This is a genomic window from Methylobacterium sp. M6A4_1b, from assembly GCF_053345175.1.
The window spans coordinates 1-114012 of record NZ_JBKEZQ010000009.1; the positions used below are offsets into that span (position 1 = coordinate 1).

Here is a 114012-nt window from a genome sequence, read left to right on the forward strand (position 1 = left end):
TAGAGGCTGTTATGAACCGCCCGCCAGTTGAGCGGCCTGTTTGAGCATGAGGCAGACGAAAGCAACGATGTGGAGATCTGCGAGCGTACTGGGATAGCGCTCGTAGTCTTTGACGAGGCGGCGGAAGCGGGTTGCCCAGGCGAAGGAGCGCTCGACCACCCAGCGTCGCGGCAGAAGGACGAAGCCGCGCTTGGCCTCGGGCAGTTTGACGACCTCCAGTTCGATTCCGTGGGTGCGGGCGGCCTTGGCTGGCTTCTCGCCGGTGTAGCCTTGGTCGACATAGGCGAGATCGACGGTGTCCCCTGTGGCAGCCTGCACGGCCTTAGCCAGACGCCCCACCTGGGCGCGGTCGTCGGCATCGGCGGGGGTGACGTGCAGGGCCAGGAGGTGGCCCAGGGTGTCGACGGCCAGATGGACCTTCGAACCCTTCTTGCGCTTGGCGCCATCGTAGCCGGCCCGTTCGCCGCTCTCGGGCGTCGAGCGCAGGGTCCGGCTGTCGAAGATGGCCGCGCTCGGCTCGGGGGATCGCCCGGAGGCCAGACGCAGCAACGCCCGCAGATCGTCGCCCAGTTGCTCGAAGCAGCCTGCCGCCAACCAGCGCTGCGCCTGCTGGTAGACCGCTTCCCAGGGCGGCAGGTCGTTGGGCATCCACCGCCATGGCGCGCCCGTCTTCACGACGTAACGCAGCCCGTTGAACACCTCGCGCAGGCTGTGCTCACGCTGCCCCGCATCCTCCCGCAGCAGCGTCAGATAGGGAGCGACCAGCGCCCATTCTTCATCGGAAACGTCGGACGGGTAGGCTTTGCGTGAAGAGGTCATGCCCCTTCATCTGGAATCAAGCCGTCATAGGTCCATAACAGCCTCTAGACAGGATGCAGATTGACGACAGGCGGGCGGAGTACGCCCTTCAGGCGTCAAGGCTTGCCGCGCTTGGCCATTAGCTGCTCGATCAGCGAACCGCCCTTCTCGATGGCCGCCAGTTCCTCCGCAACCGCATCCACGGTCTCTCGAATCTGCTCCGGCGTGTGCTCGGAAGTGATGAAGAAGCGCAGGCGCGACGCCCGCTCCGGCACCGCCGGATGGATGATCGGCTGAACATTGATGCCGCGCTTGTAGAGGCGGTCCGACAGCGTCACCGACTTGAGGGAGTCGCCGACGATGACCGGGATCACCGCGAGCCCAAGGCTGGTCCCGGTATCGAGCCCGTGCTTCTTCGCACAGGACAGGAACAAGTGTCCGTTCTGGCGCAGACGTTCCACCCGCTGCGGCTCAGCATGCATGATCTCGAGGGCCGTCTCCGCCGCAGCGGCGAGGGGCGGCGAGATGCCGACGCTGTAGATGAAGCCGCCAGCGGTGCACTTGAGGTACTCGATCAGCGGCGCCGGTCCGGCGACGTAGCCGCCGCAGGTCGAGAGTGTCTTCGAGAGGGTGCCCATCCAAATGTCGACACCGCGCGGATCGACGTCACAATGCTCGGCAAGACCGATGCCGGTGCGCCCGAGGACGCCGAGCCCGTGGGCGTCGTCGACCATCAGCCAGGCATCGTAGCGCTGCTTGAGGGCGATCAGGGCCGCGAGGTCCGGCGCGTCGCCGTCCATGCTGTAGAGGCCTTCCACAACGATCAGCGCTCGACGGTGCTCGTGGCGCGTGGCGCCGAGCAACGTCTCCAAGGCGTCGAGGTCGTTGTGGGAGAACGAGCGGCGCTGGGCACCCGACAGCTGCGCACCGGTGACGATGCTGTTGTGGCTGAGGGCGTCGTGGAAGATCACGTCGCCCGGCTCCAGCAGGGCACCGATCGTTGTGACGTTGGTGGCGTGGCCGCTCACCATCACCACGCAGGCCTCGGTGTCGTAGTGATCGGCCAGGGCCTTCTCGAGGGAGAGGTGCCCCGGGCGCTCGCCGGCTACGATCCGACTCGCCGAGGCCGAGGTGCCGTATGTCTCGATCGCCCGCGCCGCGGCCGCGTTGACGTCCGGGTGCCCGTTGAGACCGAGGTAGTCGTAGGACGAGAAGTTGACGAACGACTTGCCGGCTATGCGCGTCGTGGCGCCGGCCTTGGTCTCGTGCACCCGGAAGAACGGGTTTCCGAGGCCGATCAGGTCGGCGGCCGAGCGCTGGAGGCGCAGTTCCCGGTAGCCGGGAAGCGACTCGAAGTTCTGTACAGAGGGATCACCCGACGGGCGTTGCGCCGGACGCGCAGGAGGCGTCCGGTTGGCGTTACGCCCGAGGCGGTTCGTGACGAAGCCTGCCAGGGCAGCGCGTCCGCCGTCGGGTCTCGCGGAATTGCTCATGCAGCATGCCTCAAAGAAGACTCGTTCACGGAAGGATTTCTTTGATCGCGAGGCTGTTTTCTTCGACCATCGCGTGGAAGGGCTCGAGGGTACGGACGTCCACGCCCTCGCTGGCATGGCGCTGAGCCAGGCTCATGACGGCCGCCGCCGCCTCGTCCACCGGGGCCGCGATCGACTGGATCAGGGTCTCGGTGAGCTCGTTGACGGTGAGGCCGGAGGAGATGCCGGAGGGCGGCGCCTCCAGGGCGAAGCGCTCCTGCAGGCTGGCGCCGAGTTCCACGCCCATCAGCGAGTCGAGGCCGATCTCGGAGAGATGGCGTACGCGGCTGATGTCGTCCTTGGGAAGACGAAGGATGCGCGCGATGTCCTCTACGATGGCGTCGGCCACCGTCTTGCGCACCGTGTCGATGTCCTGCGTCTTCAGCAGCATACCGATGTTGATGGCCGCGACCGTGCCAGCATCCATCTGCTGGTCCGAACCGAGTTCGGCGTAGCTCGGGCTCTTCATCGTGGCGAGACGCTCCCGCGCCTTGCCCCAATGCATCGACGCAATGGCGATCACCGCGTCGTCCGGGTTCGTTCCCTGGCCTTCCAGCGCATCGGCCATGAGATCGAGGCAGTGGCGGGCATCCATCGGGGTGACGCCGACGCGACCCGCTAGGGTTTCCATCACCGCACGGTTGCGAGCCAGCACGCCGACATCGCCGATGGCACCCCAAGCGACCGCAAGTGCCGGCAGGCCGAGCTTGCGCCGGCGCCGGGCGAGACCTTCCATGAAGCCGTTCGCGGCGACGTAGGCGCCTTGGCCCGGGTTGCCGATGAAGGTTGTGGCCGAGGAGAACATCACGAAATAGTCGAGCGCGCGCGTGCGCGTCGCCGCGTCGAGATGCTCGGCCCCGATGACTTTCGGCCGGATGACCGTATCGAGAGCGGCGGCATCGATGTTGGCGATCAGACCATCCTGCAGCACCATCGCGCCGTGGATCACGCCGGCCAGGGACCGGCCCTTGCGCTCCACCTCGGACAGCAGCGCATCCACGGCCTTGCGGCTGGTGATGTCGCAGGCCATCGCGGCGACGTTGACGCCGCGCGCACCGAGATCGGCAACCACCTGCTTGGCCTCCGGACTCGCGGCCCCGTTGCGGCCGACGAGGACGATGTGCTTCGCACCCCGGTCCGCGAGCCAGCGGGCCGCCTCGATGCCGAAGCCGCCGAGGCCGCCGGTCACGAGGTGGACACCTTCCGGGGAGATCGCGAAGGCGGATTTCTCAGGCTGCATCACGCTGCCGGGCTTCGGCGGAGCGATGACGATCTTACCCACGTGACCCGATTGCTGCATCAATCGGAAGGCGTCCGAGACCTCGTCTGCCGTGAAGGGCTGGAAGGGCAGGGGCTTCAGGCCACCCTCCTTGAACAGCGACATGACTTCGCGGAACAGCCGGGCTCCGTCCTCGCCCTGGTGCTGCAGCACCTGGTCGAGATCAACGCCGAAGTAGGAGAGATTCCGGCGGAACGGGCGCAGGCCGATATGGGTGTTGGCGACATAGTCGCGCTTGCCCAACTCGATGAAGCGGCCGAAGGGCTTGAGGACGTTGAGGCTTCGCTCCATCGCCTCGCCGAACAGGCTGTTCAGCACCACACCGACGCCATCGCCGGTGATCCGGCGGACATCGTCCACGAAGGCGAGGGAACGCGAGTCGAGCACATGCTCGGCCCCGAGTGCCTTGACCAGGGCGCGCTTCTCCCGCGAGCCGGCGGTGGCGATGACGCGCGCGCCCTTGAGCTTGGCGATCTGCAGCGCCGCGAGGCCGACGCCGCCGGCGCCGCCATGGACCAGCACCCACTCGCCGCGGCGCAGCCGGGCGCAGCTGACGAGGCCGTAATAGGCGGTGAGGAAGGCGACCGGCACGGTGGCGGCTGCCTGCGGATCGAGGCCGGGCGGACTCGGGGCCACCACGAGCTCGGGCACGACAATGTGGGTCGCGAAGCCCGACTGCGCGAAGGCGACGACGCGGTCACCGGGCTTGAAGGCCTCGACACCCTTGCCGACGGAGAGAACCCGTCCGGCCACTTCGAGACCCAGGCGGGGACCGGCGAAGCCATCCTCCAGGATCTCCTCGGGCAGCATCGAAAGCGCCCAGAGCACATCGCGGAAGTTGAGGCCCGTGGCCTCGACCGCAATCTCGACCTCGCCGCGACCGGGCGTCCGGCGTGCCGCCGGTCCCCAGGCCATCTCGTTGAGACCGCCCGTGTTGCTGCGCTCCAGGCGTGCGGCCTCGGCCGGGACCGCGTCGGGTCCGGGACGACGGGCGAGCTGGCCCGGCGAGAACCGAATCACTCGGGTCCGGTCGGCATCGAGGATGATCTCGGTCTCGAGGGTGCCGGACAGGATCAGGTCGCGCAGACGCTCGGCGGCGAGCTTCGTCGAAAGGGCCTGGGCGAGATCGATCCGACGCACGTCGAGATTCGCCACCTCGTTGGCGAGCGTCCGGCTGAAGGCCCAGACGCCAGCTTCCACCGATCCGGTCGGGTCGCCGGCATCGCGAGTTGCACCGGGGCAGACGATCCAAAGCCGGGTCTGGCGGCTGCCGAGATGCTCGACGCAGCGCTTCAGGCTCAGGCAACGCTCGCGCATGCGATCGGCTGCCGCGCCGCCCTGATTGAAGGCCCCGGCGAGGAACACGACCGTATCCGGCGTTTCGCGTTCCAGTTCGAGCAGGGACTGCTCGGAATCAAGGATGATCGAGACGTGGACGCCGCTCGCCACCAGCAGGGTCGCCAGCGACGAGGCGGTTTCGGCCGCGAAGTCGTCGTGCGAGCCGATGACGAAGGCGAAGGTCTGTCCCGGGGCGGGCTTCGCGCGCACCGGAGCTTCGGCGATGAACAGGAGGTCGTCTCCATTGGCGGAGACCGCGCGGTCGACCGCCACCCGCACCAGGCCTGTGTCGCTCAGAGCACGCTGCCAGCCGGTGATGTCGTCGAGGCGGCTCACAGGCATGTCGGCTGTAGCCTCGAACCAGTCCGGCGTCAGGCCGAAGACGAGGTCGCGGAACAGCGAAGCGCCGGGCTCGACGGCGACGAGGAAGCCGCCGGTTGCCAGGGCGTCGGCGACCGTACCGAGCAGCGTCCGCTCGGAGCGGTGCAGGACGTTGCTCGCCAGGATCGCGTCGAAGCTGCCGGGCGTGAGCTCGGCCGCGTCTTCGATCACGGCGACGCCGCGCGGCAGGGCAAGCCGTGCGCGCTCCGCCAAGCGACGGTCGGCCTCGAACACCGTCAGTTGCGCTTCGATGCCGCCGGCGAAGGCGGCGGCCTGGGCCGAGAGGGGGCCGAACCCGACCTGAAGCACGCGCAGTGCGCGGTCGCGGGGCAGGGCGGCGCGGCCGGACTCGGCGAGATCGGCGATCACGTCGGCGGAAGCTCGCGCCGTCGCACTGCGCAGGATGAAGGCGTCGAGAGCGTTCTGCGAGAGGCGAGGAGCCTTGGTCAGGTCGCCCGAGAGCAGCCGTCCGATCACGGCGCCGACGTCCGCGGTGAGCACGAGTTCGGCCGAGAGTTCGGGATGGTCCGCCGCGATCCAGCGCATGATCTCATCGGGCGCCGGCAGGGACACGTCCTTGCGCAGAGTCCAGCGCTCGCCGTCGAGGGTGGCAAGGTCGCTGCTCTCGAGGGCGTAGAGGGCATTGAGAAGCCAGGGGCGCATCGCCTCAGGCACGCGCTCGTCGATGGCCACGGTGCCGGAGCGCTGTAGGCCTTCCGCGAGACGGTAGGCCATCGAGGTCGCCCACCCCTCGAGAAGAAGGTGCCCCGGCGCCAGCGGCGCCTCGGCGGGCGCCACCGCAACCTTGAAGGCCGGACGGATCGCGTCCGCGACGCGCTTTCCACGCTCCATCGCGACGGCGGTCGGCTCGGTGGCGAGCTCGGGCCGCTGCGCGATGGCGTAGGCGGCCAGATCGCTGCCGTTCTTCGCCCGAAGGGCCTGGAAGCGGCCCTCCCGAAGAGTGGCGATGACCTCGCCCTCGGCATCGACCAGGGTGAAGTCGGCCAGGATGCTGCGTTCGTTCGCCCGCCGAGTCCGGATCATCGCCCGGGCGATGACGGCGCCGGGCTTCACGAGGCGGATTTCACCGAAGCGAACCGGGACGTAGGCCTTCGTCGAGCCTTCGCCCATCAGCCCGGCGAAGAGCAGGATGAGGCCATGGAAGCAGGAATCGAGGCGCGCGGGCACCAGCCCGAAGCGGGCATCGGCCTCGGCGGGCAAAAGCTCGGAGACGATGGTGGTCTCGTCGAGGCGTGCACTCACCGCGACCTGTCGGAAGCTCGGACCGAAGCCGAGGCCGGAGGCAGCAGCCAAGCGGTACAGGCCTTCGCCCGCGACCGCCTGCTCGTCGGGAACGTGCATGTCCACCGGCGCGGGCGCCGGGAAGCTGCCGTCGATGATCTTGGCCGCGGCATGAAGTTGCCAGGCTGCCTGAGTCAGGCGCGGCCGGCTGAGGATCTGGATCGCGTTGCCGGAACCGGCAACGCGCACCGTGACCTCCCGCAGCGATTCCTCGCCGAACACCATCGGCGACTGGATCTCGAACTCCGCGAGGACCACACTGTCGGACTTCATCGCCTCACGGGCGACGCCGAGCGCCATCTCGATGAAGGCCGCGCCGGGCAGGATCGCCTGGCCATCGATGCGGTGATCATCGAGTTCGGGCAACGTCGCGATGTCGACGTGGCCGTGCCATTCCAGGCCGTCAGGTGCGACGCGAGAACCGTAGAGAGGATGGTAGGGGCGCGGAGTCGCCGCGCCAACCCCCTCGGTGGTCTCGGCCAGGCGGAAGGTCCGGCGCTGCCAGGGATAGAGCGGAAGTGAGACATCGCCGGCCGGGTTCTCTCCGAACACCGTCACTTCGTCGACGGCGGCACCCTGGACGAGGGCGGCCGCGACGGTACGGGCGATCGGGTCGCCGCCCGCCGGCTTGCGGTGCAGGACGCCGATGGTGGCATTCTCGATACCGAGTGGTTCGATGGCGTCGCCGATATGCGAGAGCAGGGTCGCGCGCGGGCCAACTTCGATGAAGACGCGGGCGCCCTGGCGGGTCGCCTCCTGCACAGCCTCACAGAAGCGCACCGGCTCGCGAATGTTGCGCCACCAGTAGCCGGCCCCGAACTGATCACCGGCCAGCACCTTGCCGGTGACGGTCGACACCATCGGGGTCGTCGCGGCATGCGGCTTCAGCCCGGCGAGATCCCGCAGCAGCGGCTTCTCGGTCGGATTCATCAGACGGCCATGGAACGGGTATTCGAGGTCGAGCTTGCGCCCACGCCGACGCTTGCGTGACAGCGCCTTCATGGCCGCGTCGATATCCGCCACCGGACCCGCCACCGTGATGGCCTTGGGACTGTTGTAGGCGGCGATGTCGAGGCTCGGATAGTCCTCCAGGAACAGTTCGATCTCGTCGGCAGGCGCGAGCAGCACCGCCATCGTGCCGAAGCCACGCGTCGTTTCCTGATGCTTGCTGCGGTAGAAAATGACCTTCACGGCCTGTTCGAGGCTGAGGATGCCGGCGGCCTCGGCCGCCGCAATCTCGCCGACGCTGTGGCCGAGGACGTAGCTCGGTGCCAGGCCGCGTGCCCGGAGGGCCGTCGTCGAAGCGCTGGAGATGGCGAAGATCAGGGGCTGCGACACCCGCGTGAGGACGAGGCGCTCGTCCAGATCTTCCGCGAACAAAGCTTCTTTCAGCGACCAGCCTGAGAGGGCATGGAAGAGGCCGTCGATGCGGTCGAAGGCCTCTCTGAAGACGGCGTTCTCGTCATAGGCCTCGCGACCCATGCCGGCCCATTGGCTGCCATTGCCCGAATAGACGAAGGCGACCTCAGCCGTGCGGTCAACGGCGGTCCCGAGCAGGGCATCGGGTGCATCTTCGGCCTCGCCGACGGCGCGCAGCACCGCGGGGAGGTCGGCGTCCAGGGTCACGGCCAAGCGCGAGGACAGGCGCTCGCGACGATGGGCGGCGGCTGCGGCGATCCGGGCGATCTCAGCCTCGTCCGCGCCGTCGAAGCGCTCGGCATAGTCGAGAGCGAGTTCGTTGAGGGCCGCGCGGCTCTGGGCGGAGAGCAGCAGCACCTCCGGTTTCCGGGTCGCCTCGGAGGCGACGCCAGCGGCGCGAGTCGGTTGACCGTCGGTCAGGACGACGTGCGCATTGGTGCCGCCGAACCCGAAGGAGTTCACGCCGGCGAAGCGCGCCTTGCCGTCGCGGGCGAGGGGCAGAGGCTTGTTCGTCACCGACAGGTTGAGATCTCGGAACGGGATCTCGGGGTTCAGTTCGGCCGCATGCAGCGAGGTCGGAAACAGGTCGTGCTCGAGGGCGAGGCTCGCCTTGAGCAAGCCGGCGAGGCCCGAGACCGGCTCGGTATGGCCGATGTTGCTTTTGATCGAGCCGATCGGCAGGGGCGCCTTGCGCGGACGGCCCAGCTTGCCGCCGATGGCGCTCGCTTCGATCGGATCCCCCACGGGCGTACCGGTGCCGTGGGCCTCCACGAAGACCACGGAGTCGAGGTCGATCTCGGCCTCGCGGTAGACCTGCTCCAGCAGCGCGCCCTGCGCGTAGCCGGAGGGGAGAGAGATGCCGGTGGTGCGGCCGTCCGAGTTGACGCCGCTCGCCGCGATGACGCCGCGCACGGTGCTGCCGTCGCGCATCGCCGCCTTGGCGGATTTCAGCACGAGAACGACGCCGCCTTCAGAGCGCACGTAGCCGTCGGCGGTCGACGAGAAGGCCTGGCACAGGCCCGTGCGCGAGAGCATCTGCGCGTTCGAGAAGCAGATGAAGTTGAAGGGACTCGCCAGCAGGTTCACGCCAGCGACGACGGCGGTATCGATCCGGCCGCTGGAGATTGCCGCGACCGCGGCATCGAGGGCGACGAGGGACGAGGAACAGGCCGTGTCGACGGTGAAGCTCGGCCCCTTCAGGTCGTAGATGTAGGAGATGCGGTTCGACAGGATCGAGAGCGTGTTGCCGGTGGCCGCGTAGGCATCCCCGGACGAGGTGTCGAGGACGCGCAGATTGCCGTAATCGAGGGACGAAGCGCCGACGAACACGCCGATCTGGCTGCCGGCCACGTCCGAGGGACGCAGCCCCGCATCCTCGAGGGCCTCCCAGGTGAGTTCCAGGAGCAGGCGCTGCTGCGGGTCCATCTGCTCGGCCTCGCGGGGCGAGATGCCGAAGACGCCGGGATCGAACGACCAGATGTCGTCGAGAACACCGGCCGACCACGTGTAGCTCTTGCCCCGCTCCTGCGCGCGCGGATGCCCGAATCGCTCCAGCGACCACCGATCATCCGGGATGCGGCCGACGGCGCATCGCGCCTCGGTGAGAAGCTGCCAAAGCCCGTCGACACTCGAGGCGCCGGGAAGCCGGCAGGCACGGCCGATGATCGCGATGTCTGTACGTTGTGTCACGTTCGATTCGCACACGCTCTTGAACGGGGGACAGGATCGACTTGTACCACCGGCGGCAACCAGCCTGATCCTTAGTATGGCTCTAGGCTACTGTCCAACCGGAGACGCCCGAATCGGGGCAGTCACCGGGCTGGAACACCGACCCTGTTGCACGTCTTCATCAATCATTCCGGCAAGACGAAGGAGCGAAGCACCGTGGTAAGCGATGACTTTGTCTCTATCTTAAACGGTTAACTTCAAACAATTGCCATAATCCAGGTATTGCGCCGCGATCTGGTGGAGACGCTGTCCCGGTTCGCTGCAGTGACCCGGAAAATGGATTGCGAGACCGATCCTGAGCCTGCGGAGCTAAGAGTGTCGAGGAAGACCTGCGACGCGACGAAATCTCTCTTCGCCGCCTAAGCGCGGATTAAGCGGCCGATTGCGGCGACTTTGCGGTGCGACGGAACGCCGCCGCAGCGCAGCATCAGAGTCGGTAGCGCGCCGCGCTCCGCGAAAGATTTGGGTTGTAGTACGGATCGGCGCGCAGTTCTGCAGCCCAGCGATCCTGCATCACCCGGACCTCGCGCTCGAAGCGCTCACGTTTCTCGGGCGTATCCTCCGCCCCCCGGCTCTTCGATTCATGATGGATCAACCGTGCGTGGGGCGTCCAGACGTTGCGAAGACCTCGCGCGCGCAACCGCAGGCAGAGATCAACATCGTTGAAGGCGACAGCGAGGTCGTCCGCATCGAATCCGCCGCTCGCTTCGAAGACCGCCGTTCGAAGAAGCAGGCAGGCGCCCGTCACCGCCGAGACCTCCTGGGTCAGGACCATCCGGGCGAAGTAGCCCGGATCGTCCTCCGGCAGGCCGGGATGGCTGTGGCCGGCGACGCCGCCGATCCCGAGAACGATGCCGCCGTGCTGGAGCGTGCGATCGGGATAGAGCAGCTTCGCTCCCACCGCACCGATATCCGGTGCGAGCGCGATGGAGACCATTTCGCGCAGCCAGCCGGGTTCGATCACCTCGATGTCGTTGTTCAGGAACAGGAGGAGCGATCCCCGCGCCGCCGCGGCGCCGCGGTTGGACAGATCGGAGAAGTTGAAGGGTCCCGGGACTGGCAGGATGCGGACGCGCGCGTCGTATACGGCCAAGCGGGTGAAGAGGTCGCGCGTGCGCGCCTCGCGGCTCTCGTTGTCGACGACGATGACCTCGACGGCCGGGTAATCGGTCGCATCGAGGACGCCCGCGAGCGCCACGGCGAGCAGGTCCGCCCGGTCCCGGGTCGGGATGACGACCGAGACCAGAGGGGCCGGCTCCGGGACCGGGCGGACGAGCCGGTTGAAGCCGAGGGGTCCCCGGGCCGCCGTCGCCCCCAGCGGCGCGGCGACCTCCGCCAGGGCGCGCAGCCGCGCCACCTCGGTCCGCTCCAGGGCCCGGTCCGAGAACGTCCCCGAGCCGCCGGCCGCGCGCCAGTGATAGAGCACCCGCGGGAGGTGGTCGATGCGCGCGGGCTCGAGCCCGGCCGTGACCCGCAGCAGGAGATCGTGGTCCTGGCTGCCCTCGAAGCCCGGACGCAACCCGCCGGCGGCCCGGATCGCCTCGGTCCGGATCACCGTGAGGTGATTGATGTAGTTCTGTCCGTAGAGGAGTTCGCGGTCGAAGCCCGACTTGAAGTGGGGCTCGAACCGGCGCCCGCGCGCATCGATCTTGTCCTCGTCGCTGTAGATCACGACGAGTTCGGGCGCGGCCCGGATCGCGGCCGCCACGTGGTAGAGCGCGCCCTCGGCCAGCACGTCGTCGTGGTCGAGGAAGGCGACGAAGGTCCCGTCCGCCTGCGCGAGGGCGTCGTTGGTGGCACGGGCGATGTGGCCGTTCTCCGGACGCCGGTGGACGCGGATGCGCGGCTCCTGCTGGGCGTGGCGGGCGAGCAGGCGCGGGATCGCCGGATCGGTGGAGGCATCGTCGGTGATGCAGAGCTCCCAGTTCGGATAGAGCTGGGCGCGGACCGACCGGATGGCGGCCTCCAGGACGCGGGGGGCCGGATCGTGGACCGGCATCACCACCGAGATCCGCGGTGGGTCCGTCCAGGCTGCGACCTCGCCGCGGATGCGCCGCCGGTCCGCCTCGGTCAGGGTGTCGAAGCGGGCGATCCAGGTCTGGTAACCGGTCTCGGCCCGGTCGTGGAGGGCGCGCAGGAGCAGCGCCCGTCCGCGCACCTTGAGGCCGAGGGCGCGCCAATAGACGGCGCGCGCCGCGAGGCCCGGGTTCCGGCGAAGGGCGCGGGCGACGAGGGCGGGGCGTCGGCGCCGGCGGATCACGAATTCCTCGAGGCGGAACGCCGTCTCGCGGGAGAGGGGCGTCAGGCGCAGGGCCAGCAATCCCTCGGGAAGGCGCCCCGTCCAGGCGAAGCGGTCCCCGCCTTCCGCCTCCTCGGCGAGGACCACGGTCCCGGCCGCGCCGTCCCGCCCGACGAACCGGGCGCTCAGGACCAGCCGGCAGACGCCCCCGCTCCCGACGTCGCGGAACCGGATCGTCGCCCAGGCGCCGCCGAGGCCGGCTTCCCCCAGGTCGAGGTCGAGGGCGACGCCGTCGGGCGCGAAGGTCCGCGTCGCCGGCCCCTTGCCCCAGCGGGGGAGGGCGGCGGTGAGCGCCGGTGCGGGCTCTGTCACGCGACCCGCTCGTCGGCGCGCATCATCGCCCGTCGCCGAAGGCCGCGGGCCGGATCGCATTCTTCGTTGAACCGCATGCCCCGACCGTCACCTCGCCTCCCGGTCCCCCTGCGAGGCGGACCGGACCGGCGTGCATCCTCACGCGCCGGGCCGCGCCGGCCATAGCGCATTTCCGACGCCTGCGCAGCGCCGAAGCCCGCACGCGGCGCGACCCGGCGACAGGCCGGAAAATCCAGGCGCGAGAGCCCTTGCGCCCCCCGGAACCCCACGCTATAGCCCCCTCCACCGGCGCCGAGCGGCACCGGTGAGGGCGCGTAGCTCAGCGGGAGAGCACTACCTTGACATGGTAGGGGTCACAGGTTCGATCCCTGTCGCGCCCACCATTCCAACCCACTGGAATGGTCGAAGAAAACAAGGGCTCCGCACGGGGCCCTTTTTCTTTGCGTCGGACATCGCATCCTGAAGAAGCGCTGCCTGGGACGATGTCCCGCCCCTTCCGCGTGGACGAGGGCGAAGGCGCCGGACGCTGGTGCGCGCGCGGTCCTGTGAAGCCCGGGTGCCCGAAGCGATCCCGGACGAGGCTCGGATCGCGATGGGTCTGGATCTTGCTTGACCGTCGTCGACGGGGGGCGTGCGCGCATGCGCGTCTCCGGCTGCAGGCCGCGCAACGGAGCGTGGCCGGATTCCGGGCCGATGCCCGGCCGGTCCGGCGAGCCTTGCAGAAGCCCGAACCCGAAGAGGACCCGAAATGGCCTATCTCGCTCCTGCTGAGTTCGTCACCAAGATGGTGGATGCGGGCGAATCCAAGATCTTCATGTCGACCCGCGACACCATCATCCGCGCCTACATGGCCGGGGCGATCCTGGCGCTCGCCGCGGTCTTCGCGGTCAGCATCACGCAGCAGACGGGCATCCCCATCCTCGGCGCCGCCCTGTTCCCGGTCGGCTTCTGCATGCTGTACCTGCTGGGCTTCGACCTTCTCACGGGCGTGTTCGTGCTGGCACCCCTCGCCCTTCTGGACCGCCGGCCCGGCGTGACCTGGGCGGGCGTCCTGCGCAACTGGGCCCTCGTCTTCCTCGGCAATTTCCTCGGCGCGCTCACCGTGGCCGTCATGATGGGCTTCGTCTTCACGTTCGGCTTCACGGCGCCGGCCGACAAGGTCGGTGAATACATCGCCCATATCGGCGAGCGGCGCACCGTCGGCTATGCCGCGCATGGCGTGGGCGGCTGGTTCACGATCTTCATCCGCGGCATGCTGTGCAACTGGATGGTCTCCACCGGCGTCGTCGGCGCGATGATCTCGACCACGGTCAGCGGCAAGGTGATCGCCATGTGGATGCCGATCATGGTGTTCTTCTACATGACCTTCGAGCATTCCGTGGTGAACATGTTCCTGTTCCCCTTCGGCCTGCTCATGGGCGGTCAGTTCTCGATCGGCGACTACCTCTTCTGGAACGAGATCCCGACCGTCCTCGGCAACCTCGTCGGCGGCCTCGCCTTCACGGGCCTGACGCTCTACACCACCCACGTCCGCACGGCCCCGAAGCGGACCATCGGCAACGCGGAGCGCCGCCTCGCGGCCTGACCGCCGGCTCGAACGGTCGGGCCGCGCGCCGCACGGTGCCGGGTCCGACCGCCGGGATGCGCCGATGCCCTCGACCCTGACCCTCTCCCTCGGCCAGTGCAGCGAGCGCGGCCGCAAGGCGACCAACCAGGACTTTCACGGTGCCCGCGTCCCCGAGCGTGCCGCGCTGATCCTGCGGGGAAGCGCCATCGCGATCGCGGACGGGATCGGCAGCAGCCCCGTCAGCCACGTCGCGAGCGAGACGGCGGTCCGGAGCTTCCTGTCGGACTATTACGACACCCCCGAGACCTGGTCGGTGAAGACGGCGGCGAGCCGGATCATCGCCGCGACGAATTCGTGGCTCCATGCCGAGACCCGCCGAAACCGGTACCGGCATGATCCCGAAGGGGCGCGCGATCGCGGCTACGTCACCACTTTCAGCGCGCTCGTCCTCAAGTCCCGCACAGCCCACATCTTCCACGTGGGCGACGCACGCATCGCGCGCGTCGCCGAGCGCTCGCTCGAAGCGCTGACCGAGGACCACCGCGTCACCCTCTCCGCCGACGAGTCCTATCTCGGGCGGGCGCTCGGTGCGGCGGCGCATGTCGAGATCGACCACCACACGGTCTCGATCGAGCGAGGCGACGTGTTCGTCCTGACGACGGATGGCGTGCACGAGCACGTGCGGCCGGAGGCGATCGTCGCGCGGATCCGGCAACACGGCGACGACCTCGACCGGGCTGCCCGGGAGATCGTCCGCCATGCCTATGAAAACGGCAGTGGCGACAATCTCACCGTCCAGATCGTGCGCGTCGAGTCCGTGCCCGACGGCGCGTTCGAAGAGCTCTCGGGCCGGATCGACGACCTGCCTCCGGCGCCGCTGCTCGATCCGCCGACCACGTTCGACGGCTATCGCGTGCTGCGGACCCTGCATGGCAGCCACCGCAGCCACGTCTACCTGGCGATCGACGCGGAAAGCGGGCGCAAGGTCGCCCTCAAGGTACCGTCGACGGAGTTGCACGCCGATCCGGGCGGCCTGCAGCGGCTGATGATGGAGGAATGGGTCGCGCGGCGCATCGACAGCCCGCACGTGCTCAGCGCCCCGCCCCAAACGCGGCGGCGCAGCCACCTCTACACGGTGATGGACTACGTGGAAGGCCGGACCCTCGCCCAGTGGCTGCGCGACGACCCGGCCCCGGAGCTCGAGGCGGTGCGACGCCTCGTCGAACAGATCGCGGTCGGCCTGCGGGCCTTCCACCGGCGCGAGATGGTGCACCGGGACCTGCGCCCCCACAACATCCTGATCGATGCCGCGGGCACCGTCCGGATCATCGACTTCGGCTCCACCCGGATCGCCGGGATCGCGGACGACGATCCGACCGTCGACGAGACGGTGCAGGGGACCGTGCAGTACACCGCGCCGGAATGCCTGGCGGGACGGCCCGCCACGTCGCAATCGGACATCTTCTCGCTGGGCGTGATCGCCTATCAGATGCTCACCGGACGCCTGCCCTACGGCGCGGAGGCGACGCGGGCCTTCAGCGAGGCGCGCGCACGGCGCCTGCATTACGTCTCCGTCGCCGCGGCGCGCCCCGGCCTGCCGCCCTACGTCGATGCGGCCCTGCGCAAGGCGGTGCATCCGAATCCGGCCCAGCGCTACGAAGTCCTCTCGGCGTTCGTCCACGACCTGCGCCATCCGAACCCGTCGCTGCCCGGTCTCGGGCGGACGGCCCTTCTGGAACGCGACCCGGTGCTGTTCTGGAAGCTCGTCTCGCTCGTCCTGGCGATCGTCGTCGTCATCCTGCTCGCGCGGTCGGCCGCCTGAGCACGGCGGCCCGTCCTCGGTTCGAGGCCGGCCGTGCCCATCCCGCCATCCGCGTCCCGAACCGGTCGGCGGCTCCGCCATGCGGCGTTCCGGCGTCCCTCGGCCGGCCGATCCGAAGCGGACCTCGTCCGGGACGGACGCGCCTCCGACGGATCCGGCCGGCCCGAACCCGGCGCGACGCACCATCGAACCGCGGCGGCGCCCCGATCGTCCCGCCGCGGGAGCATGCCCACCGCCCGCGAAGGAACGTATGATCTCATACACAACGCCGCCAAGCGTGATAGGAACGGCGCACGGAATCGAACGATGGAACTTCGAGATGTCCCTGCGCCCGTCCATCGGGAAGTGCTTCGGACCCGGCCTCGACCGGGCGGCGTGCCTCGCGGAGATCGACGCCCGCATCGCCGAGGCGGAGGCGTCCTCGTCCGCCAAGGCCGCCACCGTCAGGATCCTGGCCCGGACCGGCTACGACGTGACGGAGGCCATGGAGGCCCTGTGGCGCGAGATGGATGCCTTGATGACTCTCCGGCTTGTCCACGACCATCTTCGCGCGGAGTGAAGATCCGCTCCGCCATCGCGGCACCAGGCCGGCGGACACGGTTCACGCTCCCGTTCGCGACCGGGCCCGGCGCTCGCCCGCTCAGCCGACGCCGGTGGGTCCGTCGATGACGCGCCGCACGCGCCGCGCGAGTTCGAGACGCTTGTAGGGCTTGTTGATGATCTCGAACTCGGTGCCGCCGGTATCGGTGCGCTCCAAGGACGCCTCCGCGTAGCCCGTGGTCAGCAGCACCTTGATCCGGGGCTGACGCTCGCGCGCGGCCCGGGCCAGCATGACGCCGTTCATTCCGCCCGGCATGATCAGGTCGGTGAACAGCAGGTCGACCCGGCGCTCGCCGTCGAGGATCTCGATGGCGGCCCGGGGGCCGTCGGCGACGATGACCTTGTAGCCGAAATCCTCCAGGATGATGCCCGCGGTCTCGGCCACGTCCGGCCGGTCGTCGACGACGAGAACCGTCTCGGTCCCGTGCCGGTCCGCGGCCCGCTGGGACGCCTTGCGCTCCTCCTCGATCTTCTGGTCGCTCGCCGGGAACAGCAGCCGCACGGTGGTGCCGTGCCCGACCTCGGAATAGATCTTCACCGAGCCGCCCGACTGCTTGGCGAAGCCGTAGACCATCGCCAGTCCGAGGCCGGTGCCCATGCCCTCGCCCTTGGTGGTGAAGAACGGCTCCATCACGCGGCTCAGGATCTCGGGCGGCATGCCGCTCCCGGTATCGGTGACGGAGACCACGACGTAGGCCCCGGGTCCGACCGTCTTGAAGAGGGCGGCGTCCTCGTCCTCGACGAGAAGGTTCTCCGACTTCACCGTGACGGTCCCGCCGCCCGGCATCGCATCGCGCGCGTTCAGCAGCACGTTGAGCAGCGCCACCTCGGCCTGGGTCGGGTCGATGCGGGTGTTCCAGAGGTCGGGCAGCAGTTCCTGGCGCAGGGTGACGTGGTCGCCCAGCGTGCGCTCGGCCATCTCGCTCATGCTGTGGACGAGACCGTTGAGATTGAGGAGCCGGCCCTCCAGGCGCTGCTTGCGCGAGAAGGCGAGAAGCTGGTGGGTCAGCTTGGCGGCGCGCTCGGAGGCGTCGCGGACGGCCTCTCCGGCGCGGCGCAGGCGCCCGACATCGATGTCGGGATGGTCGATCAGCGCGAGCATGACCTCGTTGTGCCCGGAGATCACCTGCAGCAGGTTGTTGAAATCGTGGGCGATGCCGCCGGTGAGCTGGCCCAGGCTCTCCATCTTCTGCGCCTGATGCAGCGATTCCTCCGCATCGCGCCGACGCGAGACGTCGAGCTGCGAGCCGAAGAAGTAGACGAGCTCGCCGGACCGGTTGAACACCGGGGAGACGAAGAGCGCGTTCCAGAACGAGGAGCCGTCCTTGCGGTAGTTGACGATCTCGGTCGAGAACTCGCGCTGCTCGTGGATGGCGAGGCGCAGGTCGGCGACGACCTCGCGGTCCGTCTCGGGTCCCTGGAGGAAGCGGCAGTTCGTATTGATCAGCTCGTCCCGGGTGTAGCCGGTCATGCGCTCGAAGGCGCGGTTGACGAAGATGATCGGGTTGTCCGCCTGATGCGGGTCCGTGACGATCATCGGCATCCGCGTCGTCTCGACGGCCGCGAAGAAGATGTCGTGATGCTGGTCGACGACGCCGGACGGACCGCTGCCGCTGACAGGGGTCTTCCGGCCATAGATCTTCGGCTTCTCGGGGGAAGTCGTCAAGTCGAGGCTCCGGTATTCGAGACACCGGGGGCGCCTTGAACCAATCCAAATGGTCCGACGACATACGGTCTGCAAGCCGTGAATGGCCACTGAACAAAACTTGAACGGCGGACGGAAGTCTCGGGGTCGCAGGCCCGGCGCAGGACCCGGCCGGCCGGATCGAACATCGCCGGGTCCGGCGCGCCTGCCTGATGCAGCGTCCCGCCTCGCTAGTCCGTACGTACCAGAAACCGCGAGCGTGGCCGGAACAGGATTGCGCACAACCCGTTTGTGCACCGGGACCGATGCGCCCCGGCCGCATCCCCGGCCCCATCGGGTCCGGCCCGGCGCGGCATCCTCAACCGACGAAGACTGGAGAACATCATGGTCGATACCAATCGTGTGACGGGCGCCGCCAAGGAGATCGCTGGCAAGGCCCAGGGGGCCATCGGCGATCTCATCGGATCGCGCGAGGATTCGGCGAAGGGGCGCCTGCGGGACGTCCAGGGTTCGGCCGAGAACCTCTACGGCCAGACCAAGGACGCCGTCCGCAACGTCGCCGACGAGGTCTCGGATTACGCCGAGGACGCCTACGACCAGGGCAAGCGCCAGTTGCACGACGTCCACGAGCGCTCGGTCGAGTGGCCGCACGCCTCGCTCCTCGTCGCCGGCCTCGTCGGCTTCGGCCTCGGACTCCTCGTCGCGAAGCTCTGACGATCCCGGCCCGCATGTCCGAACGACCGAACGATCCGGGGCACCCCGTGGCCGCCTCGCCCATCCTGCCCCCGACTCCCGCCGCCTCGGCCGAGGTCCGCCGCGCCTGAACGGAGACGGGCGGGCCATACCGGCCGGCCCCATCGGTTCAGCGCACGTCCGGAGATCGCCGGATCGCAAGACTCGTCGATCGCAAGATTCGCCCGCTCGCAAGACTCGTCGGATCGCGCGGCGGCCTCCATCGACTGGATCGACAGGGTCTCCTCGGACCCCGTCGATCGTCCGTCGGGACGAATCGACGGGGAGCGGATTCGAAAGCAAGGATCGGGGTGCGGCCCCGAGGCCCCCGGGGCAAGGGTACGGTGACCGAGCCGATCCCGGCCGGAATCGGTCCCCGAGGACGAAGGACATCCCTCATGCGGCGCGCCGAAGCGGAACCACGGCCCGGGGCCTCCGGCACGTCCGAGAGCGAGCGCGCGCAGCGATGGGCCGCGCTCGCGGCCCGGGACGCTGGGGCCGACGGACTGTTCGTCTACGCGGTCCGCAGCACCGGCGTGTATTGCCGTCCGAGCTGCCCGTCGCGGGCGGCCAAGCCGGACAACGTCACCTTCCACGCCACCTGCGCGGCGGCGGAGGCGGCGGGCTTCCGCCCCTGCCGGCGCTGCCGGCCGAACGAAGCCTCCCTGGCCGAGCGGCAGGCGGCGGCGGTCGCCCGGGCCTGCCGCCGGATCGACGCGGCCGAGACCCCGCCGACCCTCGCCTCGCTCGCGGCGGCGGCGGGTTTGAGCGCCTTCCACTTCCATCGCGTCTTCCGGAAGGTCACCGGCATCACGCCGAAAGCCTACGCGTCGGCCAAGCTCGCCGAGCGCGTCGCCGAGCGCCTGCCGGCGGCCGGGACGGTGACCGAGGCGGTGTTCGCGGCGGGCTACAACGCGTCGAGCCGGTTCTACGCGCAGGGCTCCGGGCGCCTCGGCATGACGCCGTCCGCCTACCGCAAGGGCGGCCCCGGCGTCGCGATCCGGTTCGCGGTGGCTGCCTGCTCGCTCGGCGCCATCCTCGTCGCGGCGACGCCGCGCGGGGTCTGCGCCATCCTCCTCGGCGACGATCCCGACGCCCTGGTGCGCGATCTCCAGGACCGCTTCCCTCGGGCCGACCTGTCACCCGGCGATGCGGAATTCGACCTCTGGGTGGCCGCGGTCGTCGGCCTCGTCGAGACGCCCGGGCGTGCGTTCGATCTCCCCCTCGACATCGGCGGCACCGCCTTCCAGCAGCGGGTCTGGGACGCGCTCCGCGCCGTTCCGATCGGGACAACGACGACCTATGCGGAGATCGCCCGGGCCATCGGCGCTCCCACGGCCATGCGCGCCGTGGCCCAGGCCTGCGGCGCCAACCGGCTCGCAATCGTCGTCCCCTGCCACCGGGTGGTGCGCTCGGACGGGGCGCTGTCCGGCTATCGCTGGGGCGTCGCGCGCAAGCGCGCGCTGCTCGACCGCGAGGCGGCGCGATGACGACGCCGCCGGAGCAGGGCAGGGAAGGGAACGGAAGGGGGAAAGGAAGGGCGATCGACGTGGCCCGGGCGCCACAGGTTACGACCACAGGGTGTCGGCCGCGACGTCGGCCGCGCTTCACGGGTCACAAGCCGCGCCGATGATCCAGGGTGGCGAAGGCGGGTCCCGTCCGGACGGCCCCGCATCCCCCGCCCCCGCCGCGGCGTCATCCGCGCCCGCTCCCGCGGTCGACATCGGCATGGCCGCTCCTGTTCCTCCGCGCCGCCCGGCCATCGCGCACCGGATCGGCCGCCTCCGGCTCGGGGCCGCGGCCGTGCCGCTGGGGTCCGGCGGCCTCCATGCCGAGGACATGGCGGGCGTCGTGCTGGACGAGTTCGTGGTCACGGCGGAGGGGCGTCCGGGACCGGCGCCGATGCCCTTCGGCGCCGCGGCGCCCCCCGGCTCGACGAGCGCAACTTCGACCAGCCGTTCTACACCTCGGCCGTCCGCGGCAGCTACCCGTCCCTGACCGTCCTCACGGACCTGACCTTCCTCACGGACCCGATCCGGCGCTACGATCTGCTGGGCCTGCCGGCCGTCGGCTACGTGGCCTTCACCTCCGAGATCCTCGACAACCATGTGACGACCTTCAACCGGGCGCGCGGGACCGGACGACCGGCCCTCGGCGCCCAGATCGCCGACCCGCGCGGCGACCAGACCAATCTCGGCGGCCGCGCACGCACGGAGGTGGCGCTCTCCGACCGCTGGACCGGCCTCCTCGGGTTCAGCGCGACGAACACCACGATCACCGGCCGCAACGTCGCCCACGCCCCTGCGGCGGCCGGGCGGACGGTGTCGGTGATCGACGCCTCGCGCAGCTTCCTCATCCTCAACGCCAACATCCACTACGCGACGGAGCTGGCCGGCGGCTACGGCAAGCGCCTCAGTCTCTATCTGGGGGTCCGCAATCTCCTCGATGCGACCCACGTCGCCTCGGCACAGAACCGGACCACCGGCCTCAACCGGACCACCGGCCTAGAGAACGGTGCGGCAATCCTCACCGGCACGATCGGGTCGATCTTCGCCCCCCCCGCGCAACGTCGTCGGCGGGCTGAAGCTATCATTCTGACCGCGTCGGCAGCTTCGAGGCGGACGGCAGCAAGAATGCCCGCGAAACAGGCATCGCGAAAAGATGTCTGCGGGCGCGGCCAGGTTTTCGCACTTCCCTGAGGCAGTCTCACCGTCAGGGACGACGGGCCGGAACGCTCTGACTATTCTCTAGGCAGCTTTGCTGCGCGTCCGGAAAGCGGAAGCGAAACAACATCGCAGGCGGGTGATCGCTCCCGGCCCGCGAGATCTACCCGGCGGTTTGGCCAGCGGATTGCATTCACGGTTTCGTCAAGCCGCACGCAGCCCATGGAAACCCGTCCCCGCATGTTCGCTTCCGTCTCCCGCTGGTCGAAGTCCCGCCTCCTGGCCGCCGCCCTCCTATCCGGGGTGATGATGCCCGCCGCCTTCGCCCAGGGCGTGCTGAAGATCGGCATGACCGCCTCCGACATCCCGCTCACCACCGGCCAGGCCGACAATGGCGGCGAGGGCATGCGGTTCACGGGCTATACGGTCTATGACGGGCTCATCAACTGGGACCTCTCCTCCGCCACGAAGCCCTCCGTGCTGGTGCCGGGCCTCGCCAGGAGCTGGACGGTCGACCCCGCCGACAACACCAAGTGGACCTTCAAGCTGCGCGAGGGGGTGACCTTCCACGACGGCTCGCCCTTCACCGCCGAGTCGGTGGTGTGGAACCTCGACAAGCTCCTGAAGAACGACGCCCCGCAATTCGACCCGCGCCAGTCGGCGCAGGGGCGCTCCCGCATCCCGGCCGTGGCGAGCTACCGCGCCGTCGATCCGACCACGCTCGAAGTCGTCACCAAGAACCCCGACGCGACGCTGCCCTATCAGATCGCCTGGATCATGATCTCGTCGCCCGCCCAATGGGAGAAGGTCGGCAAGAGCTGGGACGCCTTCGCCAAGACGCCCGCCGGCACCGGCCCGTGGAAGCTGACCCTGTTCGCCCCGCGCGAGCGCGCCGAGATGGCGCCGAACAAGGACTACTGGGACAAGGCCCGGGTGCCGAAGCTCGACAAGCTCGTGCTGGTGCCGCTGCCCGAGGCCAATGCCCGCGTGGCCGCGCTGCGCTCCGGCCAGGTCGACTGGATCGAGGCGCCGCCCCCGGACGCCGTCGCCTCCCTCAAGGCCGCCGGCTTCGGCATCGTCACCAACGCCTACCCGCACAACTGGACCTGGCACCTCTCCCGGGCCGAGGGGTCGCCCTGGAACGACATCCGCGTGCGCAAGGCGGCCAACCTCGCGGTGGACCGCGAGGGCATGAAGGAACTGCTCAACGGGCTGATGATCCCGGCCCAAGGATTCATGCCGCCGGGCTCGGCCTGGTTCGGCAACCCGACCTTCAAGCCGACCTACGATCCGGAAGCCGCCAAGAAGCTCCTGGCCGAGGCCGGCTACGGCCCCGGCAAGCCCATCGTCACCAAGGTCCTGATCGCGCCCTCGGGTTCGGGGCAGATGCAGCCCCTGCCGATGAACGAGTTCATCCAGCAGAACCTCGCGGATGTGGGCATCAAGGTCGAGTTCGAGGTGGTCGAGTGGAACACGCTCATCAACCTGTGGCGCGCGGGCGCCAAGTCCGAGATGTCGCGCAAGGCGACGGGGATGAACTTCTCCTACTTCATCCAGGACCCCTTCACGGGCTTCATCCGCCATCTCCAGTGCAATCTCGCGGCGCCGAACGGCACCAACTGGGGCCATTATTGCGACCCCGAGATGGACAAGCTCTTCGATCAGGTCCGCACCACCTTCGACCCGGCCGAGCAGACCAAGGTCCTGGAGAAGGTCCACGAGAAATACGTCGACGACGCCCTCTTCCTGATGGTGGCCCACGACACCAACCCGCGCGCCATGAGCCCCAAGGTGAAGGGCTTCGTGCAGGCGCAGAACTGGTTCCAGGACTTCTCGCCGATCTCGATGGGCAAGTGACGGGGCGCCTTCCCTCCCCCCTGCGGGGAGGGATCGGGGGTGGGGGTGGCTCCGCTGGCCTCGACCCGTCTTGGGTCACCCGGCCGCCCCCACCTCCAACTCCTCCCCGCAAGGGGGAGGAGAGCCGCTCAAGCCCAGGGGATTGGATGGGACCATGCTGAAGTTCATCCTCCAGCGCCTGCTCACCGTGACGCCGGTGGCGCTCGGCGTCAGCGTCGTCTGCTTCCTGCTGGTCCACCTCGCCCCCGGCGACCCCTTGAGCGCCGTGCTTCCCGTGGACGCCACGCAGGAGACCATCGACGCCATGCGGGCGGCCTACGGCTACGACAAGCCGCTGCCGGTGCAGTACGTGATCTGGCTCTGGCACGTGCTGCAGGGGGATCTCGGCATCTCCATCGCCACGGGCCGCCCGGTGGCGCAGGAGGTCGGCCGGGCGGTGGTGAACAGCCTGATCCTGGCCTTCGTGGCGACGCTGATCGGCTTCACCTTCGGCTGCCTGTTCGGCTTCGTGGCCGGCTACTTCCGCAACTCGGTCCTCGACCGGCTCGCCTCGGCGGTGTCGGTCTTCGGGGTGAGCGTGCCGCATTACTGGCTCGGCATGGTGCTGGTCATCGTGTTCTCGGCCCAGCTCGGCTGGCTGCCGCCCACCGGCGCCGGGCCGGACGGCTCGGGCAACTGGCGGCCCGACCTCGATCACCTGCGCTACATCATCCTGCCCGCGCTCACGATGTCGGTGATCCCCATGGGGGTGATCGCCCGCACCATCCGGGCGCTGGTGGGCGACATCCTGGCCCAGGACTTCGTCGGAGCGCTCCGGGCCAAGGGCCTGAGCGAGTTCGGCGTGTTCAAGCACGTGGTCAAGAACGCCGCCCCGACGGCGCTCGCCATCATGGGGCTGCAGCTCGGCTACCTGCTCGGCGGTTCGATCCTGATCGAGACGGTGTTCGCCTGGCCCGGCACCGGCTTCCTGCTCAACGCCGCGATCTTCCAGCGCGACCTGCCCCTGCTCCAGGGCGCGATCCTCGTCCTGGCGATGTTCTTCGTCGCCCTCAACCTCATCGTCGACGTCGTGCAGACGGCGCTCGATCCGCGCATCGAGAGGGGCTGATGAGATCCGCGACACAGGCCGCAGCGCCCGTCCTCGACATCGCCGGCGGCACCGCCCCCGCGCCGGCCGCGCCCGACGCCTTCGTGCCGTCGCGGGGGTTCTGGGGGCAGGTCGGCCACAAGCTGCTGCGCGATCCCGTGGCGATGGCGGCGGCTCTCGTGATCCTCGCCATCGTGGCCGTGGCGCTGCTGTCGCCCTGGATCACCCCGATGGACCCCTATCGCGGCTCGATGCTGCGGCGCCTGAAGCCCATCGGCGACGCCACCTACATCCTCGGCTCGGACGAACTCGGCCGCGACATGCTGAGCCGCCTGATGATGGGCGGGCGCCTGTCCCTGTTCATCGGCGTCACCCCCGTCATCCTCGCCTTCGTGATCGGCTCCGGCATCGGCATCCTGGCCGGCTATGTCGGCGGCTGGGTCAACACCGTCCTGATGCGCACGGTGGACGTGTTCTTCGCCTTCCCCTCGGTCCTGCTCGCCATCGCGCTCTCCGGCGCGCTCGGCGCGGGCATCTTCAACTCCATCGTGTCGCTGACCTGCGTGTTCGTGCCCCAGATCGCCCGCGTGGCCGAGAGTGTGACCACCCAGATCCGGGCGCGCGACTACGTCGACGCGGCCCGGCTGTCGGGCGCCTCGACCCTGACGATCCTGCGCGTGCAGGTGCTCGGCAACGTGCTGGGGCCGATCTTCGTCTACGCCACCAGCCTCATCAGCGTGTCGATGATCCTGGCCTCGGGACTGTCCTTCCTCGGCCTGGGCGTGAAGCCGCCCGAACCCGAATGGGGCCTGATGCTGAACACGCTCCGCACGGCGATCTACGTGAACCCGATGGTCGCGGCCCTGCCGGGGCTGGCCATCTTCATCGTCTCGATCTCGTTCAACCTGTTCTCCGACGGCCTGCGGTCCGCCATGGAGGTGAAGGCATGAGCACGCCCATCGGCCTCCCCACCGTCCCGGTCGCCCGCGACCGGGGGGGACCGGCCCAGCCCCTCCTCACCGTCGACCAGCTCGTCAAGCACTTCCCCGTCAAGAAGGGCTTCGGCGGCACCAAGGCCGTGGTGCGGGCCGTGGACGGCGTCGACTTCGAGATCCTGAAGGGCGAGACCCTCGGGGTCGTCGGCGAGTCGGGCTGCGGCAAGTCCACCACCGCCCGACTCATCATGGGCCTGATCCGGCACGATTCCGGCGATCTGCTGTTCGATGGCGAGCGCATCGGCGGCCGGGCGCTGCCCCTGCGCGACTTCCGGGCCCAGGCCCAGATGGTGTTCCAGGACAGCTACTCCTCCCTCAATCCGCGCATGACCATCGAGGGCTCCATCGCCTTCGGGCCGCAGGTGCACGGGGTCCCGAAGCGCCAGGCCATCGAGCGGGCGCGCTCCCTGCTCGCCCGGGTGGGGCTGGAGCCCGCGCGCTTCGCCGCGCGCTATCCGCACGAGCTCTCCGGCGGCCAGCGCCAGCGCGTGAACATCGCCCGCGCGCTCGCGCTGGAACCCCGCCTCGTGGTGCTCGACGAGGCGGTCTCGGCGCTGGACAAATCGGTGGAGGCGCAGGTGCTGAACCTGCTGATGGACCTCAAGCAGGAATTCAACCTCACCTACCTGTTCATCAGCCACGACCTTAACGTGGTGCGCTTCATCTGCGACCGGGTGGCGGTCATGTATCTCGGGCAGGTGGTCGAGATCGGCCCCGCCGACACCGTGCTGGCCGCGCCGGCCCACCCCTACACGGCGGCCCTCCTGTCCTCGATGCCCTCGATGGACCCGGATGCCCGCACGCAGGTGGCGCCGCTCGCCGGCGACCCGCCGAACCCGATCAACCCGCCCGCCGGCTGCCGCTTCCATCCCCGCTGCGCCCTGGTGGAAGAGGTCTGCCGGAGCACGCTCCCGCCCCTGGACGCCCTCGATGCGCGCCACCGCGTCGCCTGCCTCGCCCGCCAGCCGGGCTCGGGCCACGCGCTCGCCCCAGAGCCGACGGTGGTGGCCGCATGAGCGCATCCGCAACCGGACCGGCGGTCGCGATCCGCGGCCTGACGGTGGTCTTCGGCGGCGTGGTCGAGGCCGTGGACGGGGTCGACCTCACCCTGGAGCGTGGCCAGGCCGTAGCGCTGATCGGCGAGTCGGGCTCCGGCAAGAGCGTCACCCTGCGGGCGATCATGCGCCTGAACCCGGAGCGCCGGACCCGGATCGGCGGAGAGATCCGGGTCGGCGGCGCCGACGTGATGGCGATGTCGCCCAAAGCCCTGCGGGCCCTGCGCGGACGGGCCGTGGCGATGATCTTCCAGGAGCCGCTGCTCGCCCTCGATCCGGTCTACACGGTGGGCCGGCAGATCACCGAGGCGATCCGCCAGCATGAGCGGATCGGCGCCGCGGCGGCGCGCCAGCGCGCCCTGGCGCTGTTCGAACGGGTCCGCATCCCGAGCCCGGAGCGGCGTCTCGACGCCTATCCGCACGAGATGTCGGGGGGCATGCGCCAGCGGGCGATGATCGCCCTGGCGCTCGCCTGCCGGCCGCAGGTCCTGCTCGCCGACGAACCGACGACGGCGCTGGACGCCACGGTGCAGATCCAGATCCTGCTGCTGCTGCGCGAGTTGCAGGCAGAGCTCGGCCTCTCGACGATCTTCGTCACGCACGACCTCGGCGCCGCCGTGGAGGTCGCCGACCGGATCGCGGTGATGTATGCCGGCCGCATCGTCGAGGAGGGCTCCGCCCGCGACGTGGTGCTCGATCCCCACCATCCCTACACGATCGGCCTCCTGCGCAGCCGCGCCGACGGGGCGCTGGCCAAGGGCACGCGCCTGAAGACGATTCCCGGCAGCCCACCCGACCTCGCCAACCGCCCGCCGGGCTGCCCCTTCGCCCCGCGCTGCTTCCTGGCCGAGGAACGCTGCCGGGTCGAGGCGCCGCCCTCCGTGGTGGTGCAGCCGGGCCACCGGGCCGCCTGCTGGCGCACCGAGGCGGCCCATGCGGCGTTTCAGGGGGACAAGACGCCGGTGATGGCGGACACAGCGGTGTAAACGCGAACGCGTCGCGCGCATCAGCCCGGATCTGCAATGCCCTGCGTCCAAAGCATGGACAGATAGAACACGTGCCCACCGATCAGGATGGCGCTCAAGGGCAAGAGGGTCCGGAACGCCCGCGTCCCATCGGGGTCCCGCCGGCACCGCACCAAGATCGTGACCATAGCAAAAAGGCCTACACCCGGTCCGAAGCCGAGCGCGACCCATCTCGGTGCGAACCAGTTGGGACGCCCGTCGATGCTCCACTGCATCGGCAGACGATCCGGCGCACCGAGGTAACCGTTCGCCGCCCAGGACAGTCCGATCAGGCACGCAGCCGTCGCTGCGGCGAGGATGTAGGCACGCGTCATCGCGAGGGTGGGCTCCAGTAACGAACGGCGCCGCAGCCTATCGTAAACGCCTTTCCTGGCCCTTAGCCCAACCGCAGTCCGGCCTTCGCCTTGCGCCGCTGCAGATACAGGCTCGTCCCCAGCGCCAGCCCGATCACCGCGAGCGACATGCCGGTGGTGAGGGTGCCCAGCGCGTAGATCTCCGGCGTCGTGACGGTGGTGGTGAGGCCCTGCAGTTCCAGCGGGAGGGTGTTGCGGCCACCGATGGCCTGGCTGGTGCGGGCGAGTTCGTCGAAGGACAGGGTGAAGCCGAACAGCGCGACGCCGACGAGGGAGGGGCCCAGGATCGGCACCACGACGTGCCGCAGGGTCTGAGGCCCGGTGGCGCCGAGGTCGCGGGCGGCCTCCTCGTAGGCCGGATCGAACCGGTTGAAGACCGCGAACATGATCAGGAGACCGAACGGCAGGGTCCAGGTCAGGTGCGCGCCCAGTGCCGAGGTGTAGAGCCCCATCAGGGTGCCGTGCTCCTGCAGCCAGCCCCAGCCGGTCTCGGCGGCGGCCCACTTCACCGCCTCGTCGAGGAGCCGGAACTCCAGGCCGATGCCGAGGGAGACGACGATGGAGGGCACGATCAGGCTCGCCACGGCGATGGTGAACAGCGCGCCCTCGCCGCGGAAGCGCTTGCGGAAGGCGAGGCCCGCGAAGAACGCAACGACGACGGTGAGCAGCATCACCACGAGGCCGAGGCGGAGCGAGCGCCACAGAGCCCCCCAGATGTCGACGATGCCCAAGCCCGCCCAGAGCTTGCCGAACCAGTGCGTCGAGACGCCGTTCATCGGGAAGGTGAGGCCGCCCTGCGGCCCCTGGAAGCTCAGCACCAGGATCGTCAGCGTCGGCCCGTACAGGAAGGCGACGAACAGGGCGAAGAACGCCGCGAGCGCGTAGAAGGCCGGGGAGCGGGGGCGGTCGCTCACGTCTAGAGCTCCTTGCGCAGGTCGATGAGCCGGGTCATGGCCACGATCATCAGCATCACGGCGCCGAGCAGCACCACCGCGTTGGCCGCCGCCGCCGGCAGTTGCAGGGCCGACATCTGGACCTGGATGACCTTGCCGACCGAGGCGATCTGCTGGCCGCCCATCACGCCGACGGTGACGAAATCACCCATCACCAGGGTGATCACGAAGATCGAGCCGATGGCGATGCCGGGCTTGGCCAGCGGCACCACCACGTTCCAGAGCGTCTGCCAGCCGGTGGCCCCGGAATCATAGGCCGCCTCGATCAGCGAGCGGTCGATGCGCGCCATGCTGTTGAAGATCGGCACGATCATGAAGACGGTGTTCAGGTGGACGAAGGCGAGCACCACCGAGAAGTCGGAATAGAGCAGCCCCTCGATCGGCGCCCTGATCAGCCCCAGTCCTATCAGGGTGTCGTTGACGAGGCCGTTGCGGCCGAGCAGCGGGATCCAAGAGATCATCCGGATCACGTTCGAGGTCCAGAACGGGATCGTGCAGACGAGGAACAGCGCCATCTGCATCGTCTTCGAGCGGACATGGAAGGCGACGAAATACGCCACCGTGAACCCGATCAGGAGGGTGCAGGCCCAGGTCAGCACGCAGAACTTCAGGGTCGAGAGGTAGGTCCGCACGGTGGTGCAGGCGTCCGTGGTGTTGAGGCAACCCTCGAACACGTCGATGTAGTTCTGCACCGTGAAGGAGGGGATGATCTCGTACTCGTTGTACTCCCAGAAACTGACCATCAGGGTCAGCGTCAGCGGCACCACGAAGAACACCAGGAACACGAGCGCCATCGGCGCCGCCTGGAGATAGGCGAGGGCCTGCCGGCGCCGGGTCTTGGCCGTGAGGCCGGCCGAAGGCGCCAGCGCGGTCGGCGCAGTCACAACGGCTGGCAGCGCGGAGAGGGCGGTATCGGTCATGGCTCAACCCTCGTGAGGCTCGAAACCCTCCCCCCTCTGCGGGGGAGGGTGGCCCGCGCGTCAGCGCGGATCGGGAGAGGGGAGCGACACGTCCGGAGACGTCGTCCCCTTTCCCGCCTGCTTCGCAGGCACCCCCTCCCGCACAGGAGAGAGGGCGAGGTCGCACGCCCCGCTCACGCGGCGATGAACTCGTTCCACTTGCGGACCATGTAGGTGTTCTCGTCCATCACGGCGTTCCAGCAGGCGACGCTGCCCATGCGGGCCTCGAAGGAGCCGCCGTCGCGGGTGGCGCCGGCCTTCTCCAGGACGCTGCCGTCCGGCCCCTTGATGTCCTTCTCGGCGGGTTTGCTCTCCATCCAGTAGGCCCACTCGTAGGGCTCCATATGCGCCTTGGCGGTCTCCAGCACGGCCGAGTAGTAGCCTTGGCGGTTGAGGTAGGCCCCGGCCCATCCGGAGAGGAACCAGTTGATGAAGTCGTAGGCCGCATCGAGCTTGCGGCCCGTCAGGGTCTTGGGCAGGCCGAAGCCGGTGGCCCAGGCGCGGTAGCCTTCCTTGAGCGGCTGGTAGGTGCAGGCCACGCCCTGGCTGCGGACCTTGGTGACGGCGGGCGACCACATCGACTGGATCACCGTCTCGCCCGACGCCATCAGGTTCACGGATTCGTTGAAGTCCTGCCAGAAGGCGCGGAACTGGCCGGCGCGCTTGGCCTCGATCAGCAGCTTGATGGTGCGATCGATCTCGGCCTTCGTCATGTTGCCCTTGTCGGGATAGGTGTAGTCGCCGGTGGCTTCGATCACCATCGCGGCATCCATGATGCCGATCGAGGGAATGTTGAGGATCGAGGCCTTGCCCTTGAACTCGGGGTTCAACAGCTCCTTCCAGCTGGAGATCGGGCGCTTGATCAGGTCGGGGCGGATGCCCAGCGTGTCGGCGTTGTAGGTGGTCGGGATCAGGGTGATCCACTCGGTGGGCGAGCCCGCGAAGTTCTTCGAGTTCTGCCCCTCGAGATAGAAGACCTTCTTGGGTGCCGTGCCCTGGTCGCCGATCTTCTTGCCGCCGACCTCGCCCTTGGTGAAGACCGGGGTGATGTTGTCGGCCTGCTTGATCCGGCGGGCATCCATGCCCTGGATGTTGCCCGAGGGGATGAGTTTCTTCAGGCTGAAGAACTCGGTGTCGAGGAGGTCGAAGGAATTCGGCTGCGTCACCACGCGCTTGGTCACCTCGTCGGTGACGACGGGGATGTACTCGATGGTGATCCCCAGATCCTCCTTCACCTTGCGGGCGATGTCTCCGGACTGGTTCACGGCGGTGCCGAGGTAGCGCAGGGTCACGGGCTCGGCGGCGATCACGTTGGGAAAGCCGGTGATCGGGCCGGCGCCGAGCGCCAGCCCGGTGGCACCCGCGCCCTGGAGCAGGGTGCGGCGGCTCAGCTTGATCGTGGTCGTCATGCAGCGTCCTCTGTGGAAACGGGATCGGATCAGGCGCTCAGGCGATGGGCGGCGTCGGCGTCCCAGCCCAGCGGTATGGTCTGGCCCAGCGCGAGGGGGTGTCCCGCATAGGCGCGGTCGTCGATCACCGCCGTGAGCGCGGTGGCGGCCTCGCCGCCGAGGCCGTCCGCCTCGAAGCCCACATGCACGCTCGTGCCCTGGTACTCCACCGAGACGACGCGGGCCGGCACCGCCTCCGGGCCGGCTTGCGCGCCGAGGCGCATGCGGTCGGCGCGCACCGCCACCTCGGTCGCGTCGGGAAGCCGGATGATGTTGTGGCCGCCGATGAAGCGGGCGACGAAGGCGGTGGCCGGGCGCTCGAACACGGTGCGCGGGTCGGCCGCCTGCTCGATGCGGCCTCCGTTCATCACCACCACGAGGTCGGAGAGCGCCATCGCCTCCTCCTGGCTGTGGGTGACGTGGATGAAGGTGATGCCGAGCTCGGCCTGGAGCCGCTTCAGCTCGGTCCGCATCCGCACCCGCAGGAACGGATCGAGGGCCGAGAGCGGCTCGTCGAGGAGCAGGACCTTGGGTCCGGTGACCAGCGCACGGGCGAGCGCCACGCGCTGCTGCTGGCCACCGGAGAGTTGCGCCGGGAGGCGTTCGGCCAGATGGGCCATCTGCACGAGGTCGAGCATCGCCAGCGCCTTGGCGCGGCGCTCGGCCTTCGGGATGCCCCGCATCTTCAGGCTGAAGGCGACGTTGTCGCGGCAATTGAGGTGGGGAAACAGGGCGTAGCTCTGGAACATCATCGCCGTGCCGCGCTCGGCCGGCGTGGCGTCGCCCACGGCGCGCGGGCCGATCACCACGTCGCCGGAGGTCACGGTCTCGTGCCCGCCGATCATCCGCAGGGTCGTGGTCTTGCCGCAGCCCGAGGGGCCGAGCAGGCAGCAATAGGCGCCCGAGCGCACTTTCAGGTCGATGCCGTCCACGGCGGTCGTTCCGCCGTAGCGCTTGGTCAGGCGGATCAGCTCGACGTCCATGATTGTCTCCCCGCGCGCTCCCCAGCAAGGGGCGGGCCAGACCTGCCATTTCCCGCCCCCTTGCGGGGAGGGACCGAGGTTGGGGGCGGTTCCGCTAGCCTCCCCAGCGGCAGGGTCATCCGACCACACCCACCCCGAACCCCTCTCCACAAGGGGGAGGGGGACAGAGGGAAGCGGCCAGCCCGTTCAGGGCGCGCCCACAGTCCGGTCGATCACGCGTCCGTGCCCGATCGCCCCCGTGACCCGCCCGTCCTCGGCGACGATCTCACCCCGCGCGAGCGTCATCACCGGCCAACCCGTCACGGAAAAACCCTCCCAGGGGGTGTAGTCCGCCCCGTGGTGGAGGTTGGCCTGCCGGATCGTCTCGCGGCGGTTCGGATCCCACAGCGTCAGGTCGGCATCGAAGCCGATCCCGATCGAGCCCTTTCGCGGATAGAGACCGTAGAGCTTGGCGTGGTTGGTGGCGGTGAGCTCCACGAAGCGGTTGAGCGAGATGCGCCCCGCCGAGACGCCTTCCGAGAACAGGATGGGCAGGCGCGTCTCGATGCCCGGGATGCCGTTGGGCACCCAGCGGAAGGAGGTCCGGCCCTTCGGGTTCAGCTTGCCGGCCGGATCGTCGTAGCGGAACGGGCAATGGTCGGAGGAGACCACGTCGAACAATCCGGTCTGGATCCCACGCCAGATCGCGGCCTGGTTGGACGCCTCCCGCGGCGGCGGCGAGCAGACGTACTTCGCCCCCGCCATCGGGTCGTCGGAGCCGAGGCCCTTCATGTGGTCGGCGGTCAGGGTCAGGTATTGCGGGCAGGTCTCGGCGTGGATCCTGAGGCCGCGCTCCCGGCCCCAGGCGATCTGCTCCATGGCCTGCTCGCCGGAGACGTGGACGATCACGATCGGAAGGTCGACGAGTTCGGCGTGGCTGATCGCCCGGTGCGCCGCCTCGCGCTCGACCACCTGCGGCCGGGACAGGGCATGGCCGAAGGGGCGGGTCTCGCCGGCCTTCTCCAACCGCTCGGTCATGTAGCGGATGGCGTCGTAGCCCTCCGCATGGACCATGACGCGCGCGCCCTCGCGGCGCGCCAGGTCGAACACGTCGAGGATCTGGCGGTCGTTCAGAACGAGGTCGTCGTAGGTCATGAAGACCTTGAAGGAGGTGTAGCCCTCCGCGATCAGCGCCGGCAGTTCCTGGCCGAGCACCGCCGGCGTCGGGTCCGAGACGATGAGGTGGATGGCCACATCGACGTGGCACCGCCCCTCCGCCAGGGCGCGGTAGGCGTGGGTCGCCGCCCGCAGGGAGGCGCCGCGGGGCTGGAGCGCGAAGGGCATCACGCAGGTGTTGCCGCCGGCCGCCGCCGCACGGGTCGCGGAGGCGAAGTCGTCCGCCATGACGATGCCGGGACCGGATTCCTGGGCGATGTGGACATGGCTGTCGATGCCGCCGGGCAGGACCAGGAGGCCGGAGGCGTCGATCGTGCGGGCCGCATCCGTGATCCGCTCGCCGATCGCCGCGATGCGCCCGCCGCGGATGCCGAGATCGGCGGGACACGTGTCGGTGGCGGTGACCAGGGTGCCGCCCCGGATGGCGAGGTCGAAGTCGGGCATGTCTCTCAGTTCCTCACGCGGGCGATGATCGCCACGGGGCCGCCGCCATCCGGCCCCTGGTGCTCGGCGCCGCCGGAGACGAACAGGTCGGTGCGCCCGATCGCGGCGGCGGCGACCCCGCCGACGAGGGCACGGGCATGCCGGGTGGCGTTGATGTCGCTGTCGTCGTTCATGATGTGGCGGCGTCCGCGGATCAGCCCGTCATGCGAGGGCTCGGCCTTGGCGAGGAGCGCCACGACGCGCCCGGCGACCTCCGGCTCCAGCTGCCCTGTCACGGGCAGGCCGAGATCCGCCAGGGCGCCCTGGATCGCGGACAAGTCGATGCCGTCGCGCATGACGCGATGGGCGATGGCATGGGGTCCCGACCAGCCGCGCGCGTTGCCCAGCACGATGACCTCGTTACGCATCAGCTCGATGCCCGCCGAGGCGCTGGCGCGACCGGAATAGAGGTCCCGCCGCGCGCCGATGGCCGCGTCCGCGAGGTCTTCGCCCGACACCTCGCCCAGCGCCATGGCGATGCCGAGGGCCGAGGCGCCGCGCGACAGGCCCATGGAGGCGTAGGTGTCGTGGGTCGCCACGCCCTGACCGCGCTCGGCGGCCTCCTGGATGCGCGCACTGGTGAGGAGCGGGCACTTCACCTGCACGAAATGGACGTCCCCGGCATCGTCGAGCCCGGCCCGGGCCATGGCCTCGGTGACCGCCGCCGCCGTCGCCCGCACCTGCGCCATGCGGCCGATCTCCTCGGGGCGGAAATCGGCGGTGAAGGCGGTGCCGATGGCGAGCGCCGCGGTGCCGGCCTCGTCGGGTCCCTCGCGGCGCGCGAGCACGAGGAGGTGGGGGCAGAGACCGCCCTCGGTGCCCCCCGACATGACCAGGGCGACCCGCGCGCCGATCGCCGCCGGCGTGCAGCCCATCGCATCGGCGAGCGCCGTTTCCAGCGCCATCACGGCGAGCTGGCGGGTGAAGTCGTTGACGCAGCCGTTGCCCTCGGTCTTGCCGAAGATCGCCACGATCTCGTCCGCCGCCACGGTGCCGGCGGCGATGAGATCCGTCACCCCCGAGACGTCGGCGGGATGGCGGGTCGGCACGCGGAAGACGAGGCATTCGGGCATGATGTGGTCGCGCCTGGGTGGAGAGGACGGGCCAGGCTAGGATGAGCGGGCGCCGCGCGCGAGTGCTGGTTTTCCGCAGGCCATGCCCCCAACCCGGCCACGGCCGGGAGCATCCCTCGCCGGCAGCCGCGCCCTCGGCCTCGGGGATGGGCCGAGAATCGCGATCACCGCATACGCGCAGCCCGGAACGACGAGGCGCACGGTCCGATCGCTCTGCGATGTCCCTCCGCCGGGACGTCCCGCCGAGGCTGCTCGGCGCATCGGCAGCCTGCCGCAAACCTGAGCGACAACGCCACAAAGACCACAAACTTCGAAATTCCCAATGGCACCGCATCGGCGTCCACGACGCGTGCCTTCAAGACGACCTGCACAGGATCGTACGTTTCGACTTGGAACGAGCAGATGAACGCGCGCGGTCCGCCCTCGCTCCCGCGGGCGATCGGAGTTCGGGGAACGAGCCCGCGAGTATGGCCTCTGACCGATCATGCACACACGCTCAGAGTGCACCATCGAAGAATGCGCGAGACAAAGGTTGCATTACAACGCAAACGCGCATGGGATACGGTTTCCCGCATCCGCATTCCCGCGCGACCGTGGGCCCCGGACCCTCGTTATCATCCGGCGAACGCCAGGACGGCCATCGCGCATGCTTTCGGATCATCGCCACCAGGAAATTCTGTCCCGCCTCCATGGGATGGGCCGGGTCGGCGTGGCGGATGTGGCCTTCTTCCTGAAGGTCTCGGAAGAAACCATCCGGCGCGATCTGAAGGTGCTCGAAGCACGGGGCCTTCTCCGGCGCATCCACGGTGGCGCGGTGCCGCCGCGTCTGGACCAGGAGCGTCCGGTGCAGGAGCGCGGCGAGCTGAACACCCGCGAGAAGGGACGCGTGGCGGTTCTGGCCGAGGCCCTGGTCCTGGACGGCATGTCGGTCTTCATCGACACCGGGACTACCACGCTGGCCCTGGCGCGGCGGCTCACCGGGCGCAACCTCACGATCACCACCAATTCGGTGGACGTGGCGCTGCATCTCGGCGGTGGCCCGGCACGGATCAACCTGACGCCCGGCACCCTGCGCAGCAACGACAACGCGCTGGTGGGCTACGAGACCGTGGCCTATGCCCAGCGCTACTTCTTCGACCTCGCCTTCATGGGAATCGCCGCCTGCGATCTCGATCATGGCTGGATGGATTACGAGGAACACGAGTCGGTCCTCCGGCGAACCCTCAGGGGACAGTCGCGCCGAGCGGTCCTCCTCGTTGATTCCCGCAAGTTCGGGCGCCAGGCCAATCTCTGCACCTTCGGCCTCGGCGAGAAGCTGAGCATCGTCACGGACAAGCCGCCACCGGAGGCGTTCCAGGAGGTCTTCGCCCGGCATGAGATCGAGACCATCCATCCCTGATCCCGGCGCAGCGCGCTCGGCTGCGGGCCCGCTCGATCCGTCCCCCTGGGCCGAACCGCCTCGCCCCGGATTGCGGTCGCCGGAGCATCCCCCTCCGGCCGGCCCCCCACGGGGAGGCCCTGCGCGACCCGCCCGGCCTCAACTGATCGGCCAACCGCCCGGGCACGGCATCGCGATCTTTAATCCCGCGGCTCATCGGCACACCGCCATGAAATATAGAATTGAGAACAGTTTATTCTAATTTAATATTGCCCGTCCACGAATTCGGAAGAGCCACACGCGCCGGATTTCGACGATGAACCTCCCGATCAAGACAGTCCTCATTGGTCTCTTCAGTTTCGTCGTCGCGATCTCGGCAGCGCAGGGCCTGATGACCTTCCTCAAGCTCCGGGACATCGGGACGGCGACCGAAGCCCTGGTGACCAACGGCCTGCCTTCGATCGACCAGGCCCACAAGATCAACCGACTGGTGCTCCGAGTCAGAACCTCGCAACTGCGCTACCTGACCGCGCCCAACAGCACCGTCGAGCAGGCCGACCTCAAGCTCTCACAGGAGCTCCTCGAGGAGCGCAACAAGGCGATCGAGGACTACAAGCCTCTGATCAGCGGTCCGGAGGAAAAGGCGGCCTACGACAACCTGATCGCGAAGATGGCGATCCTGATGGCCGACTGGGGGAAACTTCGTTCCTTGAAGGAAAGCAACCGGGACGAGGCGCTGGACTTCTTCCGTGAGGGGAACCACGCCAATTACCGGGCGGTCGCCGAGGCGGCCACCCGCTTGGTGGACATCAACGTGGCGGCGGGCCAGGCCGCCGGCGCGGTCGTTCGCCGGCAGCAGGCGGAGGCCATCCAGATCTCGCTCGTCATGCTCGCCATCGGCATTGTCACCGCCGTCGGCGCGATGATCTTCTCCTTCGTCGGCGTCGCCCGTCCGATCGAGCGCATGACCCGGGCCATGAAGCACATCGCGGGCGGCGACACGGAGACGGCGGTTCCGTCCATGGGCCGGCGCGACGAGCTCGGTGCGATGGCCACCGCCGTGGAAGTCTTCCGGACCAACCTGATCCGCACCCGCCAGCTGGAGCAGGAAACCGCCGCGGCGCGCGCGACCGCCGAGGAGCAGCGCAAGATCGGCATGCGCCGGATGGCGGAGGATTTCGAGCAGGCCGTGGGCGGGATCATCGGCATGGTTTCCGCGTCGGCCACCGAACTTCAGGCCACGGCACAGACCATGACGGCGTCGGCGACCCAGACGGCCTCGCAATCCACCACGGTAGCGGCGGCGGCGGAAGAGGCTTCGGTCAACGTCAATACGGTGGCGGCGGCGGCCGAGGAACTCGGCTCATCGGTCCAGGAGATCGGCCGCCAGGTTTCGAGCTCGGCCAGTCTCGCTCAGTCCGCCGTGTCCGAGGCCGACGCGACGGCCGGCCTCGTGCAGGAACTCAGCGGCGCCGTGAGCCGGATCGGCGACGTGGTGAGCCTGATCTCGACGATCGCCAGCCAGACCAACCTGCTGGCGCTCAACGCCACCATCGAGGCCGCGCGGGCCGGCGAGGCGGGCCGGGGCTTCGCCGTGGTCGCGGCGGAAGTGAAGGAACTCGCCAACCAGACGGCGCGGGCCACCGGGGAGATCTCCCAGCAGATCGGCCATATCCAGGGCGCCACCGGCCAGGCGGTCACGGCGATCGGTTCGATCACCGGGCGCATCCGGGACATCAACGCCGTGGCGGGGGCGATCGCGGCCGCGGTCGAGCAGCAGAGCGCGGCGACGCAGGAAATCGTCCGCAACGTCTCGCAGGCCTCGGCCGGCACCAACGAGGTGACGAGCAACATCTCCGGAGTGGCGAGCGCGGCCGAGGAGACCGGAGCCGCCGCGGGCCGGGTTCTCGCCGCCGCCGGCGAACTCTCCCGCCAGTCTGAGCATCTCGGCAGCGAGGTCGACCGCTTCCTCTCGACGGTGCGGGCCGCCTGATCGGCGGGGATGCCGCGGCCGCGGAGGGCTTCGGGTCGGCCCGGGACCGCGCGATCCGGGACCGCCCGGCCTGACGGTCGGCGTCCCCGCCGGCCCGCGCGGGCCCGGGTTCAGGCCGTTCCCTCGATCAGGCCACGGATGCGGGTGGCGAGGGCCTCGAGCGCGAAGGGCTTGACCAGCACCTGCATGCCGGGCGCGAGATGGCCGTGGTTGAGGGCGGCGTTCTCGGCATAGCCGGTGATGAAGAGCACCTTCAGCCCGGGCCGCGACTCCAGCGCCGCCTCCGCCATCTGCCGGCCGTTCATGCCGCCGGGCAGGCCGACATCGGTGACGAGGAGGTCGATGCGCACGTCGGATTGCAGCACCTTGAGGCCCGAGGCGCCGTCGGCCGCCTCGATCGCGGCATAGCCGAGATCCTCCAGCACCTCGGTGACGAGCATCCGCACCGTGGGCTCGTCGTCGACCACCAGCACCGTCTCGCCGACCTTCGCCCGGGCCGCCTCCGACAGGTCCGGCACCGCCTCCACCCCCTCCGCCTCGCCGAGGTGGCGCGGCAGGTAGATGCAGACCATCGTGCCCTCGCCGGGCTCGGAGTAGATCCGCACCTGTCCGCCCGACTGCTTGGCGAAGCCGTAGATCATCGACAGGCCGAGGCCGGTGCCTTCGCCCAGCGGCTTCGTGGTGAAGAACGGATCGAAGGCCTTGGCGACGACGTCCGGCGTCATGCCCGTCCCATTGTCCGAGACGCAGAGCGAGACGTACTGGCCGGGCTCCAGGTCGCGTTCGCGGGCGCTGCGCGGGTCGATCCAGCGATTGCCGGTCTCGACCACGATGCGGCCGCCCTCCGGCATGGCGTCGCGGGCGTTGATGCAGAGGTTGAGCAGGGCGTTCTCGAGCTGGCTCGGATCGACGAGGGTCGGCCACAGGCCCGCCGCGCCCACCACCTCCACCGACACCGCAGGCCCCACCGTGCGGCGCACCAGCTCCTCCATGCCCTCGACGAGGCGGTTCACGTCGGTCGGCTTCGGAGCCAGGGTCTGGCGGCGCGAGAAGGCGAGGAGACGGTGCGTCAGGGCCGCGGCCCGGCGCGCCGCCCCCTGCGCGGCGCCGATGTAGCGCTCCAGATCGCCGACCCGGCCCTGGAGCATCCGGGTCTGCATCAGCTCGAGGGACCCGACGATGCCGGCCAGCATGTTGTTGAAGTCGTGGGCGAGGCCCCCGGTGAGCTGGCCCACCGCCTCCATCTTCTGGGACTGGCGCAGGGCCTCCTCGGTCCGCATCAGCTCGGCCGTGCGCTCGGCGACGCGCTGCTCCAGCGTCTCGTTGAGGCTGCGCAGCTGCTCGGTCACGCGCTCGCGCTCCGCCTCGCCGGCGCGGCGCTCCTCCACGTCGATGAGCACGCCGGGAAAGCGCAGCGGGGTGCCGTCGGGGCCGTGGTCGACCCGCCCGTTGGCCTCGAGCCAGTAGTAGCGCCCGTCGGCACGCCGGGTACGGTACTGGTGCGCGTAGGCCCCGCCCCGGCGGATCGCGGCCTCGATCGCCTCGGCGAGGCCGGCGCGGTCGTCCGGATGCACGGTTTCCACAACCTGGGCGAGGCTGAGGCCCTCGCGTCCGGCGGCGGGATCGAGGCCGAAGCTGCGGGCGAAGGCCTCGTCGACGCTGAAGCGGTCGGTCGGCAGGTCCCAGAGCCAGGTGCCGATGATCGCGCCGGCCGCCAGCGCGAGCTGCACCCGCTCGATGTTCTCCCGGGCCAGGGCCTCGCTCGCTCGCAGGGCATCCTCCGCCTGCCGACGGGCCGAGATGTCCCGGAACAGCACCGAGACCTGGCGCCGGCTCGCCGGCTCGATCCGGGCGGCGGAGACCTCGATGTGGCGATTGGCCAGCGGGAACGCCCGCTCGAACCGGATCGACGTGCCCGTGCGCAGGACGCCGCCGTAGAGTTCGAGCCAGCCCTCGGCCTCGGCCGGCGCGAGGTCGCGCAGGGTGCGCCCGACGATTCCGGGGATGCCGGTATGGCGCTCGTAGCCGGCATTGGCTTCCACGTGGACGTAGTCGCTGGAAGGTCCGTGCGGCCCGTCGAAGAACTCGATGATGCAGAAGCCGTCGTCGACGGCCTCGAACAGGGCGCGGTAGCGCGCCTCGCTGGTGGCCAGGGCGTCGCGGGCGGAGCGCTGGTCGGTGACGTCGCGCGCGACGCCGGAGAAGCGCAGCGGACGCCCCGCGTCGTCGCGCTCGATCTCGCCCCGGCGGGCGATCCAGCGCAACTCGCCGGTATCCGGGCGGCGGATGCGGTACTCGACGTCCCGCGGCGGCTCGCCCCGCCGCCGGCTCTCGGCGGTGGAGACGAGGTGCGAATCGTCCGGGACGACCAGGCGCTCGAAGGCCGAGGCCGGGTAGCTGGCGGCCTCGGGCAGGCCGTAGAGGCGGCAGAATTCCGGTGTCGGATGCAGGATGCCGTCGTCGATGCCGACCGAGAACACGCCGATGCCGCCCGCCTCCTGGGCGCGCCGCAGGCGCATCTCCGCGTTCTGCAAGGCGTCCCCGGCCCGGTGTTCCGCGGTGCGGTCGCTCACGACCTTCACGTAGCCGATATGGGTGCCGACGCTGTCCCGCAGGGGCATCATCTCGCCCGAGGCCCAGAACCGGGAGCCGTCGGCGCGCAGGTGCCAGCGCTCGTCATCGGCCCGGCCCTGCTCCAGGGCGAGGCGCATCTCGATCCCGGGCCGGTCGATCGCGCGATCCTCGGGGGTGAACAGGCCCGCGATGCTGCGGCCGCGGATGTCGGCCGCGGTCCAGCCGAAGATGCGCTCCGCCCCGGCGTTCCAGTCGGAGACCACGCCGTCGCGGTTCGTCCCGATGATCGCGAAGCGGGTGGTGCTGTCGAGGATCGCCTGCCGGTGCGGCACAGGGTCGGGTCCGCGCCCCTCACCCTCCGCCGCGGCGTCAGGCAACCCGGCGGCCCGGCGCGCCTCGGCCCGCAGACGCGCGGCTTCCCGCTCCAGGTCCTCGGCACGGCGCAGGAGCGCGTCGGTCTCGGGCTGGCTCATGCCGCGACGTCCATCCTTCCGGGGTTCGATCGGAGGCGACGGCCGGATCGGCCGGTCTCGCCTCGGGCGGTAGAGGGGCCGTCCGCCCGGGTCAAACGAAGGAAGGCGGTCGACTGCGACATGAAACGGTGAAGGCCGGCCCCGCGGCGGCGGAACCGGCCTTCTATCCGAAGCGGGCGTGGCGTGCCCGTCACACGGGCGATCACATCGGGTCGGGCGGACCCTCGCCCTTGCCGACGAAGGGGATGCCCTCGATCGGGCATTCCTCGGTGCCGACGCTCTGGCGGGTGATGGCCCGCACGGCGTCCCGGGTGGCGTCGGGGTCCTCGATCCAGCGCCGGTAGAAGTCGTAGGGGCATTCGGACAGGCCGTGCCGGTTCTCCTTCGAGGCGATCATGCCGGTATAGCCCCGGTGGAGCAGCTTGAAGAGGTGGTTCTCCGACTGCCCGTGGGCGCGGGAATCGCGGATCAGGAACTTCGACAGGGCTGCGTACTGGATGCCCATCTCCTCCTCGCCGCACTCGCCCAGCGTCCGCCCGTCGAAGCCGATGATCGCCGAGTGGCCGAAATAGCTGTAGACCCCGTCGAAGCCGGCGGCGTTGGACACCGCCACGTAGGTGTTGTTGGCGAAGGCCATCGCCTTCGACATCAGGACCTGCTGCTCCTTGGCCGGATACATGTAGCCCTGGCAGCGGATGATGAGCTCGGCCCCCCGCATGGCGCAGTCGCGCCAGATCTCGGGGTAATTGCCGTCGTCGCAGATGATGAGGCTGACCTTCAGGCCCTTGGGGCCGTCGGAGACGTAGGTCCGGTCGCCGGGGTACCAGCCCTCGATCGGGGTCCAGGGCATGATCTTGCGGTACTTCTGCACGATCTCGCCCTGGTCGTTCATCAGGATCAGGGTGTTGTAGGGCGCCTTGTTCGGGTGCTCCTCGTGGCGCTCGCCCGTGAGCGAGAACACGCCCCAGACCTTGGCCTTCCGGCAGGCGTCGGCGAAGATGTCGGTTTCCGGCCCCGGGATCGTGGCGGCGGTCTCGTACATCTCGGCCGCGTCGTACATGATCCCGTGGGTCGAGTATTCGGGGAAGATCACGAGGTCCATGCCGGGCAGGCCGGTCTTCATGCCCACGACCATGTCGGCGATTTTCTTCGCGTTCTCCAGCACCTCCGCCCGCGTGTGCAGGCGGGGCATCTTGTAGTTCACCACCGCGACGCCGACGCTGTCGGCGCTGGACGAGATGTCTCCGTGCATCATGGCGTGGGTGCTCCTCGAGGTTACGAACCCTCCCCCTTCAGCGGGGGAGGGTGCCTGCGGAGCAGGCGGGAGAGGGGCAGCACCGCCCCCCATTCGGAAAGCTCGGCGCCGCCCCGCTCCCGGTCGCTCCGCGACCACCCTCTCCCGCGGAGGGGAGAGGGTTTCACGTCGTCAGTGGCTGATCATCCAGGGCCGCGCGTTCGGGAAACTCTTCGCGGCCGTGGGGTTGGATTTCGCCCTGGTCCCGCAGCATCCGCAGCCGGGGCCGTGCCCGGAGGACTTGCGGGGCGCGTGCTGGCTCCGCTCGTTCGTCGCGTGCGCCTTGCGCCGGCCCGCATCCATGGAGGCCAGGTTCGGCGCGGTGAGGAAGGCACGGCCGCAGGACGTCCCGCAATCGGGGCAGTCGTGCGGATCGCGGAACTGCGCCATCGGGCGCAGCACGGTGAAGGGACCGCAGGCCTCGCAGGCGTAATCGTAGACGGGCATGATCAGAGGTCCGGCGACAGCGGCATCTGGATCGAGCCGTCGATGTGCTTGATCGGCCCGTCGGCACCGGGATTGATGTCGAAGTCGAAGATCTTCGTCGGGATCCAGAGGGTGGCGCAGGCGTTCGGGATGTCGACGACCCCCGAGATGTGACCCTGGACCGGCGCGGTGCCGAGGATCGAGTAGGCCTGGGCGCCCGAGTAGCCGAACTTCTTCAGGTACTCGATCGCGTTGAGGCAGGCCTGCCGGTAGGCCACCGTCACGTCGAGGTAATGCTGCTTGCCGTACTCGTCGACGGAAACGCCCTCGAAGATGAGGTGGTCGTCGAACTTCGGCGTGACCGGCGACGGCTTGAAGATCGGGTTCTTGATCCCGTACTTCGACATGCCGTCCTTGATCAGGCTGACCTTGAGGTGGACCCAGCCGGCCATCTCGATCGCGCCGCAGAAGGTGATCTCGCCGTCGCCCTGGCTGAAGTGCAGGTCGCCCATCGAGAGGCCGGCGCCGGGCACGTAGACCGGGAAGTAGATCTTCGAGCCGCGCGACAGGTCCTTGATGTCGCAATTGCCGCCGTGCTCGCGCCCCGGCACGGTGCGGGCGCCCTCGGCGGCGGCCTTGTCCTTGGCCTCGCCCGTGAGCCGGCCCATATGGGCGGTCGGCCCGAAGGGCAGGGTGGCGAGCGCCGGCACCCGGTTGGGGTCGGTGTCGAACAGCGCCTTCTCGCGGGTGTTCCAGGTCTCCAGCATCTTCGGATCGGGCAGGCAGCCGATCAGGCCGGGATGGATCAGGCCGGGGAAGCGCACGCCGGGGATGTGGCGCGACTTGGTGAACATGCCCTCGAAGTCCCAGATCGACTTCTGGGCCTGGGGGAAGTGCTCGTCGAGGAAGCCGCCGCCGTTCTTCTTGGAGAAGAAGCCGTTGAAGCCCCACTGGCTCTCGGGCTTGGCGCCGATGTCGAGGAGGTCGACCACCAGGAGGTCGCCGGGCTCGGCGCCCTCGACGCCGATCGGGCCGGAGAGGAAGTGGACGATCGACAGGTCGATGTCGCGCACGTCGTCGGCGGAATCGTCGTTCTTGATGAAGCCGCCGGTCCAGTCGTAGGTCTCGACGATGAAGTCGTCGCCGGGCTTGACCATGGCCACCATGGGGATGTCGGGGTGCCAGCGATTGTGCACCATGTCGTTGTCGTAGGCCGATTGGGTCAGATCGACCTTGATCAGGGTCTCGGGCATGTTTCGCGCTCCTCTGGTAGGTGGGCAGCCGCTCGCGTCGCGTGTCCGGCGTCGCCCGGCCGCTCTCGTGAAAGACTCAAGTGCCGCGCGTGCAGGTACGCGCTCTCCTCCCCCTTGCGGGGAGGAGCCGGAGGTGGGGGTGGTGCAGGATCGAGCGGTGCGTTGCCTCTTGCGCCACCCCCACCCCTAACCCCTCCCCGCAAGGGCGAGGGGAAAAGCGCCCCGCCTCAGACGGAGAGGAAGCGGGCGACCTGGGCCTCGTCGATGTCGGCGCGCAGGCTCTCGTGGACGATCGACCCGTTCTCGATCACCAGCACCCGGTCGGCCACGTCGAGGGCGAAGCTGAGCACCTGCTCGGAGACCACGATGGAAAGGCCTCGGTCGTCGCGGATCTTCTTCAGGGTGCGGCCCATCTCGCGGATGATCGAGGGCTGGATGCCCTCGGTGGGCTCGTCGAGGAGGAGGATCTTGGGCCGGCTCGCCAGCGCCCGGGCGATGGCGAGCTGCTGCTGCTGCCCGCCCGAGAGGTTGCCGCCGCGCCGGCCCTTCATCTCCAGCAGGACCGGGAACATCGTGTAGAGTTCCTGCGGCACCCGGCGCTCGTTGGTCACGGTCAGCCCGGTCTCGATGTTCTCCTGAACGGTCATGGCGGAGAAGATCATCCGGCCTTGCGGCACGTAGGCGAGTCCCTTGGCCACGCGCTGGTGGCTCTTCAGGCCCTCGACCGCCTCGCCGTCGACCCGGATCGTGCCGGACTTGACGGGCACGATGCCCATCAGGGTCTTCATCAGCGTGGTCTTGCCCATGCCGTTGCGGCCCATCACGGCGACGATCTCGCCGGGAGCGACCGCGATGTCGAGGCCGTGCAGCACCTCGCTCTGGCCGTAGGCCGCGTGCAGGTCGCCGATCGCCAGCATCGGCTGGACGCCGCCCTGGATCAGGGGCGCGGGAGCAGGGGGATGAGACGGGGCGGGCGTGGTCTGCAGCATGGCGCCGTTTCCTCTCAGTGGCCGAGATAGACTTCGATGACCTTCGGGTCGTTCTTGACCCGCTCCATCGAGCCCTCCGACAGGACCTTGCCCTGGTGCAGCACGGTGACCCGGTGGGCGATGTCCTCGACGAACTTCATGTCGTGCTCGATCACCAGCACCGAGCGGCCCTTGATGATCTGGTTGAGGAGTTCGGCGGTCTTGATGCGCTCGCCGACGCTCATCCCCGCCACCGGCTCGTCGAGCATGAGCAGCTCCGGGTCCTGGATCAGCAGCATGCCGATCTCGAGCCACTGCTTCTGGCCGTGGCTGAGGAACTCGGCGCGCTCGAGGAGCTGGTCCTTGAGGAAGATCATGCTGGCGACCTCCTCGATGCGGTCGCGGACCTCGGTGTCCCGCTTGAAGGTCAGGGCGCCGAAGACCGAGCGGCCGCGCGGGAAGGAGATCTCCAGGTTCTCGAACACCGTCAGGTCGTCGTAGATCGACGGGGTCTGGAACTTGCGGCCGACGCCGGCCTGGACGATGGCGCTCTCGGAGAGCTTGGTCAGCTCCTGGCCCTTGTACTTGATCGAGCCGGAGCTGGCCTTGGTGCGCCCGCAGATGAGATCGAGCACCGTCGTCTTGCCGGCCCCGTTGGGGCCGATGATCACCCGGATCTCGTTGGGGTCGACATAGAACGAGACGTCGTTCACCGCCTTGAAGCCGTCGAACGAGACGGTGAGGGATTCCACCGCCAGGAGGAAGTTCTTCTCGGCCGGGTCGGCGCCGATGATGTGCGAGGGCAGGATGGCTGCGTTCATCGGAGGTCCTACTCGGCCGGGGTGCCGTGGGGCAGGGCGACGGCGGGGGCGGGCTCCAGGGCCTTCACGCGCCGGGTCAGGCGAGGCTCCACGTAAGTGCGGTAGATGCCCGCGAGACCGTTCGGGAAGGCCAGCACCACGGCGATGAACAGCGCGCCGAGGCCGAACAGCCAGAGTTCGGGGAAGCTCTCCGAGAAGCTGGTCTTGGCCCAGTTGACCAGGAGGGTGCCCCAGACGGCGCCGAACAGGGACAGCCGCCCGCCGACGGCGGCGTAGATCACCATCTCGATCGAGGGGACGATGCCCACGAAGGAGGGCGACATGAACCCGACCTGCAGGGTGAACATCGCGCCCCCGATGGCGGCGAAGACGGCCGCGAGGCAGAACGCGAAGGTCTTGAAGCTCGCGACCTGGTAGCCGGAGAACCGGACCCGGTCCTCCTTGTCGCGCATGGCCACGAGGATGCGCCCGAGCTTCGACTTCTTGACGGCTTGCGCGAACAGGATGCAGCCGACGAGGAGACCCGCGTTGACGAAGTAGAGGATGCTGTGGGCGCTGTCGGTGCGGATGTCCCAGCCGTGCAGGGTGCGCAGGTCGGTGATGCCGTTGATGCCGCCGGTATAGCCCTGCTGGCCGACGATCAGGATCGTCAGGATGGCGGCGATGGCCTGGGTGATGATGGCGAAATAGGTGCCGCCGACGCGGCGGCGGAACATCGCCGACCCGATCACGAAGGCGAAGAAGGCCGGCACCACGATGACCGCCAGGAGGGTGAAGGGCAGGCTCTGGAACGGCTTCCAGAACCAGGGCAGTTCGGTGATCTGGTTCCAGTCCATGAAGTCCGGGATGCCCGGCGTCGACTGGATCTTGGTGTTCTCGATGCTGGAGGCCTCGAGCTTCAGGTACATCGCCATCAGGTAGCCGCCGAGGCCGAAGAACACGCCCTGGCCCAGCGACAGGATGCCGCCGAAGCCCCAGCAGATGACGAGGCCGAGGGCCACGAAGGAGTAGGTCAGGTACTTGCCCACCAGGTTGAGGCGGAAGGCGTCGAGCAGCAGCGGCAGCACGACGAAGATCACCGCGACGAGGAGCGCGAGGCTGACCCATTCCATGGGCTTCATGTACGGATTGTCGTTGACGACGGGGGTAGGGGTCTTGGAGCGGGTCATGACGTTCGGGCTCCTCAGCGCCGGACCTTGAGGGTGAAGAGGCCCTGCGGCCGCAGCATCAGGATGCCGACCACCGCCAGCAGCGTGATCACCTTCGCGGTGGAGCCGGAGAGGAAGAATTCGAGGGTCGACTGCGTCTGCGAGATCGAGAAGGCCGAGGCGATGGTGCCGAGCAGCGAGGCGGCGCCGCCGAAGACCACGATCAGGAAGGTGTCGACGATGTAGAGCTGGCCCGAGGTCGGCCCCGTGGAGCCCACCATGGTGAAGGCCGAGCCCGCGATGCCCGCGATGCCGCAGCCGAGGCCGAAGGTGAGGCGGTCGACCCGCTCGGTGTCGATGCCGACCGCGCCGGCCATCGGGCGGTTCTGCACCACGGCGCGGACCTGGGCGCCGAAGCGCGAGCGGTACATCAGGATCGCGACGCCGACGGTGATCAGGGTGGTGACGGCCATCACGAACATGCCGTTGATCGGGATCTCGATGGTGTCGGTGACCTGCACCGAGCCGATGAGCCAGGAGGGCAGTTCCACGCCGACCTCGCGGGCGCCGAAGATCGATCGGTAGGCCTGCTGCAGGATCAGCGAGAGGCCCCAGGTGGCGAGCAGCGTGTCGAGCGGGCGCTTGTAGAGGTGGCGGATCAGCGCCCATTCCACCAGCATGCCCAGAGCGCCCGAGGCCAGGAAGGCCAGCGCCATCGCCACGAAGAAGTAAGCCGGGAACAGGGCGGGCAGGTGGGTCTGGAAGAAGCCCGAGCAGAGATAGGTCATGTAGGCGCCGAGGATCATGAACTCCCCGTGGGCCATGTTGATCACCCCCATCTGGCCGAAGATGATCGCCAGCCCGAGGGCCATCAGGACGTAGACCGAGAACAGGATCAGCCCGGCGAAGCCCTGCATCACGAAGATCGAGCTGAGATCCCCGAGCGAATAATCACCGAGCATGGGTTCGTTCTCCGAAGGATGCCGCCGGGGGGTGTGCAAGCATCGGGCCGGGCCAGGCCGCAGGCTTTCCCCTCCCCTTGCGGGGAGGGGTCAGGGGTGGGGGTGGTTCCGCCAGCCTCCACAGATCGAGGGTCACCCGACCACCCCACCCTCGATCCCTCCCCGCGAGGGGGAGGGAAGGGGCGGGCGCCGATCCTACTGGTACCCCTTCGGGAAGGGGTTCGGCTCGATCAGGTCGGGGCTCTCGTAGACCACCTCGAACTGGCCGGTCGGAAGCGCCTTGGCGACACGGGTCTTCGACCAGAGGTGATGGTTCGGGTGGATCTTGACGTAGCCTTCCGGGGCCTCCTTGAACTCGAGGCCCGGCGAGGCGGCGACCACCTTGTCGACGTCGAAGGAGCCGGCCTTCTCGCAGGCCATCTTCCACAGGAAGGGGCCGAGATAGGCGGCCTGGGTCACGTCGCCGATGACGGTCTTCTCGCCCCACATCTTGTGGAAGGCGGCGACGAACTTCTCGTTGTTCGGGTTCTTCAGGGACTGGAAGTACTTCATGCAGGAATAGGCGCCGGCGATGTTGTCGCCGCCGATGCCGTCGACCTCGTCCTCGGTGACCGAGATCGTCAGCAGGGTCTGCTTCGAGAGGTCGATGCCGGCCGCCTTGAGCTGCTTGTAGAACGCCACGTTCGAGCCGCCGACGACGTCGGTGAAGATCACGTCCGGCTTGGTGAGCTTGAGCTTGTTGATCACCGAGTTGAACTGCGTGTGGCCGAGCGGGAAATATTCCTCACCCACGACCTTGGTCTTGAGCACGTTCTCGATGTGCTTGCGGGCGATCTTGTTCGAGGTCCGCGGCCAGATGTAGTCCGAGCCGATGAAGAAGAACGTCTTGGCCTTCTTCTCCTTGGTGACCCAGTTCAGCGATTCGAGGATCTGCTGGGTGGCCTCCTGGCCGGTGTAGAAGACATTCTTGGACTGCTCCAGGCCCTCGTAGAAGGTCGGGTAGTACAGGAGGCCGTTGTACTGCTCGAACACCGGCAGCGCGGCCTTGCGCGAGGCGGAGGTCCAGCAGCCCATCACGGCCGCGCAGTGGTCGTTGACGAGGAGCTTCTTGGCCTTCTCCGCGAAGGTCGGCCAGTCGGAGGCGCCGTCCTCCTGGATGACCTTGATCTTGCGGCCGAGCACGCCGCCCATTTCGTTGATCTGCGAGATCGCGAGCTTCTCGGCCTGGATCGAGCCGGTCTCGGAGATCGCCATCGTGCCGGTGGCCGAGTGCAGGATCCCCACCGTGACCTCGGTGTCGGTCACCGCGAGGCCGGTGGTGTTCACCGCCGCCGTGGCCGGTCCCGCCGCGAAGCTCATGCGCGGCATCAAGGCGATCGCCGGAGCCCCGGCCAGACCCATGAGAAGCCTGCGCCGCAGCGCCGATTGCAGGCCGTTGCCCTTGTCCTCTGCCATCGTGCCCAAAACCCCTGATCCTCGTCGCACGGCCGGTCGGATGGCCGTGGATCGATGACGCAAAGGCTAGGCCGCGTCGTGCGGTGCGGCCTATACGCTGTTTTGCGTATGTCGGCGGCCGGCGTGCCGGCCCATGCTTCCGAACTGCCCGCGAGTCCCGGGCTCGATCGCCGCGCCGCCCGCCGGGCCGGAGCGCGCTCCGCCATGGCGCCGCGATCGACGGGGCACGGTCCTTGCTAAGCTGGGGACGACGGAGCGCCATGGTCTCGGAGGCGCCGCGATGCCGCGCCAGACCCCGCGCCGCGTGATACCGTCCGCACCGAACACGATGACCGAGCACCAGCGTATCCTGCCGATCCGGCGCGACTACAACCGCCTCGTGGCCGACGAGACGCTGGAAGACTATGCGCTCCGCTTTACCGCCAAGAAGGCGCGGCGCTGGTCGGGCTTCCGGGTCGCCCAGACCGCCCTGGGCTCGCTCTCGTTCCTGGCCCTGGAGGCGATCGGCGGCACCCTGGTGCTCACCGTCGGCTTCACCAACACCCTGGCGGCCCTCCTCGTCGTCGGCGCGATCATCTTCGCCACCGCGACGCCTATCAGCCTCTACGCCGCCCGCTACGGCGTCGACATCGACCTCCTCACCCGGGGAGCCGGGTTCGGCTATATTGGCTCGACGGTGACCTCGCTGATCTATGCGAGCTTCACCTTCCTGTTCCTCGCCATCGAGGCGGCGATCATGGCGCTGGCCCTCGAACGCTGCTTCGGGCTGCCGCCGAGCCTCGGCTACCTCGTCAGCGCCCTGGCGGTGATCCCGCTCGTGATCTACGGCATCGCGATGATCAGCCGCTTCCAGCTCTGGACGCAGCCGGTCTGGATCGTCCTCAACCTCCTGCCTCTGGCCTGCATCGCCTGGGCCGGCGACGCGCCGGTCTCGGCCTGGCTCGGGCATCCGGGGGCGGACGGCATCGGCGGGTTCGACTGGCCCCGCTTCGGCGTCGCCTCCGGCATCCTCCTGGCGCTGCTGGCCCAGGTCGGCGAGCAGGTCGACTTCCTGCGCTTCGTGCCCGCGCGCGAACCGGACCGCCCCGCGCGCTGGTGGGCGGCGGTGCTGGGCGCCGGCGGCGGCTGGATCCTGCCCGGGATGCTCAAGATCCTGCTCGGCTCGTTCCTGGCCGTGCTCGCCCTCGCGCACGGGGTGCCCGCCGAGCATGCCGGGGAACCGACGCGGATGTACGCGGTGGCCTTCGGCTACGTGGTGCCCCCGGGGTTCGGCGCCGTCGCCCTGATGACGCTGTTCGTCGTGGTCTCGCAGCTCAAGATCAACGTCACCAACGCCTATGCGGGCTCCATCGCCTGGTCGAACTTCTTCTCGCGCCTGACCCACAGCCATCCCGGACGCGTGGTCTGGCTGGTGTTCAACGTCGCCATCGCGCTCCTGCTGATGGAGCTCGGCATCGACAAGACCATCGTCAGCACCCTGTCGCTCTACGCCGTCGTGGTCTCGGCCTGGGTCGGGGCGCTGGCGGCGGATCTGGCCATCAACAAGCCCTTCGGACTGTCGCCGCCCGGCATCGAGTTCAAGCGCGCCCACCTCTATGCCGTCAACCCCGTCGGCACCGGCGCCATGGTGCTGGCGATCCTCACCGGATTCGCGGCGCATGCGGGTTGGCTCGGCGGGCTCGTCGTACCCTTCGCGCCGATGCTGGCGCTGGCCGTCGCCTGTGTCGGCGCGCCCGCCATCGCCCTGGCCACCGGCGGGCGCTACTACCTCGCCCGCGCCCCGCGGACGGACTGGCAGGGGGCGAGCGAGATCACCTGCCGGGTCTGCGAGCACCCGTTCGAGCCCGAGGACATGGCCCAGTGCCCCGCCTATGCCGGGCCGATCTGCTCGCTCTGCTGTTCCCTGGACGCCCGCTGCGGCGATCTCTGCAAGCCGCACGGGCGCCTGGAGGCCCAGGCGCAGGGCCTGCTCGCCCGCGTCGCCCCGGCCCGCACCGCCGCCTGGATCGGCGCGCCGCTGGGCCGCTACCTCGCCCTCATGCTCACCCTGGTGGCGGCGATCGGGCTGATCCTCGGCATCGTGCATGCGGGGGCCAGCGCCGAGCATCCCGAGCACCGCGACGTGCTGGGCGCGGCGCTGACCAGCGTGTTCCTGATCCTCATCGTCATCCTGGGCATCGTCGCCTGGCTGTTCGTGCTGGCGCAGGAGAGCCGCCGGGTCGCCCTGGAGGAGACCGCCCGCCAGACCGGCCTCTACCAGGCCGAGATCGAGGCCCACAAGGTCACGGACGCCAAGCTGCAGCAGGCCAAGGAGATCGCCGAGGCCGCCAACCTCGCCAAGAGCCGCTACGTGGTCGGCATCAGCCATGAACTGCGCACACCGCTGAACGCGGTGCTCGGCTACGCGCAACTGCTGGAGGGCGATCCCTCGATCCCGGCTCCGCGCCAGAACGGCATCCGGGTCATCCGGCGCTCGGCCCAGCACCTTTCGGGCCTGATCGACGGCCTCCTCGACATTTCCCGGATGGAGGCCGGGCGCCTCCAGATCCATCGCAACGAGGTCCGGCTCGCTGACTTCCTCGACCAGATCGTGGACATGATTCGCCTGCAGGCGCAGGGCGCCGCCCTGGCGTTCCGCTTCACCCGGCCCGAGACCCTGCCGGCGGTGGTCGCCACCGACGAGAAGCGCCTGCGCCAGATCCTGCTCAACCTCCTGTCGAACGCGATCAAGTTCACCCCCGCCGGCACGGTGACCCTGGACCTGACCTACCGCAGCCAGATCGCGGTGTTCACGATCAGCGACACCGGCCTCGGCATCCGCCCGGACGACCTGGAGCGGATCTTCGAGCCGTTCGAGCGCGGCTCGCTCGCCGCGGCCCGCTCCACCCCCGGCACCGGCCTCGGCCTGACCATCGCGCACCTGCTCGCCCAGGTGATGGGTGGGGAGATCACGGTCGAGAGCGAGGTCGGGCGCGGCACGCGCTTTCGCGTCCGCCTGATGCTCGCCTCGGTGGCGCGCCCGAAGCCCGTGCTGGCGCAGGCCAGCGCCCCGGCCCGGAGCTATACGGGGGCGCGGCGCACCATCCTGGTCGCCGACGACGATGCCGCCCATCGCGGCCTGATGCGCGACATCCTCGAGCCCTTCGGCCTCGTGGTGCTGGAGGCCGGCGACGGCCCGGCCTGCCTGGCGCTGGCCGCGACGCGCCCTCCGGACCTGTTCCTCCTCGACATCGCCATGCCGGGGATGAGCGGATGGGTGCTGGCGAAGGCCCTGCGGGAGGCCGGCCACACCGCCCGCATCGCGATGATGTCGGCCAACGTGCACGAGATCAGCCCGTCGCGCGGCAGCGACGCGCCCCACGACGCGATCATCGCCAAGCCCTTCGACCTGCGCGACTTCCTCGAATGCGTCACCGGCCTCCTCGGCCTCGACTGGACCGCGGCGGAGGCCTCCGCGCCGCCGGCGTCCGGATCCGGCTCGCCCGAACCCGGTTCGTCGGACCCGCGCCCGGAGCACCTCGCCGACCTCCTGCGCCTCGTGCGCATCGGCCACGTCCGCGGGATCGAGGCGAAGCTCGCCGAGATGGAGGCCGGCCCCGCGGCGCCGACGGCCTTCATCGCTCGGATGCGGGGACTCACCGCCGCCTTCGACCTGCGCCGCGCCCGGGCGGTGATCGAGGGATTGCTGGAGCCGGCCGCCCATGGCTGAGGCGCAGCGCGACACGGTGCTCGTGGTAGACGATTCCCCCGAGACCCTGAGCTTCCTCACCGAGGCGATCGAGCGCTCGGGTGCCACCGTCCTGGTGGCGGTGGCCGGCGACCTCGCCCTGGCCCTGGTCGACGAGATCACCCCGGACGTGATCCTGCTCGACGCGATGATGCCGGGCATGGACGGTTTCGAGACCTGCCGCCGCCTGAAGGCCAAGGGCCACCTCGCCCACGTCCCCGTCATCTTCATGACCGGCCTGTCGGAGACCGAGCACATCGTGAAGGGCCTGGAGGCGGGGGGCGTCGACTACGTCACGAAGCCGATCGCGCCGGACGAGATCCTGGCCCGCATCCGGGTCCACCTCGCGGGTGCCCGTGCGGCCCAGAGCGCGCGGGCCGCCCTCGACACCACCGGCCGCACCCTGTTCGCGGTGGACCGCAACGGCGCCGTCCTGTGGGGCACGCCCCAGGCCGCCCGCCTGCTCGGCGGCTTCACCGAGCCCGGCGCCCCCTTGAGCCTGCCGCCGCAGGGCGCCGCCTGGCTGCGGACCTGCCTCACCGGCACGGGTGCGCCAGCCCTGACGCTCGCCGACCGCGCCGGCACGACCTATGCCCTGAGCTTCATCGGCGGCACCGGCGACGAGATCCTGCTGCGCCTGTCACGGGATGGCACGGAGACGGGGCTGGAGCGCCTGCGCCAGCGTCTGCGCGTCACCGGCCGCGAGGCGGAGGTGCTGCTCTGGCTCTCGCGCGGCAAGTCGAGCCGCGACATCGGCGAGATCCTGGGCTTGAGCCCCCGCACGGTGACGAAGCACCTGGAGGGCATCTACGAGAAGCTCGGCGTCGAGAACCGCACCGCCGCGTCCGTCATCGCCGCCCGCCACCTGCAGGACCTCGACTGACACGACGTCCGCCTGATCGAAGCGGGCGCCGTCTCGGCAAGCTCGCGCGGCGCTCGAGGATCACCGAACGCCGCCATCCCCACCGAACTCCGCCATCTCGAAGGGATCGACCCGAACTCGTATGAGACGGCGCCCGCCGTGGGATCAGGGTTTGGCGGGAGACACCCCCTCGGCAGGGCGCAGCCTCCGCACCGGCCCGGAAGGAGGCACGGAAAAATCCCGCCTGACCCCTCGCTTTGGGGATGCGGGACCCGATCTATCCAGACGGGTCACGGTTGGGAGCTTCGCGATGAACTGGATGACGTGGTTGGTCGGCCGCTGCGTGGATCTCACCGAGCGCGTCGTGCCCGGCCTCGACCGGCGCGAAGCCGGACGGGCCGGGGCGCCGCTGGCCCAGCGCGGCCGGGTTCGGGGCTCGGCCTCCGAACCCTCGGTGATGCAGCCCGGGGCCGCGCACCGGCCGGACTGAAGGGCCGCGCTGCGCGCGCTTCGAGGGTCAGGCGAGGGCGCGGGCCGCGGCGCCGGCCTTGCGCACCGAAGCGTCGACGTCGATCGCGGCCGCAGCGATCCCGTCCATGTTCTGGCGCACGACCTCGACGCTTCGGGCCGCGGTCTGCATGTTGACGGACATGTCGCGGGTCACCGCGGCCTGCTCGGTCACCGCCGACGAGACGCTGAGCGAGATTTCGCTGAGATGGCCGATCGTCCGGGCGATGGCTTCGATCGCGCTCACTGCCTGATTGGTGGAGTTCTGCACAGCCGCGATCTGCGTCCCGATCTCCTCGGTGGCCCGGGAGGATTGGTTGGCCAGGGCCTTCACCTCCGCGGCGACGACGGCGAAGCCGCGCCCGGCCTCGCCGGCCCGCGCCGCTTCGATGGTGGCGTTCAACGCCAGCAGGTTGGTCTGGTCGGCGATCGAGCGGATGACGGAGACCACCTCGCCGATCTTGTCGGCCGCCGAGGTCAGGCCGGCGACGATGCCGGAGGCCTCCTCGGCCCGGACCACCGCCTCGTCGGAGGCGGCCTTCGCCTCGACGGCGTGGCGGCTCAGCTCTTCGATCGACGCCGAGAACTCCTCGGCGCCGGCCGCCACAGCCTGGACGTTGCCGGAGGTCTGGGCGGCCGCCTCCGCCGTGAGGGTGGCCTGATGGCTGACGTCGGAGATGGACCCCGTGATCAGGCCGAGATCCTGGTCGATCGCCTGCTGGCCCTGGCGCCGCCGGATGCGGTCGGCCACCTGGGCCGTGACGTCGCTGGCGAACTTCACCACGGAGAGCACCTGCCCGTCCGCCCCCAGCACCGGATTGTAGGCCCCGTAGATCCACACCTCGCGGCCGCCCTTCCCCAGGCGACGGAACTCGCCGGCCTGGTAGGCGCCGCCCGCCAGGGCCGTCCAGAACGCCGCGTAGGCCGGCGCATTCCGGTCCTCCGGCGCCACGAACTGGCTGTGGTGACGTCCCTCGATCTCGTCGAGGCGGTAGCCCAGGGTGTCGAGGAAGTTCGCGTTCGCGTCGGTGACGATGCCGTCCGGCGTGAAGTGGATCACCGCCTGCGAGCGGTTGATCGCCGCGATCTGCCCCGCATAGGCAGCGTTACGCTCGGTCTGGGCCGTGATGTCGGTGGCGAACTTGACCACTTTGATCGGCTTTCCGCGCCGGTCGAAGATCGGGTTGTAGCTCGCCTGGATCCAGATCCGGCGCCCGTCCTTGGTGACCCGGCAGAAGTCCCGCGCCTGGAACTGGCCGCGGCGCAGGCAGTCCCAGAATTGCCGGTAGGCGGGCGACTCACGCTCCTCGAGAGGGACGAACTGACTGTGCGGCCGGCCCCGGACCTCGTCGAACGTGTAGCCGACGAGGTCGAGGAAGATCTGGTTCGCGCTCTGAACAGTTCCATCCATGCCGAACTCGATCCGACCCTGTGATCGATCGAGGGCGTCCAGTGTCGCGCGAAGGCCAGCCCCTAACATTGCCATCCTCATACCTGAATCCGAGGGCCGGTCGCCGAACCGTGATGGCCGACTTCGCTGCTGCCTTTGACAAATATAAAACATCAACTTCGGCTCAACGGCACTATTGATCCAGCAAATCTGTTAAAAAGAAATTAGCCAGTCTCAACGCGTCTCCGCAACCATCACAAACGCGTGAGCGTATAGTTCGCGGCGTCGGCTCGAACTTGCGGGTCGCACGCGAGACCCGGATCCCACGCGCGGGGATTCCCACCGCGGCTCACGGCTCGCACGATCCATGAACCTTGGCCGATACCTCGTGCGTTAGGCCGTCAATGATCGTTCGCGCCGTGCGGCGCTCCGATCGTTGCGAGACCGAGGGTTCCGATGCCGAATGTGCCGATGCTGCGACGCCTGTCCGATCGACCGACGATTCCGAATCCAATGCTCGAACGCATGAGATTGCGCACCGGGCGGCAGGCGCCGGCTCTCGCCGCCCTGCTGGGTGCCCTCCTCGTACCCGGCGTCGTGCTGGCGCAGGACGCCCCCGCCGCGCCGACCGCGACCCTCACCAAGGTGGCGAGCTTCGACCATCAGGTCACCGGCGTCACCGTCTCCAGGGACGGACGCATCTTCGTGAACTTCCCGCGCTGGACCGAGGACACCGAGGTCTCGGTGGCCGAACTGAGGGACGGCAAGCTGGTCCCGTTCCCGGACGCGGCCTGGAACTCCTGGCGCAACGCGCGCAAGGACGAGGTCACGGCCAAGGATCACTGGGTCTGCGTGCAGAGCGTCGTGGCCGGCCCGAACGGCAACCTCTGGGTGCTCGATCCCGCCGCCCCCGCCATGGGGGCCCTCGTGCCCGGCGGTCCCAAGCTCGTCGAGATCGACCTGAAGTCCAACCAGCCCGCGCGCACCATCGCCTTCGACGAGAGCGTGGCGCCGCAGGGCTCCTACCTCAACGACGTGCGCTTCTCCCCCGACGGCAAGACCGCCTACCTCACCGATTCCGGCGCCAAGGGCGCTCTGGTGGTGGTCGACCTCGACGGCGGCCACGCCCACCGGGTGCTCGACGGTGATCCATCCACGCAACCGGACAAGAGCGTCACCGTGACGTATGACGGCAAGCCCCTGCGCAGGCCGGACGGCCGGGGCGTCGAGTTCGCCGCCGACGGCATCGCGCTCTCCCCGGACGGCAAGACGCTGTACTGGCAGGCCATCAAGGGAAAGACGCTCTACAGCCTGCCCACCGAGACGCTGGCTGGGAGCATCACCACCGCGCTGATGCCGACGGCGCTCGCCGACAAGAGCGTGGCGGGCCGCATCGACACCGTTGGCGAGAACGGGCCGGCCGACGGCCTGATCATCTCCCGCAAGGACGGTCGGATGTACGTGACCTCGCCGCAGGACGATTCGATCAAGGTCCGCGACCTTTCGGCGAAGGGGAATGCCCTGAGCACCGTGGTGCAGGACAAGCGCCTGCGCTGGCCCGACACCTTCGCCGAAGGCCCCGACGGGACGCTCTACGTCACCACCTCGCACATCCAGGATTCGGCCTTCTACAAGCCCGATGCCCCAGCGGCCCTGCCGACGGAGCTGTGGAGCTTCAAGCCGGGGGCGACGGACGCCACGGGCTCGACCGCGCCGACCCCCGCCGCCCGCTGAGCCGCGCTGCGCCACCCCGTACCAGGGCGGCGCTTTCTGCCACGCCTGACGCCGATCGAGGATCGATGCCGACGATACGACGACGCGCCTTGCTCGCCGGCGCAGGCTCGGTGCTCGCCCTGAGGGGACGGCCGGCCGAGGCGACTCCGATCGTCCGGGTCGACGATCCGCGGCTCCGCGACGTGATCGATCCCGCCGCGCCCCTGCGCACGCTCTACGCGGGCGGTCGCTGGTGCGAGGGCCTGTGCTACGCACCCGGCCTCGGGGGGCTGATCGTCAGCGACGTCCGGGCCAACCGAATGATCCGGATCGCCGACGACGGCGGTGTAGGCGTGTTCCGCGATCCCTCGAACAACGCCAACGGCAACACCCTCGACGCCGAGGGCCGCCTCGTCACCTGCGAACATCGCGGGCGGCGCGTGGTGCGGCGCGAGCCGGATGGCCGCCTCACGGTGCTGGCCGACGCCTTCGAGGGCCGGCCCCTGAATTCGCCCAACGACGCCGCCTTGGCGCCGGACGGCGCGATCTGGTTCACCGACCCCGTCTTCGGCATCACCATGCCGGACGAAGGCCTGATGGCGACGCCGGCGCAGGACGCCCGGCGGGTCTACCGCATCGATCCGTCGGGCCGGGTCGAGGCCATGACCGATGCCGTCGGCCAGCCCAACGGCATCGCCTTCGGCCCGGACGGCACCCGCCTCTACGTCAGCGACACCAGCGCGGCCCTGAAGAACCCGGAGGGCGCCCGAACCGTCCTGGCCTTCCCGGTGACGGATGGCCGCAGGCTCGGCGCGCCGAAACCCTTCGTCACTGTGGAAGCCGGCGTGCCGGACGGCCTCGCGGTGGATGCCGACGGCCGGGTCTACGCCGCCTGCTTCGACGGCGTACGGATCTACGCCCCCGACGGCACGTCCCTCGGCCGCATCGCCACCGCGACCGACGCCGCCAACGTCGCCTTCGGAGGACCGGACGGCCGGCGCCTCTTCATCGGAGCGGGCGCGAACGTCCTCGCCATCGACCTGACAGTGCGCGGCGCCGCCCGAGGCTGACCCGCCGCTCCCCATGTCCCGCTCGACCGGATTCCGCCATGACGCTCGCTCGCCGTGACCTCCTCGCTGCCGGCCTCGCCGGTGCCGGCCTGACCGGCGCGGCCGCCCTCTCACCCTCCGGCGAGGCCGTGGCGGCCTCGCCGCCGGAGGTCGCCACCCGCCGGGCGGCGGGCGGGCTCGAACTCGCCTTCACGGCGAACGCGCCCTCGACCCCCACGGGCCTCGCCATCTCGGCCAGCGGCCGGCGCTTCGTGATGATGCCGCGCTTCAACGCGAAGGTGCCCTACACCCTGGGCGAGGTGCTGGCTGACGGCGAGGTCCGCCCCTACCCGGACCTGGCGACGAACCAGCCCGACCCGGAGCAGCCGCAGGCGCACCTGTTCCACGTGCCCAACGGCGTCTTCGACCGCGACGACACCCTGTGGTGCCTCGATGCCGGCCTGCCGGACGGCTCCGGCCCGCCGGTGAAGGGTGCCGCCAAGCTGGTGCAGATCGATCTCGCCGACGACCGCATCCGCCGCGTGGTGCCGCTGGAAGCCGGCGTCACGCCGACCTCGTCGCTCAACGACCTGCGGGTGGACATCCGCGACGGGTATGCCCGCGCCTACATCACGGACCAGGGCCAGGACGGGGAGGGCGCCATCCTGGCGGTCGACCTCGCCAGCGGCCGGGTGGTGCGGCGCCTCGCCGGCCATGCCAGCACCCAGTCGCAGAAGGGCCTTCTCAAGATCGTCGAGAACCGCCCCGTGATGCAGCGGAAGGGGGAGGGGCCGCCGCGACCGGTCCAGGGTGGCGCCAACGGCATCGCGCTGAGTCCCGACGGGCAGCGCCTGTACTACGCGCCCCTGATCGGTCGCCGCCTCTACGCGGTGGAGACCGCGGCGCTCCTCGATCCCGAGACCGGCGACGCGGCGGTGGCGGCCGGCGTCACGGACCTCGGCGAGAAGGGCATGACCGGCGGCCTCACCACCGATTCGAAGGACCGGGTCTACCTCGCGATGCAGGAGTTCAACGCGGTCGGCCGGCGCGACCCCGACGGCACGGTGGAGATCATCGCCTCGGACCCCCGCCTGATCTGGGCCGACACGTTCTGGATCACCCCGGACCGCTGGCTGCACATCTCGTCCGCCCAGGTGAACCGCCGCCCGGAATACAACGGCGGCGAGGATCTGCAGACGCCGCCCTACGCCATCCTGCGGATGCGGATCGACGCCGATCCGGCGTGAGGCGCGCGGGTCCTCGGCCCGGGACACGGCCGAACCGCTCCCCGGGATCACGCCCAGAGGTTGCAATGCAACCTTAAGGCTCAGTCCCTATGGTCGCCGCGTGTAGGCCGCACCGGGGCGAGGCATGCCGCAGCGAAGGACGACGATCGACGCCATCCGTGGCCTCTGCCTGATCAACATCTTCGTGAACCATATCCAGGACGGCGCCATCGCCGCCGTCTCGCCGTCCCGACTGGGATTCTCCGACAGCGCCGACATCTTCGTCCTGCTCAGCGGAATCTCCGTCGCCCTCGCGGGGAGCCAGTCATCGCGACGCCGCGTTCCGGACATCGTCGCCCATCTCTGGCGGCGGGCCGTCCGGATCTACGCCTTCGACCTCGTCATCATCCTGTCGACGCTCGGCATCCTGGCAGCCATCCTCGCCCTGCGCGGCGTCGCGGGCGTGCATGCGGAGGAAACCGGTCTGCTGCGGGACCATGGCGTCCCGAGCGTGCTCAGCCACGCGGTGAGCCTGCGCCAGACGGTGGGCTACTCCGGCGTCCTGCGCCTCTACGTCGCCCTGATGCTGGTCGCGCCCCTCCTCCTGCGCCTCGCCGGATGGCGGTTCTGGGCGCCCCTGCCGCCGGCGCTGCTCGTCTGGCTCGCGGCCGGTCACTTCGATCTGGTGGTGAACAACAGCCTCACGGGCATGCCCTTCGCCCTGACGGTCCTGCCCTGGATTCTCGTGTTCTCCCTCGGGATCGCGATCGGCCAGGGCATGGTCGGCGGCGTCGCCCTGCCGCGCAGCCGGTGGTTGACCGGTCTCGCGCTGGCCTATCTCGCCAGCTACCTCGTCCTGGCCGTCGTCCTGGTCCGCCTCTGGCCGCCCGCGGCGGACTGGGCCGCGACGCGCAACGACACCTTCTGGTTCGGCGCGAGCAAGACCTACCAGTCGCCCCTGCGCGTCCTGCACGTTCTCGCCCTGGCCTACGTGGTGATGGCCCTGCCGCGGGCTCCGCTGATCCGCCTGCTGCACCAGGTGCCGTACGACCACATCCTGACCCGTCTGGGCCGTCGTTCCCTTCCCGTCTTTACCGCCGGCGCGATCGGGGCCGTGGTCGCCAGCGAGGCGCTCGATCTCGCCGCCATTCCCCTCGGCGATGCGTGGCTCCCCCTGCTGCTCCTAGAGGCCGGCATGATCGCGCTGTTCGTCGGCCTCGCCCTGCGCATCGGCGGGCGTGCGGGCCGGGCGCCGCCCTCTCGCCCCGCGTCGCCGGACGGTCAGGCCCCGGCGCGGGATCTCCGAATTTCGGCCCAGCGAGGGGCCACGGCGATCGCCTGAAGCTCTATTCCGACCAGCGCAGGGCGGCAGCGGCGGCGAGCGTCCCGATCACGCCCGCGATCAGGCTCAGAGCGCCCAGAATGGCCAGGGGCGTGGTGAACGGGACGGTGCCGCCGAGGGCCGATTCGCTCGCCGAGACACCGAAGATCAGCGTCGGGATCATCAGCGGCAGCACCACGACCGCCAGGATGAGGCCGCCCCGGCGGATCGAGGCGGTCAGCGCCGCGCCCACCGCGCCCACGAAGGTCAGGGCCGGCGTGCCCACCAGCAGGGTGAGGGCGGTCGCCGCCATCGCCCGGCCGTCGAGGGCGACGAGGAGCCCGAACAGGGGCGAGGCCAGCGCCAGCGGCAGGCCGGTGGTGAGCCAGTGGGCCAGCACCTTGGCGAGCACGACGCCCTCCAGGGGAGCCGGCGAGCCGGTCATCAGGTCGAGGGAGCCGTCCTCCTCGTCGGCCTGGAACAGGCGGTCGAGGCCAATCAGGGTCGAGAGCACGGCGGCGAGCCAGAGGATGGCCGGCCCGATCCGCGACAGCAGGTTGAGGTCGGGTCCGAGCGCGAAGGGCACCAGGGCCACGATCATCAGGAAGAACACGAGGGAGAGCGCGCCCGAGCCGCCGACGCGGGCGGCGAGCGCGAGGTCGCGGGCGACGAGGGCCCTGAGGGCGCGCATCACCACCACACCTCGTCGGCGGCCGCCGTCGACCGGGCCATGGCCGGCGCGGCCGGCGCGTCGATCCGCAGGTCCTGGGCGTCGGCGAGGCCGAGCGCCTGGTGCGTCGCCGCGATGACGAGGCCGCCCTCCGCGCGATGCCGCGCCATCATCCCGGCCAGGACATCCTGCGAGGCGGCGTCGAGGGCCGCCGTCGGCTCGTCCAGGAGCCAGAGCGGGCGCCGGCAGACGAGGAGGCGGGCCAGCGCCACCCGCCGCCGCTGGCCGGCGGAAAGGTAGGCCACGGGAAGCCGCAAAGCGTGGCCGAGGCCGAGTTCCTCGAGGGCCGCGCGCGGGCTCGCGGTCGGCGCGCCGAGGAGGTCGCGGGCGAAGGCGAGGTTCTCCTCGGCCGTCAGCGGGGTCTTCAGCCCGTCGCGGTGGCCGACCACGTGCAGGCACTCGGACAGGGTCGCCTCGCCGACCCCGCTCACCGCGACCGTCCCGGCCTCGGGCTTGAGCCGGCCCGCCAGCACCGCGAGCAGCGTCGACTTGCCGGCCCCGTTGCGCCCGGTGACTGTCAGCGCCTCCCCCGGCCCGAGGGCGAAGGACAGGCCCGAGAAGATGCGGCGGCCGGAGCGGCGAACGGCGAGGTCTTGGGCGGTCAGCCGCACGGGGGGTCCTGCTGGAAGCGGAAAGTCCGCATATCCCGATCCCCGCGCAGCGTCCACGTGCATGCGCCGACCGAACAGATCCGATGTGCTGTCAGGCCCCCGGTAGCGGCCAGTTTCGAAGTGATCTATAACGCGCGCAGGCTGCGCCGCGCGAGTTTCAGGGCGTCCAAATCGCCCTTCGCGCATCATCCTCACTCGGGCACCCCCGGGGCGGCGCGCGCTTCACAGCGCTCCCAGCCGAACACGTGTTTTCGTGGCGCAGGTTATGCCTGCGCGTGTTCGACCAACCGCTCGCGAGGAATTACAACGCCGTGGCATCGCTCGACAGCTTCCAGTCTCGCCAGACCCTCACCGTCGGAGACAAGTCCTACACGTTCTACTCGATCCCGCATGCCGAGAAGGCAGGCCTCGCCGACGCCACCGCGCTGCCCTTCGCGATGAAGGTGCTGCTCGAGAACCTGCTGCGCTTCGAGGACGACCGCTCGGTCAAGAAGGACGACATCTCGGCCACCGTCGCCTGGCTCGGCAACAAGGGCAAGACCGAGACCGAGATCGCCTTCCGCCCCTCCCGCGTGCTGATGCAGGACTTCACGGGCGTGCCCGCCGTCGTCGACCTGGCGGCGATGCGTGACGCCATGGTGGCGCTGGGCGGCGATCCGCAGAAGATCAACCCGCTGGTGCCGGTCGATCTGGTGATCGACCACTCGGTCATCGTCGACGAGTTCGGCACCCCGAAGGCGCTGGCCGACAACGTCGCGCTGGAATACTCGCGCAACGGCGAGCGCTACACCTTCCTCAAATGGGGCCAGTCGGCCTTCGACAACTTCTCCGTCGTGCCGCCCGGCACGGGCATCTGCCACCAGGTGAACCTGGAATACCTGTCGCAGACCGTCTGGACCAAGACGGAAGACGGCGCGGAGCTGGCCTATCCGGACAGCCTCGTCGGCACCGATTCGCACACCACCATGGTCAACGGCCTCGCCGTCCTCGGCTGGGGCGTCGGCGGCATCGAGGCTGAGGCCGCGATGCTCGGCCAGCCGCTCTCGATGCTCATCCCGGAGGTCGTGGGCTTCAAGCTGTCGGGCAAGCTGCCCGAGGGCACCACGGCCACCGACCTCGTGCTCACCGTCACCCAGATGCTGCGCAAGAAGGGCGTGGTCGGCAAGTTCGTGGAGTTCTACGGCCCCGGCCTCGACGACATGGCGGTGGCCGACCGCGCCACGATCTCCAACATGGCCCCGGAATACGGCGCCACCTGCGGCTTCTTCCCCATCGACCAGAAGACCATCGACTTCCTCAAGGTCACCGGCCGCGCCGACGACCGGATCGCCCTCGTCGAGGCCTACGCCAAGGCGCAGGGCATGTGGCGCGATGCGGCCACGCCGGACCCCGTCTTCACCGACACGCTGGAGCTCGACATGGGCGACGTGCGCCCGTCGCTCGCGGGCCCCAAGCGTCCGCAGGACCGGGTGCTCCTCGACGGCGCCAAGCCCGGCTTCGCCCAGTCCATGGAGACCGAGTTCAAGAAGGCCGCCGACATCGCCAAGCGCTATCCGGTGGAGGGCGCCAACTTCGACATCGGCCACGGCGACGTGGTGATCGCCGCCATCACGAGCTGCACCAACACCTCGAACCCGAGCGTGATGATCGGCGCCGGCCTGCTCGCCCGCAACGCGGTCGCCAAGGGCCTGCGCTCGAAGCCGTGGGTGAAGACCTCGCTGGCGCCCGGCTCCCAGGTGGTGGCCGAGTACCTGGAGAGCGCCGGCCTGCAGAAGCCCCTCGACGCCCTGGGCTTCAACCTCGTCGGCTTCGGCTGCACCACCTGCATCGGCAACAGCGGGCCGCTGCCGGCCCCGATCTCGAAGGCGATCAACGACAACGACGTCGTGGCCGCCGCCGTGCTCTCGGGCAACCGCAACTTCGAGGGCCGCGTGAACCCCGACGTGCGGGCGAACTACCTCGCCTCGCCGCCGCTGGTCGTCGCCTACGCGCTGGCCGGCTCGATGCAGATCGACATCACCACCGAGCCGCTGGGGACCGGGTCGGACGGTCAGCCCGTCTACCTGAAGGACATCTGGCCCTCCAGCGCCGAGGTGCAGGCGTTCATCGAGGCCAACATCACCTCGACCCTGTTCAAGTCTCGCTACGCCGACGTGTTCGGCGGCGACGACTACTGGAAGGCCGTCGAGGTCACCGAGGCCGAGACTTTCCAGTGGGATTCGACCTCCACCTACGTGCAGAACCCGCCCTACTTCGTCGGCATGCAGAAGACCCCGGCGCCGGTGGAGGACGTGGTCGATGCCCGCATCCTCGGCCTGTTCCTCGACTCGATCACCACCGACCACATCTCGCCGGCGGGCAACATCCGGGCGAATTCCCCGGCGGGCGCCTACCTGCAGGAGCATCAGGTCCGGGTGCAGGACTTCAACCAGTACGGCACGCGGCGCGGCAACCACGAAGTCATGATGCGCGGCACCTTCGCCAACATCCGCATCAAGAACCAGATGGTCCGCGACGAATCCGGCAACGTGGTCGAGGGCGGCTACACCCTGTTCCAGCCTTCGGGCGAGCGGATGTTCATCTACGACGCCGCGCAGAAGTATCAGGCCGAAGGCACGCCGCTCGTCGTCTTCGCCGGGAAGGAGTACGGCACCGGCTCGTCGCGCGACTGGGCGGCCAAGGGCACCAAGCTGCTCGGCATCCGCGCCGTGGTGGCCGAGAGCTTCGAGCGCATCCACCGCTCGAACCTCGTCGGCATGGGCATCGTGCCCCTGGTCTTCCAGGGCGAGACTTCCTGGGCCTCGCTGGGTCTGAAGGGCGACGAGACGGTCTCGATCCGGGGCCTGTCCGGTGATCTGAAGCCGCGCCAGACCATGATCGCCGAGATCACCTCGGCCGACGGCACCAAGCGGGAGGTCCCGCTGACCTGCCGCATCGATACCCTCGACGAACTCGAGTACTTCCGCAACGGCGGTATCCTGCCCTACGTGCTGCGCTCGCTGGCGGCGTAAGTCCTCAGGCGTCTCGATGACGAGGCCTCGCCCGAAAGGGCGGGGCCTTTTTTCGGTTCGATTGTCTTGAAAGGCTTCTCTCAGGTTAATAAATCGGCGGATATCAAACCTAGAGTTTGAATCCTACCGGTATGCCGCGCGCGGTACCGGTCGACCGAGGAGCGAAACGATGTCGGCGATTTCCTACTCCTGCTACAAGGTCAAGAAGGACACGCGGGGTCAGTGGTACTGGGTCTACTACGCCAAGAACGGCGAGGAGATCTCGAAGAGCAGCGAGAGCTACGTCGCGAAGGCGGATTGCCTGCACGGCCTCAAGCTCAACAAGGGCTCGGGCAACGATCCGGTCCATGAGGTCTGAGGCGACAAGCCTGAGACCTGGAAGGGCACGTCGGCGCCATCCGCAGCGGCGTGCTCGCCCCCATCACGCTTGACGCCACGGCGCGCCCGGTCGAAACCGCGACGCATGACGATGCGCCCCATCCTCCTGACCAACGCCACCCTGTGCGACCCGGCCACGGGTCGGCAGGCGCCCGGCCATGTCCTCGTGCGCGACGGCCTGATCCACGACGTCGGCTGGGGCCCGCTGGCGGGCGTGCCGGACGAGGCTGAGACGATCAATTGCGGCGGCCATGTCCTCAGTCCCGGCCTGATCGACCTGCGCGCCTTCGTGGGCGAGCCCGGCGCCGAGCATCGTGAGACCCTGGCCAGCGCCAGCGCGGCGGCGGCCGCGGGCGGCGTCACCACGCTCGTCTGCATGCCGGACACCAACCCCGTCATCGACGGGCCGGCCATCGTCGACTTCGTGCTGCGCCGCGCGCGCGACACCGCCAGCGTCCACGTCCTGCCGGCCGCCGCCATCACCAAGGGCCTCGCCGGCCAGGAGATGACCGAGTTCGGCCTGTTGCAGGAGGCGGGCGCCGTGGCCTTCACCGACGGCCTCAAGGCGGTGCGCAACGCCCAGGTGATGCGCCGCGCCTTGACCTATGCCCGCGACTTCGGCGCCCTGCTGATGCAGCACGTGGAGGAGCCGGACCTCGTCGGCGACGGCGTGATGAACGAGGGCGAGATGGCCTCCCGCCTCGGGCTCCTCGGCATCCCGCGCGAGGCCGAGACGGTGATGCTGGAGCGCGACATCCGCCTCGTGCGCCTCACCGGCGCCCGCTATCACGCCGCGATGATCTCCTGCGCCGATTCGGTGGAGATCGTGCGCCGGGCCAAGGCGGACGGGCTGCCCGTCACCTGCGGCGCCTCGGTGAACAACCTCGTCCTAAACGAGGGCGACATCGGCCATTACCGCACCTTCTGCAGGCTCTCGCCGCCGCTCCGGCACGAGACCGACCGGCTCGCCCTGGTGGCGGGCCTCAACGAAGGCGTGATCGACGTCATCGTCTCCGACCACAACCCGCAGGATGTCGAGACCAAGCGCCTGCCCTTCGCCGAGGCCGCCGACGGGGCCCTCGGAATCGAGACGCTCCTGGGCGCGGCGCTCCGGCTTGTCCATACCGGCGACGTCGCCCTGCCGCGCCTGCTGGCGGCCCTGACCACGAGCCCGGCGGCCCTTCTCGGGCGCGCGGCGGGGCGCCTCGCGGCCGGCGCCCCGGCCGACCTCGTGCTGATCGACCCCGATCTGCCCTATGTCCTCGACAAGCGCGCGCTGAAGTCGCGCTCGAAGAACTCGCCCTTCGACGAGGCACGTCTGCAGGGGGCCGCCGTCCTGACGATGGTGGAGGGCCGCCTCGTCTTCCGCGCTCCCACAGAGATCGGGGCCGCCGCGTGAACGCTCTCGACGCACTGCCCTGGCCCCTCCTGCTGGCGGCGCTGGCGGGGGGCTACCTCCTCGGCTCGATCCCGTTCGGGCTGATCCTGACCCGCTATGCCGGGCTCGGGGACGTGCGGGCGATCGGATCGGGCAATATCGGCGCCACCAACGTGCTCCGCACCGGGCGCAAGGGCCTCGCGGCCGCCACCCTGCTGGGAGACGCCCTGAAGGGCACGCTCGCGGTGCTCCTCGCCGGACGCTTCGGGCCGGAGGCGGCCCTCGTCGCCGGCCTCGGCGCCTTCCTCGGGCACCTGTTTCCGGTCTGGCTCGGCTTCAAGGGGGGCAAGGGCGTGGCGACCTTCCTCGGCGTCCTCCTGGCGCTGAGCCCGCTGGGCCTGCTGGCCTTCGCCGCCATCTGGCTCGGCCTCGCCTTCACGCTGAGATACTCCTCCCTCGCGGCGCTGGCGGCCTCCGCCCTGACGCCGCTCGTCCTGTGGGTACTCGGACAGCCACCGGTTGCATTTCTGTTTCTCCTGCTCGCCGCCCTGCTATGGTGGAAGCACGCGCCCAACATCCGCCGGCTGATCGACGGGACCGAGGGGCGCATCGGGCAGAAGGGCTGAGGTCCGAACGCCCACTCCGGAAGGGGGAGGGCGATGCAGCTCACCGATGCCCAGCGTCTCGACTGGCTCCGCCTGATCCGCAGCGAGGGCATCGGCCCGCGCAGCTTCCGTACCCTGATCAATCGCTTCGGTGGCGCCGGCCCGGCTCTCGAGGCCCTGCCGAGCCTCACCGGTCGCAGCGGTCGGCGCATCACCCCGCCGAGCCGGGCCGAGGCCGAAGCCGAGATCGCCGCAGCCGGTCGCCTCGGCGCGCGTCTCGTCGCGCTCGGGGAGGCGGATTATCCGAAGCTGCTGCAGGCCGCCGATTCGGCGCCGCCGCTGATCGCGATCCGGGGCGAGGCCGCGATCCTGAATCGCCCCGCCATCGCCATCGTCGGCTCGCGCAATGCGTCCGCCGCCGGCCTCGCCTTCACCGAGCGCCTCGCCCGCGGCCTCGGCGAGGCCGGCCTCGTCGTGGTCTCGGGCCTGGCCCGCGGCATCGATGCGCGCGCCCACCGGGCCGCCCTGGTGCCCGGCACGGTGGCGGTGCTGGCGGGGGGACAGGACCGGATCTACCCGGCCAACCATGCCGCCCTGGTCGAGTCGATCCTGGAAGCGGGCGGGGCCGTCCTGGCCGAGATGCCCATGGGATGGGAGCCGCGCGGGCGGGACTTTCCCCGGCGCAACCGCATCATCTCGGGCCTCGCCTACGGCACCGTCGTGGTGGAGGCCGCCCGCCGCTCGGGCTCGCTGATCACCGCCCGCTTCGCCCTGGAGCAGGGCCGCGAGGTCTTCGCCGTGCCGGGCTCGCCCCTCGACCCACGGGCGGAAGGGACCAACGACCTCATCCGCCAGGGCGCGACGCTGGTCTCCGAGAGCAGCCACGTCACGGATGCCATCGCCCCCCTGCTGGCGCGCGGCGCCGATCCGCGCAGCGCCGAGGCCCTGGCCGTCGACCGGCCCGACCTCGCCGACGCACCGATCTTCTGGGACGAGCTCGACGTCGACGGCATCGTGCTGCCGATGCCCACCGAGGATTTCGCCGCGCCCGAACCTGCGGACGACCGCGCCCGCCTGATCGCCTATCTCAGCCCGACCCCGATCGGGACCGACGAGCTGGCGCGGACCGCCGGCCTCAGCGTCCGCGTGGTCCAGACCACCCTTCTCGAGCTGGAACTCGACGGGCGCATCGAGCGTCACGGCAGCGGAGCGGTGTCGCTGGTGGGCTGAAGGCCCTCACGCGTCGTCGTCGGGCTCCTCCTCGCCCAGCGCCCGGCGCATCTGATCGAGGCAGCCCTGCAGGATGTAGGCGGCGGCCAGCATGTCGACGACCTCGCCGCGCTTGGCCCGCGAGGCGTCCGCCGCGATCAGCGCGCGGGTGACGGCGGCGGTGGAGAGGCGCTCGTCGCAGTAGAGGACGGGGAGGGGCAGCAGCGGCTTCATGTTGCGCACGAAGGACCGGGTGGACTGGACCCGCGGGCCCTCGCTGCCATCCATGTTGAGGGGCAGACCGATGACGAGCCCGCCGACGGCGTGCGTCTCGCAGAGAGTCCGCAAGCGCGCGACGTCGGGGGTGAACTTCACCCGCCGGATCGTCTCCAGGGGCGAGGCGATCTGGCGCCCGACATCCGACAGGGCGAGCCCGATCGTCTTCGTGCCGAGGTCGATCCCGATCAGGCGGGGTCCGCCCTGCGACGCCTCCGCGAAGGCCCGCATCTCGGCCTCGTCCATGTCCGTCGCTCTCCGGTGATGGCGCCTCTCCTGCGCGATCCGGCCCCGGCCGGCAAGCCATACCTCCGGGTCGGGACAGGGTCTGCGAGTCAGTGCAGGCCGGCCGAGCCTTCGGTGCCGTCTCCGACGAAACTCGCGGGGAGGGGCTCGGCGCCCATGCCGAGGATGCCGCGCACCGCCGGTCCCTGGCTCCGCCGCATCAGGTCGACGAGGTCGGCCCCGCCGAAGCGCACCGTTTCGAGATCGGCACCCAGGACCCAGATCTCGTACTCCTCGCGCCCCGGCACCACGTCCCAGAACAGGAACTCGCCGGCCTCCGAGCGGCCGAAGAAGCCGGCCCGCTCGACCACGCTGGGATCGTCGCCCTCCACCTCGAAGCGGTGCTCGGGTCGGTCGCCGAGGACGGTGGCGATGCTGTGGGCGATCAGCTCGGCATGCGCGACGAGGTCGGTCTCCGGGGCCTCGCTCGGCACGGCCACCCGGAAGTAGCCGTTGGCGAGCCCGGCCCCGAGGGTTCGGCAGAAGGCGCGGTAGCTCTCCGGCAGGCCGAAGCCGAGTTCCGCCTCGGCCCGGTCGAGGGCCGCCTCGGTCGCCACCGGCCCCGGCGCGCAGGGCGAGAACACCGTCACCCACATGAAATCCACCTTCGTCTGGCCGTTAACCTTAAAGAAACGTTGTCATAGCCTTGCCGGGACCGGATCGGCCAGAGGATCGTTAATCGTTCGTTAAGACGCCGGATCCCGACCGCATGCCCGACCCGATCGCCCAGCCGAAACCCGCGCGACGCCGGATGCCGCTGCGGCACAAGCTGATGCTGGCGCTGGCCTGCGAGATCCTGCTCGTGGGCTTCCGCCAGGCCGACATCGTCCCGTCCAGGGCCGGCATCCTCATCGAGTCGCCGATCCTGCCCCATCACGCGATCGCCTGACGCGGCGGCATCCGCGCGGGGCGGCGGCCTGGAAAGAGGCCCGGCGTTGCGAGCGCGCGAAGGCGGGTGCTATAGCCCGGCCCGACGCCCCATCGCCCGCGGAACCCCGCCGGGCTGCGGTGGGAGCCTGAGGATCTGAAGACAGCATGTCGGTCGACGCAACGACGGTGAGGCGCATCGCGCACCTGGCGCGCATCGCGGTGAGCGAGGACGAGGTCGCCCCCCTGCAGGGCGAGCTCAACGCGATCCTGGCCTTCGTCGAGCAACTCGGCGCGGTGGACGTGACGGGGGTCGAGCCGATGACCTCGGTCACCCCGATGGCGATGAAGAAGCGGCAGGACGTGGTCACCGACGGGGCCAAGGCCGACGCCATCGTGGCCAACGCCCCCGAGACCGAGGACCATTACTTCCTCGTGCCGAAGGTCGTCGAGTAGGCGCACGCGCCGCCGACCCCGAAACCCGGCCGCCCCGAGGGACGGTCCGCCCGGCGCGCGAACGGCGACGGCGGCGGTTCCCCGGGACCCACCAGGACGAGCGCCCAGGACTCTGCCGCCCATGACCTCTCTGAACGAACTCACCCTGGCGGAGGCCCGCGACGGGCTCAAGGCCAAGGACTTCTCCGCCACCGACCTGACCCGCGCGCATCTCGATGCCATGGGGAAGGCGCGGGCGCTGAACGCCTATCTCATCGAGACGCCCGACCGGGCCATCGCCATGGCGGAGGCGGCCGACGCGCGGATCGCCGCGGGCCAGGCCCGTCCGCTCGAGGGCATCCCCCTCGGGATCAAGGACCTGTTCTGCACCGAGGGCGTGGCGACCACGGCCGGCTCGAAGATCCTCGAAGGCTTCACCCCGGCCTATGAATCGGCCGTGACCGCCAATCTCTGGCGCGACGGCGCGGTGATGCTCGGCAAGCTGAACCTCGACGAGTTCGCCATGGGCTCGTCCAACGAGACCTCCGCCTACGGCGACGTGGTCTCGCCCTGGCGCCGCGCCGGATCGGACGCCAAGCTGGTGCCGGGCGGCTCGTCGGGCGGCTCGGCGGCGGCGGTGGCCGCCCATCTCTGCCTCGGCGCCACCGCGACCGATACCGGCGGCTCGATCCGCCAGCCCGCCGCCTTCACCGGTACCGTCGGCATCAAGCCGACCTACGGCCGCTGCTCGCGCTGGGGTACGGTGGCCTATGCCTCCTCCCTGGACCAGGCCGGCCCGATCGCCCGCACGGTCCGCGACTGCGCGATCCTGCTCGGCTCGATGGCCGGCCAGGACGCGCGCGACACCACCTGCGCCGACCTGCCCGTGCCGGACTTCGAGGCCGCAATCGCCCGCGGCGTGAAGGGGCTCACCATCGGCATTCCGAAGGAGTATCGGGTCGAGGGCATGTCGGCCGAGATCCAGGTGCTCTGGGACCGGGGCGCGGCCATGCTCCGGGACGCCGGCGCCACGATGCGGGAGATCTCGCTGCCGCACACCCAGTACGCCCTGCCGGCCTACTACATCGTCGCCCCGGCCGAGGCCTCCTCGAACCTCGCCCGCTACGACGGCGTGCGTTACGGCCTGCGCGTGCCCGGCAAGGACATTGCCGGGCTCTACGAGAACACCCGCGCCGCCGGCTTCGGCCGCGAGGTGAAGCGCCGCATCATGATCGGCACCTACGTGCTCTCGGCCGGCTATTACGACGCCTATTACGTCCGCGCCCAGCGTATCCGCACCCTGATCAAGCGCGACTTCGAGCAGGCCTACGCCTCCGGCATCGACGCGATCCTGACCCCCGCGACCCCGTCGGCCGCCTTCGGCATCGGCGAGAAGGGCTCGGGCGACCCCGTCGAGATGTACCTGCAGGACGTGTTCACCATCACGGTGAACATGGCGGGCCTGCCCGGGATCTCGGTGCCGGCCGGCCTCGACGCGCAGGGCCTGCCGCTCGGGCTCCAGCTCATCGGCCGCCCCTTCGACGAGGAGACGCTGTTCGCCGCCGCCCAGGTGATCGAGGACGCCGCCGGACGGACCCGGCTGCCCGCCGCGTGGTGGGCATGAGGCGCACCCGATGACGGTTCCGGTCTATCCCTTCGACGTCTGGATCTGGGCCGCCTTCGATCCGGTGCTGATCGCCATCGCCCTGGTGATGGGCTGGAAGTCGGACCAGTTCGTGAAGGTCATCCTCGTGTCGCTGATGGCCTTCGCGGTCTCGGTCCTGGTGTCCTGGGGCGTGACCGCGATCGGCATTCCCTGGCCGGCGCCGGTGAGCCACGACGGGCCGACCTTCTTCCCCGTGCGCTGGATCGCAGGCTTCGTCTGGGGCACCCTGGGCTTCCTGGCCCACCAGCTCTATCGCCTGCGCGCTTGACCGCGCCGGCCGGCGCTTCCACCTTTCGGGTGCAGACGCGCGCCCCGCAACCTCTCCGGCGCGCATCCGCGCCCCGCAACGCTGAACTCGGGCCATCATGACCGCTGCCGTGAACCCCAAGAAGCTCATCAAGGGCGGCCTGCACGACTGGGAGGTCGTGATCGGCATGGAGATCCACGCCCAGGTCACGAGCCGCTCCAAGCTGTTCTCCGGCGCCTCCACCGAGTTCGGCGGCGAGCCGAACGACCACGTTTCCCTGGTGGACGCGGCGATGCCCGGCATGCTGCCCGTGATCAACGAGGAATGCGTGGCCCAGGCCGTGCGCACCGGCCTCGGCCTGAAGGCACAGATCAACCACCGCTCGGTGTTCGACCGGAAGAACTACTTCTACCCGGACCTTCCGCAGGGCTACCAGATCAGCCAGTTCAAGGACCCGATCGTCGGCGAGGGCGAAGTGCTGGTCGACTTGGCCGAGGGCGAGACCATCACGGTGGGAATCGAGCGGCTGCACCTCGAGCAGGATGCCGGCAAGTCGCTGCACGACCAGAACCCGACCCAGAGCTTCGTCGACCTCAACCGCTCCGGCGTCGCCCTGATGGAGATCGTCTCGCGCCCCGACCTGCGCTCGTCGGAGGAGGCGCGCGCGTACGTGACGAAGCTGCGCACCATCCTGCGCTACCTCGGCACCTGCGACGGCGACATGGAGAAGGGCTCGCTCCGCGCCGACGTGAACGTCTCCGTGCGCAAGCCCGGCGACCCGCTCGGTACCCGCTGCGAGATCAAGAACGTCAACTCGATCCGCTTCATCGGCCAGGCCATCGAGACTGAGGCCCGGCGCCAGATCGCGATCATCGAGGATGGCGGCACGATCAGCCAGGAGACCCGCCTGTTCGACCCGGCCAAGGGCGAGACCCGCTCCATGCGCTCGAAGGAAGAGGCGCACGATTACCGCTACTTTCCCGACCCGGACCTGCTGCCGCTGGAATTCGATCAGGCCTATGTCGACGCGCTCGCCGCCGGCCTGCCGGAACTGCCCGACGCCAAGAAGGCGCGCTTCATCGAATCCTACGGGCTGTCGCCCTACGATGCCGGCGTGCTCATCGCCGAGCGCGCCTCGGCCGATTACTTCGAGGCGGTGGCCAAGGGCCGCGACGGCAAGGCCGCGGCGAACTGGGTCATCAACGAGTTGTTCGGGCGCCTCAACAAGGAGGGCCACGGCATCGAGGCGAGCCCGGTCTCGGCTGACCAGCTCGGCGCCGTCGTCGATCTCATCGGTGAGGGCGTGATCTCGGGCAAGATCGCCAAGGACCTGTTCGAGATCGTCTGGTCCGAGGGCGGCGACCCGCGCCAGATCGTGGAATCGCGCGGCATGAAGCAGGTCACCGACACCGGCGCCATCGAGGCCGCGGTGGACGAGATCATCGCCAAGAACCCCGAGAAGGTTCAGCAGGCCAAGGAGAAGCCGACCCTGCTCGGCTGGTTCGTCGGCCAGACCATGAAGGCCACCGGCGGCAAGGCCAACCCGGCGGCGGTGAACGCCCTGCTGAAGGCGAAGCTCGGGATCGAGTAGGAATCCGGACCGCCTCCGACACCTCGGAGGCGGTCGAGACCGAGTGGCGAACCGGTGCATCCGACCAGCCGGGCGACGCACGAATCGTCCGCTGGGCGGGGTTCGCCACCTGCCGGCGGCCTGCCCGAGCGCGATACCGTGCGCCGTTCACGGGCTTTCAGGCATGGGTCAAGCCGCTCGCGCGGAAGCGCAGCGTCGAACCTTCGATAGACAAAAAGGGGGTGGCCGTCCGACGCGCAGTGCGCCCGCCAGCAAATGATAGGATCGGCGGCGGAAGCGGCCGAGGTGGGGCCTGGTGCATGTCTGACGTCGTGCCGTGCTGGCCGCGTCTGCGCCCCGGAGACCGCTTCCGTCCCGTAATTCGCGTCGTGCGCTGCTCAACGTCCAGGTCGAATCAGCCCTGGATGATCGCCGCAGCCGCCTGCTGGGGTGGAGTCATTCCCGCATCTCCTGCTTCTCGTCGGTCATGATCGCTTAACGATCAGGGCCTCCTCGTTGCTTGAGCTGTGCTTTGCCGTCGAAGCACGAGAACAAGGTGCGACCAGATCGGCGAAGCGTCAAGAGCCTATTTGCGCGAATTCGCGACTGTATTCATTCCCATCGCGGCGGCCTCGAAATCGTGTTGCGGCACAGGCCCTTGACCATCCCTGCAACCGGACGGCCCCGCACCACAGCCTACGGGGTGGGAGTGGCGGCTCCGGTGAAGCGGCTGCGCAGGCGGTCGAGCCAGTCCCGGCGGTGGGTGCCGGGCTCGCCCACCGAGACGGTGGCGGTCATGCCGGCGACCAGCGTCACGCCCTCGGGCACCTGCTCGATCCGGATGCGCACCGGCACGCGCTGGGCGAGGCGCACCCAGGTGTAGACCGGGTCGACGTTGGGCAGGCCCTGCGTGCTCGCGGCGGCGTTGGCTGTGCTGATGCCCAGGGTGATGCTCTCCACCGTGCCGCGGATCGGGGGATCGTAGCCGAGGAGTTCGGCCGAGACCGGATCGCCCACATGGATATGGGCCATCTTGGTCTCCTCGAAGTAGCCGTCGATCCAGAACGAATCGGTATCGATGATCGCGACGTTGACCGTGCCGGTGGTGGCGTAGTCGCCCGGGCGCAGGAGGAGGTTCGTCACCCGGCCGTTCACCGGCGATCGCACCTGGGTGCGTCGAAGATTGACCTTGGCCTGCGAGAGCTGCGCCTTGGCCGAGGCCACCGCCGCCTCGGCGATCTTGGCGGTGCCGGCATATTGCTGCTTCTCCTCGACGGAGGTCGAGAGGGTGGTCAGCGCCTCGCGCCGGGCGGCCTGGGTCTGTTTGACCTGCAGGTCGGCCTCCCGATTGTCGAGTTCGGCCCGGGCCGAGGTCACCGAGACCTCGAAGTCGAAGGGGTCGATGACGTAGAGGATGTCGCCCTTCCTGACGGTCTGGTTGTCGGAAACGCGCAGCTCCGTGATCTGGCCCGAGACCTGGGGCGCCACGCCGGCGACCTGCACGCGCACCCGCCCGTCGCGGGTCCAGGGGGCGGTGACGTAGAACTGCCAGACCAGGGCCGCCGCGACGAAGGCGCAGGCCAGGACGAGCCCGGTGACCAGCAGGCGCAGCACCCGTCGGCTGCGCCCAGGTGCGCGTGGGCTCGTATCCGGCCCTGAGGCGGATGGCCGGACCTCCGATCCTACGGCGGCGGTCTCGGCGGGCGGGTCTTGAGCCATCGTCACAGGAACACGATCAGGAGGGCGAGGATGCAGACGTAGAGACCGGCCTCCGCCAGGGGCGGGTTGGCGACGTAGCGGGCGATGCGCAGGCGCGCGAAGAGCAGCCGCAGGACGACCAGGATCACCAGCGCCCCGGCGGCGTAGGCCACGAAGGGCGAGAGCAGCACGCCGCCGAGATCGAGATCGCTGCGCATCAGGAGGCCCGGATGCCGAGACGGCGCAGGAAGCGCTCCTGGCCCTCGGCGACATGGGCGGCGGTGGCGAGGTCGCTCACCGCCCGGGCGAGGTTCAGGCGGGTGGCCGGAGCTGCCTGTGCGCCCGTGGCGAGGAGGGCCGCGGCCGCCTCCCGCATCCGGCCGGCATCGACGCTCGCGAGGGCGGCGCGGGCCCGGCCCGCCACCGCCGCGAGGGCATCGTCGCGGGCGAGGCCGCGCAGCTGCGCATTGGCGCGCGCGGCCGCAGATTCCATCCGGGCGAGATCGAAGGCGCGGTCGAGGCTCGCCCGGCGCACGGCGGCGCTGCCCGAGCTCCAGCGGGCGAATTGCAGCAGCCGGTCGCTGTTGAGGCTGGTCCGGGTCGTGGCGTCGCCGCCCCGGCCGGCCAGGGCCTCCACCAGGGCGCGACGGGCCGAATCGAGGGCGAAGGCCCGATGCCGGCAGTTCGAGACCGGCAGGATGACGCGGACGGTGAAGAACAGGATCAGGGCCGCGAAGACAACCAGAAAGGCGTTGGTGAGGAACCCTTGCGGATCGTAGCTCTGGGGGTTGGCGGGCGAGAGCAGCACGGGGAAGAACACCAGCAGGATGAAGCCGATCCCGAAGGTCGGCGGGTTGAGGCTGAGGAAGCAGGCGGCGAAGACCACCGGCGCCATGGCGATGGCCAGCAGGGGAAAGCCTTGCACGCCGGCGAGTGCCCCGAACAGGACGATCCCGGCGCAGAGGGCGGCGAGCGGCATCCCGATGAGCACGCCCCTGGCGAAGACGCGCGGGTCGGGCGTGGTCGAGGAGAGCGAGCAGGTCGCCGCCACCTGGACCAGGGCGAAGGAGGTGGCGGGCCAGCCGGCGGCCACGAGAAGGAGAGCGGTCAGGCCGAAGGCGATCACCACCCGCATCGCGCCGCGCAGGGCCTCGGGCACGTCGCGATGGGTCGGGAGCGGGACGTCTCGCAGGGGACGCCCGCCGCAGGCGAGGACGCGGTGACCGTCGGCGGCGAAATGGGCCGCGCGGGCGAAGTCGAGGGCGCGCTGCAGGGCCAGGAGCGCGTCGAGGGGTTGGTCATTCGCGCGTACGGCGTCCTCGACCAGGTCCGACAGGCGCGCCACTGTCCCCGCCCGATCCGCCTCCGGCTCGGTCAGGTTGAGGCAGAGGGCGCGCGCCTCCGCGACGGCGGCCGTCGGAGCGGACAGCCGGGCGACGGCCGCCCGAAGGTGGCGGGCGGCGGCCGCCATCACGTAGAGGGCCGCGATGGCGCTGCGGGCGCCGGCGGCCCGGTCCGGCCCGTCGTCGAGTTCGCCCGCGATGGCGCCGGCGTCGCCCCGCAGGGCGGCGATCCGGCGGATCAGCGCAGCCGTGCGCTCGGAGCCGGGATCGCCCCGCGTCAGGGTCTCGCGGGCGAAGGCCCGGGTCTCGGCGATGGCGTCGCCGAGAGTGTCGCGGACGGTTCGCCAGATGCTCGGCGAGCCGAGGGCATCGTTGATGAAGGTGATCGCCACGATGCCGAGGGTGATCGCCGCGACCCGGTCGACGGCCGCGTCGAAGGTGTTCTGCGGCGTGTCGATATGGGCGATGGCGATGATCGCCACGGTGTAGCCGGACAGCATGGCCCCGTAGGACCGCGTATCCTGCAGGAAGTGGGCTGTGAAGACGCACAGGCCGAGCCAGGTCGCGAAGGCGACGAGGAGCACCACCCGGTCCTGCGCGAACAGCGCCATCAGGACGAGGGCCACGGCCGCACCCACCAGGGTGCCGAGGAAGCGGTAGAGGGCCTTCGACAGGGCCTGCCCACGCTTGGGCTGGGCCAGGATCGCCACGCAGACGGCCGCCGAGGAGGCACTCGACAACTGCAGCCAGAAGGCCGCGTAGAGCGCGAGGATCATCGCGAGCCAGATCCGCACCGCGAAGGCCCAGGCGGCGGGCTCGGGGACCACGCGCTCGAAGGCGGCGAGCACCCGGTCCGGCAGGTCGGGGCGGCGATCGGCGAGAGTGCTCACCCGGCGACCCCGGGCGGCGACGCCTCGGGCGAGCGCGCCGCGATCCGGGCCTGCCAGAGGCAGAGCAGCGGGCTGACGAGGAGTTCGACCGCCAGCGCCGCCATCATCAGGAAGGAGGGCAGGCCGGTGAGCGCCCAGCCGAGCAATCGCGCGAGGCCGCCGAGCGCCACCACCAGGGTGAGGAAGCGGAACAGGGTGGTCTTGGCTTCGATGCCCGGCACGCAGGTCCAGAACAGGATGCCGATGCCCATGTGCAGGCCGGACAGGTACCGGAAGTGACTGTCGGCCGAGACGTCCACGAGGCCGCCGCGGCCGATCCCGTTGAGTCCGAACAGCACGCCGTAGAGGCCGGACGCCACCGGGACCAGGGCCATCACCGCCACCGCGCGCTGTAGCGCCTGCCGTTCCCGCATCGTCGCGTCCGTCCGGAGTCACCCTGCCAGGATCGGAAACCGGGACGGTCAGGCTTACGTTCCTCGGCGGTCCGCGAATGAGCCCGATCCGCCCGGAACCAAGGCCCGCGGCGGGGGCGGTTCAGGCCTTCACCTGCTTCAGCCGCTTCACGCACTTGCTGTAGTATTGCGGCCATTTCGGTCCCTGCGCGGCCTTGTCGGCGACCGAGAGGGCGCGCCACTCGGCGCCGCACTTCTTCTGGCGCTCGCGGGCCGCGCTCTGGCCGACGCTGAGCTCCTTGGCGGGCTTGGGCGCCGCGACGGCTTGCGCCAACGCACCGCCGGAGACGAGGGGACTTGTCACAACGAGGGGGCTTGCCAGGAGCAGCAAGCCCGCGAACAAAGCACTGGTGCGACGCGAACGGAACGACAGCATGACGACCCCCGGGACGTTTGGGCGCCGCCATCTGGCGGGCCGACCGCATCACAGCCACAACCCTGAGCGGGGGCAAGCGCCATCCGCACGGGTATCGGCACGATCCACCGTTCGTGCCGCCGGCACGGAGCCTGCAACCATCCGCTCGCGTCCCGGATTGTTTCGGGGCATCGAGCGAGCCTGAACTGGGTCGGAAGAAACCGCATGGCACACGCGCCGGGAAAATCCATCGACGTGCACACCTGGAGCACGCCGAACGGCTGGAAGATCCCGATCATGCTGGAAGAGTGCGGGCTGCCCTACCGGGTGTTACCGGTGAACATCGGCCGCGGCGACCAGATGGCTCCGGACTTCCTGAAGATCTCGCCCAACAACAAGATTCCCGCCATCGTCGATCCGGACGGCCCGGGCGGCAAGCCGATCACGGTGTTCGAATCGGGCGCGATCCTGCAGTATCTCGGGCGCAAGACCGGCTGCCTCTATCCCGCCGACGAGCGTGCCCGCGTGGCCGTGGACGAGTGGCTGTTCTGGCAGATCGGCGGCTTCGGGCCGATGCTCGGCCAGGTTCACCACTTCCGCATCTACGCGCAGCAGAAGATCCCCTACGCCATCGACCGTTTCACGGCGGAGGCCCAGCGCCTCTATGGCGTGCTCGACAAGCGTCTCGCCGACCGGGACTACGTGGCGGGCGACTTCTCCATCGCCGACATCGCGATCCTGCCCTGGGCCAAGTACCACGAGAAGCAGAGCATCGAACTCGCGAGCGTGCCCCACGTACGGGCTTGGCTCGACCGCGTCATGGCGCGGCCGGCCGTGCAGCGGGGCTTCGCGGCGGTCTGACTCGGAGCGCCCCGACGTGGGGCGCCGACACCCGAGGCGTCGTCACTCGGCCGGAGCGGCGGCCTTCGCCGCGGGGGCGGCCTTGGCGCCCTTCGGCGCGGACCGGGGTGCCGGGGCCGTCTCGGGCGCGGTCGCGGAAGCCTGCTGGTTCACGTCCGGCACCCGGGTCCAGGTCTGCGAGCCGCAGAGAACCCTCAGCAGGCAGCCGGAGACCGACAGCTCGGAGCTGCTCTCCCGCTCCAGGCTGACCTGGTACATCTTGCCCTCGTCGGCGTTGTAGATCTCGCCGGAGAACTTCGCTTCTTCGGGCTTCAGGTTGTCGAGGAGCGGCAGGCCGATCACCGGACGGCCGCGCTTCTTCGGATCGGGATTCTTGATGTCCGTACGCGGGGTGCCGTCCTCGTTGGTTGCGGTCTTGGCCCAGACCACCTTCCCGCAGATGTTGGCAGCACCCGGTCCACAGCGGTCGATGCGGACCTTGGCGCGGCCGTCCCCGGTGAGCCAAGTGCCCGACGGGTCCTGGGCCGGCGTGGCGGAGGCGGGGGCGAGGCCGGCGAGGATGAGGGCGGCAGTGAAGGCGACGCGCATGTCCTGGTCTCCATGTGGCGTGGCTGCGGCTGGACGCCGGCGGCCAGAGGGTCGGCAGGGATCGGTGGTTGCCCATCGGGGAGGGCCGTGATCGTCTGGCCACAGGAGGCGTCCGCATTCGGGCGTTTTTCCGGCGCTGTTGCGCCAAAGCCATGGCGGCGGAAAAACCGTCACCGGGGGCTCGCTTGTCCCCAGCGAATCCGCCTCGGGTTGAGGGCCGGGAGCCCGCCCGCTATAAGCCCGGCGCCGAAGCCATTTTCGGCTGAGCGATCACAACCGGACGGACCATGGCCACCGAGCGCACCTTCTCCATCCTCAAGCCCGACGCGACGAAGCGGAATCTGACCGGAGCGGTCAATGCCGTGATCGAGAAGGCGGGCCTGCGCATCGTCGGCCAGCGCCGCATCCAGATGAGCCGCGCCCAGGCCGAGAAGTTCTACGAGATCCACAAGGAACGCCCGTTCTTTGGCGAGCTCGTGGAGTTCATGACCTCCGGGCCGGTCGTCGTGCAGGTGCTCGAGGGCGAGAACGCCGTCGCCAAGTACCGCGAAGTGATGGGCGCCACCAACCCGGCCAATGCCGACGAGGGCACCATCCGCAAGACCTTCTCCGAGTCGGTCGGCGAGAACACCGTTCACGGCTCCGACAGCCTCGAGAACGCCAAGGCCGAGATCGCCCAGTTCTTCCAGGACGCCGACATCGTCGGCTGAACCTTGCAGGACGCCGACATCGTCGGCTGAACCTTGCAGGACGCCGACATCGCCGGCTGAACCTTGCAGGACGCCGACATCGCCGGCTGAACCCTTCGGTGCGCCGGAGCCTCGCGGAGGCTTCGGCGTTTGCCGTCCCGGTGTGGCTCCGGCGCCCTTGCGCGGCAGGGTCACGAACGTGAAACCGGTTCGTTCCCGAATCGCTTTCACGGACCCATCATTCCATGCGCTCCATCGCCCCGCGCACCGGCCGGCTCCTGCTCGCCGCCGGCCTGCTCTCGCTCGTCGCCGCCTGCAACGCCAACAAGGCCGGGCCGACCGCGTCGCTCGAAGGCTACACGCCCGATCCGGCCCTGAAGACGGCCTCCGCCGGCAACCTCACGGGCCGCGTGCGCCACGCCTGCACCGTCACCCAGGCCCGTCTGCAGAACGTTTCCGAGGTCTCCCTCGCGCGCCCCTGCGGCTGCTACGCGAACCAGACGCTCGCGAGCCTCGACAAGGGTGAGCTCGATGCCTACCGCAGCACCGGCTACTTCAACGATTCCGCCCGCGCCAAGGCCCTGAACGCCCTCGACAGCTGCAAGCTGCCGCGCCCGGCGTAAGGCGCAGCCCCTGACCCCGGGCCTCAGGCCCGGGGTGCCTCGGCGGGCTCCGCCTGCGTGAAGTCGCGCCAGAGCAGAATCAGCGCGGCCATCACCGCCGGGCCGAGGAACAGGCCGAGGAGGCCGAAGGTCTCGACGCCGCCCAGGATGCCGAGCAGCACCCAGAGGAAGGGCAGGCGGGTCGTGCCGCCGATCAGCGCCGGACGCACGAAGTGGTCGGCGACGAAGGTGACGACGAAGCCCGCCATCACCACGACCACCGCCGGCACCACCGCGCCGTTGGCAAGCAGGATCGCGGCTGCGATGCCGAAGATCAGCGGCGCCCCGAACGGGATCATCGCAGCCACCGCTGTCAGCGCGCCGAGCAGCACCGGGTGCGGCACTCCGGCGAAGTAGTAGACGATCCCCAGGAGCACGCCCTCGCCGAGGCCGACCAGGACGAGTCCGTCCACGGTGCCGTGGACCGAGGCCACCATCTGCCGCGCCACCCGCTCGCCCCGCGGGCCGAACAGCCTCGCGCTGGCGGTGAGCACCTGCGCGGCGACCGCCCGGCCGTCCCGGAACAGGAAGAACAGCGCCACCAAAGTGAAGCCGAACAGCACGATGCGCCGGACGATCTGCGCTCCGAGGCTGCGGGTCACCCCGATCACCGAGGAATTGTCGAAGCGGTGCAGGAGCTCGGAGCCTGCGGCGGGGTGGCTCAGGTTCTCCGTCCACCAGGCCTGCGCCTGCGCCGCGCCGAAGGGGAGGTGAGCAAGGAAATCCGGTACCGGGATGCCGGATTTCTCGAAGGAGCGCGCCCAGGCGACCACGTCGTGCGCCTCCCGCGCCGCCTGCACCCCCAGCACCACGAGGGGAATCAGGAAGACCAGGGCCACCGCAGCGGTGAACAGGAGGGGCAGCAGGATGTTGTGCCGGCCCGGCGGCCAGCGACGCTCGGCGCGGGCGTAGAGCGGCCCGAGGGCGATCGCCAGGATCACCGCCCAGACCAGGGCCGGGATGAAATGGTGCAGCACCCAGATCCCGAGCCCCGCGAGGGCGACGACCAGGGCGAGCCGGGCCAGGCTCTGCGCCGGGCCCGGCAACGGGTGCGCGTCCGCACGCGTCGGACGGTCGGGGGCCAGACGCGGGTCGGGCGCGCCCGCGGGCGGGGCTCCGGCCGGCGTCACGGAGGGAAGATGTGCCATCGTCAAGCTCGACCTCTCGGGGACCGCCAGCGGCGGCAGGTCCTGCCCGTGCATCTAGTCCATCGTTGCGGGATCGGAACGGAAGCGCCGGCCCGATCGCGACGCCGTGATGGCCAAGGTTGCCCCTCCTACACCCCTCGTGTAAGGGACCGCCTTCACTGTCCAGGGCGGCGGAAGCGCCGGCCCACGGGGCATGCTGCGCGACCGGGGGCACCGGGCATCATGCGCCGGATCGCTCCGGCCCCCGATCGGCACGGGCCGAATCCGGCGGGATACCCAGTCACACGGCGAGAACGCATGTCCGACCAGACCCACACCGCAACCTTCGACCGCGTCGCGGACATCATCGCCGACACCGCCGACATCCCGCGCGATACGATCACGCCCGAGAGCCACGCGATCGACGATCTCGGGATCGATTCGCTCGCCTTCCTCGACATCGCCTTCGCGGTGGACAAGGCCTTCGGCATCAAGCTCCCCCTCGAGCGTTGGACCCAGGAGGTCAACGAGGGCAAGGTGCCCGCCGAGGAGTACTTCGTTCTGAAGAACCTTTGCGCCCGCATCGATGCCCTGGTGGCCGAGAAGGCCGCCAAAGCCTGAGTTCGATCCGCCCGGTCCCCCTCGGTACCGGCGCGGTCCCTTCGAAACACCCGCCCGCACGGGACCCTGGGACGCCATGCGCCTCGAATATTTCGAGATGATCGACGCCGTGACCCGGTTCGACCGGGAGGCCGGCCGGATCGAGGCCCTGGCCCGCGTGCCGATGGAGAGCCCGGTCTTCGAGGGGCACTTCCCCGACCACCCGCTGGTGCCGGGCGTGCTGCTCACCGAGACCATGGCGCAGGCCTCGGGCTACCTCGTGCTCGCGCATCTGGGCTTCCGGCAGATGCCGTTCCTGATGGGCGTCGACAAGGCGCGCTTCCGCTCTTTCGTCGGCCCCGGCGCCGAGCTCCACATCGAGGCGAGCCTGGAGCATGACGGCTCGGGCTACGCGGTGACCAAGGCGGCGATCCGCCACGACGGCAAGCCGCTGGCCAATGCCGAACTGCGCTTCCGCACCATGCCATTCCCGGCCGGCCTCGACGCGCCCATGCGCGCGCGGGCGCGCAAGATCGGGCTGTTCGATCTCGCGGGCGAGCCCGCATGACCAGGCTGGCCCGCGACCGTGCCGACGTGAGCGTCCTGAGATGAGCGACGGGGTGAGATGAGCATTTCGCGCGACGTCGTCGTCACCGGCATCGGCCTCGTCTCCTGCGCGGGCGAGGGCATCGCGGCCCATCTCGCGGCCTTCGAGGCGGGCGTGCCGGCGCGCACCGACACCGAGACCTTCGCGCCCTACACGGTGCATCCGGTCGCGCCGCTTGCCCTCGACGGACAGATCCCGAAGAAATCCGACCAGCGTCAGATGGAACCCTGGCAACGCCTCGGCGTCTACGCCGCCGGTCTCGCCCTCGATTCTGCCGGGGTGAAGGGCGACGCCGACCTCAAGGGCCGCATGCACCTCGTGGTCGCCTGCGGTGGCGGCGAGCGCGACACGGCGGTGGACGGCGCCATCCTCACCGGCCTGCGCGAGGCGGCCGATCCGGGCGCCTACCTCAACGAGCACCTGCAGAACGACCTGCGCCCGACCCTGTTCCTGGCCCAGCTCTCGAACCTGCTCGCCGGCAATATCGGGATCGTCCACGGGGTCACCGGCGCCTCGCGCACCTTCATGGGCGAGGAGGCCGCCGGCACCGACGCCCTGCGCATCGCCCAGGCGCGGATCGCCTCCGGCCAGGTGGACTGCATGCTCGTCGGCGGCTCCTACAGCGCCGAGCGCCCGGACGTCATGGTGATCCACGAGATGGGCGGCTACCTGCGCGCCCGCGACTTCCGCCCGGTCTTCGACCGCGTGCCGGAGGACGAGGCCGGCTTCATCCTCGGCAGCGCGGCCGCCTTCCTGGTGCTGGAAGCCGCCGCGCACGCCGCCGCGCGCGGGGCGCGGGCACTCGCCCGCCTCGGCCCGGTGGGCAGCGAGCGCACGAAGCGCGCGCCGGGCAGCACCGAGGCCAGCCTCTCCGCCCTCTGGGCAGCGACAGGCGTCGAGGCTCCGGAAGCGGTTCTCGCCGGGGCCACGGGCGTCGCCCCGATCACGGGCGAGGAAGGCGCCGCTCTGGCGCGCCTCGCGCCGGGCGTGACCGTGACGGCTCTGGGCGATCTCACCGGCCACTCCCTCGAGACGGTGGCACCCTTCGGTGCGGCCCTGGCGGCGGCGCTCGTCGCCGAACGGGGGCTGCGCGAAGTGGCGGTGACGGTGGTGGGCCACCGCCGGGGCGAGGGCGTGATCCGGGTGACGGCGGCCTGACCCGGGGCGACCCCCGGGCTCCGGTCGCGGCGAAAAGAGTGTAGGACGGCGCGATGACGAACCAACCTCTCCGGGACACGAAGGGCCGGCCGCTGGTGGCGGTCACCGGACTCGGCATCGTCACCTCCCTCGGGCAGGGCCAGGCCGACAACTGGGCGGCGCTGACCGCCGGCCGGTCCGGCATCCACACCATCCGGCGCTTCCCCACGGAGGGCCTGCGCACCCGCATCGCCGGCACCGTCGACTTCCTCGACACCGACCCGCTCGTGGCGCCGGCCCTGTCGCAACGCTTCGCCGAGGCCGCCGCCGACGAGGCGATCGCGCAATCGGGCATCGGCCGCCCCGGCGATTTTCCCGGCGCCCTGTTCATCGCCGTGCCCCCGGTGGAGATCGAGTGGCCGCAGCGCCGGGCCCTGGCCGAGGCCTCAGGCCAGAACGGTCCGATCACCTACACCGACCTGCAGCGTGCCGCCGCGAGCCGGCGCTTCGACCCCTGGCACGACCTGTTCATCTTCGGCACCGTCGCCGACCACATCGCCGACCGCTTCGGCACCAAGGGCTCGCCGATCTCGCTCTCCACCGCCTGCTCCTCCGGCGCCACGGCGATCCAGCTCGGCGTCGAGGCGATCCGGCGCGGCGAGGTCACCGCCGCCCTCTGCATCGGTACCGACGGCTCGGTGAACCCAGAATCCCTGATCCGTTTCTCGCTGCTCTCGGCCCTCTCCACGCAGAACGACCCGCCGGAGGCCGCCTCGAAGCCGTTCTCGAAGAACCGCGACGGCTTCGTCATGGGCGAGGGCGCGGGCGCTCTCGTGCTCGAGGACGCGGAGGCGGCGCGCGCCCGCGGCGCGAAGATCCTCGGCTACGTGCTCGGTTGCGGCGAGAAGGGCGACGGCTTCCACCGCACCCGGTCGAGCCCCGACGGCGCGCCCGGCATCGCGGCCATCCGCGCGGCCCTGGCGGACGCCGGCACCGATCCGGACGCCATCGACACCGTGAACGCCCACGGCACCTCAACCCCGGAGAACGACAAGATGGAGGCGATGAGCTGCGCCGCCGTGTTCGGCGACCGCATCCGCGCCCTGCCGGTGTCGTCCAACAAGTCGATGATCGGGCATACCCTGACGGCCGCCGGTGCGGTGGAGGCGGTGATCTCGCTCCTCACCATCGCGCACGGCCGCATCCCGCCGACCATCAACTACGCGGTCCCCGACCCCGCCATCCCCCTCGACATCGTGGCGCAGGCCCGCGACGCGCCGGTGCGGCGGGTGCTGTCGAATTCGTTCGGCTTCGGCGGCCAGAACACCTGCCTCGTGCTGGCGGACGAGCCGGCATGAGAACGGACAGCAACGCGGAGCCCAACCGCCGCGTCCTCGTCACCGGCGGCGCCTCCGGCCTCGGCGCCGCCATCGTGCGGGCGCTCGCCGCCGCCGGCCACGACGTGGCCTTCACCTACCGCTCCTCCGGCGAGGCGGCCGAGCGGCTGGTGGCGGAGCTGTCGGCGGCCCATCCCGGCCGCGCGATCACGGCCCAGGCCCTCGACCTCTCCGATCGCGCCGCCGTCGAGGCGTTCTGCGAAGGGATCGAGGCCGGCGAGGGCTTCCATGGCTTCGTCCACAATGCCGGCCAGTCCTACGACGCGCTGGCGGCGATGCTGGACCAGGACCGGGCCGAGGCGGCCATGCAGGTGAACTTCTGGTCGCTGACCCGCCTGGCGAAGTCCCTGGTCCGCGGCATGATCCGGGCGCGCTGGGGGCGCATCGTCGCGATCGGATCGGTGGCCGCCCTGCAGGCCAATCCCGGCAATGCGGCCTACGCCGCCACCAAAGGGGCCCTGATCGCCTATTGCCGCACCCTCGCGGTCGAATCGGCCAAGCGCGGCGTCACCGTCAACGTGATCGCGCCGGGCTTCATCGACACCGAGATGATGGCGCCCTACGCCGCCCATCGCGCCACCATGGAGCGCCAGATCCCCGCCGGCCGCTTCGCCAGGCCAGAGGACGTGGCCGCCCTCGCGGCCTTTCTGATGGGCGAGGGCGCCGCCTACATCACCGGCGCGGTGTTGCCCGTCGACGGTGGCCTGACCGCGATGATGGGCGTCCACCGCTCCTGAGGCCGTGCCCGCCATGTCCCCGCGCCTCATGCTCCTGATCCTCGCCGCCCTGGCCCTCGTGCTCCGCGCCGCCGGCCCCACCGCTGCGGCCGAAGCGTTCCGCGTCGACGGCCTTCCGCGCGGCGAGACTCTGAGCATCCGCGAGACGCCCGACGCCGCCGCGCCCACCCTCGGCCAGGTCCCGGTGGGCGCCCGCCTGCGCGGCTTCGGCTGCACCGCCGAGACTCCGAGCGGGCTGACCTGGTGCCGGGTCAAGGCCGGCCCCATCCTCGGCTGGGCCCGACGGCGCTACCTGTCGCCGGAATGACGCCATCCCCGCGGGTTGATGCCTCGTCCCGCGAAGGCTAGCGAGAGGCGCATGAACCGCCCGGCCCTCGCGGGGGCATCCGCGGCGCCCCGCGAACAGAAGCGAGCCCCATGCAATCCCTCCAACTCCACGGCGACCGCGACCTGCGCCTCGAGGAGGTCGCGGAGCCCGCCGCACCCGGCCCCGGCGAGGTCCAGATCCGCGTGCGCGCGGTCGGCCTCAATTTCATCGACGTCTGGGGCTTCCGCGGCATGGCCTTCGCCAAGCGCAAGCTGCCGCTCGCGGTCGGGGCCGAGGCCTCGGGCGAGATCGTCTGCGTCGGCGAGGGCGTCGAAGGCTTGGCCGAGGGCGACCGGGTGGCGATGTACGGCGCCCGGACCTGCGGCCGGTGCAAGGCCTGCCGGGAGGGCCGCGACAACCTCTGCGAGGACGTCTCCGGGGTGATGGGGTTCCACATCGACGGCTTCGCCCGCGAGCGGGTGACCATGCCGGCCCGCCTCGTCATCAAGATGCCGGACGGCGTCAGCTTCACCGATGCGGCCTGTGCCCCGGTGGCCTTCGGCACCGTGCAGCACATGCTGTTCGACAATGCCCGCCTGGAGCCGGGTGAGAGCATCCTCGTCCATGCCGGCGGCTCCGGCATCGGCACCGCGGCGATCAAGATGGCCAAGGCCATCGGCTGCACCGTGTTCACCACGGTGGGCGACGATGCCAAGGGCGAGAAGGCCAAGGCGCTCGGCGCCGACCACGTCGTCAACTACCGCGAGGAGCGCTTCGAGGGCGAGGTCCGGCGGCTGACCAAGCGCAAGGGCGTCGACGTGGTGTTCGAGCATGTCGGACCCGATACCTGGAACGGCTCGCTCCTGTGCCTGAAGCGCGGCGGACGCCTCGTCACCTGCGGCTCCACCTCGGGCGTCTCGACCACCATGAATCTGATGCAGCTGTTCCAGCAGCAGTACCGCATCACCGGCTCGTTCGGCTGCTCGATGGCCAACATCCGCGACGCGATGGGCAAGATGGCCCAGGGGATCACGCCAGTGATCGATACGGTCCTGCCGCTCGCCGATTTCGCGCGAGGGCTCGAGCGGCTGGAATCGCGGAAGGTGTTCGGCAAGATCCTCGTGACGCTCTGAGTTGCAGCGCACACGGGTGCCCACCCGCGTAAAAATGAATTATGCCAGGAACCAGGGTCGTCGCCGGAACGTCCCGCGTCACGGGATTCGTTTTGCTTCGCCTCGCCCTCGTCCTGAAGCGCAACCTGCCACGCCTCGCCGGGCTCGCGATGATTCCCCTGATCCGGGGCCTGTTCTGGCTGGCGCGAAGCCTCGGGGCCGAGCGGGCGAGCGGGCTCGGCGGCCGGATCGTCCGGACGATCGGCCCCTTCCTGCCCGCTCACCGCACCGCGATGGCGAATCTCCGCGCCGCCTTTCCGGAGCGCGACGAGGCCGCGATCCGCGCCCTTGCCCTGGAGGCTTGGGACAATCTCGGACGTACCGGCGCGGAATACGCCCATCTCCATACCCTGATCGACATCGACCCGGCCGACCTCACGGCCAGCCGGCGCATCACGGTCGCGGGCGAGAACCACTTTGCCGACCTGCGCGATGACGGCAAGCCGGGCCTGATCTTCTCGGCTCACCTGGCGAACTGGGAATTGCCGGCGATCTGTGCGGCCCGCTTCGGCCTCGACGCCACCGCGATCTTCCGCCCCCCCAACGATGCGGCCTCCGCCCGCCTGGTGCAGGAGGTCCGGCGCCAGACCATGGGCGGCCTGGCTGCGGCGGGGCAGGGCGCGGTCTTCGCCATGCAGGGCGTGGTCGAGCGCGGCGGCCATCTCGGCCAGCTCATCGACCAGCACTTCACCCGGGGCGTCGTGGTGGAGTTCTTCGGCAAGCCGGTGCTGGTCAACCCGCTGCTCGGAAAGCTCGCCCGCCACTACGAATGCCCCGTCCACGGCGCACGCGTGGTCCGGCGCGACGGATCGGGCTTCCATCTCGAGCTGACCCCGCCTCTCGACCTGCCGCGCGACGCCTCCGGCGCCATCGACGTCCAGGGCGCGATGCAGGCGATGACGCGGGTGATCGAGGGATGGATCCGCGAGAATCCCGGGCAATGGCTCTGGATGCACCGGCGCTGGCGCCCCGCGATGCTGCCGAAGCCGAAACCGGCCCAGACGCCGGGGCCGGACGCGGCAGGGCCGGCAGGGGCCGGCGAGAATCGAGCGACCGTGATGACGGGGAATGGCCGGGCAGCGGTATCCTGATCCCATGAGCCGCGTCGCCACGCCCCTCTCGCGCCGGACCGCCGGCCTGTGCCTCGCCCTGCTCCTCGCGGGCGGCGTTCTGGCGGCGAACGCGACCCAGGTCCGGGCGGCCGAGCGTACGCCCGTGGTGATCGAGCTCTACACAAGCCAGGGCTGCGCCTCCTGTCAGCCGGCCTCGCGGGTTCTCGCCGAGTTCGCCCGCGAGCCCGGGATCATCGCCCTGACGTTCCCGATCACCTACTGGGACTATCTCGGCTGGAAGGATGTCTATGCCCAGCCCGCCTTCACGGCGCGGCAGCGGGCCTACGCGTCCCTGCGCGGCGAGCGGCAGGTCTTCACGCCGCAGGCCATCGTCAACGGCGAACCCTCGATGATCCGCTCGGACCGCAACTCCCTGGAGCGGGCCCTGCGCCGGGCGCGCGCGGCGAGCCCGGTCCAGGTGCCGGTGCGGAGCTGGGAGGAGGGCGACCGGATCTGCATCGACGTCGGCGCGAATCCCGGGGCCGAGGCCAAGGCCGAGCTCTGGCTGCTCCCGGTGATGCGCCGCCGCCGCATCGCCATCGGCGGGGGCGAGAACAAGGGGCAGGTGTTCGATTACATCAACGTCGTGCGCGGGATGCACCGGATCGGTCCCTGGACGGGACATGCCTCCCACTACGAGGTGCCGCGTCACGCAGCCCAGGTCGCCGAAGCCGATTCCTACGTGGTCGTTCTGCAGGGCGGCAGCGAGGGACGCCCCACCCGCATCCTCGGCGCCGCCAAGGCCCCGGGCTTCTGAGACGCCCCGGCGGGATGCGGACAGCGCCCCGGGATCGCTCCCGGGGCACCGTTTGACTGAGCGGCCAGTGTGATCGGGCTGGGGATGCTCAGGCCAAAGCGAGGTCCGGCGTCGGATCAGTACGAGCCGAACTTGTAGTTCAGGCCGGCCCGCACGACGGCGAACTCGTCGGAGCGGCGGCTGGTATAGCCCGTCGTGGCAGCATAACCCGTGCCGGACACGCTGTACTGGGTGCCCGTCGAATTCGAATAGGCGAAAACCCCGTTGGTGCTGTTGCGGTCGAGGCTGACATAGAGGCCTTCGACCTTCACCGTCACGGCGGAGGACTTGAAGAAGTTCAGGAACGAGTCGGTCGGCAGGGCGTACTCGATGCCGCCGCCGGCGGCCCAGCCGGTGCGGAACGTGTCGCTGGTGCTGTTGGGCAGGCCGAAGCTGGAGCCGCCCCCGCCGCCATAGGCGAAGCCGCCGGTGCCGTAGACCAGGGTGCGGTCGAAGGCGTAGCCGAGGCGACCGCGCACGGTACCGAAGTAGTCGAGGTTCGACAGGCCGTTCGGGTTGACGAAGGTCAGATCGGCATTGGGCGTGCCGACGAAGGACGCCGTGTTTCGGTCGGTGCCGAAGCCGAGATACTGCGCATCCGCCTCGACGCCGACCACGAAGCCGGAGCCAGGGGTGAGCTGGTAGTTGTAGCCGATCTGGCCGCCGCCGGTGAAGCCGTCATGGGCGTCGCGGTTGCTGAAGGCGACGAGGCCCGGTGCGGCGCCGTTGGCGATGATGCCCGAAGCGGCCGTGGTGCCGACGACGGTGGCGCCGCCGCTGCTGCCGGCATCGAAGCCGTAGCCGGCGTTGAGTCCCGCGTAGAATCCGGTCCAGCTGAAGACCGGGACCGCCGTGAAGACGGGCGGCGCCGCGCGGCGCGGAAGGTCGGCGGCGGAGGCCGCGCCGGCGAGCAGCGCGGCCATCGGGCCGGCCAGAACTAGGGTCTTGGTCATGAGATCCTCGTTGTCTCCCACGGGAGATCGCGAGCCCGGGCGATGGGTCCGATCCGCCGGCCGACGCAGGTCGTCCATCCCGGACGGCACAGACATACGCCCGGACGGTGTCGGGATAGACCGATTCGGTCATTGCATGCGTGCGTCGGCAAACGCGGAGGGCAGTGATCGAACGGTCCCCCGCATGCGGCCTCGGAAGCGGGTTCGGAGCATCGGCCCGTCAGGGCGGCTGCAGGTCCGTGGCCGGTGCGACCACAGCCCAACCATGCGTGGGAAAATTACCCACGTCAATTGAATCGCCAAGATCGGCGTGCGCTCGCACACGAGGGACGAACGCGGCCGATCGATCTCAGACCCGATCGGGCAGGCGGTGGCGGCTCAGGCCACCCACTCGCCCGCCCGCATCACCGGGACCGCCCGACCCTCGGCGGAGAGACCGTCGACGTCGATCTGGTCCGATCCGATCATCCAGTCGATGTGGATCAGGCTGCGGTTGGCCCCGCGCGCCGCGAGGTCGTCCTCGCTGAAATCCACGCCGCCGTTGCGGAAGCACTTGCTGTAGGCCTGGCCCAGGGCGATGTGGCTCGCGGCGTTCTCGTCGTAGAGGGTGTTGTAGAACAGGAGGCCCGAGGCGGAGATCGCCGAGGAGGCCGGCACCAGGGCGACCTCCCCGAGGCGGCGCGCGCCCGCGTCGGTCTCCAGCACCTTGGCGAGCACATCGCCGCCGGTGCGGGCGCTGGCCTCGACGATGCGCCCCCCCTCGAAGCGCACCTGGATGCCGTCGATCAGGGTGCCCTGGTAGGAGAGCGGCTTGGTGCTGGTGACGGTGCCGTCCACCCGGTCCTTGTGCGGGGTGGTGAACACCTCCTCGGTGGGGATGTTGGCGTTGCAGACGATGCCGTTGCGGGAGGCCGAAGCGCCGCCGCACCATTCGTGGTCGTCGGCGAGGCCCACCGTGAGATCGGTGCCGGGCCCGAAGAAGCGCAGGGCCGCGAAGCGATGGGCGTTGAGTGCCGCCATCCGGGCATGCAGGGCGGCGTTGTGCGCCTCCCAGGCCGCCACCGGATCGGGTCCGTCGACGCGCGAGGCCGCGAAGATCGCATCCCACAGGCGTGACACGGCCTCGGCCTCCGGCAGATCCGGGAACACCGTGCGCGCCCAGGGGGCCGTCGCCGCAGAGACGATGGTCCAGTTGGTCGAAAAGTTGGCGATGAGCTCGAGCGCCGGCACATAGGCCTTGGACCGGGCGCGGTTGGCGCGTGCCACCTTGGCCGAGTCCTGGCCGGCGAGGAGGGAGGGGTCGTCGCCCGCGATGGCGAGGCGGGCCGCGCCGTTGCGGTAGGCCTCGGCCATGCTGCTGTAGAGCCAGCCGGCGGCGGTGTCGAAGGCCGCGTCGGGGGCGTAGGCGAACCGCGCCAGGGTGGCGGCGTCGTCCGCGTAGAAGGTGGTGACCAGGGAAGCGCCGGCCTTGTAGGCCTGCTCGGTGATCAGCCGGGCCAGCGGCACCGTCTCGAGCGGGGCGGTGATCACGAGTTCCTGACCGGGCTGGAGGCCCAGGCCGACCTTCACGGCGACCTCGGCCAGCCGCTGCAGGCGCTCGGCATGCTGCCCTCCTTGCGGCGGCGCGGCTCCGGTCGGTGTGGATCCAGCGTTTGTCTGCGCGATCCCGTCCATGCCTGTCTCCCGATGCTGCCTTCAGCGACGTGCGCTCAAGATCAGGTCTCGGGACGGCAGGTCAACCCTCGGTGGGCGCAGGCCGGACGGGTTGGCCGTGGCGGCGGTTCAGGCGGCGCGGGACCAGGTGATCTCGCCGAGGTTCTCGCGGAAAGCGAAGCGCAGGAGATGGTCGGAAACCACGTTCTCCAACCGCGTCAGGGCAGCCGGATCGGGGGTCGCAACCCGCATCAGAAGGGCGTCGGGACCGGCCTCGAAGGTGCAGACCCGGTCCTCGCCGAAGGGCACGCGGCCGGCATCCTCGGTGGCTTCCACCGGGAACTTGTGGCTCCAATGACGGCAGAGCTGCTTGAGGTAGCGGCTTGCCTCGGCCGTCGGGACTCTCGCCTGGGAAGTCGGCATCGAACGTGTCTCCTGCTCGGTCTTCGATCGCGACGTAAGATCTGTTCTCTCTTTAGAAGAGGCCGGAAGGGTTAAGACCCGGCTAACCCACCGCACTGCAACCAGCCGTCCGTCGTTGTCGTGCAACCTGTTCCGCCCGGCGCGGAGCCGATTTATGGCGCATTGCCGTCCACAATCTGGCAAACCTTTGTGCGCCGCACAACATCAATCCTGGCAATGCTGGCTCGGTTCCGACTAAAATTTTGTTGAGCCTTCGGAAAAGCCGAATGACGCCACGCCGGACGCGACTTGCGCCTGCGGAGCTTCGTCCAACAGGATCTTGCCGGGATTCAGGATGTTGCCCGGATCGAGGGCGGCCTTGAGGCTGCGCATCAGATCGAGGGCGACGGGGTCGGCGTAGCGCGCCAGTTCCGCGCGCTTGCGCAGGCCGACGCCGTGCTCGGCCGCGATCGAGCCGTCGAGCGCCGCGACGACGTCGTGGACGATCCGGTTGAAGCGATCCCAGGCGGCCAGGAAGGCGCCGGTGTCCATCCCCACGGGCTGGCTCAGGTTAAAGTGAATGTTGCCGTCGCCGAAATGCCCGAAGGCGCAGACGCGCAGACCCGGCATCTCCGCCTCGCAGGCTCGCGTCGCCCGGGCGAGGAACTCGGGCAGGCGGGAGAGCGGCACCGAGACGTCGTGCTTGATCGAGGCACCTTCGGCCTTCTGCACCTCCGACAGGCTTTCGCGCAGTTCCCAGAAGGCGTTCGCCTGCGCTTCGCTCGCCGCCAGGGCGGCGTCGTCGAGGAGCCCCTGGTTCTGGGCCCGGGCAAGGAACGCCTCCATCGACGCGCCGGCATCCTCGCCGGGGCGGGGGGTCGAGAGCTCCACCAGGGCGTAGGCCGCGTGCAACCCGGCCAGCGGCCGGCGCGCCCCGGCCCGATGGCGCAGGACGATCTCCAGGCCGAAGGGCGCGATGTACTCGAAGGCTGTCAGGCCTGCACCGGCCTCGGCCCGCAGGGATCGGAACAGGGCGAGGGCGGCCTCGGTCGAGCTGAGCCCGACGAAGGCCACGGACCGAGAGGCCGGCCGGGGGTAGAGCTTCAGCACCGCCGCCGTGATCAGACCGAGGGTCCCCTCCGAGCCGAGGAACAGATGCTTCAGGTCGTAGCCGGCATTGTCCTTGCGCAGTCCCTTCAGCCCGTTCCAGATCCGGCCGTCGGCCAGCACCACCTCGAGGCCGAGGACGAGATCGCGGGCATTGCCGTAGGCGAGGACCGCCGTGCCCCCCGCATTGGTGGAGAGGTTGCCGCCGATCCGGCAGGAGCCCTCGGAGGCGAGGGAGAGCGGGAACAGCATCCCGGCCTCCGCGGCGGCGGCCTGCACGTCGGCCAGCACCATCCCGGCCTCCACCGTGATGCTGGCATTGACGGGATCGAGCGCGCGCAGCCGGTTCAGCCGCGCCAGGGAGAGGACGATGCCTCCCTGTGGCAGGCCGCCTCCGACGTGGCCGGTGTTGCCGCCCTGGGCCACCACCGGCACTCTTGCCTCGGCGCAGGCGCGCGCCACCCGGGCCACCGCCTCCGTGTCGGCGGGCCGCACCACTGCCAGGGCATGGCCGCGCTGCAGGCCGCGGGTCTCGGCGAGGTAGGGCGCGAGGTCGGCCGGGTCCGTCAGGACATGGTCGGCGCCGAGATGCGCGGCGAGTTGCGCAAGCAGGCGGGAAGGGTCGGTCACCACGGGTCTCGCAACGGCAGGCCGCGGGTGGCGGCGGGATGGCGCGGCCGGGCCTCCCGCCTATGATAGGGATGGCGCGGCGTCCTGTGCAGGGCGAGCGACGGGGCGCCGCGCCGCATCGGCCGAGAGAAGAGGTTGGAGAGACCCATGCTGTCCGTGATCCCGAATCCGCCCCGCACCGCCTTGCCGATCGTCGGCAGCGACGATTTCTTCCCGGTCCGGCGGGTCTACTGCGTCGGCCGCAACTACGCCGCGCACGCTCGCGAGATGGGCAAGGACCCCGATCGGGAGCCGCCCTTCTTCTTCATGAAACCCGCCGACACCCTGCAGATCGTGACCGGCGACGCGGCGGCCGACCATCCTTATCCGCCGCGCACCGAGAACTACCATTTCGAGGTCGAGATGGTGGCGGCTCTCGGGCTGGGCGGCCGCGACATCCCTGAGGCCTCCGCCCTCGACCACGTCTACGGCTACGCCGTCGGCCTCGACATGACCCGGCGCGACGTGCAGGACGAGGCCAAGCGCCTGGCGCGGCCCTGGGACCTCGCGAAATCCGCCGACGCCTCGGCGCCGATCGGGGCGCTCCATCCGGCCTCGGCCATCGGCCACCCGGTGCGCGGCGCCATCACCCTGGCGGTGGACTCGGCCGAGCGGCAGCGCGGCGATCTCTCCGAGATGATCTGGTCGATCCCCGAGCAGGTCGCGCTCCTGTCGACCTATTTCGAGCTGCAGCCGGGCGACCTGATCTTCACCGGCACGCCCTCGGGCGTCGGCGCGGTCCGGCGCGGGGAGACGATGGCGGCCGCCATCGACGGACTCGGCGCCATCCGCCTGCGCGTCGTCTGAGCCGCATGCTCCTCCAAAAACCCTGGATGCGGCGCCTGATCCACTACGGCGCCCTGGCCACGCGCGGCATGACGCTGGGCGTTCGGGGGGTCGCCATCGACGGGGAGGGGCGGGTCTGCCTCGTCCGGCACACCTACGTGGCGGGCTGGCACCTGCCGGGCGGCGGCATCGAGGCGGGCGAGAGCGCGGTGACGGCGATGGTCCGGGAGTTCCGCGAGGAGGCCGAGATCGTGGTCGATCCCGGCCGTCCGATGCAACTGCACGGATTCTACCACAACCTCTCGGCGGTCGGCCGCGACCACGTCGCCCTCTACGTAGCCACCGGCTTCTCGGTGCTGGCCCCGAAGCGCCCCGATCGCGAGATCGCGGCCTGCGGCTTCTATCCCCTGGATGCGCTTCCGGCCGAAACCACCGCCGCCACCCGGGCTCGCCTGCGCGAGATCCGCGAGGGCCTGGCTCCGGCCGCGCATTGGCAGCCGTGATCAGCCGGCGTGACGCCGGCAAACGGTCCCGGTCGTCGGCGCGGGGATTCAGCGCTTGCAACGCCCGGCGGAATGGTGTTTAGAGACGCCGTCCGGGGCCGTCGGCGGGTTCTTTCCCACCAGCGGCGCGGTTGTGAGCGGGTGTAGCTCAGGGGTAGAGCACAACCTTGCCAAGGTTGGGGTCGAGGGTTCGAATCCCTTCGCCCGCTCCAATTTACCGAACGAGACGACCGGAGCGACAGCCGCTGAGAGGCGGTTTTTTGCTTCGTTGAGACGACGAACCGTCCCGGCGCGAGGGTCTCCTCGGGCATGACGGGTGTGAGCGGGTGTAGCTCAGGGGTAGAGCACAACCTTGCCAAGGTTGGGGTCGAGGGTTCGAATCCCTTCGCCCGCTCCAAATTTCCCAACCAGGACCAACCGATCCAGCGCTCTTCGGGGCGTTTTTGCGTTTCAGTGCCGTGGATTGGCGGCGGCACCTCACGCCGTTTCGAAATCCGCGATACGGCCGGCCCGGTAGGCCGCCGGGGTCACCGCGAAGCGGCGACGGAAGTGCCGGCGCAGGCTCGCGGCCGTGGCGAAGCCCGCCGCCTCGGCGATGGCCTGGAGCGGCTCGTCCGCCTGATCCAGCAGGTCCCGGGCGCGGGCGAGCCGCAGGTCGAGGAGCCAGCGGGCCGGCGTCGTGCCGGTGGCGGCGGAGAAGCGCCGGAGAAGCGTCCGCGAACTCATGCCGGCGCGGTCGGCGAGGTGGGCGACCGGCCATTCGCGGGCCGGCTCCGCCCGCATCGCGTCGAGCAGCGGGCCGATCCGCGCCGCCTCGTGGAGCGCCGGGACCGCCCCCGCGACGACCTGGGCCTGGCCGCCGTCGCGGTGCGGCGGGACGACGAGGCGCCGCGCGACGTCATTGGCGGCGGACGGCCCGAAATCGCGGCGCACGAGGTGCAGGCAGAGGTCGATCCCGGCAGCCGAGCCGGCGGAGGTCAGGATCGCGCCCTCGTCCACGTAGAGCACGTCGGGGGTGAAGCGGATGCCGGGATGGCGTGCCGCCAGCGCCGCGGCATGGCGCCAATGCGTGGTGGCGCGGCGCCCCTCCAGGAGGCCCGCCGCGGCGAGGACGAAGACGCCGGAGCAGATCGACAGGATGCGCGCTCCGCGGGCGGCGGCCCCGCGCAAGGCGGCGGCGAGGGGCTCGGGCACCGGCATCTCCGCGCCGCGCCAGCCCGGAACCACGATGGTGCCGGCCCGGTCCAGGAGATCGAGCCCGCCATCGGCGAGGAGGCGCACCCCGCCCTCGGCCCGCATCGGACCGGGATCGACCGCGGCCACGGCGAAGCGGTACCAGTCCGGTCCCATTTCAGGGCGCGCCAAACCGAAGATCTCCACGGCGACGCCGAACTCGAAGGTGCAGAGCCCGTCATAGGCCAGCACCACCACGAGGCGGTCGGCGGGGGCGAGGCGGGCCAGCGGGTTTGGCATGATCGGGACGCTAACTGGCAATCCGGCCCGCCGCCAAGTCCCACGCCCGCTGCTAGGTCTGTCCGGCCCCGAGACGGAGACCGACGATGAGTGCCGTGACCGCCATCCCCGCCTGCCCGCCCGCCATCGCGCGCGATCACTTCCGGCGACGCCTTGCGCTGGAGACCGACTGTGCCGACGTGGCATCCGCCCTGGCGGCCGATCCGGCCGACTTCGTCCTGCTACACGCGGTCGGGTCGGAGGCGGCGTTCCGGCGCCGTCATATCCCGGGCGCGGTGCACCTGTCGCACCGCCTGATCACCGCCGAGCGGCTGGCCGCCTGGCCCGCGGACACGCTGTTCGTGGTCTACTGCGCCGGCCCCCACTGCAACGGGGCCGACCGGGCGGCCCTGCGGCTCGCCGAGCTCGACAGACCGGTCAAGCTCATGCTCGGCGGGCTCACGGGCTGGGCCGACGAGGGCCTGGCCTTCGCAGAAGACCTTTCGCCGATGGGTGAATCCTGAAACTGGGCAGCAGCGGACAGTCGGCTCTTCAACCTTCCTTTACCATAGGGAGAACAAAGTTGCCGTCGGGGCGGCGCCTGGGTCCGCCCCCAGCCGGACGGCCATGTTCCTGTTCACGACGCCTCCCGCCAATGCCCGAGATCCCGGTGCCAGCCGGGACCTGGGTACGCGCGACAGCGCTGCCGGGCGCGCGGGCGCGCAGGGCGGGGTCGTCGACGCGATCCGCGACGGGGCGCAGACCTCCGGCGCGGGCTTCGACTATCTCCTGGCCACGGCGCAGCGGGAATCCTCCCTCGATCCCTCCGCCAAGGCCGCGACCTCCTCGGCCACCGGGCTTTTCCAGTTCATCGAGCAGACCTGGCTCGGCACCATGAAGACCGCCGGGCCCCGGCTCGGCCTCGGAACCTATGCGGACGCGATCACCAAGGGGGCCGACGGCACCTACACGGTGAGCGACCCGGCGGCCAAGCAGACCATTCTGGACCTGCGCCGCGATCCCCGCATCGCCGCCACCATGGCGGGCGCTCTCACCGAGCGGAACCGCGAGACCCTGACCAGCGCCCTCGGGCGCGAGCCCACCGGCGGCGACCTCTACGCCGCCCACGTGCTCGGCGCGCGCGGAGCCGCCGCCCTCATCGCCACGGCCCAGGCGAGCCCCGCCCGGGCCGCCGCCCTCGACATGCCGGAGGCGGCCGCCGCCAATCGCGGCCTGTTCTACGACCGGACCGGGCGTCCGCGCGGCGCGGCCGAACTCTACGCCCACCTCGCCACGGCCCGCTCGGGCACCGCGCCGAGCACGCCCACCGCCACGATCGCGCTGCCCGAAGGCACCACCGCCTACGCCTCCCTCAACGAGGGCGGCCTGCGCTCGATGTTCCAGACCGATCCTCGGCAGCAGGGCGGCGTCTCGGCCGGGGTCGCGCGCCTCTGGCAGGGTCGCGGCGCCGGGCAGGAGGCGAGCCGTCCGGAGCCCGCTCGCGCCGCACCGACCTATTTTCCGCGCTCGGACGGCACCGAAGGCGCGCCCGCGCCCCTCGCCGCCCCGGCCGTCGCCGCCAGCGCCGCTCCCGCCGCTCCCGCCGCCACGGCGGCCCTCATCGGAACGCCGCTGCCGCCGCGCCGTCCGGCGGAATTCGGCGCCTCCGCGCAGCCGGCCCGCGCCGGCGCTCCCCTCGACCTGTCCCTCTTCACGATCCGGAGCGGCTCATGATCATCCGCCAGTTCCTCGCCTGGACGCAGCACACCTCCGCGGCGCGACGGGCGGAGGCCGCGGGTGCCCTGGCCCGCGCCTATCTCTATGGCGGTCTCGGCGAGGACGTGGCGTGGGAGGCGGAAGCCGCGCTCCTCGCCCTCCTCGACGATCCCTCCAGCCTGGTGCGCCGGACCCTGGCCGAAGCCTGCGCGGCCTGCGCGAACGCTCCGCGCACCCTGATCGTGGCGTTGGCGGGCGACCAGGCCGAGATCGCCACCCTGGTGCTGGCCCGCTCACCGGTGCTGAGCGATGCCGATCTCGTCGACGGCGTCGCCATCGGGTGCGTCGCCGCTCGCCGCGCCATCGCGAGCCGGATCGACCTGTCACCGGCCGTCGCCGGGGCGCTTGCCGAGATCGCCGAGGCCGAGGCTCTGGTCGTGCTGGCCCGCAACCGCAGCGCCCACATCACCACCGGCAGCCTGATGCGGATGGTGGAGCGCCATGGCGACGTCGCCGCCCTGCGCGAGGCGGTCCTGGCCCGGCCCTACCTGCCCCTCGAGGTACGCCAGAGCGTGACCACGCGCCTCGCCGAATCGCTCTCCGCCTTCGCGGTGTCGTCCGGCTGGCTCACGCCGGCCCGCAGCGCGCGCGCCAGTCGCGAGGCGCAGGAGCGAACGACCCTGGCCTTCTGCGCCGAGGCCCATCCCGTCGACCTCGCCCGCCTCGTCGCCCACCTCAAGGCCGAAGGCCAGCTCAATGCCGGCCTTCTGCTGCGGGCGATCCTCTCCGGCAACATGGCCTTCGCCGAGATGGCGCTCGCCGACCTCGCCGGTCTCCCGGTCCGCCGGGTGGCCGGGCTGATGCACGATGCCTCGAGCGCCGCCTTCGCGGCCCTGCACCGCAAGGCCGGACTGCCGCCGGTTCTGCTGCCGGCCTTCAGCGCGGCGCTCTCGGCCTGGCGCGAAGCCGGGCAGGGCACCATCACCAGCGCCGGGGCGGGCCTGTCGCGTCTGATGATCGAGCGGGCGCTGACCGCCTGCGAGACGATGCCCTTCGCCGAGGCGCAGAGCGTCATGGCCCTCCTGTCCCGCTTCGAGGCGGAGGCCGCCCGCGACGAGGCGCGGGTGCTGGCCCGCGAAATCGCCGCCGAGGCCGAGCGGAGCGAGATCCTGCGGATCGAGCGCGAGATCCTCGACGGCGAGTGGCGAGAGGCCCAGCGTCAGGTCCTCGTGGACTGGGACGTCCCGCAGGCGGTGGAGACCGCACAGGCTCAAGCGGCCCCCGAACACGGCGCCGAGAAGGCCGGGGAGATCACGGAGGAAATCGCGCAGGAGATCCCGATCGTGGCGACCGTCCCGGCTCTGGAGGACCTACCAACGGTGGACAACCTGCCAACGGTGGCGGAAGGGTCGGTCCCGGAGGCGCCGGTGGAAGCGGACGCCGTCGCGGATGCAGAGATCCAGGCCGCCGTTCCGGGCCGGGCACCTTCCGGCGACGAGGCGACCCGGACCGATCCGGTGGGCCTGATCCTCGACGGTCTCTCCGACGCGCTGCTCGCCGAGTTCGAGGGAAGCCGCGCGCGCAACCGCGCACTCGCCACGGAGGTCGTGCTCGATGCGATCCCCGAGGCGCTGATCGCGAGCTACCGGGAGGACCGGGCGCGGCTCGCCGCCTGACCGGCGATCAGCCGAACTGCTCGCGCAGGATACGCTCGTCGAGGCTGTGGCCGGGGTCGTGCAGCAGGGTCAGGCTGGTGGCATGGTCGAGCCAGGTCTCCACCGTGCAGACCCGCCGGAACTCGGTGTGGTCGGCCACCGCCGCCACCGGCCGGTGCGCCGCGTCGAGCACCTCGATGAGGATGCGGGCATGATCCGGCAGCAGGGCCCCGTGCCAGCGCCGGGGCCGGAAGGCCGAGATCGGCGTCAGGGCCAGGAGCCGGGCGTTGAGGGGCAGGATCGGGCCACCCACCGACAGGTTGTAGGCGGTGGACCCGGCCGGGGTCGCTGCGAGCACGCCGTCCGCGATGAGCTCCGGCAGGCGCACATGGCCGTCAACCGAGATCCGCAGCTTGGCGGTCTGGTGCGTCTGGCGCAGCATGTAGACCTCATTCAGGGCGCGGGCCTGATGCCGGCGCCCCTCGGTATCCACGGCTTCCATCATCAGCGGATGGATGATGCTGCGCTTGGTGCTTTCCAGGCGCTCGATCAGGCCGTCCTCGCGGAACTCGTTCATGAGGAAGCCGACGGTGCCACGGTTCATGCCGTAGATCGGCTTCCCGGCATGCATGAAGCGGTGCAAGGTCTGGAGCATCAGCCCGTCGCCGCCCAGCGCCACCACCACGTCCGCCTCGTCGGGCGGCACGTGGTCGTAGCGGCGCATCAGGGTCGCGGCCGCCTGGCGGGCGTCCTCCGTGGGACTCGCGACGAAGGCGAGCCGTTCGAAACGCCGGGCCATGGGCTCACATCCGCCTTGCCGACCACCTTGCCGACGCGGAGCATTCGCTCCAGCGTCCCGATTCCAGTCCTGCCGGCATCCCCGCCGGCCCGTTCCCGCCGGTGGAGCGGCAGAGCCCTGGTCGGAGACCCATAGCATGGAGCGGCCGCTTCTCGTCTACACCACCTTCCCCGATGCCGGTACCGCCCTGACAGTCGGAGAGGCGCTGGTGCGGCTGCGCCTCGCGGCCTGCGTCAACGTCCTGCCGGGGATGCTCTCCGTCTACGCCTGGAAGGGCGCGGTGGAGCACGGATCCGAGGTCGTCGCGATCCTGAAGAGCCGGGAGGGCCTGGCGGAGGCCTTGAGCGAAGCCCTGAAGGCCCGCCACCCCTACGAGACGCCGATCATCCTGCACCTGCCCGTGGCGGGGGCCGACCCGGATACCGCGGCCTGGATCGCGGCAGAGACTCAAGGGCCGCCGATCGGGTAGCTTCGACCCTTCCACAGGGGCGTGCCGCTGCCCTTGCGCCGGAGGAGGGCGTTCCACTGGATCGCCAGGGCGACGAGGACCGTCGCCGGATGCAGGAGAATCGTCCCCAGGGGCTCGCGGGTGACGAGCGTGATCGCGGCGCGGGTCGCCAGGGAGGCGAGGGCGGCCGCGAAGGCCAGGAACGCGGCGTGGCCGGATCCGAGACCGAGCAGGCCCGCCAGCAGCAAGAGCCACGGCAGCACGTGTCCGCCGGCCAGCAGCAGGGTCCAGACCGGCAGGGCCCGCGGCGTCGCCATACCCTCGTGGGCGTTCTTCGAGAAGCCGGCCCAGCTCTGGTCGAAGCCACGGTACATCCGGCAGGTCGCCAGGGCGTGGCCGGCGACGAGATCGGTCGGGTAGCCGGCCTGGCGGAGGCGGCGCGGCAGCACGACGCCGTCGTGCAGGCTGCCGCGCACGGCGCCGTGGCCACCGATCGCCGCGTAGGCCTCGCGCTCGACGAGGACGAGCTGGCCGCAGGCGGCCCCGAGGCTGGGGCGGAGGGACGCGCGCATCATCGCCATCGGCAGGTAGCCGAGAAGCAGGAAGTTGATCATCGGCACCGTCAGGCGCTCGCCCAGCGAGCCCATGCGCTGCCGCGGTACGCCGCTGACCAGGGCACTCTCGGTCCGTCGTGCATGGGCGGCGAGGGAGGCCGCCGCCGCCGGTGCGAGGGTCACATCCGCATCGACGAACAGGAGATGTGTCCCGGTCGCGGCCTCGGCCAGGCGCGCGCAGGCGTGGTTCTTCCCCGTCCAGCCCTCGGGCAGGGGTGGGATGGGAACGAGGCGCAGGCGCGGATCCTCGTCGGCGATGGCGGAGACGATGGCGGCGGTCTCATCGGTGGAATGGTCGTCGCCGACGAGGACCTCGAGGGTGACGCCGGCGCTGCCCAGGGCCGCCCGCACCGTCGCGGCGATCACCGCGGCCTCGTTGCGGGCCGGAATCAGGACCGAGACCCGGGCCCGGACGTCGAGGTCCGGCTCGGGCGTCCGCAGGATCGAGAGGTTCACCCAGGCGACGAGGGCGGGCAAAGCCGCGCAGGCGAGGGCCAGGATCGCGAGACCGAGCATCACGGAACCGGATCTCCCTTCTGGCGGTGGGCCGGTTCGAAGCGCCGCCCCGCGAGGACCGCGGCGAGGCGCCGCCAGAGATCGTAGATCCCGCCGATCCCCTTGGCACCGGACGCGAGCGGCGTGAAGCGGCCCGCCTCGCGCGCGATCACGTCGGTGCCGAGGCGGTCGAGGGTCGCGGTCAGCTCCGCCTCCATCCGGGCGAGCCGCTCCGGCCGGGGCAGGGCGAGGAGGGCGGCGCCCGTCACCGGCGTGCCGAAGGCCGCGAAGGCTTCGCCACCGCGCTCCTCCCAGAAGGCGTATTCGAGAGCCAGCGGCACGAACAGCGCGTCGGGGGCGATCTCCGGCAGGCGGCCGACGCCGGCGCGCAGGGCCAGCGGCCGGGCACGGACGTCCTGGAAGCGCCCCTGCGCGGTGATCCAGATCATCCGGTTCGGCGCCCCCAGGATGCGCCGCGTCGCCTTCAAGAACTGAGCCGCGCCGCGGGCGGATTCGAGGTTCACCGCGAAGGCGCCCATCCGGGCGAAGACCGCGTACTTCTCCAGCATCCGCGCATCGAACGGCGCGTAGCTCTCGCGACGGGGGAACAGACGCCCGGCGAGCAGGATGACCACGGCGGCGTCCCACCAGGCCGGATGGTTGCAGTAGACCACGACCGGGCCGGGATGATCGGCGCAGGCCGGCACGCCCCAGCGGGCGAGCCGCAGGGCGTTGAGGTGGCGCCGCACGTAACGGTCGAAATACCCGACCATGAAACGCCACAGGGCAGGCGATCGGGCGGGGCCGTCCTCGCGGGACACGGGACGGCCCTCAGGCGCTGGCGCGCTCCTCGCCCCGTGCGTCGGTGTCGAGGGCATCCGCCGCGATCCAGCCCGACATCATCACCATCGGCATGCCAGGGCCCGGATGGGCCGCGCCGCCGGCGAGGTAGAGGCCGCGCACCTGCCGCGAGCGGTTGCCCGGCTTGAACGCGCCCATGAACTTGCCGTGGGAGGCGAGGCCGTAGATCGCGCCATTGAGCACCTTGTAACGCTCGTGGATGTCCTGCGGGGTCAGATGGCGCTCGACGACGATACGCTCCTCGAGGTCGGGCATGTTGGCCGTGCGCTTGAGCTTGTCGAGGATGACCCGCCGGTAGGCCGGGAACATCTTCGACCAGTCGTGATGCGGGCGGAGATAGGGCGTGTGGACGAGGACGTAGAGCGCCTCGCCGCCCTCGGGTGCCACCGATGGGTCGGTGGCGGAGGGAGCCGCCAGATAGGCGGTCGGGTCCGGGGCCGGCTCGCCCTTGTGGTAGATGTAGTCGAACTCCTCTTCCGGGTCGCGGGAGAAGACGAAGTCGTGGTGGTTCAGGTGCTCGTAGCGCTTGTTCAGCCCGAGATAGAGCACCACGCCGGAGCAGGCCGGCTCGAAGCTCTTCTTTTCGTAGGATTTGCCGACGTCGCCGCCGACGAGTTCGCGGTAGGTGCGCACCGAGTCCATGTTGGAGATCACCGCGTCGACCGGGGTGATGCCCGAGGCGGTCTTTACTCCCTTGACCGCGCCGCCCTCAATGGCGAGGCCCGAGACCTCGTCGCCGGGCCGGAGGGTGGCGCCGAGCTCGGAAGCCAGCTTCGTCAGGGCCTCGGCCACCGCGCGGGTGCCGCCCATCGGGTACCAGACCCCCTCGGCGGTCTGCATGTGCGCGATGGCGCAGAGCACGGCCGGGGCGCCGTAGGGCGAGGAGCCGACATACTGCACGAAATGGTCGAGCATCTGCGCGAGGCGCGCATCCTTCACCTTCGAGCGGATGGTGCCCGCCACCGACGAGCCCATGCGCAGGGACAGCACGTCCCGCAGGGTGCCGGGATTCATGTTGGCGCGGATGTTGATCGTGTCGAACAGGTCCTCGACCGGCTTCCAGAAGAAGAACTTGTTCGAGACGTCGTGCAGGTGCTCGGAGATCTCGAGGAACTTCTTGTAGCCCTCGCCGGCGCCGGTGCCGGGGGCGAAGCGCTCCATGTCGGCGGCCATGGTCGGCACGTCGGCCATCAGGTCGAGCTGGGTGTTGTCGTCGAAGAAGCAGCGCCATTGCGGATCGAGGCGGCGCAGGTCCAGGTAGTCGCGGATGTCGCGCCCGGCTTCCTGGAAGATCCGCTCCAGCACCTTCGGCACCGTGAGGATGGTCGGCCCCATGTCGAAGCGGAAGCCGCCCTCGTGCAGGACCGCGGCCTTGCCGCCGAGCCAGTCGTTCTTGTCGTAGAGCGTGACTTTGTGGCCGCGCGCGGCGCTCACGCAGGCAGCCGCCAGGCCGCCCAACCCTGCGCCGACGACGGCGACCGAAGACCCAGCCCGCATGTTCGTTTCACTCCCCGGGCCGGTCCGAAAGCCCATACCATGCATGAAGCTAGACCGGATCGCCGCGCGGTCAACGCGCTAACCGGTCGCGGCACGGACTGACGCCGTCTTCGCCCGTACCATCCTAGATCGTTCGCCGCGACACCAGCCCCAGCGCCATTCCCAGGCCCACCACCGTCACGGCGGCCATCACGCCCCAGGCGGGCAGGGCGGCGGCCCAGCCCTCGCCGAGGGCGTTCTGGTAGCCCTCGATGGCCCAGGCATTGGGGGTGAGCCAGCCGGCCGCCTGCAGCCAGGGCGGCATCAGGAAGCGGGGCACCATGCTGCCGCCCACCGCCGAGAGGAGCAGCACGCCGAAGGTGGCCGCCAGATGCGCCTGCTGACGGGTGGCGGAGGCCGCGCAGGCGGCCAGCGCGAGGCCGGCCGCCATGGCCGAGACCAGGACGGAGGTCACCAGCCAGGCGCCCGCATGAGGCAGGATGTCGACCCCGTGCAGGATGGCGGCGGCGCCGAAGATCAGCCCGGCCTGGACGAGACCCTGGCCCACCAGAAACAGGAACTTGCCGAGCACCACCACGGCGAGGCCGCCAGGCCCCGCCATGAGCCGGTCGGCGAGGCCGGACTGGCGCTCGTCCACGAGGGAAAGGGCGCCCTGCATGGCGGCGAAAAGCAGGAACACCGCCGTGATCGCCCCCGCATAGTAGCTGACCCGGTCGTTCGTCGCGCCCGAGGCGGTGCTGCGCCGCTCCACCAGGGACGCGAAGGCGAAGGGCTCCTTGCGGGCGCGCTGTTCGGCGAAGGCGGAGTTGAGGAAGGCGCGCTCGTCCGGGCCGATCTTACCCGAGCGCTCCACGTCGGCGACGATCCGGGCCAGGACCACGTCGGGGAGGGCCTCGTTGAGGACGCGCTGGAGCTGTCCGAGAGCGATCGGGGTGGCCAGGGCCTTGGCGGGGCTCTCGATCAGGACCACGGGCTGGTCGGCACGGGTCGAGCCGGCATCGAGGTCACCGCGCAGCACCAGCGCGACATCGACCTCGCCCCGGCGCACCGCCGCGACGGCGCCATCGAGGTCGGCGGCTAAGAGGCGCCCGACACGCAGGGACGGATCCGCCTCCAGCGCCTGCATCAGGCGCTGCGTCGTCGCCGTCCGAGCCAGGTCGAGCAGGCCGACATGGATGCGGATGCGGTCGCCCAGTGCCCCCGAGAAGATCGCGGCGAAGATCGTGAAGATCACGGTGGGCAGCACGAAGGCCATGACCAGGGCGGCGCGGTCGCGCATCAGGCCGAGCAGCATCACGCGGAAAGCGGCCGAGATCATGCGGCGGTCTCCCGCATACCGGCTCCATCGCCTGCCAGCGCCTCGCGATAGACCGCCTCCAGCCCGGGGGCGCGGATGCGGATCTCGGCGATGGGCACGCCCGCGTCCCGGAGGGCGCCGAGCAGGTTCGCGCCGTCGCGCAGCGAACCGCTCAGGCGGCGCGCCCGCCAAGTCGAGCCGGTATCGACGGGGACGAAGCCCGTCCGGCGCAGGACCGTGTCCGCCGCCGCATCGGCGGGAGCGGCGAGGACCGCCTCGTGCTCGGGTGCATCGGCGCGGATGCGGGCCAGGAGGTCGGACAGGCGGCCGTCGGTGACGATCCGCCCGCGGGCCAGGATCGCGACCCGGTCGGCGAGGCGCTCGGCCTCGGCGAAGTCGTGGGTGGCGACGAGGAGCGCGGTGCCGGCCTCGCGCAGGCGCCCGAGTACCGCGTGGATCGCCGCGCGGGCGTGGAGGTCGACCCCCTGCGTCGGCTCGTCGAGGAGGACGAGGCGCGGGCGTGCCATCAGGCTGGCGGCGATGTTGACGCGGCGCTGGTAACCGCCCGAGAGCAGACCGACCGGGCGCCGGGCGACCTCGGCGAGGGCGCAGAGCGCGATGCCGGTTGCCACCGCCTCGGCGCGCTCGCGTCGGGCGATGCCGGCGAGCTGGGCGAAGACCGACAGGTTCTCCGCGACCGAGAGGCGGGGATACAGGGCGATCTCCTGGGGCACCCAGCCGATGGCCCGGCGCGCCGATGGAGTCCGGTGCGGATCGTCGCCGGCCACGCGGACGCTGCCGGCCTTCGGGGCGAGCCGGCCGGCCACGAGGCGCATCAGCGATGTCTTGCCGGCGCCGTTGGGGCCGAGGAGGGCGAGGGTCTCGCCGGCGCCGAGGGCGAGGTCGACGCCCTCCAGCACGCGAGTGCCCCGATAGGCGAGGGCGGCCCCGGCCACGCGCAGGAGCGGCTCGGAACGGACGCTCATGCAGCGCTCAGCGAGGCGGCAGGGCGCGCGACAGGCGAACCCGCACGCCCACGCCCGGCTCCCGCACGATGAAGCGGGCGCGCGCGAAGTCGGGGCGGGCGGAGCGGGACGACTCGCCGGAGAACCCGTAGGGCTCGAGGGGCAGGCCGAGGCCGGTCCGGTCGAGGCGGCCATTGCCGTTGGTGTCCTGGTAGGCCACCGCCGCGTAGATCCCGGGCGCCACGTTCTGGAACACGAAGCGCTGCGCAGCGGCCCGGGGCGGCGCCTGCTGCCCGATCCGGCAATCGGCCTCGGACAGCCCGTCCTGGCACAGCGCGACGGAGAGGAGGCCGCCGGGCTCGATGCCCTCGACCTCCAGCGCCACGGAGGCGGCCCGGGCCGCCCCCGAAACGAGGAGGAGGGCGCAGCCGACCGCCAGGAGCCGCGGCGACCGCCTCAAGTGGCGTCGCCCGAGGCGGCGAGCGGTGCGGTCGTGGGAATGCCGGCGCTGGCGGCCCCGACGCGTCCAGCCGAGAGTTCCTCGATGAGGAGGCGGGCGGTGATGCGCGCTCCCTCGTAGATCACCGGCAGGCCGGAGCCCGGATGGGTGCCGCCACCGACGAGGTAGAGGCCCGGCCCGAAGCGGTTGTGCGGGCGAAAATAGAGCATCTGCATCAGGTCGTGGGCGAGGTTGAAGGTCGCGCCCTCGTGCACGAAGAAGTCGTCGCGCCACTCCGTCGGGTCGACGATGCGCTCGTAGCGGATGCGCTGCTCGATATCGCCGAGGCCAAGGCGCTTCAGGCGGTCGAGGACGAGCTGGCGATAGCTGACGCGCAAGCCTTTCCAGTCGATGCCGGCCTTCAGGTTCGGCACCGGCACCAGCACGTAGAGGCTGGTCTGGCCGGGGGGCGCCATGCCGCCGTCGGTGAAGCCCGCATGCTGCACGTAGAGCGAAGGCTGCATCGGCAGGATGCCGTCGGTGATCTCCCGGATGTTGCGGGCGTAATCCTCCGACAGCAGGATTGTGTGGTGGCCGAGCGCCTCAGGCATGGGCCCGTCGAGGCCGAGATAGAGCATGAAGGTCGAGCAGGAGAGACGCGCCTTCTCGATCTTGGCGTCGCGCCAGCGCGGGCGGTGCTGCTGCGGCACGAGATCCTGGATGACCTTGGCGAAGTCGCCGTTGATCACCACCGCATCGGCCTGCAGCGTCTCGCCGTTGCAGACGACGCCACTGGCGCGCCTGCCGTCGAACAGCACCCGCTCGACGCCCGCCCCGAGGCGGATGTCGACGCCCATCCGGCGGGCGAGACCCGCCATCGCCTCCGAGACGGCGCCGCAGCCGCCGACCGGATGATAGACCCCGTGCTCGTATTCGAGGAACGACAGGATGGTGAACAGGCTCGGGCACCGGAACGGCGACATGCCGAGGTACTTGGTCTGGAATGCGAAGGCGAGACGGACCCGCGGGTCCTTGAAGTAGCGCCGCAGGTCCTTGTCGACGCTGCGCCCCGGATGGAGGTGGGGCAGGGCGGCGATCATCGCCGGGGAGGCCATGGACCGAAGGGTGTGGAAGGCCTGCTCCAGGACCGGCTTGAAGAACTTCAGCTTGACCCGGTTGTCGGCGAAGAACTTGCGCACGTTCCTGGCGTCGTCGGGCGCGATGCGCGCCACCTCGGCCTCGAGCCGGTCCATGTCGTTGGTGGCGCGGATCTCGCCGCCCGCCTCGAACACAAGGTGGTACTGCGGATCGAGGCGCTCGAGCTTGACGTGGTCCTCGAGGCGCTCGCCGCAGGTCTCGAAGATATCGGCGAGGATCTGCGGATAGAGGAAGAAGGTCGGGCCGATGTCGAAGCGGAAGCCGCCGGGGGCCTCGACGGTCTTCGTGCGTCCGCCCACTGCCGGATCCTTCTCCAGCAGCGTGACGTGGACGCCGGCACGGGCGAGGAGGAGTGCGGTGGCGAGGCCGCCGGGACCGGCACCGACGATGATGACGCGGCGTCCGGACAGGGTCCGTAAGCCGTCCCGTGACTGCAACAACGCTCGCAACTCCCTCGTCTGCGCTCCATCTCTAAGCGCATGTGGCGCGCAAGAATGGTCCGTCCAGGGCTCGCAGCGCCCGGTGCGTAATCTTGACCGTAGCGGAGCGCGCGGCAATGGGGACGCAGTGTCGCGCGTGAAAGCTCCTTCGCAGCCGGGTCGTCCGCTCCGCGCTATCCCGTCCGGGCGAGGTGATGCAGGGCGATGGCGCCCGCGGTCGCGACGTTGAGCGAATCGAAGTCCGCTGCCATTGGAATCCGAAGGGTGCGCAGGCGCACCATCAGGTCGGACGGCAGGCCCGGCCCCTCGCTCCCGAGGAGGAGCAGGGATCGGTCAGGGGGCGCCAGGGACGCGAGGGTCTCGGCCCCGCCGGGGCTCAGGGCCAGGGGCTCCAGGGCGTGGCGCGCCGCGAAGGCGAGGAGCGCGTCGGCGTCTGTGAGTCGCAGGAAGGGCACGATCAGCGCGGCGCCGGCCGAGACGCGGATCGCCTTGCGGTAGAGCGGATCGCAGGTGCCGCCGTCGAGGAGCACCGCGTCGGCGCCGAAGGCGGCGGCGTTGCGGAACAGGCCGCCGACATTGTCGTGGTTGGTCAGGCCGACGAGACCGACCACGAGGGCCGGCGCCGGAGCGGGCGGCAGGAAGGGGAGCGCGTCGCCAGGCGTCTCCCCCCCGCGCAGGCCGACGCCGAGGACGCCGCGATGGATCGGAAACCCTGTGATCGCGCTCATCACGGGTTTCGCCGCTGTGTAGACGGGGACCGTCTCGGGCAGCCGGACCAGGGCCGCCTCCAGGCCGGCCAGCCGCTCGGGCGCCAGCAGAACCGACTCGAGGCCGAATCGCGCCCGGCCCGACAGCATCACCCGCAGGGTCACCTCGCCCTCGACGATGAAGCGGCCGGCACGCCCGACGAGGTCGCGCTCACGCATCGCCGTGTAGGGCGAGAGGCGCGGGTCTGCGGGATCGTCGATGGCGATCGGCGCGGACCGGGGCGGGGCGGCCAAGGCGGGCGTCAGGCGCTCGCCGGACGCCCGCCCATGCGCACCGCGAGCGGATCGGCCTCCGCCTTGGTCGGCACCTTCACCAGCGCCTCGCCGTCGAGGACGACCTCGCCGGCGACCGAACAGGTGCATTTCAGGCGGGCGCGACGGCGCTCCGGCACCAACTCCGCCACCTCGACGGTGACCTCGACCGTATCGCCGATGCGCACCGGCGCGCGAAAGTTCAGGGTTTGGCTGATGTAGACCGCGCCGGGTCCGGGCAGGCGGGTGCCGAGCACCGCCGAGATCAGGCCGGCGGTGTAGAGGCCGTGCGCGATGCGGGTGCCGAAGGGCGTGCGCGCCGCGAAATGCTCGGACAGGTGGATCGGATTGCGGTCGCCGGTGATCTCGGCGAAGCCCACCACGTCGGAGGCGGCGATGACCTTGTTCAGCGTCTCGGACAGGCCGACTTCGAGATCCTCGAAGTACAGGACGCGCAGTTCGGGCATCATCGGCGTTTTCCCCTGACATTGGTTGGTTGCACGCAGGTCTCGTGCGGCTTGGCTTTTCGCCTCGCACAGGCGGCGGGCCAAATCCAGTATCCGGCGCGTGAAAAGCACCGGGCCGGATCTTGAGCCTCGACAGCCGGAGGCATCTCGCGCCATGGAGACCGTCGTCGCGAGGTGCCGCGCCCGGGTACGGGCCGATCTCTCCCATCAGCCAGGTCGAGCCGCCGCTTTGTCCGCCACGCCCACCCCGTCCGCCACCCTGCGCCCGGTGGTCGCCCGCGTCGCCGGGCTCAACCTCGCATATTTCGGCATCGAGATCAGCGTCGCCCTGGCGATCGGGTCGCTGGCGCTCATCGCCGACAGCCTCGACTTCCTCGAGGACGCGGCGATCAACCTGCTGATTTTCGCCGGCATCGGCTGGAGCGTGCGCAACCGGGCCCGGCTCGGAGCCGTCCTCGCCGTCATCCTGCTCCTGCCGGCCCTCGCCACCGCCTACGCCACCTGGGTCAAGTTCGCCACGATGGCGCCCCCGGCCCCACTTCCCCTGACGCTCACGGGCCTCGGGGCGCTGGCAGTCAATCTCACCTGCGCGATGATGCTGGCCCGGCACCGCGCGGGCGGCGGCAGCCTGACCCGAGCGGCCTATCTCTCGGCCCGCAACGACGCCTTCGCCAACCTCGCGATCATCGCCGCCGGCCTCGCCACCGCCCTGACCCTGTCGGCCTGGCCGGATCTCATCGCGGCCGGCGGCATCGCCATCCTCAACGCGGATTCGGCCGGCGACATCCTGAAGGCCGCGCGCGCCGAGTGGCGCGCGGCGAAGGCCGCGCCCGAGAACCCGGTTCCCTGAGAGGCTCCACGCCCAGCATGCGCCTGTTTCCCATCTCCGACCTGCACCTGGAGCGCCGGCGCCTCGACGTCATCCCGCGCCCGAGCCAGCCCTTCGACGTCCTGGTCTGCCCCGGCGACCTGCACGAGGGCCGGCCCGAATCGGGGCTCGCGGCCCTGATGACCCTGGCGCAGGGCCGCCCGATCGTGCTCGTACCGGGCAACCACGAGCACTACGCGCCGACCGGCGACGGGCGCACGGCACCGGAACTCCTCGCCGCCCTGGAGGCCGAGGTCCTGCGCCTGAACGGGGAGGGGGCCGAGATCCACCTGCTCCAGCGCGGATCGGCCGTCGCGATCGACGGCGTGCGCTTCGTCGGCACCACCCTGTGGAGCGACTGGTCTCTGGCCGGGCTCTGGCTGGACGGGCGCATCGCCGACGCGCCGGAGGACCCGATTGCCTACGCGACCGCGCGGATGACCGATCCGATCACCGGTTCGCGCGAATTTCTGGGCTCGATCCGCAACGGCGACGGAACGGTCTGGTCGCCCACCGACGCGATGGCAGCACACGACCGGGAACGCGCCCTGCTGGCAGCCTCGCTGGG

Annotated in this window: 99 protein-coding genes and 3 tRNA genes (1 of these 102 only partly in view); 54 read left to right on the plus strand and 48 right to left on the minus strand. The window is 70.3% G+C overall.

Annotation, left to right across the window (positions count from 1 at the left end; translation table 11 throughout):
• Window positions 1-9: 9 nt before the first annotated feature.
• The 4 genes from ACLBWX_RS11015 to ACLBWX_RS11030 form a co-directional block, all read right to left on the minus strand.
• On the minus strand, window positions 10-819 hold the full coding sequence (locus ACLBWX_RS11015; RefSeq protein WP_447676942.1) for an IS5 family transposase: 810 nt from the start codon (window positions 817-819) through the stop codon (window positions 10-12).
• Window positions 820-914: 95 nt separating this feature from the next.
• Window positions 915-2291, minus strand: a complete 1377-nt coding sequence (locus ACLBWX_RS11020) for an aminotransferase class I/II-fold pyridoxal phosphate-dependent enzyme (protein WP_447677113.1) — start codon at window positions 2289-2291, stop codon at window positions 915-917.
• A gap of 25 nt (window positions 2292-2316) precedes the next feature.
• Complete coding sequence (locus ACLBWX_RS11025; protein ID WP_447677114.1) at window positions 2317-9738, minus strand: SDR family NAD(P)-dependent oxidoreductase; 7422 nt, start codon at window positions 9736-9738, stop codon at window positions 2317-2319.
• 466 nt (window positions 9739-10204) lie between these two features.
• Window positions 10205-12448, minus strand: coding sequence for a glycosyltransferase family 2 protein (locus ACLBWX_RS11030; RefSeq protein ID WP_447677115.1), 2244 nt, complete (start codon window positions 12446-12448; stop codon window positions 10205-10207).
• A 248-nt stretch (window positions 12449-12696) separates the two neighbouring features.
• On the opposite strand from ACLBWX_RS11030, the gene ACLBWX_RS11035 reads away from it, so the two are divergent.
• From ACLBWX_RS11035 to ACLBWX_RS11050, 4 genes are all read left to right on the plus strand, one after another.
• Window positions 12697-12771, plus strand: a tRNA-Val gene (locus ACLBWX_RS11035).
• Window positions 12772-13136: 365 nt separating this feature from the next.
• Window positions 13137-13973, plus strand: a complete 837-nt coding sequence (locus tag ACLBWX_RS11040) for a formate/nitrite transporter family protein (RefSeq protein ID WP_447677116.1) — start codon at window positions 13137-13139, stop codon at window positions 13971-13973.
• A gap of 64 nt (window positions 13974-14037) precedes the next feature.
• Window positions 14038-15777: a protein kinase domain-containing protein gene (locus tag ACLBWX_RS11045; protein ID WP_447677117.1), complete on the plus strand. Its 1740-nt coding sequence runs from the start codon at window positions 14038-14040 to the stop codon at window positions 15775-15777.
• A 319-nt stretch (window positions 15778-16096) separates the two neighbouring features.
• Window positions 16097-16336 carry a hypothetical protein gene (locus ACLBWX_RS11050; protein WP_447677118.1) on the plus strand — a complete coding sequence of 80 codons (240 nt, stop codon included), beginning with the start codon at window positions 16097-16099 and terminating at the stop codon, window positions 16334-16336.
• An 81-nt stretch (window positions 16337-16417) separates the two neighbouring features.
• Here ACLBWX_RS11050 and ACLBWX_RS11055 read toward each other — a convergent pair whose 3' ends face one another.
• On the minus strand, window positions 16418-18043 hold the full coding sequence (locus tag ACLBWX_RS11055; protein ID WP_447677119.1) for a hybrid sensor histidine kinase/response regulator: 1626 nt from the start codon (window positions 18041-18043) through the stop codon (window positions 16418-16420).
• Between the two features lie 363 nt (window positions 18044-18406).
• Between ACLBWX_RS11055 and ACLBWX_RS11060 the strand changes: the two genes are divergently transcribed.
• From ACLBWX_RS11060 to ACLBWX_RS11100, 9 genes are all read left to right on the plus strand, one after another.
• The gene (locus ACLBWX_RS11060; protein ID WP_447677120.1) at window positions 18407-18736 is read left to right on the plus strand and encodes a CsbD family protein; all 330 of its coding nucleotides are present in this window, start codon (window positions 18407-18409) and stop codon (window positions 18734-18736) included.
• 416 nt (window positions 18737-19152) lie between these two features.
• A complete protein-coding gene (gene ada / locus ACLBWX_RS11065) occupies window positions 19153-20244 on the plus strand; it encodes a bifunctional DNA-binding transcriptional regulator/O6-methylguanine-DNA methyltransferase Ada (protein ID WP_447677121.1) in 1092 nt (363 codons plus the stop codon).
• A gap of 238 nt (window positions 20245-20482) precedes the next feature.
• Window positions 20483-20752 (plus strand): hypothetical protein, encoded by a 270-nt coding sequence (locus tag ACLBWX_RS11070; RefSeq protein WP_447677122.1) that lies wholly within the window; start codon window positions 20483-20485, stop codon window positions 20750-20752.
• Window positions 20753-20829: 77 nt separating this feature from the next.
• Window positions 20830-21453 carry a hypothetical protein gene (locus tag ACLBWX_RS11075; protein ID WP_447677123.1) on the plus strand — a complete coding sequence of 208 codons (624 nt, stop codon included), beginning with the start codon at window positions 20830-20832 and terminating at the stop codon, window positions 21451-21453.
• Between the two features lie 270 nt (window positions 21454-21723).
• On the plus strand, window positions 21724-23274 hold the full coding sequence (locus ACLBWX_RS11080) for an ABC transporter substrate-binding protein (protein ID WP_447677254.1): 1551 nt from the start codon (window positions 21724-21726) through the stop codon (window positions 23272-23274).
• A 154-nt stretch (window positions 23275-23428) separates the two neighbouring features.
• Entirely contained in the window at window positions 23429-24382 is a 954-nt protein-coding gene (locus ACLBWX_RS11085; RefSeq protein WP_447677124.1) for an ABC transporter permease, read from the plus strand.
• Window positions 24382-25311, plus strand: a complete 930-nt coding sequence (locus ACLBWX_RS11090) for an ABC transporter permease (protein WP_447677125.1) — start codon at window positions 24382-24384, stop codon at window positions 25309-25311. Before ACLBWX_RS11085 ends, ACLBWX_RS11090 begins: the two co-directional genes overlap by 1 nt.
• Window positions 25308-26372 carry an ABC transporter ATP-binding protein gene (locus ACLBWX_RS11095; RefSeq protein WP_447677126.1) on the plus strand — a complete coding sequence of 355 codons (1065 nt, stop codon included), beginning with the start codon at window positions 25308-25310 and terminating at the stop codon, window positions 26370-26372. The genes ACLBWX_RS11090 and ACLBWX_RS11095 overlap by 4 nt, the downstream gene beginning before the upstream one ends.
• Window positions 26369-27397: an ABC transporter ATP-binding protein gene (locus ACLBWX_RS11100; protein ID WP_447677127.1), complete on the plus strand. Its 1029-nt coding sequence runs from the start codon at window positions 26369-26371 to the stop codon at window positions 27395-27397. Before ACLBWX_RS11095 ends, ACLBWX_RS11100 begins: the two co-directional genes overlap by 4 nt.
• A gap of 20 nt (window positions 27398-27417) precedes the next feature.
• On the opposite strand, the gene ACLBWX_RS11105 is transcribed toward ACLBWX_RS11100, so the two are convergent.
• The 7 genes from ACLBWX_RS11105 to atzD form a co-directional block, all read right to left on the minus strand.
• A complete protein-coding gene (locus ACLBWX_RS11105) occupies window positions 27418-27750 on the minus strand; it encodes a DUF1648 domain-containing protein (protein WP_447677128.1) in 333 nt (110 codons plus the stop codon).
• Window positions 27751-27812: 62 nt separating this feature from the next.
• The gene (locus tag ACLBWX_RS11110; RefSeq protein WP_447677129.1) at window positions 27813-28703 is read right to left on the minus strand and encodes an ABC transporter permease; all 891 of its coding nucleotides are present in this window, start codon (window positions 28701-28703) and stop codon (window positions 27813-27815) included.
• 2 nt (window positions 28704-28705) lie between these two features.
• On the minus strand, window positions 28706-29662 hold the full coding sequence (locus ACLBWX_RS11115; RefSeq protein WP_447677130.1) for an ABC transporter permease: 957 nt from the start codon (window positions 29660-29662) through the stop codon (window positions 28706-28708).
• 173 nt (window positions 29663-29835) lie between these two features.
• Window positions 29836-31110 (minus strand): ABC transporter substrate-binding protein, encoded by a 1275-nt coding sequence (locus tag ACLBWX_RS11120; RefSeq protein ID WP_447677131.1) that lies wholly within the window; start codon window positions 31108-31110, stop codon window positions 29836-29838.
• Window positions 31111-31139: 29 nt separating this feature from the next.
• Complete coding sequence (locus tag ACLBWX_RS11125) at window positions 31140-32132, minus strand: ABC transporter ATP-binding protein (RefSeq protein WP_447677132.1); 993 nt, start codon at window positions 32130-32132, stop codon at window positions 31140-31142.
• A 186-nt stretch (window positions 32133-32318) separates the two neighbouring features.
• Window positions 32319-33731: a dihydropyrimidinase gene (gene hydA, locus ACLBWX_RS11130; RefSeq protein WP_447677133.1), complete on the minus strand. Its 1413-nt coding sequence runs from the start codon at window positions 33729-33731 to the stop codon at window positions 32319-32321.
• A 5-nt stretch (window positions 33732-33736) separates the two neighbouring features.
• Complete coding sequence (gene atzD / locus ACLBWX_RS11135; protein ID WP_447677134.1) at window positions 33737-34843, minus strand: cyanuric acid amidohydrolase; 1107 nt, start codon at window positions 34841-34843, stop codon at window positions 33737-33739.
• Window positions 34844-35489: 646 nt separating this feature from the next.
• Here atzD and ACLBWX_RS11140 point away from each other — a divergent pair.
• Together ACLBWX_RS11140 and ACLBWX_RS11145 are read left to right on the plus strand one after the other, a co-directional pair.
• Window positions 35490-36242, plus strand: a complete 753-nt coding sequence (locus tag ACLBWX_RS11140; RefSeq protein WP_447677135.1) for a DeoR/GlpR family DNA-binding transcription regulator — start codon at window positions 35490-35492, stop codon at window positions 36240-36242.
• Between the two features lie 295 nt (window positions 36243-36537).
• On the plus strand, window positions 36538-38214 hold the full coding sequence (locus ACLBWX_RS11145; RefSeq protein ID WP_447677136.1) for a methyl-accepting chemotaxis protein: 1677 nt from the start codon (window positions 36538-36540) through the stop codon (window positions 38212-38214).
• Between the two features lie 110 nt (window positions 38215-38324).
• Here the strand turns inward: ACLBWX_RS11145 and ACLBWX_RS11150 are convergent, their stop codons facing one another.
• The 9 genes from ACLBWX_RS11150 to urtA all read right to left on the minus strand — a co-directional run bounded on the left by ACLBWX_RS11150 (window position 38325) and on the right by urtA (window position 49588).
• A complete protein-coding gene (locus tag ACLBWX_RS11150) occupies window positions 38325-41261 on the minus strand; it encodes a PAS domain S-box protein (protein WP_447677137.1) in 2937 nt (978 codons plus the stop codon).
• A 202-nt stretch (window positions 41262-41463) separates the two neighbouring features.
• Window positions 41464-42516 carry an aliphatic amidase gene (locus ACLBWX_RS11155; protein WP_447677138.1) on the minus strand — a complete coding sequence of 351 codons (1053 nt, stop codon included), beginning with the start codon at window positions 42514-42516 and terminating at the stop codon, window positions 41464-41466.
• Window positions 42517-42687: 171 nt separating this feature from the next.
• On the minus strand, window positions 42688-43002 hold the full coding sequence (locus ACLBWX_RS11160) for an FmdB family zinc ribbon protein (RefSeq protein WP_447677139.1): 315 nt from the start codon (window positions 43000-43002) through the stop codon (window positions 42688-42690).
• A gap of 2 nt (window positions 43003-43004) precedes the next feature.
• The gene (gene fmdA, locus ACLBWX_RS11165; protein WP_447677140.1) at window positions 43005-44234 is read right to left on the minus strand and encodes a formamidase; all 1230 of its coding nucleotides are present in this window, start codon (window positions 44232-44234) and stop codon (window positions 43005-43007) included.
• Between the two features lie 227 nt (window positions 44235-44461).
• Window positions 44462-45223, minus strand: coding sequence for an urea ABC transporter ATP-binding subunit UrtE (gene urtE, locus ACLBWX_RS11170; RefSeq protein ID WP_447677141.1), 762 nt, complete (start codon window positions 45221-45223; stop codon window positions 44462-44464).
• A gap of 14 nt (window positions 45224-45237) precedes the next feature.
• Window positions 45238-46023 (minus strand): urea ABC transporter ATP-binding protein UrtD, encoded by a 786-nt coding sequence (urtD, locus tag ACLBWX_RS11175; protein WP_447677142.1) that lies wholly within the window; start codon window positions 46021-46023, stop codon window positions 45238-45240.
• Window positions 46024-46031: 8 nt separating this feature from the next.
• Complete coding sequence (gene urtC / locus ACLBWX_RS11180) at window positions 46032-47192, minus strand: urea ABC transporter permease subunit UrtC (RefSeq protein ID WP_447677143.1); 1161 nt, start codon at window positions 47190-47192, stop codon at window positions 46032-46034.
• Window positions 47193-47206: 14 nt separating this feature from the next.
• On the minus strand, window positions 47207-48133 hold the full coding sequence (urtB, locus tag ACLBWX_RS11185; protein ID WP_447677144.1) for an urea ABC transporter permease subunit UrtB: 927 nt from the start codon (window positions 48131-48133) through the stop codon (window positions 47207-47209).
• Between the two features lie 195 nt (window positions 48134-48328).
• Window positions 48329-49588 (minus strand): urea ABC transporter substrate-binding protein, encoded by a 1260-nt coding sequence (gene urtA, locus ACLBWX_RS11190; protein WP_447677145.1) that lies wholly within the window; start codon window positions 49586-49588, stop codon window positions 48329-48331.
• Between the two features lie 328 nt (window positions 49589-49916).
• Here urtA and ACLBWX_RS11195 point away from each other — a divergent pair, with 328 nt between their 5' ends.
• The 3 genes from ACLBWX_RS11195 to ACLBWX_RS11205 all read left to right on the plus strand — a co-directional run bounded on the left by ACLBWX_RS11195 (window position 49917) and on the right by ACLBWX_RS11205 (window position 54667).
• Complete coding sequence (locus ACLBWX_RS11195; protein ID WP_447677255.1) at window positions 49917-53297, plus strand: hybrid sensor histidine kinase/response regulator; 3381 nt, start codon at window positions 49917-49919, stop codon at window positions 53295-53297.
• Complete coding sequence (locus ACLBWX_RS11200) at window positions 53290-54198, plus strand: response regulator (RefSeq protein WP_447677146.1); 909 nt, start codon at window positions 53290-53292, stop codon at window positions 54196-54198. Before ACLBWX_RS11195 ends, ACLBWX_RS11200 begins: the two co-directional genes overlap by 8 nt.
• Before the next feature lie 289 nt (window positions 54199-54487).
• A complete protein-coding gene (locus ACLBWX_RS11205) occupies window positions 54488-54667 on the plus strand; it encodes a hypothetical protein (RefSeq protein WP_447677147.1) in 180 nt (59 codons plus the stop codon).
• A 27-nt stretch (window positions 54668-54694) separates the two neighbouring features.
• Here the strand turns inward: ACLBWX_RS11205 and ACLBWX_RS11210 are convergent, their stop codons facing one another.
• Window positions 54695-56170, minus strand: coding sequence for a methyl-accepting chemotaxis protein (locus tag ACLBWX_RS11210; protein WP_447677256.1), 1476 nt, complete (start codon window positions 56168-56170; stop codon window positions 54695-54697).
• Between the two features lie 429 nt (window positions 56171-56599).
• Here ACLBWX_RS11210 and ACLBWX_RS11215 point away from each other — a divergent pair, with 429 nt between their 5' ends.
• The 4 genes from ACLBWX_RS11215 to opgC all read left to right on the plus strand — a co-directional run bounded on the left by ACLBWX_RS11215 (window position 56600) and on the right by opgC (window position 61404).
• Window positions 56600-57808 (plus strand): SMP-30/gluconolactonase/LRE family protein, encoded by a 1209-nt coding sequence (locus ACLBWX_RS11215; RefSeq protein ID WP_447677148.1) that lies wholly within the window; start codon window positions 56600-56602, stop codon window positions 57806-57808.
• A 65-nt stretch (window positions 57809-57873) separates the two neighbouring features.
• Window positions 57874-58857: an SMP-30/gluconolactonase/LRE family protein gene (locus ACLBWX_RS11220; protein ID WP_447677149.1), complete on the plus strand. Its 984-nt coding sequence runs from the start codon at window positions 57874-57876 to the stop codon at window positions 58855-58857.
• 38 nt (window positions 58858-58895) lie between these two features.
• The gene (locus tag ACLBWX_RS11225) at window positions 58896-60083 is read left to right on the plus strand and encodes an SMP-30/gluconolactonase/LRE family protein (RefSeq protein WP_447677150.1); all 1188 of its coding nucleotides are present in this window, start codon (window positions 58896-58898) and stop codon (window positions 60081-60083) included.
• Between the two features lie 124 nt (window positions 60084-60207).
• The gene (opgC, locus tag ACLBWX_RS11230) at window positions 60208-61404 is read left to right on the plus strand and encodes an OpgC domain-containing protein (RefSeq protein WP_447677151.1); all 1197 of its coding nucleotides are present in this window, start codon (window positions 60208-60210) and stop codon (window positions 61402-61404) included.
• Between the two features lie 4 nt (window positions 61405-61408).
• Here the strand turns inward: opgC and ccmB are convergent, their stop codons facing one another.
• Together ccmB and ccmA are read right to left on the minus strand one after the other, a co-directional pair.
• Window positions 61409-62074, minus strand: coding sequence for a heme exporter protein CcmB (gene ccmB, locus ACLBWX_RS11235; RefSeq protein ID WP_200930014.1), 666 nt, complete (start codon window positions 62072-62074; stop codon window positions 61409-61411).
• Window positions 62074-62724: a heme ABC exporter ATP-binding protein CcmA gene (gene ccmA / locus ACLBWX_RS11240; protein ID WP_447677152.1), complete on the minus strand. Its 651-nt coding sequence runs from the start codon at window positions 62722-62724 to the stop codon at window positions 62074-62076. Before ccmA ends, ccmB begins: the two co-directional genes overlap by 1 nt.
• A gap of 311 nt (window positions 62725-63035) precedes the next feature.
• Between ccmA and acnA the strand changes: the two genes are divergently transcribed.
• The 5 genes from acnA to dprA all read left to right on the plus strand — a co-directional run bounded on the left by acnA (window position 63036) and on the right by dprA (window position 69326).
• Window positions 63036-65735 carry an aconitate hydratase AcnA gene (gene acnA / locus ACLBWX_RS11245; RefSeq protein ID WP_447677153.1) on the plus strand — a complete coding sequence of 900 codons (2700 nt, stop codon included), beginning with the start codon at window positions 63036-63038 and terminating at the stop codon, window positions 65733-65735.
• 169 nt (window positions 65736-65904) lie between these two features.
• Window positions 65905-66093 carry a YegP family protein gene (locus tag ACLBWX_RS11250; protein ID WP_447677154.1) on the plus strand — a complete coding sequence of 63 codons (189 nt, stop codon included), beginning with the start codon at window positions 65905-65907 and terminating at the stop codon, window positions 66091-66093.
• Between the two features lie 111 nt (window positions 66094-66204).
• On the plus strand, window positions 66205-67512 hold the full coding sequence (locus ACLBWX_RS11255; protein WP_447677257.1) for a dihydroorotase: 1308 nt from the start codon (window positions 66205-66207) through the stop codon (window positions 67510-67512).
• Complete coding sequence (gene plsY, locus ACLBWX_RS11260) at window positions 67509-68117, plus strand: glycerol-3-phosphate 1-O-acyltransferase PlsY (protein ID WP_447677155.1); 609 nt, start codon at window positions 67509-67511, stop codon at window positions 68115-68117. The genes ACLBWX_RS11255 and plsY overlap by 4 nt, the downstream gene beginning before the upstream one ends.
• A 33-nt stretch (window positions 68118-68150) precedes the next feature.
• A complete protein-coding gene (gene dprA / locus ACLBWX_RS11265) occupies window positions 68151-69326 on the plus strand; it encodes a DNA-processing protein DprA (protein WP_447677156.1) in 1176 nt (391 codons plus the stop codon).
• A 6-nt stretch (window positions 69327-69332) separates the two neighbouring features.
• Here the strand turns inward: dprA and ruvX are convergent, their stop codons facing one another.
• Both ruvX and ACLBWX_RS11275 read right to left on the minus strand, forming a co-directional pair.
• Window positions 69333-69827 carry a Holliday junction resolvase RuvX gene (ruvX, locus tag ACLBWX_RS11270; protein ID WP_447677157.1) on the minus strand — a complete coding sequence of 165 codons (495 nt, stop codon included), beginning with the start codon at window positions 69825-69827 and terminating at the stop codon, window positions 69333-69335.
• A gap of 89 nt (window positions 69828-69916) precedes the next feature.
• Window positions 69917-70462 carry an SMI1/KNR4 family protein gene (locus tag ACLBWX_RS11275; RefSeq protein ID WP_447677158.1) on the minus strand — a complete coding sequence of 182 codons (546 nt, stop codon included), beginning with the start codon at window positions 70460-70462 and terminating at the stop codon, window positions 69917-69919.
• Window positions 70463-70575: 113 nt separating this feature from the next.
• Here ACLBWX_RS11275 and ACLBWX_RS11280 point away from each other — a divergent pair, with 113 nt between their 5' ends.
• The 5 genes from ACLBWX_RS11280 to gatB all read left to right on the plus strand — a co-directional run bounded on the left by ACLBWX_RS11280 (window position 70576) and on the right by gatB (window position 74672).
• Window positions 70576-70755: a hypothetical protein gene (locus ACLBWX_RS11280; protein ID WP_447677159.1), complete on the plus strand. Its 180-nt coding sequence runs from the start codon at window positions 70576-70578 to the stop codon at window positions 70753-70755.
• A 146-nt stretch (window positions 70756-70901) separates the two neighbouring features.
• A complete protein-coding gene (gene gatC / locus ACLBWX_RS11285) occupies window positions 70902-71189 on the plus strand; it encodes an Asp-tRNA(Asn)/Glu-tRNA(Gln) amidotransferase subunit GatC (protein WP_447677160.1) in 288 nt (95 codons plus the stop codon).
• Window positions 71190-71310: 121 nt separating this feature from the next.
• Complete coding sequence (gatA, locus tag ACLBWX_RS11290) at window positions 71311-72792, plus strand: Asp-tRNA(Asn)/Glu-tRNA(Gln) amidotransferase subunit GatA (RefSeq protein WP_447677161.1); 1482 nt, start codon at window positions 71311-71313, stop codon at window positions 72790-72792.
• Between the two features lie 10 nt (window positions 72793-72802).
• A complete protein-coding gene (locus ACLBWX_RS11295; protein WP_447677162.1) occupies window positions 72803-73102 on the plus strand; it encodes a hypothetical protein in 300 nt (99 codons plus the stop codon).
• A gap of 97 nt (window positions 73103-73199) precedes the next feature.
• The gene (gene gatB / locus ACLBWX_RS11300) at window positions 73200-74672 is read left to right on the plus strand and encodes an Asp-tRNA(Asn)/Glu-tRNA(Gln) amidotransferase subunit GatB (protein WP_447677163.1); all 1473 of its coding nucleotides are present in this window, start codon (window positions 73200-73202) and stop codon (window positions 74670-74672) included.
• A 675-nt stretch (window positions 74673-75347) separates the two neighbouring features.
• On the opposite strand, the gene ACLBWX_RS11305 is transcribed toward gatB, so the two are convergent.
• From ACLBWX_RS11305 to ACLBWX_RS11325, 5 genes are all read right to left on the minus strand, one after another.
• Window positions 75348-76370 carry an efflux RND transporter periplasmic adaptor subunit gene (locus ACLBWX_RS11305; protein WP_447677258.1) on the minus strand — a complete coding sequence of 341 codons (1023 nt, stop codon included), beginning with the start codon at window positions 76368-76370 and terminating at the stop codon, window positions 75348-75350.
• Window positions 76371-76372: 2 nt separating this feature from the next.
• Window positions 76373-76567: a DUF1656 domain-containing protein gene (locus ACLBWX_RS11310; RefSeq protein WP_447677164.1), complete on the minus strand. Its 195-nt coding sequence runs from the start codon at window positions 76565-76567 to the stop codon at window positions 76373-76375.
• Window positions 76567-78582: an FUSC family protein gene (locus ACLBWX_RS11315; protein ID WP_447677165.1), complete on the minus strand. Its 2016-nt coding sequence runs from the start codon at window positions 78580-78582 to the stop codon at window positions 76567-76569. Before ACLBWX_RS11315 ends, ACLBWX_RS11310 begins: the two co-directional genes overlap by 1 nt.
• A complete protein-coding gene (locus tag ACLBWX_RS11320) occupies window positions 78579-78995 on the minus strand; it encodes a DUF4345 domain-containing protein (RefSeq protein WP_447677166.1) in 417 nt (138 codons plus the stop codon). Before ACLBWX_RS11320 ends, ACLBWX_RS11315 begins: the two co-directional genes overlap by 4 nt.
• Window positions 78996-79116: 121 nt before the next feature.
• Window positions 79117-79410: a hypothetical protein gene (locus tag ACLBWX_RS11325; RefSeq protein WP_447677167.1), complete on the minus strand. Its 294-nt coding sequence runs from the start codon at window positions 79408-79410 to the stop codon at window positions 79117-79119.
• A gap of 204 nt (window positions 79411-79614) precedes the next feature.
• Between ACLBWX_RS11325 and ACLBWX_RS11330 the strand changes: the two genes are divergently transcribed.
• Window positions 79615-80250, plus strand: coding sequence for a glutathione binding-like protein (locus ACLBWX_RS11330; RefSeq protein WP_447677168.1), 636 nt, complete (start codon window positions 79615-79617; stop codon window positions 80248-80250).
• A gap of 42 nt (window positions 80251-80292) precedes the next feature.
• Here ACLBWX_RS11330 and ACLBWX_RS11335 read toward each other — a convergent pair whose 3' ends face one another.
• The gene (locus tag ACLBWX_RS11335) at window positions 80293-80838 is read right to left on the minus strand and encodes a DUF2147 domain-containing protein (RefSeq protein ID WP_447677169.1); all 546 of its coding nucleotides are present in this window, start codon (window positions 80836-80838) and stop codon (window positions 80293-80295) included.
• Between the two features lie 287 nt (window positions 80839-81125).
• Here ACLBWX_RS11335 and ndk point away from each other — a divergent pair, with 287 nt between their 5' ends.
• A complete protein-coding gene (ndk, locus tag ACLBWX_RS11340; protein ID WP_447677170.1) occupies window positions 81126-81548 on the plus strand; it encodes a nucleoside-diphosphate kinase in 423 nt (140 codons plus the stop codon).
• Window positions 81549-81772: 224 nt separating this feature from the next.
• Window positions 81773-82150, plus strand: coding sequence for a hypothetical protein (locus ACLBWX_RS11345; protein ID WP_447677171.1), 378 nt, complete (start codon window positions 81773-81775; stop codon window positions 82148-82150).
• Window positions 82151-82173: 23 nt separating this feature from the next.
• Here the strand turns inward: ACLBWX_RS11345 and ACLBWX_RS11350 are convergent, their stop codons facing one another.
• A complete protein-coding gene (locus tag ACLBWX_RS11350; protein WP_447677172.1) occupies window positions 82174-83337 on the minus strand; it encodes an AI-2E family transporter in 1164 nt (387 codons plus the stop codon).
• Window positions 83338-83634: 297 nt separating this feature from the next.
• Between ACLBWX_RS11350 and ACLBWX_RS11355 the strand changes: the two genes are divergently transcribed.
• The 9 genes from ACLBWX_RS11355 (at window position 83635) to ACLBWX_RS11395 (ending at window position 91142) form a co-directional block, all read left to right on the plus strand.
• A complete protein-coding gene (locus ACLBWX_RS11355) occupies window positions 83635-83937 on the plus strand; it encodes an acyl carrier protein (RefSeq protein WP_055949487.1) in 303 nt (100 codons plus the stop codon).
• Window positions 83938-84013: 76 nt separating this feature from the next.
• Window positions 84014-84484 (plus strand): 3-hydroxyacyl-ACP dehydratase FabZ family protein, encoded by a 471-nt coding sequence (locus tag ACLBWX_RS11360; RefSeq protein WP_447677173.1) that lies wholly within the window; start codon window positions 84014-84016, stop codon window positions 84482-84484.
• Between the two features lie 57 nt (window positions 84485-84541).
• Entirely contained in the window at window positions 84542-85681 is a 1140-nt protein-coding gene (locus ACLBWX_RS11365; RefSeq protein ID WP_447677174.1) for a beta-ketoacyl-ACP synthase, read from the plus strand.
• A 53-nt stretch (window positions 85682-85734) separates the two neighbouring features.
• A complete protein-coding gene (locus ACLBWX_RS11370; RefSeq protein WP_447677175.1) occupies window positions 85735-87018 on the plus strand; it encodes a beta-ketoacyl-ACP synthase in 1284 nt (427 codons plus the stop codon).
• Window positions 87015-87794, plus strand: a complete 780-nt coding sequence (locus tag ACLBWX_RS11375) for an SDR family NAD(P)-dependent oxidoreductase (RefSeq protein WP_447677176.1) — start codon at window positions 87015-87017, stop codon at window positions 87792-87794. The genes ACLBWX_RS11370 and ACLBWX_RS11375 overlap by 4 nt, the downstream gene beginning before the upstream one ends.
• A 13-nt stretch (window positions 87795-87807) precedes the next feature.
• Window positions 87808-88101: an SH3 domain-containing protein gene (locus ACLBWX_RS11380; RefSeq protein WP_447677177.1), complete on the plus strand. Its 294-nt coding sequence runs from the start codon at window positions 87808-87810 to the stop codon at window positions 88099-88101.
• 110 nt (window positions 88102-88211) lie between these two features.
• Window positions 88212-89234, plus strand: a complete 1023-nt coding sequence (locus tag ACLBWX_RS11385; RefSeq protein ID WP_447677178.1) for a zinc-binding dehydrogenase — start codon at window positions 88212-88214, stop codon at window positions 89232-89234.
• Between the two features lie 92 nt (window positions 89235-89326).
• Window positions 89327-90364: a lipid A biosynthesis lauroyl acyltransferase gene (locus tag ACLBWX_RS11390; protein WP_447677179.1), complete on the plus strand. Its 1038-nt coding sequence runs from the start codon at window positions 89327-89329 to the stop codon at window positions 90362-90364.
• A 4-nt stretch (window positions 90365-90368) separates the two neighbouring features.
• Window positions 90369-91142 (plus strand): DUF1223 domain-containing protein, encoded by a 774-nt coding sequence (locus tag ACLBWX_RS11395; protein WP_447677180.1) that lies wholly within the window; start codon window positions 90369-90371, stop codon window positions 91140-91142.
• A 116-nt stretch (window positions 91143-91258) separates the two neighbouring features.
• Here ACLBWX_RS11395 and ACLBWX_RS11400 read toward each other — a convergent pair whose 3' ends face one another.
• From ACLBWX_RS11400 to ACLBWX_RS11415, 4 genes are all read right to left on the minus strand, one after another.
• The gene (locus tag ACLBWX_RS11400) at window positions 91259-92134 is read right to left on the minus strand and encodes an outer membrane protein (RefSeq protein WP_447677181.1); all 876 of its coding nucleotides are present in this window, start codon (window positions 92132-92134) and stop codon (window positions 91259-91261) included.
• Window positions 92135-92512: 378 nt separating this feature from the next.
• On the minus strand, window positions 92513-93808 hold the full coding sequence (locus ACLBWX_RS11405) for an aminopeptidase (RefSeq protein ID WP_447677182.1): 1296 nt from the start codon (window positions 93806-93808) through the stop codon (window positions 92513-92515).
• A 108-nt stretch (window positions 93809-93916) separates the two neighbouring features.
• Window positions 93917-94210 (minus strand): DUF2218 domain-containing protein, encoded by a 294-nt coding sequence (locus ACLBWX_RS11410; protein ID WP_056468938.1) that lies wholly within the window; start codon window positions 94208-94210, stop codon window positions 93917-93919.
• A gap of 234 nt (window positions 94211-94444) precedes the next feature.
• Window positions 94445-95926, minus strand: coding sequence for an FAD-binding oxidoreductase (locus tag ACLBWX_RS11415; protein WP_447677183.1), 1482 nt, complete (start codon window positions 95924-95926; stop codon window positions 94445-94447).
• 147 nt (window positions 95927-96073) lie between these two features.
• Between ACLBWX_RS11415 and ACLBWX_RS11420 the strand changes: the two genes are divergently transcribed.
• From ACLBWX_RS11420 to ACLBWX_RS11435, 4 genes are all read left to right on the plus strand, one after another.
• Window positions 96074-96772 carry a fumarylacetoacetate hydrolase family protein gene (locus ACLBWX_RS11420; RefSeq protein ID WP_447677184.1) on the plus strand — a complete coding sequence of 233 codons (699 nt, stop codon included), beginning with the start codon at window positions 96074-96076 and terminating at the stop codon, window positions 96770-96772.
• A gap of 5 nt (window positions 96773-96777) precedes the next feature.
• Window positions 96778-97254, plus strand: a complete 477-nt coding sequence (locus ACLBWX_RS11425; RefSeq protein ID WP_447677185.1) for an NUDIX domain-containing protein — start codon at window positions 96778-96780, stop codon at window positions 97252-97254.
• Between the two features lie 137 nt (window positions 97255-97391).
• A tRNA-Gly gene (locus ACLBWX_RS11430) sits at window positions 97392-97466 on the plus strand.
• 110 nt (window positions 97467-97576) lie between these two features.
• Window positions 97577-97651: transfer RNA gene (locus tag ACLBWX_RS11435), tRNA-Gly, on the plus strand.
• An 80-nt stretch (window positions 97652-97731) separates the two neighbouring features.
• On the opposite strand, the gene ftrA is transcribed toward ACLBWX_RS11435, so the two are convergent.
• A complete protein-coding gene (ftrA, locus tag ACLBWX_RS11440; protein ID WP_447677186.1) occupies window positions 97732-98727 on the minus strand; it encodes a transcriptional regulator FtrA in 996 nt (331 codons plus the stop codon).
• An 86-nt stretch (window positions 98728-98813) separates the two neighbouring features.
• Here ftrA and ACLBWX_RS11445 point away from each other — a divergent pair, with 86 nt between their 5' ends.
• From ACLBWX_RS11445 to ACLBWX_RS11455, 3 genes are all read left to right on the plus strand, one after another.
• Window positions 98814-99230, plus strand: a complete 417-nt coding sequence (locus ACLBWX_RS11445; protein WP_447677187.1) for a rhodanese-like domain-containing protein — start codon at window positions 98814-98816, stop codon at window positions 99228-99230.
• Window positions 99231-99333: 103 nt separating this feature from the next.
• Window positions 99334-100440, plus strand: a complete 1107-nt coding sequence (locus ACLBWX_RS11450; RefSeq protein WP_447677188.1) for a lytic transglycosylase domain-containing protein — start codon at window positions 99334-99336, stop codon at window positions 100438-100440.
• Complete coding sequence (locus tag ACLBWX_RS11455; RefSeq protein ID WP_447677189.1) at window positions 100437-102098, plus strand: DUF2336 domain-containing protein; 1662 nt, start codon at window positions 100437-100439, stop codon at window positions 102096-102098. The genes ACLBWX_RS11450 and ACLBWX_RS11455 overlap by 4 nt, the downstream gene beginning before the upstream one ends.
• A 7-nt stretch (window positions 102099-102105) precedes the next feature.
• Here ACLBWX_RS11455 and ACLBWX_RS11460 read toward each other — a convergent pair whose 3' ends face one another.
• Window positions 102106-102876: an NAD kinase gene (locus ACLBWX_RS11460; protein ID WP_447677190.1), complete on the minus strand. Its 771-nt coding sequence runs from the start codon at window positions 102874-102876 to the stop codon at window positions 102106-102108.
• A 136-nt stretch (window positions 102877-103012) separates the two neighbouring features.
• On the opposite strand from ACLBWX_RS11460, the gene cutA reads away from it, so the two are divergent.
• The gene (gene cutA / locus ACLBWX_RS11465) at window positions 103013-103345 is read left to right on the plus strand and encodes a divalent-cation tolerance protein CutA (RefSeq protein WP_447677191.1); all 333 of its coding nucleotides are present in this window, start codon (window positions 103013-103015) and stop codon (window positions 103343-103345) included.
• Here the strand turns inward: cutA and ACLBWX_RS11470 are convergent.
• The 9 genes from ACLBWX_RS11470 to croR all read right to left on the minus strand — a co-directional run bounded on the left by ACLBWX_RS11470 (window position 103324) and on the right by croR (window position 112579).
• Entirely contained in the window at window positions 103324-104454 is a 1131-nt protein-coding gene (locus ACLBWX_RS11470; protein ID WP_447677259.1) for a glycosyltransferase, read from the minus strand. The genes cutA and ACLBWX_RS11470 overlap by 22 nt on opposite strands.
• The gene (locus ACLBWX_RS11475) at window positions 104454-105206 is read right to left on the minus strand and encodes a lysophospholipid acyltransferase family protein (protein ID WP_447677260.1); all 753 of its coding nucleotides are present in this window, start codon (window positions 105204-105206) and stop codon (window positions 104454-104456) included. The genes ACLBWX_RS11470 and ACLBWX_RS11475 overlap by 1 nt, the downstream gene beginning before the upstream one ends.
• Window positions 105207-105264: 58 nt before the next feature.
• Window positions 105265-106791 (minus strand): phytoene desaturase family protein, encoded by a 1527-nt coding sequence (locus ACLBWX_RS11480; RefSeq protein WP_447677192.1) that lies wholly within the window; start codon window positions 106789-106791, stop codon window positions 105265-105267.
• Between the two features lie 124 nt (window positions 106792-106915).
• The gene (locus ACLBWX_RS11485) at window positions 106916-108109 is read right to left on the minus strand and encodes an ABC transporter permease (protein ID WP_447677193.1); all 1194 of its coding nucleotides are present in this window, start codon (window positions 108107-108109) and stop codon (window positions 106916-106918) included.
• Window positions 108106-109074, minus strand: coding sequence for an ABC transporter ATP-binding protein (locus ACLBWX_RS11490; RefSeq protein ID WP_447677194.1), 969 nt, complete (start codon window positions 109072-109074; stop codon window positions 108106-108108). The genes ACLBWX_RS11485 and ACLBWX_RS11490 overlap by 4 nt, the downstream gene beginning before the upstream one ends.
• 7 nt (window positions 109075-109081) lie before the next feature.
• Entirely contained in the window at window positions 109082-109513 is a 432-nt protein-coding gene (locus ACLBWX_RS11495; protein WP_447677195.1) for a DUF2141 domain-containing protein, read from the minus strand.
• The gene (gene crtI, locus ACLBWX_RS11500; RefSeq protein WP_447677196.1) at window positions 109510-111090 is read right to left on the minus strand and encodes a phytoene desaturase family protein; all 1581 of its coding nucleotides are present in this window, start codon (window positions 111088-111090) and stop codon (window positions 109510-109512) included. The genes ACLBWX_RS11495 and crtI overlap by 4 nt, the downstream gene beginning before the upstream one ends.
• Before the next feature lie 173 nt (window positions 111091-111263).
• A complete protein-coding gene (locus ACLBWX_RS11505) occupies window positions 111264-112016 on the minus strand; it encodes a TrmH family RNA methyltransferase (protein ID WP_447677261.1) in 753 nt (250 codons plus the stop codon).
• Window positions 112017-112099: 83 nt separating this feature from the next.
• Window positions 112100-112579: a 3-hydroxybutyryl-CoA dehydratase gene (gene croR / locus ACLBWX_RS11510; protein WP_056468990.1), complete on the minus strand. Its 480-nt coding sequence runs from the start codon at window positions 112577-112579 to the stop codon at window positions 112100-112102.
• A 226-nt stretch (window positions 112580-112805) separates the two neighbouring features.
• Between croR and ACLBWX_RS11515 the strand changes: the two genes are divergently transcribed.
• Together ACLBWX_RS11515 and ACLBWX_RS11520 are read left to right on the plus strand one after the other, a co-directional pair.
• Window positions 112806-113426 (plus strand): cation transporter, encoded by a 621-nt coding sequence (locus ACLBWX_RS11515; protein WP_447677197.1) that lies wholly within the window; start codon window positions 112806-112808, stop codon window positions 113424-113426.
• 17 nt (window positions 113427-113443) lie between these two features.
• Window positions 113444-114012, plus strand: partial view of a metallophosphoesterase gene (locus ACLBWX_RS11520; protein ID WP_447677198.1) — the 5' portion only. It continues 277 nt past the right edge of the window; the window shows 569 of its 846 coding nt (coding positions 1-569); it begins with the start codon at window positions 113444-113446; its stop codon lies beyond the right edge, outside the window.

Coding starts and splice junctions, on each gene's coding strand:
- ACLBWX_RS11015 (WP_447676942.1), bottom strand. CDS start 819: ATGACCTCTTCACGCAAAGCCTACCCGTCCGACGTTTCCGATGAAGAA.
- ACLBWX_RS11020 (WP_447677113.1), bottom strand. CDS start 2,291: ATGAGCAATTCCGCGAGACCCGACGGCGGACGCGCTGCCCTGGCAGGC.
- ACLBWX_RS11030 (WP_447677115.1), bottom strand. CDS start 12,448: ATGCGATCCGGCCCGCGGCCTTCGGCGACGGGCGATGATGCGCGCCGA.
- ACLBWX_RS11040 (WP_447677116.1), top strand. CDS start 13,137: ATGGCCTATCTCGCTCCTGCTGAGTTCGTCACCAAGATGGTGGATGCG.
- ACLBWX_RS11045 (WP_447677117.1), top strand. CDS start 14,038: ATGCCCTCGACCCTGACCCTCTCCCTCGGCCAGTGCAGCGAGCGCGGC.
- ACLBWX_RS11050 (WP_447677118.1), top strand. CDS start 16,097: ATGTCCCTGCGCCCGTCCATCGGGAAGTGCTTCGGACCCGGCCTCGAC.
- ACLBWX_RS11060 (WP_447677120.1), top strand. CDS start 18,407: ATGGTCGATACCAATCGTGTGACGGGCGCCGCCAAGGAGATCGCTGGC.
- ada (WP_447677121.1), top strand. CDS start 19,153: ATGCGGCGCGCCGAAGCGGAACCACGGCCCGGGGCCTCCGGCACGTCC.
- ACLBWX_RS11070 (WP_447677122.1), top strand. CDS start 20,483: ATGGCCGCTCCTGTTCCTCCGCGCCGCCCGGCCATCGCGCACCGGATC.
- ACLBWX_RS11080 (WP_447677254.1), top strand. CDS start 21,724: ATGATGCCCGCCGCCTTCGCCCAGGGCGTGCTGAAGATCGGCATGACC.
- ACLBWX_RS11085 (WP_447677124.1), top strand. CDS start 23,429: ATGCTGAAGTTCATCCTCCAGCGCCTGCTCACCGTGACGCCGGTGGCG.
- ACLBWX_RS11090 (WP_447677125.1), top strand. CDS start 24,382: ATGAGATCCGCGACACAGGCCGCAGCGCCCGTCCTCGACATCGCCGGC.
- ACLBWX_RS11095 (WP_447677126.1), top strand. CDS start 25,308: ATGAGCACGCCCATCGGCCTCCCCACCGTCCCGGTCGCCCGCGACCGG.
- ACLBWX_RS11100 (WP_447677127.1), top strand. CDS start 26,369: ATGAGCGCATCCGCAACCGGACCGGCGGTCGCGATCCGCGGCCTGACG.
- ACLBWX_RS11105 (WP_447677128.1), bottom strand. CDS start 27,750: ATGACGCGTGCCTACATCCTCGCCGCAGCGACGGCTGCGTGCCTGATC.
- ACLBWX_RS11115 (WP_447677130.1), bottom strand. CDS start 29,662: ATGACCGATACCGCCCTCTCCGCGCTGCCAGCCGTTGTGACTGCGCCG.
- ACLBWX_RS11120 (WP_447677131.1), bottom strand. CDS start 31,110: ATGACGACCACGATCAAGCTGAGCCGCCGCACCCTGCTCCAGGGCGCG.
- ACLBWX_RS11125 (WP_447677132.1), bottom strand. CDS start 32,132: ATGGACGTCGAGCTGATCCGCCTGACCAAGCGCTACGGCGGAACGACC.
- hydA (WP_447677133.1), bottom strand. CDS start 33,731: ATGCCCGACTTCGACCTCGCCATCCGGGGCGGCACCCTGGTCACCGCC.
- atzD (WP_447677134.1), bottom strand. CDS start 34,843: ATGCCCGAATGCCTCGTCTTCCGCGTGCCGACCCGCCATCCCGCCGAC.
- ACLBWX_RS11140 (WP_447677135.1), top strand. CDS start 35,490: ATGCTTTCGGATCATCGCCACCAGGAAATTCTGTCCCGCCTCCATGGG.
- ACLBWX_RS11145 (WP_447677136.1), top strand. CDS start 36,538: ATGAACCTCCCGATCAAGACAGTCCTCATTGGTCTCTTCAGTTTCGTC.
- ACLBWX_RS11150 (WP_447677137.1), bottom strand. CDS start 41,261: ATGAGCCAGCCCGAGACCGACGCGCTCCTGCGCCGTGCCGAGGACCTG.
- ACLBWX_RS11155 (WP_447677138.1), bottom strand. CDS start 42,516: ATGATGCACGGAGACATCTCGTCCAGCGCCGACAGCGTCGGCGTCGCG.
- ACLBWX_RS11160 (WP_447677139.1), bottom strand. CDS start 43,002: ATGCCCGTCTACGATTACGCCTGCGAGGCCTGCGGTCCCTTCACCGTG.
- fmdA (WP_447677140.1), bottom strand. CDS start 44,234: ATGCCCGAGACCCTGATCAAGGTCGATCTGACCCAATCGGCCTACGAC.
- urtE (WP_447677141.1), bottom strand. CDS start 45,223: ATGCTGCAGACCACGCCCGCCCCGTCTCATCCCCCTGCTCCCGCGCCC.
- urtD (WP_447677142.1), bottom strand. CDS start 46,023: ATGAACGCAGCCATCCTGCCCTCGCACATCATCGGCGCCGACCCGGCC.
- urtC (WP_447677143.1), bottom strand. CDS start 47,192: ATGACCCGCTCCAAGACCCCTACCCCCGTCGTCAACGACAATCCGTAC.
- urtB (WP_447677144.1), bottom strand. CDS start 48,133: ATGCTCGGTGATTATTCGCTCGGGGATCTCAGCTCGATCTTCGTGATG.
- urtA (WP_447677145.1), bottom strand. CDS start 49,588: ATGGCAGAGGACAAGGGCAACGGCCTGCAATCGGCGCTGCGGCGCAGG.
- ACLBWX_RS11195 (WP_447677255.1), top strand. CDS start 49,917: ATGACCGAGCACCAGCGTATCCTGCCGATCCGGCGCGACTACAACCGC.
- ACLBWX_RS11200 (WP_447677146.1), top strand. CDS start 53,290: ATGGCTGAGGCGCAGCGCGACACGGTGCTCGTGGTAGACGATTCCCCC.
- ACLBWX_RS11205 (WP_447677147.1), top strand. CDS start 54,488: ATGAACTGGATGACGTGGTTGGTCGGCCGCTGCGTGGATCTCACCGAG.
- ACLBWX_RS11210 (WP_447677256.1), bottom strand. CDS start 56,170: ATGGCAATGTTAGGGGCTGGCCTTCGCGCGACACTGGACGCCCTCGAT.
- ACLBWX_RS11215 (WP_447677148.1), top strand. CDS start 56,600: ATGAGATTGCGCACCGGGCGGCAGGCGCCGGCTCTCGCCGCCCTGCTG.
- ACLBWX_RS11220 (WP_447677149.1), top strand. CDS start 57,874: ATGCCGACGATACGACGACGCGCCTTGCTCGCCGGCGCAGGCTCGGTG.
- ACLBWX_RS11225 (WP_447677150.1), top strand. CDS start 58,896: ATGACGCTCGCTCGCCGTGACCTCCTCGCTGCCGGCCTCGCCGGTGCC.
- opgC (WP_447677151.1), top strand. CDS start 60,208: ATGCCGCAGCGAAGGACGACGATCGACGCCATCCGTGGCCTCTGCCTG.
- ccmB (WP_200930014.1), bottom strand. CDS start 62,074: ATGCGCGCCCTCAGGGCCCTCGTCGCCCGCGACCTCGCGCTCGCCGCC.
- ACLBWX_RS11250 (WP_447677154.1), top strand. CDS start 65,905: ATGTCGGCGATTTCCTACTCCTGCTACAAGGTCAAGAAGGACACGCGG.
- ACLBWX_RS11255 (WP_447677257.1), top strand. CDS start 66,205: ATGCGCCCCATCCTCCTGACCAACGCCACCCTGTGCGACCCGGCCACG.
- dprA (WP_447677156.1), top strand. CDS start 68,151: ATGCAGCTCACCGATGCCCAGCGTCTCGACTGGCTCCGCCTGATCCGC.
- ruvX (WP_447677157.1), bottom strand. CDS start 69,827: ATGGACGAGGCCGAGATGCGGGCCTTCGCGGAGGCGTCGCAGGGCGGA.
- ACLBWX_RS11275 (WP_447677158.1), bottom strand. CDS start 70,462: ATGTGGGTGACGGTGTTCTCGCCCTGCGCGCCGGGGCCGGTGGCGACC.
- ACLBWX_RS11280 (WP_447677159.1), top strand. CDS start 70,576: ATGCCCGACCCGATCGCCCAGCCGAAACCCGCGCGACGCCGGATGCCG.
- gatC (WP_447677160.1), top strand. CDS start 70,902: ATGTCGGTCGACGCAACGACGGTGAGGCGCATCGCGCACCTGGCGCGC.
- gatA (WP_447677161.1), top strand. CDS start 71,311: ATGACCTCTCTGAACGAACTCACCCTGGCGGAGGCCCGCGACGGGCTC.
- ACLBWX_RS11295 (WP_447677162.1), top strand. CDS start 72,803: ATGACGGTTCCGGTCTATCCCTTCGACGTCTGGATCTGGGCCGCCTTC.
- gatB (WP_447677163.1), top strand. CDS start 73,200: ATGACCGCTGCCGTGAACCCCAAGAAGCTCATCAAGGGCGGCCTGCAC.
- ACLBWX_RS11305 (WP_447677258.1), bottom strand. CDS start 76,370: ATGGCTCAAGACCCGCCCGCCGAGACCGCCGCCGTAGGATCGGAGGTC.
- ACLBWX_RS11310 (WP_447677164.1), bottom strand. CDS start 76,567: ATGCGCAGCGATCTCGATCTCGGCGGCGTGCTGCTCTCGCCCTTCGTG.
- ACLBWX_RS11320 (WP_447677166.1), bottom strand. CDS start 78,995: ATGCGGGAACGGCAGGCGCTACAGCGCGCGGTGGCGGTGATGGCCCTG.
- ACLBWX_RS11325 (WP_447677167.1), bottom strand. CDS start 79,410: ATGCTGTCGTTCCGTTCGCGTCGCACCAGTGCTTTGTTCGCGGGCTTG.
- ACLBWX_RS11330 (WP_447677168.1), top strand. CDS start 79,615: ATGGCACACGCGCCGGGAAAATCCATCGACGTGCACACCTGGAGCACG.
- ACLBWX_RS11335 (WP_447677169.1), bottom strand. CDS start 80,838: ATGCGCGTCGCCTTCACTGCCGCCCTCATCCTCGCCGGCCTCGCCCCC.
- ndk (WP_447677170.1), top strand. CDS start 81,126: ATGGCCACCGAGCGCACCTTCTCCATCCTCAAGCCCGACGCGACGAAG.
- ACLBWX_RS11345 (WP_447677171.1), top strand. CDS start 81,773: ATGCGCTCCATCGCCCCGCGCACCGGCCGGCTCCTGCTCGCCGCCGGC.
- ACLBWX_RS11350 (WP_447677172.1), bottom strand. CDS start 83,337: ATGGCACATCTTCCCTCCGTGACGCCGGCCGGAGCCCCGCCCGCGGGC.
- ACLBWX_RS11355 (WP_055949487.1), top strand. CDS start 83,635: ATGTCCGACCAGACCCACACCGCAACCTTCGACCGCGTCGCGGACATC.
- ACLBWX_RS11360 (WP_447677173.1), top strand. CDS start 84,014: ATGCGCCTCGAATATTTCGAGATGATCGACGCCGTGACCCGGTTCGAC.
- ACLBWX_RS11365 (WP_447677174.1), top strand. CDS start 84,542: ATGAGCATTTCGCGCGACGTCGTCGTCACCGGCATCGGCCTCGTCTCC.
- ACLBWX_RS11370 (WP_447677175.1), top strand. CDS start 85,735: ATGACGAACCAACCTCTCCGGGACACGAAGGGCCGGCCGCTGGTGGCG.
- ACLBWX_RS11375 (WP_447677176.1), top strand. CDS start 87,015: ATGAGAACGGACAGCAACGCGGAGCCCAACCGCCGCGTCCTCGTCACC.
- ACLBWX_RS11380 (WP_447677177.1), top strand. CDS start 87,808: ATGTCCCCGCGCCTCATGCTCCTGATCCTCGCCGCCCTGGCCCTCGTG.
- ACLBWX_RS11385 (WP_447677178.1), top strand. CDS start 88,212: ATGCAATCCCTCCAACTCCACGGCGACCGCGACCTGCGCCTCGAGGAG.
- ACLBWX_RS11395 (WP_447677180.1), top strand. CDS start 90,369: ATGAGCCGCGTCGCCACGCCCCTCTCGCGCCGGACCGCCGGCCTGTGC.
- ACLBWX_RS11400 (WP_447677181.1), bottom strand. CDS start 92,134: ATGACCAAGACCCTAGTTCTGGCCGGCCCGATGGCCGCGCTGCTCGCC.
- ACLBWX_RS11405 (WP_447677182.1), bottom strand. CDS start 93,808: ATGGACGGGATCGCGCAGACAAACGCTGGATCCACACCGACCGGAGCC.
- ACLBWX_RS11410 (WP_056468938.1), bottom strand. CDS start 94,210: ATGCCGACTTCCCAGGCGAGAGTCCCGACGGCCGAGGCAAGCCGCTAC.
- ACLBWX_RS11420 (WP_447677184.1), top strand. CDS start 96,074: ATGCTGTCCGTGATCCCGAATCCGCCCCGCACCGCCTTGCCGATCGTC.
- ACLBWX_RS11425 (WP_447677185.1), top strand. CDS start 96,778: ATGCTCCTCCAAAAACCCTGGATGCGGCGCCTGATCCACTACGGCGCC.
- ftrA (WP_447677186.1), bottom strand. CDS start 98,727: ATGCCAAACCCGCTGGCCCGCCTCGCCCCCGCCGACCGCCTCGTGGTG.
- ACLBWX_RS11445 (WP_447677187.1), top strand. CDS start 98,814: ATGAGTGCCGTGACCGCCATCCCCGCCTGCCCGCCCGCCATCGCGCGC.
- ACLBWX_RS11450 (WP_447677188.1), top strand. CDS start 99,334: ATGTTCCTGTTCACGACGCCTCCCGCCAATGCCCGAGATCCCGGTGCC.
- ACLBWX_RS11455 (WP_447677189.1), top strand. CDS start 100,437: ATGATCATCCGCCAGTTCCTCGCCTGGACGCAGCACACCTCCGCGGCG.
- ACLBWX_RS11460 (WP_447677190.1), bottom strand. CDS start 102,876: ATGGCCCGGCGTTTCGAACGGCTCGCCTTCGTCGCGAGTCCCACGGAG.
- cutA (WP_447677191.1), top strand. CDS start 103,013: ATGGAGCGGCCGCTTCTCGTCTACACCACCTTCCCCGATGCCGGTACC.
- ACLBWX_RS11470 (WP_447677259.1), bottom strand. CDS start 104,454: ATGCTCGGTCTCGCGATCCTGGCCCTCGCCTGCGCGGCTTTGCCCGCC.
- ACLBWX_RS11475 (WP_447677260.1), bottom strand. CDS start 105,206: ATGGTCGGGTATTTCGACCGTTACGTGCGGCGCCACCTCAACGCCCTG.
- ACLBWX_RS11480 (WP_447677192.1), bottom strand. CDS start 106,791: ATGCGGGCTGGGTCTTCGGTCGCCGTCGTCGGCGCAGGGTTGGGCGGC.
- ACLBWX_RS11485 (WP_447677193.1), bottom strand. CDS start 108,109: ATGATCTCGGCCGCTTTCCGCGTGATGCTGCTCGGCCTGATGCGCGAC.
- ACLBWX_RS11490 (WP_447677194.1), bottom strand. CDS start 109,074: ATGAGCGTCCGTTCCGAGCCGCTCCTGCGCGTGGCCGGGGCCGCCCTC.
- ACLBWX_RS11505 (WP_447677261.1), bottom strand. CDS start 112,016: ATGCGTGAGCGCGACCTCGTCGGGCGTGCCGGCCGCTTCATCGTCGAG.
- croR (WP_056468990.1), bottom strand. CDS start 112,579: ATGATGCCCGAACTGCGCGTCCTGTACTTCGAGGATCTCGAAGTCGGC.